General features: G+C 60.1%; 103 protein-coding genes and 1 tRNA gene (2 of these 104 cut by a window edge). 55 read left to right on the top strand and 49 right to left on the bottom strand.

Features of this window, described 5'->3' with window-relative positions; translation table 11 throughout:
- Positions 1 to 606 carry the 5' portion of a LysR substrate-binding domain-containing protein gene (locus GGD46_RS05375; RefSeq protein ID WP_184702540.1) on the bottom strand. 252 nt of this gene lie to the left of the window's left edge, so only the first 606 of its 858 coding nucleotides appear in the window; its start codon is at positions 604 to 606; its stop codon lies off the left edge, out of view.
- Positions 607 to 710: 104 nt separating this feature from the next.
- On the opposite strand from GGD46_RS05375, the gene GGD46_RS05370 reads away from it, so the two are divergent.
- Positions 711 to 1,736: a bile acid:sodium symporter family protein gene (locus GGD46_RS05370; RefSeq protein WP_184702538.1), complete on the top strand. Its 1,026-nt coding sequence runs from the start codon at positions 711 to 713 to the stop codon at positions 1,734 to 1,736.
- Between the two features lie 136 nt (positions 1,737 to 1,872).
- Here GGD46_RS05370 and GGD46_RS05365 read toward each other — a convergent pair whose 3' ends face one another.
- Together GGD46_RS05365 and GGD46_RS05360 are read right to left on the bottom strand one after the other, a co-directional pair.
- Positions 1,873 to 2,337: an Hsp20 family protein gene (locus GGD46_RS05365; RefSeq protein ID WP_015341097.1), complete on the bottom strand. Its 465-nt coding sequence runs from the start codon at positions 2,335 to 2,337 to the stop codon at positions 1,873 to 1,875.
- Positions 2,338 to 2,743: 406 nt separating this feature from the next.
- Positions 2,744 to 3,160 (bottom strand): DUF2000 domain-containing protein, encoded by a 417-nt coding sequence (locus GGD46_RS05360; RefSeq protein ID WP_184702533.1) that lies wholly within the window; start codon positions 3,158 to 3,160, stop codon positions 2,744 to 2,746.
- A 131-nt stretch (positions 3,161 to 3,291) separates the two neighbouring features.
- Here GGD46_RS05360 and GGD46_RS05355 point away from each other — a divergent pair, with 131 nt between their 5' ends.
- The 3 genes from GGD46_RS05355 to GGD46_RS05345 all read left to right on the top strand — a co-directional run bounded on the left by GGD46_RS05355 (position 3,292) and on the right by GGD46_RS05345 (position 6,057).
- Positions 3,292 to 3,771, top strand: coding sequence for an Lrp/AsnC family transcriptional regulator (locus GGD46_RS05355; protein WP_184702531.1), 480 nt, complete (start codon positions 3,292 to 3,294; stop codon positions 3,769 to 3,771).
- Between the two features lie 101 nt (positions 3,772 to 3,872).
- Positions 3,873 to 4,940: a cyclic nucleotide-gated ion channel gene (locus GGD46_RS05350; RefSeq protein WP_184702529.1), complete on the top strand. Its 1,068-nt coding sequence runs from the start codon at positions 3,873 to 3,875 to the stop codon at positions 4,938 to 4,940.
- Between the two features lie 142 nt (positions 4,941 to 5,082).
- Positions 5,083 to 6,057, top strand: coding sequence for an alpha/beta fold hydrolase (locus GGD46_RS05345; RefSeq protein ID WP_184702527.1), 975 nt, complete (start codon positions 5,083 to 5,085; stop codon positions 6,055 to 6,057).
- 49 nt (positions 6,058 to 6,106) lie between these two features.
- On the opposite strand, the gene hisN is transcribed toward GGD46_RS05345, so the two are convergent.
- Together hisN and GGD46_RS05335 are read right to left on the bottom strand one after the other, a co-directional pair.
- Complete coding sequence (hisN, locus tag GGD46_RS05340) at positions 6,107 to 6,880, bottom strand: histidinol-phosphatase (RefSeq protein WP_184702525.1); 774 nt, start codon at positions 6,878 to 6,880, stop codon at positions 6,107 to 6,109.
- Between the two features lie 401 nt (positions 6,881 to 7,281).
- Positions 7,282 to 8,181: an N-formylglutamate amidohydrolase gene (locus GGD46_RS05335; RefSeq protein WP_246806216.1), complete on the bottom strand. Its 900-nt coding sequence runs from the start codon at positions 8,179 to 8,181 to the stop codon at positions 7,282 to 7,284.
- 275 nt (positions 8,182 to 8,456) lie between these two features.
- Between GGD46_RS05335 and cpdR1 the strand changes: the two genes are divergently transcribed.
- The gene (gene cpdR1 / locus GGD46_RS05330) at positions 8,457 to 8,819 is read left to right on the top strand and encodes a response regulator CpdR1 (protein ID WP_004117561.1); all 363 of its coding nucleotides are present in this window, start codon (positions 8,457 to 8,459) and stop codon (positions 8,817 to 8,819) included.
- 84 nt (positions 8,820 to 8,903) lie between these two features.
- A tRNA-Val gene (locus tag GGD46_RS05325) sits at positions 8,904 to 8,978 on the top strand.
- Between the two features lie 141 nt (positions 8,979 to 9,119).
- On the opposite strand, the gene GGD46_RS05320 is transcribed toward GGD46_RS05325, so the two are convergent.
- Positions 9,120 to 9,431, bottom strand: coding sequence for a hypothetical protein (locus GGD46_RS05320; RefSeq protein ID WP_184702524.1), 312 nt, complete (start codon positions 9,429 to 9,431; stop codon positions 9,120 to 9,122).
- Between the two features lie 199 nt (positions 9,432 to 9,630).
- Between GGD46_RS05320 and GGD46_RS05315 the strand changes: the two genes are divergently transcribed.
- Both GGD46_RS05315 and GGD46_RS05310 read left to right on the top strand, forming a co-directional pair.
- A complete protein-coding gene (locus tag GGD46_RS05315) occupies positions 9,631 to 9,861 on the top strand; it encodes a hypothetical protein (RefSeq protein ID WP_184702522.1) in 231 nt (76 codons plus the stop codon).
- Positions 9,862 to 9,948: 87 nt separating this feature from the next.
- Positions 9,949 to 10,425 carry a hypothetical protein gene (locus tag GGD46_RS05310; RefSeq protein ID WP_184702520.1) on the top strand — a complete coding sequence of 159 codons (477 nt, stop codon included), beginning with the start codon at positions 9,949 to 9,951 and terminating at the stop codon, positions 10,423 to 10,425.
- A gap of 28 nt (positions 10,426 to 10,453) precedes the next feature.
- Here the strand turns inward: GGD46_RS05310 and GGD46_RS05305 are convergent, their stop codons facing one another.
- A complete protein-coding gene (locus GGD46_RS05305; protein WP_184702518.1) occupies positions 10,454 to 10,705 on the bottom strand; it encodes a hypothetical protein in 252 nt (83 codons plus the stop codon).
- 397 nt (positions 10,706 to 11,102) lie between these two features.
- Here GGD46_RS05305 and GGD46_RS05300 point away from each other — a divergent pair, with 397 nt between their 5' ends.
- The 13 genes from GGD46_RS05300 to GGD46_RS05240 all read left to right on the top strand — a co-directional run bounded on the left by GGD46_RS05300 (position 11,103) and on the right by GGD46_RS05240 (position 34,261).
- Entirely contained in the window at positions 11,103 to 12,203 is a 1,101-nt protein-coding gene (locus GGD46_RS05300) for a DUF475 domain-containing protein (RefSeq protein ID WP_184702516.1), read from the top strand.
- 287 nt (positions 12,204 to 12,490) lie between these two features.
- Positions 12,491 to 13,918, top strand: coding sequence for a mannose-1-phosphate guanylyltransferase/mannose-6-phosphate isomerase (locus GGD46_RS05295; RefSeq protein WP_184702514.1), 1,428 nt, complete (start codon positions 12,491 to 12,493; stop codon positions 13,916 to 13,918).
- Between the two features lie 178 nt (positions 13,919 to 14,096).
- Positions 14,097 to 17,417 carry a DUF2126 domain-containing protein gene (locus tag GGD46_RS05290; RefSeq protein ID WP_184702513.1) on the top strand — a complete coding sequence of 1,107 codons (3,321 nt, stop codon included), beginning with the start codon at positions 14,097 to 14,099 and terminating at the stop codon, positions 17,415 to 17,417.
- A gap of 13 nt (positions 17,418 to 17,430) precedes the next feature.
- Entirely contained in the window at positions 17,431 to 19,848 is a 2,418-nt protein-coding gene (locus GGD46_RS05285; protein ID WP_184702511.1) for a circularly permuted type 2 ATP-grasp protein, read from the top strand.
- A 4-nt stretch (positions 19,849 to 19,852) separates the two neighbouring features.
- Positions 19,853 to 20,731, top strand: a complete 879-nt coding sequence (locus GGD46_RS05280) for a transglutaminase domain-containing protein (protein WP_184702509.1) — start codon at positions 19,853 to 19,855, stop codon at positions 20,729 to 20,731.
- A 150-nt stretch (positions 20,732 to 20,881) separates the two neighbouring features.
- The gene (locus tag GGD46_RS05275) at positions 20,882 to 22,084 is read left to right on the top strand and encodes a TadE/TadG family type IV pilus assembly protein (protein ID WP_246806215.1); all 1,203 of its coding nucleotides are present in this window, start codon (positions 20,882 to 20,884) and stop codon (positions 22,082 to 22,084) included.
- Positions 22,085 to 22,381: 297 nt separating this feature from the next.
- Positions 22,382 to 24,844, top strand: coding sequence for a glycogen/starch/alpha-glucan phosphorylase (locus GGD46_RS05270; RefSeq protein ID WP_184702507.1), 2,463 nt, complete (start codon positions 22,382 to 22,384; stop codon positions 24,842 to 24,844).
- A complete protein-coding gene (glgB, locus tag GGD46_RS05265; protein WP_184702504.1) occupies positions 24,841 to 27,048 on the top strand; it encodes a 1,4-alpha-glucan branching protein GlgB in 2,208 nt (735 codons plus the stop codon). Before GGD46_RS05270 ends, glgB begins: the two co-directional genes overlap by 4 nt.
- A 26-nt stretch (positions 27,049 to 27,074) precedes the next feature.
- Positions 27,075 to 28,337 carry a glucose-1-phosphate adenylyltransferase gene (gene glgC / locus GGD46_RS05260; protein WP_092850114.1) on the top strand — a complete coding sequence of 421 codons (1,263 nt, stop codon included), beginning with the start codon at positions 27,075 to 27,077 and terminating at the stop codon, positions 28,335 to 28,337.
- A 3-nt stretch (positions 28,338 to 28,340) separates the two neighbouring features.
- Positions 28,341 to 29,783: a glycogen synthase GlgA gene (gene glgA / locus GGD46_RS05255; protein WP_184702502.1), complete on the top strand. Its 1,443-nt coding sequence runs from the start codon at positions 28,341 to 28,343 to the stop codon at positions 29,781 to 29,783.
- 4 nt (positions 29,784 to 29,787) lie between these two features.
- Positions 29,788 to 31,416 (top strand): alpha-D-glucose phosphate-specific phosphoglucomutase, encoded by a 1,629-nt coding sequence (locus tag GGD46_RS05250; RefSeq protein WP_184702500.1) that lies wholly within the window; start codon positions 29,788 to 29,790, stop codon positions 31,414 to 31,416.
- A gap of 206 nt (positions 31,417 to 31,622) precedes the next feature.
- Positions 31,623 to 33,593, top strand: a complete 1,971-nt coding sequence (glgX, locus tag GGD46_RS05245) for a glycogen debranching protein GlgX (RefSeq protein ID WP_184702498.1) — start codon at positions 31,623 to 31,625, stop codon at positions 33,591 to 33,593.
- Between the two features lie 179 nt (positions 33,594 to 33,772).
- Positions 33,773 to 34,261: a MaoC family dehydratase gene (locus GGD46_RS05240; RefSeq protein ID WP_184702496.1), complete on the top strand. Its 489-nt coding sequence runs from the start codon at positions 33,773 to 33,775 to the stop codon at positions 34,259 to 34,261.
- 492 nt (positions 34,262 to 34,753) lie between these two features.
- Here the strand turns inward: GGD46_RS05240 and GGD46_RS05235 are convergent, their stop codons facing one another.
- The 6 genes from GGD46_RS05235 to GGD46_RS05210 all read right to left on the bottom strand — a co-directional run bounded on the left by GGD46_RS05235 (position 34,754) and on the right by GGD46_RS05210 (position 40,773).
- The gene (locus GGD46_RS05235) at positions 34,754 to 35,302 is read right to left on the bottom strand and encodes a sarcosine oxidase subunit gamma (protein ID WP_184702494.1); all 549 of its coding nucleotides are present in this window, start codon (positions 35,300 to 35,302) and stop codon (positions 34,754 to 34,756) included.
- Positions 35,295 to 38,291: a sarcosine oxidase subunit alpha gene (locus GGD46_RS05230; protein ID WP_184702492.1), complete on the bottom strand. Its 2,997-nt coding sequence runs from the start codon at positions 38,289 to 38,291 to the stop codon at positions 35,295 to 35,297. The genes GGD46_RS05235 and GGD46_RS05230 overlap by 8 nt, the downstream gene beginning before the upstream one ends.
- Positions 38,288 to 38,653: a sarcosine oxidase subunit delta gene (locus GGD46_RS05225; protein WP_092712491.1), complete on the bottom strand. Its 366-nt coding sequence runs from the start codon at positions 38,651 to 38,653 to the stop codon at positions 38,288 to 38,290. Before GGD46_RS05225 ends, GGD46_RS05230 begins: the two co-directional genes overlap by 4 nt.
- A gap of 15 nt (positions 38,654 to 38,668) precedes the next feature.
- Entirely contained in the window at positions 38,669 to 39,088 is a 420-nt protein-coding gene (locus GGD46_RS05220) for a hypothetical protein (RefSeq protein WP_184702489.1), read from the bottom strand.
- Positions 39,088 to 40,341: a sarcosine oxidase subunit beta family protein gene (locus GGD46_RS05215; protein ID WP_184702487.1), complete on the bottom strand. Its 1,254-nt coding sequence runs from the start codon at positions 40,339 to 40,341 to the stop codon at positions 39,088 to 39,090. Before GGD46_RS05215 ends, GGD46_RS05220 begins: the two co-directional genes overlap by 1 nt.
- A 162-nt stretch (positions 40,342 to 40,503) precedes the next feature.
- Complete coding sequence (locus GGD46_RS05210; RefSeq protein WP_184702485.1) at positions 40,504 to 40,773, bottom strand: hypothetical protein; 270 nt, start codon at positions 40,771 to 40,773, stop codon at positions 40,504 to 40,506.
- 350 nt (positions 40,774 to 41,123) lie between these two features.
- On the opposite strand from GGD46_RS05210, the gene rpsU reads away from it, so the two are divergent.
- The 4 genes from rpsU to GGD46_RS05190 all read left to right on the top strand — a co-directional run bounded on the left by rpsU (position 41,124) and on the right by GGD46_RS05190 (position 45,442).
- The gene (gene rpsU, locus GGD46_RS05205) at positions 41,124 to 41,336 is read left to right on the top strand and encodes a 30S ribosomal protein S21 (protein WP_004117638.1); all 213 of its coding nucleotides are present in this window, start codon (positions 41,124 to 41,126) and stop codon (positions 41,334 to 41,336) included.
- A gap of 137 nt (positions 41,337 to 41,473) precedes the next feature.
- Positions 41,474 to 42,349: a tetratricopeptide repeat protein gene (locus tag GGD46_RS05200; RefSeq protein WP_184702483.1), complete on the top strand. Its 876-nt coding sequence runs from the start codon at positions 41,474 to 41,476 to the stop codon at positions 42,347 to 42,349.
- Between the two features lie 115 nt (positions 42,350 to 42,464).
- On the top strand, positions 42,465 to 43,535 hold the full coding sequence (locus GGD46_RS05195; protein ID WP_184702481.1) for an NAD(P)/FAD-dependent oxidoreductase: 1,071 nt from the start codon (positions 42,465 to 42,467) through the stop codon (positions 43,533 to 43,535).
- A gap of 251 nt (positions 43,536 to 43,786) precedes the next feature.
- Positions 43,787 to 45,442: a sensor histidine kinase gene (locus tag GGD46_RS05190; protein ID WP_246806214.1), complete on the top strand. Its 1,656-nt coding sequence runs from the start codon at positions 43,787 to 43,789 to the stop codon at positions 45,440 to 45,442.
- Between the two features lie 3 nt (positions 45,443 to 45,445).
- Here GGD46_RS05190 and GGD46_RS05185 read toward each other — a convergent pair whose 3' ends face one another.
- The 9 genes from GGD46_RS05185 to GGD46_RS05145 form a co-directional block, all read right to left on the bottom strand.
- On the bottom strand, positions 45,446 to 46,702 hold the full coding sequence (locus tag GGD46_RS05185) for an RNA polymerase sigma factor (RefSeq protein WP_184702477.1): 1,257 nt from the start codon (positions 46,700 to 46,702) through the stop codon (positions 45,446 to 45,448).
- Positions 46,699 to 47,103: a YciI family protein gene (locus GGD46_RS05180; RefSeq protein ID WP_184702475.1), complete on the bottom strand. Its 405-nt coding sequence runs from the start codon at positions 47,101 to 47,103 to the stop codon at positions 46,699 to 46,701. Before GGD46_RS05180 ends, GGD46_RS05185 begins: the two co-directional genes overlap by 4 nt.
- 151 nt (positions 47,104 to 47,254) lie before the next feature.
- Positions 47,255 to 48,649 carry an NAD(P)(+) transhydrogenase (Re/Si-specific) subunit beta gene (locus GGD46_RS05175; protein ID WP_184703217.1) on the bottom strand — a complete coding sequence of 465 codons (1,395 nt, stop codon included), beginning with the start codon at positions 48,647 to 48,649 and terminating at the stop codon, positions 47,255 to 47,257.
- A gap of 10 nt (positions 48,650 to 48,659) precedes the next feature.
- Positions 48,660 to 49,058 (bottom strand): NAD(P) transhydrogenase subunit alpha, encoded by a 399-nt coding sequence (locus GGD46_RS05170; RefSeq protein WP_184702474.1) that lies wholly within the window; start codon positions 49,056 to 49,058, stop codon positions 48,660 to 48,662.
- Between the two features lies 1 nt (position 49,059).
- A complete protein-coding gene (locus GGD46_RS05165) occupies positions 49,060 to 50,223 on the bottom strand; it encodes a Re/Si-specific NAD(P)(+) transhydrogenase subunit alpha (RefSeq protein WP_184702471.1) in 1,164 nt (387 codons plus the stop codon).
- 110 nt (positions 50,224 to 50,333) lie between these two features.
- Positions 50,334 to 50,558 (bottom strand): aa3-type cytochrome c oxidase subunit IV, encoded by a 225-nt coding sequence (locus GGD46_RS05160; RefSeq protein WP_184702469.1) that lies wholly within the window; start codon positions 50,556 to 50,558, stop codon positions 50,334 to 50,336.
- 179 nt (positions 50,559 to 50,737) lie between these two features.
- Positions 50,738 to 51,493 carry an N-acyl amino acid synthase FeeM domain-containing protein gene (locus GGD46_RS05155; RefSeq protein WP_184702467.1) on the bottom strand — a complete coding sequence of 252 codons (756 nt, stop codon included), beginning with the start codon at positions 51,491 to 51,493 and terminating at the stop codon, positions 50,738 to 50,740.
- Between the two features lie 340 nt (positions 51,494 to 51,833).
- The gene (locus tag GGD46_RS05150; protein ID WP_184702465.1) at positions 51,834 to 54,137 is read right to left on the bottom strand and encodes a putative bifunctional diguanylate cyclase/phosphodiesterase; all 2,304 of its coding nucleotides are present in this window, start codon (positions 54,135 to 54,137) and stop codon (positions 51,834 to 51,836) included.
- A 231-nt stretch (positions 54,138 to 54,368) separates the two neighbouring features.
- Entirely contained in the window at positions 54,369 to 55,475 is a 1,107-nt protein-coding gene (locus tag GGD46_RS05145; protein WP_184702463.1) for a TRAP transporter substrate-binding protein, read from the bottom strand.
- Between the two features lie 295 nt (positions 55,476 to 55,770).
- Between GGD46_RS05145 and GGD46_RS05140 the strand changes: the two genes are divergently transcribed.
- Entirely contained in the window at positions 55,771 to 56,541 is a 771-nt protein-coding gene (locus GGD46_RS05140) for a gamma-glutamyl-gamma-aminobutyrate hydrolase family protein (RefSeq protein WP_184702461.1), read from the top strand.
- A gap of 119 nt (positions 56,542 to 56,660) precedes the next feature.
- On the opposite strand, the gene GGD46_RS05135 is transcribed toward GGD46_RS05140, so the two are convergent.
- The 3 genes from GGD46_RS05135 to GGD46_RS05125 form a co-directional block, all read right to left on the bottom strand.
- Entirely contained in the window at positions 56,661 to 57,629 is a 969-nt protein-coding gene (locus GGD46_RS05135; protein WP_184702459.1) for a 2-hydroxyacid dehydrogenase, read from the bottom strand.
- Between the two features lie 134 nt (positions 57,630 to 57,763).
- Positions 57,764 to 58,783: a LacI family DNA-binding transcriptional regulator gene (locus tag GGD46_RS05130; protein ID WP_184702457.1), complete on the bottom strand. Its 1,020-nt coding sequence runs from the start codon at positions 58,781 to 58,783 to the stop codon at positions 57,764 to 57,766.
- A gap of 115 nt (positions 58,784 to 58,898) precedes the next feature.
- Positions 58,899 to 59,411: a MarR family winged helix-turn-helix transcriptional regulator gene (locus tag GGD46_RS05125; RefSeq protein WP_184702455.1), complete on the bottom strand. Its 513-nt coding sequence runs from the start codon at positions 59,409 to 59,411 to the stop codon at positions 58,899 to 58,901.
- 86 nt (positions 59,412 to 59,497) lie between these two features.
- Between GGD46_RS05125 and GGD46_RS05120 the strand changes: the two genes are divergently transcribed.
- The 4 genes from GGD46_RS05120 to cysE all read left to right on the top strand — a co-directional run bounded on the left by GGD46_RS05120 (position 59,498) and on the right by cysE (position 63,448).
- Positions 59,498 to 60,289 (top strand): creatininase family protein, encoded by a 792-nt coding sequence (locus GGD46_RS05120; protein ID WP_184702453.1) that lies wholly within the window; start codon positions 59,498 to 59,500, stop codon positions 60,287 to 60,289.
- 140 nt (positions 60,290 to 60,429) lie between these two features.
- Entirely contained in the window at positions 60,430 to 61,530 is a 1,101-nt protein-coding gene (locus tag GGD46_RS05115) for a GTP-binding protein (protein ID WP_184702451.1), read from the top strand.
- Positions 61,530 to 62,519 (top strand): WD40 repeat domain-containing protein, encoded by a 990-nt coding sequence (locus GGD46_RS05110; protein ID WP_184702450.1) that lies wholly within the window; start codon positions 61,530 to 61,532, stop codon positions 62,517 to 62,519. The genes GGD46_RS05115 and GGD46_RS05110 overlap by 1 nt, the downstream gene beginning before the upstream one ends.
- 113 nt (positions 62,520 to 62,632) lie before the next feature.
- Positions 62,633 to 63,448 (top strand): serine O-acetyltransferase, encoded by an 816-nt coding sequence (cysE, locus tag GGD46_RS05105; protein WP_184702448.1) that lies wholly within the window; start codon positions 62,633 to 62,635, stop codon positions 63,446 to 63,448.
- A 180-nt stretch (positions 63,449 to 63,628) separates the two neighbouring features.
- Here the strand turns inward: cysE and GGD46_RS05100 are convergent, their stop codons facing one another.
- Positions 63,629 to 64,219, bottom strand: a complete 591-nt coding sequence (locus GGD46_RS05100) for a GNAT family N-acetyltransferase (protein ID WP_184702446.1) — start codon at positions 64,217 to 64,219, stop codon at positions 63,629 to 63,631.
- A 93-nt stretch (positions 64,220 to 64,312) separates the two neighbouring features.
- Positions 64,313 to 65,446 carry an ornithine/lysine decarboxylase gene (gene odc2 / locus GGD46_RS05095; protein ID WP_184702444.1) on the bottom strand — a complete coding sequence of 378 codons (1,134 nt, stop codon included), beginning with the start codon at positions 65,444 to 65,446 and terminating at the stop codon, positions 64,313 to 64,315.
- Positions 65,447 to 65,974: 528 nt separating this feature from the next.
- Here odc2 and GGD46_RS05090 point away from each other — a divergent pair.
- The 5 genes from GGD46_RS05090 to GGD46_RS05070 all read left to right on the top strand — a co-directional run bounded on the left by GGD46_RS05090 (position 65,975) and on the right by GGD46_RS05070 (position 70,703).
- Positions 65,975 to 66,868, top strand: a complete 894-nt coding sequence (locus tag GGD46_RS05090) for a LysR family transcriptional regulator (RefSeq protein ID WP_184702442.1) — start codon at positions 65,975 to 65,977, stop codon at positions 66,866 to 66,868.
- A 189-nt stretch (positions 66,869 to 67,057) separates the two neighbouring features.
- A complete protein-coding gene (locus GGD46_RS05085) occupies positions 67,058 to 67,405 on the top strand; it encodes a YciI family protein (RefSeq protein ID WP_092850243.1) in 348 nt (115 codons plus the stop codon).
- A 4-nt stretch (positions 67,406 to 67,409) separates the two neighbouring features.
- Positions 67,410 to 68,717 (top strand): RNA polymerase sigma factor, encoded by a 1,308-nt coding sequence (locus GGD46_RS05080; RefSeq protein WP_184703216.1) that lies wholly within the window; start codon positions 67,410 to 67,412, stop codon positions 68,715 to 68,717.
- A 217-nt stretch (positions 68,718 to 68,934) separates the two neighbouring features.
- Positions 68,935 to 69,594 carry a DUF1007 family protein gene (locus GGD46_RS05075; protein WP_184702440.1) on the top strand — a complete coding sequence of 220 codons (660 nt, stop codon included), beginning with the start codon at positions 68,935 to 68,937 and terminating at the stop codon, positions 69,592 to 69,594.
- On the top strand, positions 69,588 to 70,703 hold the full coding sequence (locus tag GGD46_RS05070) for a nickel/cobalt transporter (RefSeq protein ID WP_184702438.1): 1,116 nt from the start codon (positions 69,588 to 69,590) through the stop codon (positions 70,701 to 70,703). Before GGD46_RS05075 ends, GGD46_RS05070 begins: the two co-directional genes overlap by 7 nt.
- A 7-nt stretch (positions 70,704 to 70,710) precedes the next feature.
- On the opposite strand, the gene GGD46_RS05065 is transcribed toward GGD46_RS05070, so the two are convergent.
- The 3 genes from GGD46_RS05065 to GGD46_RS05055 all read right to left on the bottom strand — a co-directional run bounded on the left by GGD46_RS05065 (position 70,711) and on the right by GGD46_RS05055 (position 72,491).
- Complete coding sequence (locus GGD46_RS05065; RefSeq protein WP_184702435.1) at positions 70,711 to 70,926, bottom strand: hypothetical protein; 216 nt, start codon at positions 70,924 to 70,926, stop codon at positions 70,711 to 70,713.
- 88 nt (positions 70,927 to 71,014) lie between these two features.
- Entirely contained in the window at positions 71,015 to 71,722 is a 708-nt protein-coding gene (locus GGD46_RS05060) for a tellurite resistance TerB family protein (protein ID WP_184702434.1), read from the bottom strand.
- 130 nt (positions 71,723 to 71,852) lie between these two features.
- Positions 71,853 to 72,491, bottom strand: a complete 639-nt coding sequence (locus tag GGD46_RS05055) for a 2-dehydro-3-deoxy-phosphogluconate aldolase (protein WP_184702432.1) — start codon at positions 72,489 to 72,491, stop codon at positions 71,853 to 71,855.
- Between the two features lie 159 nt (positions 72,492 to 72,650).
- Here GGD46_RS05055 and GGD46_RS05050 point away from each other — a divergent pair, with 159 nt between their 5' ends.
- The 3 genes from GGD46_RS05050 to GGD46_RS05040 all read left to right on the top strand — a co-directional run bounded on the left by GGD46_RS05050 (position 72,651) and on the right by GGD46_RS05040 (position 75,120).
- On the top strand, positions 72,651 to 73,136 hold the full coding sequence (locus tag GGD46_RS05050; protein WP_184702430.1) for a CYTH domain-containing protein: 486 nt from the start codon (positions 72,651 to 72,653) through the stop codon (positions 73,134 to 73,136).
- Complete coding sequence (locus GGD46_RS05045) at positions 73,114 to 74,025, top strand: CHAD domain-containing protein (RefSeq protein WP_184703215.1); 912 nt, start codon at positions 73,114 to 73,116, stop codon at positions 74,023 to 74,025. The genes GGD46_RS05050 and GGD46_RS05045 overlap by 23 nt, the downstream gene beginning before the upstream one ends.
- Positions 74,026 to 74,178: 153 nt before the next feature.
- On the top strand, positions 74,179 to 75,120 hold the full coding sequence (locus GGD46_RS05040; protein WP_184702427.1) for a rhodanese-related sulfurtransferase: 942 nt from the start codon (positions 74,179 to 74,181) through the stop codon (positions 75,118 to 75,120).
- 4 nt (positions 75,121 to 75,124) lie between these two features.
- Here GGD46_RS05040 and GGD46_RS05035 read toward each other — a convergent pair whose 3' ends face one another.
- From GGD46_RS05035 to GGD46_RS05025, 3 genes are all read right to left on the bottom strand, one after another.
- The gene (locus GGD46_RS05035; protein WP_184702425.1) at positions 75,125 to 77,338 is read right to left on the bottom strand and encodes an EAL domain-containing protein; all 2,214 of its coding nucleotides are present in this window, start codon (positions 77,336 to 77,338) and stop codon (positions 75,125 to 75,127) included.
- A 108-nt stretch (positions 77,339 to 77,446) separates the two neighbouring features.
- Positions 77,447 to 77,995, bottom strand: a complete 549-nt coding sequence (locus GGD46_RS05030) for an NADPH-dependent FMN reductase (RefSeq protein WP_184702423.1) — start codon at positions 77,993 to 77,995, stop codon at positions 77,447 to 77,449.
- Positions 77,996 to 78,060: 65 nt separating this feature from the next.
- Complete coding sequence (locus GGD46_RS05025) at positions 78,061 to 79,434, bottom strand: GH1 family beta-glucosidase (protein WP_184702421.1); 1,374 nt, start codon at positions 79,432 to 79,434, stop codon at positions 78,061 to 78,063.
- A 256-nt stretch (positions 79,435 to 79,690) separates the two neighbouring features.
- Between GGD46_RS05025 and GGD46_RS05020 the strand changes: the two genes are divergently transcribed.
- Positions 79,691 to 80,095 carry a DoxX family protein gene (locus GGD46_RS05020; RefSeq protein WP_184702419.1) on the top strand — a complete coding sequence of 135 codons (405 nt, stop codon included), beginning with the start codon at positions 79,691 to 79,693 and terminating at the stop codon, positions 80,093 to 80,095.
- 47 nt (positions 80,096 to 80,142) lie between these two features.
- Here the strand turns inward: GGD46_RS05020 and GGD46_RS05015 are convergent, their stop codons facing one another.
- The 5 genes from GGD46_RS05015 to GGD46_RS04995 form a co-directional block, all read right to left on the bottom strand.
- Complete coding sequence (locus GGD46_RS05015; RefSeq protein WP_184702417.1) at positions 80,143 to 81,330, bottom strand: Gfo/Idh/MocA family protein; 1,188 nt, start codon at positions 81,328 to 81,330, stop codon at positions 80,143 to 80,145.
- A 223-nt stretch (positions 81,331 to 81,553) separates the two neighbouring features.
- Positions 81,554 to 82,606: a sugar phosphate isomerase/epimerase gene (locus GGD46_RS05010; protein WP_184702415.1), complete on the bottom strand. Its 1,053-nt coding sequence runs from the start codon at positions 82,604 to 82,606 to the stop codon at positions 81,554 to 81,556.
- A gap of 258 nt (positions 82,607 to 82,864) precedes the next feature.
- Positions 82,865 to 83,812 carry a substrate-binding domain-containing protein gene (locus tag GGD46_RS05005; protein WP_184702413.1) on the bottom strand — a complete coding sequence of 316 codons (948 nt, stop codon included), beginning with the start codon at positions 83,810 to 83,812 and terminating at the stop codon, positions 82,865 to 82,867.
- A gap of 63 nt (positions 83,813 to 83,875) precedes the next feature.
- On the bottom strand, positions 83,876 to 84,889 hold the full coding sequence (locus tag GGD46_RS05000; protein WP_184703214.1) for an ABC transporter permease: 1,014 nt from the start codon (positions 84,887 to 84,889) through the stop codon (positions 83,876 to 83,878).
- A 61-nt stretch (positions 84,890 to 84,950) separates the two neighbouring features.
- Positions 84,951 to 86,474, bottom strand: a complete 1,524-nt coding sequence (locus GGD46_RS04995) for a sugar ABC transporter ATP-binding protein (protein WP_184702411.1) — start codon at positions 86,472 to 86,474, stop codon at positions 84,951 to 84,953.
- 167 nt (positions 86,475 to 86,641) lie between these two features.
- Between GGD46_RS04995 and GGD46_RS04990 the strand changes: the two genes are divergently transcribed.
- Positions 86,642 to 87,667 (top strand): LacI family DNA-binding transcriptional regulator, encoded by a 1,026-nt coding sequence (locus GGD46_RS04990; RefSeq protein WP_184702409.1) that lies wholly within the window; start codon positions 86,642 to 86,644, stop codon positions 87,665 to 87,667.
- Positions 87,668 to 87,679: 12 nt separating this feature from the next.
- Positions 87,680 to 88,084: a VOC family protein gene (locus tag GGD46_RS04985; protein WP_184702407.1), complete on the top strand. Its 405-nt coding sequence runs from the start codon at positions 87,680 to 87,682 to the stop codon at positions 88,082 to 88,084.
- On the opposite strand, the gene xylA is transcribed toward GGD46_RS04985, so the two are convergent.
- The 5 genes from xylA to GGD46_RS04960 all read right to left on the bottom strand — a co-directional run bounded on the left by xylA (position 88,075) and on the right by GGD46_RS04960 (position 95,145).
- Positions 88,075 to 89,385, bottom strand: coding sequence for a xylose isomerase (xylA, locus tag GGD46_RS04980; RefSeq protein ID WP_184702405.1), 1,311 nt, complete (start codon positions 89,383 to 89,385; stop codon positions 88,075 to 88,077). The genes GGD46_RS04985 and xylA overlap by 10 nt on opposite strands.
- A gap of 234 nt (positions 89,386 to 89,619) precedes the next feature.
- Positions 89,620 to 91,077, bottom strand: a complete 1,458-nt coding sequence (gene xylB, locus GGD46_RS04975; protein ID WP_184702403.1) for a xylulokinase — start codon at positions 91,075 to 91,077, stop codon at positions 89,620 to 89,622.
- Between the two features lie 37 nt (positions 91,078 to 91,114).
- Positions 91,115 to 92,140, bottom strand: a complete 1,026-nt coding sequence (locus tag GGD46_RS04970) for a LacI family DNA-binding transcriptional regulator (RefSeq protein WP_184702401.1) — start codon at positions 92,138 to 92,140, stop codon at positions 91,115 to 91,117.
- Between the two features lie 150 nt (positions 92,141 to 92,290).
- Positions 92,291 to 93,898, bottom strand: coding sequence for a DHA2 family efflux MFS transporter permease subunit (locus GGD46_RS04965; RefSeq protein WP_184702399.1), 1,608 nt, complete (start codon positions 93,896 to 93,898; stop codon positions 92,291 to 92,293).
- Between the two features lie 26 nt (positions 93,899 to 93,924).
- The gene (locus GGD46_RS04960) at positions 93,925 to 95,145 is read right to left on the bottom strand and encodes an HlyD family secretion protein (protein ID WP_184702397.1); all 1,221 of its coding nucleotides are present in this window, start codon (positions 95,143 to 95,145) and stop codon (positions 93,925 to 93,927) included.
- Between the two features lie 164 nt (positions 95,146 to 95,309).
- On the opposite strand from GGD46_RS04960, the gene GGD46_RS04955 reads away from it, so the two are divergent.
- The 3 genes from GGD46_RS04955 to GGD46_RS04945 all read left to right on the top strand — a co-directional run bounded on the left by GGD46_RS04955 (position 95,310) and on the right by GGD46_RS04945 (position 97,829).
- A complete protein-coding gene (locus GGD46_RS04955; protein WP_184702395.1) occupies positions 95,310 to 95,996 on the top strand; it encodes a TetR/AcrR family transcriptional regulator in 687 nt (228 codons plus the stop codon).
- A 109-nt stretch (positions 95,997 to 96,105) separates the two neighbouring features.
- Positions 96,106 to 96,945, top strand: a complete 840-nt coding sequence (locus tag GGD46_RS04950; RefSeq protein ID WP_184702393.1) for a GyrI-like domain-containing protein — start codon at positions 96,106 to 96,108, stop codon at positions 96,943 to 96,945.
- A gap of 140 nt (positions 96,946 to 97,085) precedes the next feature.
- Positions 97,086 to 97,829: a TerC family protein gene (locus GGD46_RS04945; RefSeq protein ID WP_184702391.1), complete on the top strand. Its 744-nt coding sequence runs from the start codon at positions 97,086 to 97,088 to the stop codon at positions 97,827 to 97,829.
- Positions 97,830 to 97,929: 100 nt separating this feature from the next.
- Here the strand turns inward: GGD46_RS04945 and GGD46_RS04940 are convergent, their stop codons facing one another.
- Positions 97,930 to 98,340, bottom strand: a complete 411-nt coding sequence (locus GGD46_RS04940; RefSeq protein ID WP_184702389.1) for a hypothetical protein — start codon at positions 98,338 to 98,340, stop codon at positions 97,930 to 97,932.
- Between the two features lie 361 nt (positions 98,341 to 98,701).
- Between GGD46_RS04940 and gltX the strand changes: the two genes are divergently transcribed.
- From gltX to GGD46_RS04925, 3 genes are read left to right on the top strand one after another with little or no spacing between them, the layout of a single operon-like run.
- The gene (gene gltX / locus GGD46_RS04935) at positions 98,702 to 100,159 is read left to right on the top strand and encodes a glutamate--tRNA ligase (RefSeq protein ID WP_184702387.1); all 1,458 of its coding nucleotides are present in this window, start codon (positions 98,702 to 98,704) and stop codon (positions 100,157 to 100,159) included.
- Positions 100,160 to 100,173: 14 nt separating this feature from the next.
- Positions 100,174 to 101,670 carry a lysine--tRNA ligase gene (gene lysS / locus GGD46_RS04930; protein ID WP_184702385.1) on the top strand — a complete coding sequence of 499 codons (1,497 nt, stop codon included), beginning with the start codon at positions 100,174 to 100,176 and terminating at the stop codon, positions 101,668 to 101,670.
- Between the two features lie 35 nt (positions 101,671 to 101,705).
- Positions 101,706 to 101,990, top strand: a complete 285-nt coding sequence (locus tag GGD46_RS04925; RefSeq protein ID WP_184702383.1) for a hypothetical protein — start codon at positions 101,706 to 101,708, stop codon at positions 101,988 to 101,990.
- A 41-nt stretch (positions 101,991 to 102,031) separates the two neighbouring features.
- On the opposite strand, the gene GGD46_RS04920 is transcribed toward GGD46_RS04925, so the two are convergent.
- On the bottom strand, positions 102,032 to 102,844 hold the full coding sequence (locus tag GGD46_RS04920) for a hypothetical protein (protein WP_210325479.1): 813 nt from the start codon (positions 102,842 to 102,844) through the stop codon (positions 102,032 to 102,034).
- Positions 102,845 to 103,066: 222 nt separating this feature from the next.
- Here GGD46_RS04920 and GGD46_RS04915 point away from each other — a divergent pair, with 222 nt between their 5' ends.
- The 8 genes from GGD46_RS04915 (at position 103,067) to GGD46_RS04880 (ending at position 110,695) form a co-directional block, all read left to right on the top strand.
- Complete coding sequence (locus GGD46_RS04915) at positions 103,067 to 103,975, top strand: LysR family transcriptional regulator (protein WP_184702379.1); 909 nt, start codon at positions 103,067 to 103,069, stop codon at positions 103,973 to 103,975.
- 68 nt (positions 103,976 to 104,043) lie between these two features.
- Positions 104,044 to 104,706, top strand: a complete 663-nt coding sequence (locus tag GGD46_RS04910) for a 3'-5' exonuclease (protein WP_184702377.1) — start codon at positions 104,044 to 104,046, stop codon at positions 104,704 to 104,706.
- Positions 104,707 to 104,804: 98 nt separating this feature from the next.
- Positions 104,805 to 105,965, top strand: coding sequence for an ABC transporter substrate-binding protein (locus GGD46_RS04905; RefSeq protein WP_184702375.1), 1,161 nt, complete (start codon positions 104,805 to 104,807; stop codon positions 105,963 to 105,965).
- Positions 105,966 to 106,109: 144 nt separating this feature from the next.
- Entirely contained in the window at positions 106,110 to 107,096 is a 987-nt protein-coding gene (locus tag GGD46_RS04900) for an ABC transporter ATP-binding protein (protein ID WP_184702373.1), read from the top strand.
- Positions 107,093 to 108,067: an ABC transporter permease gene (locus GGD46_RS04895; protein ID WP_184702371.1), complete on the top strand. Its 975-nt coding sequence runs from the start codon at positions 107,093 to 107,095 to the stop codon at positions 108,065 to 108,067. The genes GGD46_RS04900 and GGD46_RS04895 overlap by 4 nt, the downstream gene beginning before the upstream one ends.
- On the top strand, positions 108,057 to 108,872 hold the full coding sequence (locus GGD46_RS04890; protein ID WP_184702369.1) for an ABC transporter permease: 816 nt from the start codon (positions 108,057 to 108,059) through the stop codon (positions 108,870 to 108,872). Before GGD46_RS04895 ends, GGD46_RS04890 begins: the two co-directional genes overlap by 11 nt.
- A 13-nt stretch (positions 108,873 to 108,885) precedes the next feature.
- Entirely contained in the window at positions 108,886 to 110,313 is a 1,428-nt protein-coding gene (locus GGD46_RS04885) for a gamma-aminobutyraldehyde dehydrogenase (protein WP_184702367.1), read from the top strand.
- 208 nt (positions 110,314 to 110,521) lie between these two features.
- A complete protein-coding gene (locus GGD46_RS04880) occupies positions 110,522 to 110,695 on the top strand; it encodes a DUF1328 domain-containing protein (protein ID WP_184702365.1) in 174 nt (57 codons plus the stop codon).
- A 33-nt stretch (positions 110,696 to 110,728) separates the two neighbouring features.
- On the opposite strand, the gene GGD46_RS04875 is transcribed toward GGD46_RS04880, so the two are convergent.
- The 4 genes from GGD46_RS04875 to GGD46_RS04860 form a co-directional block, all read right to left on the bottom strand.
- Positions 110,729 to 111,403, bottom strand: coding sequence for a DUF1345 domain-containing protein (locus tag GGD46_RS04875; RefSeq protein WP_184702363.1), 675 nt, complete (start codon positions 111,401 to 111,403; stop codon positions 110,729 to 110,731).
- Between the two features lie 108 nt (positions 111,404 to 111,511).
- A complete protein-coding gene (locus GGD46_RS04870) occupies positions 111,512 to 112,243 on the bottom strand; it encodes an SDR family oxidoreductase (RefSeq protein WP_184702361.1) in 732 nt (243 codons plus the stop codon).
- Between the two features lie 105 nt (positions 112,244 to 112,348).
- The gene (locus GGD46_RS04865; protein WP_184702359.1) at positions 112,349 to 113,479 is read right to left on the bottom strand and encodes an extracellular solute-binding protein; all 1,131 of its coding nucleotides are present in this window, start codon (positions 113,477 to 113,479) and stop codon (positions 112,349 to 112,351) included.
- A gap of 14 nt (positions 113,480 to 113,493) precedes the next feature.
- Positions 113,494 to 113,846: the 3' portion of a MaoC/PaaZ C-terminal domain-containing protein gene (locus GGD46_RS04860; protein WP_184702358.1), read on the bottom strand. It continues 109 nt past the right edge of the window; only the last 353 of its 462 coding nucleotides appear in the window; its start codon lies beyond the right edge, outside the window; the stop codon is at positions 113,494 to 113,496.

Raw genomic sequence — 113,846 nt, 5'->3', positions numbered from 1 at the left:
CTGCTGCCGGCGCAGCGCCTCCAGCGCAACGGCCCGCGTAACGCTCGGCGTTGGAAAGGCGATCAGCGGCAAAGGCGCGGCGAGTTTGCGAATTCTATCCGGATCGCGCGCCAGCCAGACCAAGGGCTCACGATAGACCAGCGTTCCTCTGACATCCCCAAGCCGGCGCTTGGCGAGCACCAGATCAAGATCGCCATTGTCCTGCATTTCGTAAAGAGTGCCGCTCAAGGCGACCGTCAACTCGAGATCGACCGAGGGATGCGAGCGAACGAATTCCTCCAGCACATCCGGAAGCTGACTGGTGACGAAATCCTCGGAAACGCCGAGGCGCAGGTTGCCGCGAAGGCTGTTGCCCGCAAAGAGCTGCCGCACCTCGCCTTCGATCGACAGCATATGCCGCGCATGCCCCAGCAACGCCTCGCCGTCCCCGGTCAAGACGACACGATGCGTGTCGCGCGCCAAGAGCTTCCGGCCAAGCTCGGTTTCCAAGCGCTGGATGTGCTGGCTGACTGTGGATTGCCCGAGCCCGAGCCGTTCCGCCGCCAGCGTGAAGCTGCCCATCTGCTCGACGGCAACGAAGCTCTGCAGTTGCGTGAGGTCCAGCATGATGCTTATCCCATTTTGCGATAACTGTTATTTCTTGCATCGTGGATCACGATAGGCCTATCTGCAAGGATCAAATATCAAGACTTGCGATTGGGATTGGCACGATGCGCCGCTTTCTTCCAGACACCTTCACCATGCTGCTGGTGCTCACCGTTCTGACGGCTTCCTTCTTTCCGGTGCATGGCACGAGCGCGCACTATTTTGGCATCGCCACCAATTTTGCCATCGGCCTGCTGTTCTTCCTGCATGGCGCGCGCCTGTCGCGCGATGTCGTCATTGCCGGCATGCTGCATTGGCGGCTGCACCTCGTCATTCTGCTGACGACCTTCGGCATCTTCCCGATGCTGGTACTGGCGATGGGTCAGATCGTCCCAAATAGCATCCTGCCCGTGTCGCTCTATACCGGCCTGCTGTTCCTGAGCGTGCTGCCCTCGACGGTTCAGTCTTCGATCGCCTTCACCTCCATCGCCGGTGGCAACGTGCCGGCGGCGATCTGCTCGGCCTCAGCCTCGAATATTTTCGGCATGTTCCTGACACCATTGCTCGTCGGCATCCTGTTTTCGGTCGGCGGCCAGGGCGGCGGCTTTTCCTGGGATGTCCTGTGGCAGATCATGCTGCAGCTGCTGGCACCCTTCATCGCGGGGCAGCTGCTGCAACCCTGGATCGGCAACTGGATCCGTTCGAAGAAGAAGATCCTGATGCCAGTCGATCGCGGCTCGATCCTGATGGTCGTCTATTCGGCCTTCAGCGAGGCCGTGGTTGAAGGCCTGTGGCATACCTTCTCGGTGCTCGATATCGTCACGGTGATCGTCGCCAACATGGTGCTCCTGGCAATGGTGCTCTGCATCACCATGTTCGGCAGCCGCGCCCTCGGCTTTGCCAAGGCTGACGAGATCACCATCACGTTCTGCGGCTCGAAGAAGTCGCTGGCGAGCGGCGTGCCGATGGCCAATGTCATTTTCGCCGGCCAAAGCATCGGCGCCATCGTGCTGCCGCTGATGCTGTTCCACCAGATCCAGCTCATGACCTGCGCCGTGCTTGCCCAGAAATATGCCGACGCCGCCAAGCGGCGCGAAGCTGCCAAGGCGCAGACAGGGAAGAAATCGGGCGAAGCGACTAACCCAGCCTGAACACGTCCTGCATAGTCCCAAAACAAAAGCGGCGTCCGATGATTGGACGCCGCTTCTTTTTGATCTTGGGAGGATCAGGAACTTGACGGTCCAAGACCGTCAGTCCCGGCATGACGGTTGAAACCGTCGGCCATACTTAGTTTATGTGAGCCTCGATGGCCTTCGGGGTTTCCACCGGCTCGGCGGCGATGGAGATGCGACGGGGTTTCATGGCTTCCGGAATGTTGCGCAGCAGATCGATGTGCAGCAAACCATTCTTCAAAGAAGCAGCCTGGACCTCGACATGGTCGGCGAGCTGGAAACGACGCTCGAAGGCGCGCTTGGCGATACCGCGATAGAGATATTCGCTGGTTTCAGCCGGCTCTTCGCTCTTTTCGCCCTTGACCTGAAGGACATGGGCATGAGCCTCGATGCTCAGTTCCTTTTCATCGAAACCGGCAACGGCCATGGTGATGCGATAGGTATTCTCACCCGTGCGTTCGATATTGTAGGGCGGATAGGTCTGAGCCTGATCCGGCTGACCAAGGCTGTCGAGCATGGTGAAAAGACGGTCGAAACCGACGGTGGAACGGTAAAGGGGAGAGAAGTCTACGTGACGCATGGAGTCCTCCTGTGAGCGACGATTGCGATATCTATTTTGTCCCATGACCCCACTCCTGGCGGCCTCGGGACGGTTTCGCAGGCCCGTTTGGCACCCGCAAAAAAGAGATGGGGATCGCCTTTCCGGAGTTCAAGCCCCCTTCCAAACCGCCGCTATTTGCCAGCCCGTTCGCGTGAACCGCAGATGAACGGGTGGTTCGGAACCCGTTCAGCCTCGCGGGTCTATCAATAAACCATCGGAACACCATCATCCGATGACTGAAGTGTATCGTCCCTTCTTCTTCAGTCTTGCTCGGCCGGCGAAGCGGATCTCTCTATCTCCGCAAGCCGGCCTTTTTCTTTGCGCCCCGGTCGATTCCAAGCAAAATGTAACGCGGTTTCGGTCTGGAATTGCGCCGAGCAGGCAACTACCGCAACAACTTCAACGAACCCGTCAGCGATTTCACCCATTTCGACGGGCCGGCTATTCCCAGGCCATCGGCCACCTCCATGTTGAGGTCGCGGTCGGGAAAGGTTGCCTCATATTCCCTGTAATCGTGCAGCGAGCGCGCAAAGGCGGGAAAGGCAACGACCGCCCGTTCACCCTGCTGCGTCAAGGCCTTCAGCAGCAGCGACCGGATGGTATCGGCGTCTGCCTGCAGCATCGGAACCGGCATGTTCGAGCTGATGTCGATGGTGCGCCCTTCCCTGTCGGTCAGCTGCTGCCCGGCAAGCGCTGGAAATCGCGCCCCCAGCCCGATTGCGATGGCGCTGGCAGTATTGGCGATCAGCCCGAGCGGCAGATCCGGATTGATGACAATGGCGAGGCGGATATCGGGAAGCATGAGAAGCCTGTTTCTGATGTTAATTTCCAGATCAGATTACCCCCAATATCGCGGAAAATCTTACCTTTTATTGCCGACGCTGGATTCGATATGGTAGGATCTACCGATATTGACAGAAATTATGGCCGGATATGCCTTCGACACTCGAACAGATCGATTTGAAAATCCTTGGAGCGCTCCAGAAGGACGGACGCCTGACCAACCAGGCGCTTTCGTCCGAGGTCGGGCTCTCGACCTCCCCATGCTGGCGGCGCGTTCGTCAGCTGGAAGAAACCGGCGTGATCCAGGGTTATACGGCGACCCTCGACAGACGCCAGATCGGCCTTGGCGTCCTCGCCTTCATCCGGGTGAAGATCGACAGCCACAGTGAGGCTGAAGCCGAAGAATTCTCACGCGACGTCTTGAAGCTGAGCGAAGTCGTGGCGTGCTACAGCATCGCTGGAGACGCAGATTTCCTGCTGCAGGTGGTTGCGACCGACCTCGACAGCTACGCGGATTTCGCCATGGCGGTTGTTCGCCGCCTGCCGCGCATCAAGGAGATGCAGACGACGTTCGTGCTTAAGGAAATCAAGCCTTTCAAGGGCCTTCCCCTGGATGTCGGCCAGCGATAGCAGCGGAAGGCGCAGATTGCAGGACATGATCCTCCAGCCCTTTACGCCGGGATCGGAGACATCCTATGCTGGCGATGTGGCGGCCTGTCCCGGGGTATTGAATGTCGGCTCTTTCCTTTTCGAAGATCTCCGCATCGCTGAATGCGTTGCTCGCCACGATCGGCCTGGCGACGGTAGCTGCACTGACCACGCCAGATATCACCGGCCAGACCAGAAGCGCCTTGGAGATCGTGCTCGCCTGCGTGTGGGCTGCCTATGTTCTGCAGTTGGTCGAAACGCTGATCATGCAGCGCAAGAGAGACATCCACGGCAGGACGCTGGAAATCGCCGTCGACGTCCTTTCCGTTCTTGTCCCCCTGGCAGCATTCTTTTTTGTCCGCGGACGCGACCAGAGTCTTTACTGCGCCATCTGGCTCCTGAAGCCGCTGCGCGGCTCGACATTCTTCCGGCTGCTGGGCCGGGTCCTTACCAAGGAAGCCCGCAACCTGATCGGCGTCACCTCGATCTTCGTGATCGTTCTGTTCGGCGCCGCGCTTGCAGCCTATGTCATCGAGCGCGACGTTCAGCCGGATAAGTTCGGCAGCATTCCGCTGGCTATGTGGTGGGCGGTGGTCACTCTGTCGACGACGGGCTATGGCGACGAGATTCCGCAAAGCTTTGCCGGGCGCGTGCTCGCGGGACTGGTGATGATGAGCGGGATCGGCATCTTCGCGCTCTGGGCCGGTATTCTCGCCACCGGTTTCTACGAAGAAGTCCGCCGCCAGGACTTCGTACGCAATTGGCAGCTGGTAGCAGCCGTGCCGCTGTTCCAGAAACTCGGCTCGGGAGCGCTTATCGAGATCGTGCGGGCGCTGAGACCACGCGTCGTGCCCGCCGGCGGCATCATCTGCCGCAAGGGCGAGGCCGGCGACCAGATGTTCTTTATCGTCGAGGGCCGTGTCAGCGTCGCCACGCCGAACCCGGTGGAGCTTGGCTCCGGCAGCTTCTTCGGCGAGATGGCGCTGATCACCGGCGCGCCCCGTTCGGCAACCGTCAGCGCCACGACCGAGGTCTCGCTGCTGTCGCTCTATTCCTCGGATTTCCAGATGCTGTCCAGCAGCAGCCCAGAGATAGCCGATGTCATCCGCCGGACCGCGCTCGAGCGTCGCGGCACGCCGCCGAAATCCTGATTGCGGACCGCCCGGAGCGCCCTCCTCCAGCAGCATTCCGCCCGCTCGTCATGCCGGGAAGAATCATAAATCTGTTGCAATTCACCGCACCTGCGCTATCCCCTTAAAGACAAGCCACCTTTCAGCGAGGCGCGACATCGTCATGGATTCGGTCCTCTATTCGACGGCAGATAATCCGGTGCCGGAAAACCGCACCGAAGGTTTCTTTGAGAGCTTCGACGGACGCAAGCTGCGCTATGCCGTCTTCCGCTGCGAGCAGGCGATCGCCCGCGGAACGGTGGTCGTGCTGCAGGGCCGCAACGAATTCATGGAGAAGTATTTCGAGACGATCCGCGACTTCACGGCCAAAGGCTTTTGGGTTGCGACCTTCGACCTTCGCGGCCAAGGTGGATCGGAACGGCTGCTGAAAGATCCGCTGCGTGGCCATGTCCGCCGATTTTCGGACTACGAACGCGACCTTACGACCTTCCTCGACAAGATCGTCCTGCCGGATACCCGCCTCCCCTTCTTTCTTCTTGCGCATTCGACAGGCGGCTTGATCGCCCTGTCCGCCGCGCCTCGACTCGGAAGCCGCATCGAGCGCATGGTGCTGTCGGCACCCTTTATCGGCCTGATGGGCCACGGCGCCTCCCCCAACCTGATCCGCTTTCTCTCCAGCACGCTCAGCAATGTCGGGCTGGGCCGCATGCAGTTCAGCAAGAAGTTCAAAGAGAGGTCGTTTGCTGAAAATCCGCTGACGACGGATGAACAACGCTATCGGCGCAATATAGGTATCGGCACGACCTATCCGCAGCTCTGCCTGGGGCCGCCGACGGCACGCTGGCTCTCGCAAGCCTTGCGGACGATCGAGCTTGTCAACAGGCCGGAGCACCTGTTCTCCATTCCCATTCCGACCATTCTGATCGCGCCGACGCGAGACGGAGTGGTGCCCTATGCTGATCAAGAGCGGCTATCGCGTTATTTTCGAGCCGCACAACTCGTGCCCATCCAGGGATCCAAGCATGAAATCCTGCAGGAGCGGGATATCTATCGCAACCAGGCTATGGCTGCCATTCATGCCTTCATTCCCGGCAGTGATGCGGTCGCTAATGCCTACGCGGTGGAAGCCGGAGCCTAGGCGACCCCGCACGTGAGGAATCGCCGAAAGGCTATGCCTGGGCAAGCCCTTAGCGCGACAGAATGGCGCGAGCCTGCTCATAGACGGCGCGGCTGCCGGCCGCGATGATCGACCCGCCCATCTCCGGTCGACCGCCGTCCCAGGTTGTGATGATGCCGCCCGCCTGCTCTATAACAGGAATGATGCCGCCGACGTCATAAGGCTTCAGTGAATTTTCGACGACGAGATCGACGTGGCCGGCCGCAAGCAACGCATAGGCGTAGCAATCGGTGCCGTAACGGAAAAGGCGTACCTGGCTCTCGATTTCGCGATACTTGGCAAGCTCATCGCCGACAAAGAGGTGCGGCGACGTGGTGAAAAGAATGGCGTTCGAGAGGCTGCCGCAATCGCGAACCTGAAGCCGCCTTTCGCCGTCTGGACCCGAATAGGTGGAACCAGTGCCATCGGCGAAATAGCGTTCGCCGGTGAAAGGCTGGTCGATCAGGCCCATGATGGCACGGCCGTTCTTCTGCAGGCCGATCAGCGTTCCCCAGACAGGGACGCCGGAGATAAAGGCACGCGTGCCGTCGATCGGGTCGATCACCCACACATGTTCGCGATCGAGGCCGACGCTGCCATGCTCTTCACCGAGAATGCCATGATCAGGAAACTCGGATTCGATCAGCGCGCGAATCGCCACCTCGGCGGCACGGTCGCCTTCGGTCACCGGATCGAAGCCTTTGGCTTCCTTGTTGACCACATCGACGCCGGCCCGGAAGCGCGGCAAAGTTTCGGCCTTGGCCGCTTCGGCCAGACGATAGAAGAACGAGCGATCGGGAAGCATGGTCAATCCAGGTGCGTGGCGGGATGGCGATGTCATAGCGCATAAGCGTCGGGAAGCAAACTGGATGATGAACCGACGTGCGGAATGCCTGCAGATCGGGCATATTTTCTCGAATTGCCTAAATATTTTGCAGCGCAACAAAATGCTTGACATTTGTGCAATGCGGCATCACTATCTCCTCGCAGTCTTCCGACTGTAAATGCCCTTCCTGGGTGTTTCCTCCCTAGACTTAGCCGCGCCACGAGCGCGGTTCTTTTTTGCCGATTGCACAAGCAACGAACGTGCGAACCCTCCAACTAAATGGCGTGGTCAATCGACGCTGATGCGCGCGAATAAGCGACCGCCGCTCGCATCGCTGCGAGAACACCTCGATTGTTCGGCGTGACAAAGTAGAAGTTGGTCTATTCCGCCGCCAGCGCCGGATCGCCGGTATAGGACTCCACATGCTCGGCGATGCGAGCCATGAAGAGCGTGATGGCGGCTGCCACCTGGTCGAAATCCGCACGCTTCTCCAGGGTCGTCTCATCAACGTAGAGTGCGCGATTGACCTCGATCTGTAGAGCATGCAGTCCACGAGAGGGACGCCCATAATGCTCGGTAATGAACCCGCCGGCATAGGGCTTGTTGCGCACGGCGTTGAAACCCAGCTCTTCGAGAATCTGCATCGCCGCGCGCGATAACTCCCCCGAGGCGCTTGTGCCGTACCGATCGCCGAGGATGAAATCCGGACGCAGGTTGCTGCCGGCTATCCGGATATTGCCCGGCATGGAATGACAATCCACCAGCACGCCGAAGCCGAACTTGACATGGGTGCGCGCGATCAAGCGACGCAGCGTGGCATGATAAGGCTTGTAGATGGTGTCGATACGCCTCAAAGCGTCCTCGACAGGGACGCGACGCGCATAGATCTCCATGTTCTCTGCAACGATTCGCGGGATGGTGCCGAGACCGCCGGCGACCCGCAGCGAATTGATGTTCGCATAGGGCGGCAGCGCGCCGTCGAACATGCGCGGATCGAGCTCATAGGGCTCGCGATTCACATCGATATAGGCACGCGGAAAATTGGCGCACAGCAGCGGCGCCCCGAGAGAACTCGCCGCCGAAAAAAGCTCATCGACATAGTGGTCTTCCGAACGGCGGATAGCGATGCCCTGCAGGCGGGATTGCGCGACGAATTCGGGGGGATAAATGCGGCCGCTATGCGGCGAACTATAGACGAACGGTATCGTCTGGGAGGCAGGCTCCAATACCTCGAAAATCTCGTAACTGCGCATTTCCGCGGACATCAACGTCTTTACCATGTCAACAACTTGTCGCAATCATCATGTTGCCAGTTGCATGACGGCAAGTCCATAGTAACTTGACCGAAATGGCCTTAATCCAAAGCGCCATAAACGAAATATCGGGATGCGCGTTCAACGGAAACCTGAGAGGTTTTCGTGGAATGCGTTTGCGCCTCGAACAAATGCCGGATAGGCGCGTTATCGCTCACCATTCACGGCTTGTTTACGGCGGAGCGCTAACCTAAACGCTGGACATGCCCCCACAAAGACAAGATTGATTAGCGATAGAGATGATGACCCAGAAGATACTTCTTGCCGAAGATGACAACGATATGCGTCGCTTCCTTGTGAAGGCGCTCGAAAAAGCCGGCTACAAGGTCTTGTCCTTTGACAATGGAGCAAGTGCTTACGACCGGCTGCGCGAAGAACCGTTCTCGCTGCTTCTGACCGACATCGTCATGCCGGAAATGGACGGCATCGAGTTGGCGCGCCGCGCGACCGAACTCGATCCCGACCTGAAAGTGATGTTCATCACCGGTTTCGCAGCGGTTGCACTGAACCCTGATTCGAAGGCACCGAAGGATGCGAAGGTTCTTTCCAAGCCTTTCCACCTCCGCGAGCTGGTCGACGAAGTCAACAAACTCCTTGCCGCGTAAGGCTTCCGGCGGCCTCGTCACAAAACCGAAAAAAAGCCTATTGACGGCACCAGGGGTTTTGTGATCTATGCGCCGCCATCGGATGGGCGTGTAGCTCAGCGGGAGAGCACTACGTTGACATCGTAGGGGTCACAGGTTCAATCCCTGTCACGCCCACCATCCTAATTCGCTGAAAAGCAAGGCCTTTCGAGAAATCGAAAGGCCCTTTTTAGTTTTACCTCGGCGTGATGCGTTCGAGCTTTCTATCGAGCCTGCGTCACGCGACAGGCATGTCCGGCGAGCAGCAACGAATCACGGAGATCATTGCTCCAGTACGTGCCGAAATACCGCCGTGAGCGGGTAGGCATAGAGGCCGCGATCGAGGAAACCCTGGCGGTAAAGGCAGTTCCTCAAGGCCAGCGTGTAAAGCGTGCTCTCCGGATCCGGCGAGCCGCGCCGCCAAGAGTACGCCTCGGGTTCGCAATAGTTGAGAGCCCTGCCATATTTCGCCAGCAACACTGGATCGCTGTCGACACGAATGCCACCATGATAAGACTGATAATTTGACGGCGCCTCACCGGCGGAGACGCACGCCAGGCTCAATATCGCACCCAAAGCCAACATCATTTTCATGAGCTTCGATCTCCCGCTTGTAGCGGCTCGAATATTCGAGCGCAGGATTTAGAATAATCGCCTTTTTGCCGATATCCAATCACATGCTGATGTTCGCGGCGATCCTGACTTGAGACATGCCCCCCCACAAGCCGCTTGACTTCCAAGCCCGCCGTCATCCTACTGTCATATCAGTGCATCGGTCGTACGGGAGGACGATATGACGGTCGTAAAGCGGCATTTCTATAAAAACCACAAGCCGAATGGGGACGAGTATCACTTCCACCTCGCCCGCGACACGGAAAGCGGCGAAGTCTTCGTCATCCGTGAAGCCGACTACACGGTCGACGGCGGCAGTGAAAAATCCATGACGCTCTACGAATTCCTGGCCGGCGGCGGCAACAGGCAGAATGCACTGCTGCAATTGATCGGCTCGCTCGTACCGGAATAAGGCGCGCAATACCGGCGCATCAACGCTTCGGGTTGACTGCCACAATTTGATCGGCGAATCTGCAAGGGCTTGAAAGGAGCCCTTCTTATGCGATTCGCAGGCATTGCTTTTGGATTGACGGCGCTTGTCGCCACATCGGCCGCTGCTGCGACCATGGAGAATTTTCCCACGCAGGGCGCTACCGTCGTCACGGGAAAATGCTCCAAACTCGTGGTCGGCAAGCTCGACGCCTCCAAGGGCTGCAAGTCGGAACTCGCCAGCGTGACCGCGCCTGACGGCTCCGTGACCTTCATTTTCACGTCCGGCGGCAAAATGCTCGGCTTCCGTGGCAATGGCAAAGGCATCAAGCCGGGCAGCCAGAAGGGCACGGCGCAATTGCCGATCGACGTCATCTCGACGGGTGTCGGCAACGAGCTATCGAATCAGGTCGCAGCAAAGGGCATCTGCACTTTCGCAAATCCTTACGAAGGAAAGGCGATCACGATTCAATGCTCGGCCAAATCGCCTGAGATGAGCTTCAACGGCATCTTTACATCAGACGGCAAGACACCGCGCCATAAATAGGCGCGGTTCGTGAAACGGCGCGGCCGCATCAATGCCGCGAACCGCTTTTCGGCTTGTGCCCATGATTGGCATCAGACGGTGCTTCGCGCGACAGGTCCGCACCGTTGATATGGGCCGGCACGTGAACATCCTCATGCGTCACCGGATGTAATGTAAGGTCGACCTGATGCGGCGGCAGGACCTGCGCTTGGCGCAGCGTGTTCGAGCGGGCCTTCTTTTGCCGTTCGGTCAATGGCGGCTTCTGATTCTGCGTTTTGCCGTGATTGGGATTGGGGCTCATCGGAGGTTCTCCTATCGAGGTCGGTCATCCAGGCAAGACGCGTTGTACGGGCAAGCCTGAAGGGCAAACGCCACCTTTTCCGTTTGGTTCCCCAAATTCTCGATTTTCCGAGCCGCCACCGCCTTGGCGATTTCAGCTGCTCGCCCTTGACGTGCGTCGTGGTTTCACTAATTTATAGACATCTCCGCGCCTACTGACATCGGCGACGGATTGAACTTTGGTGCCGGGCCCCTCTGGCGAGAGTTTTTACGGCGCTCTCGCGATGTCGGTACCGCCTGCAGATGAGCCGGCGGACTTTTTCCATGAACAGCTTGACCATGCCTCACCCGCATGCCGTCTTTGGCATACGGCTGCGCGCTTTTTCGGGATTCAATCTCCTTCGCGGCGAGGTGCATCGATGACGCCACCCACCGCCTCCAAATCCGTGCTCAGTTATTTCGGCTGGGCTTTCGCCGTCACCGTCGGCGGCCTCGCTCTCGGAGCCTTTCTAGGCTGGAACACCACGGGTACGCTCGGCGGCCTCGCGACAGCTTTCTTCATCTGTGCGGTTCTGGCCGTGCTGGAAATTTCGCTTTCCTTCGACAATGCCATCGTCAACGCCAACAAGCTGAAGGAAATGACGCCCGTCTGGCAGCATCGCTTCCTGACCTGGGGCATCATCATTGCCGTCTTCGGCATGCGCATCATCTTTCCACTGGCAATCGTGGCCATCGCCGCCTGGATTGACCCCTGGGAAGCGCTGAAGCTCGCCGCGACCAAGCCGGAGCAGTATGGCGAGATCATGCGGGCCGCGCATCTTCCGATCGCAGCCTTCGGCGGCACCTTCCTGATGATGGTCGGCCTGACCTACTTCTTCAATCATGAGAAGGACGTGCACTGGATCGGCTTTATAGAGAAGCGCATGGCGCATTACGCCACCGTCAAGGGTGTTGAAATCGCCTTCGTGCTCGTTATTGTCCTCGCCTTTACCTACATTCTAGACGGCGACGATGCGACGACATTCCTTCATGCCTCGATCTATGGCCTGCTGACCTTCCTGCTTGTCGAGGTTCTGGCAGGCTTCCTGGACGCCTCGCAACAGACAATGAGCGCGGCGGCAAGAGGCGGCTTCGGCGCCTTCCTCTATCTCGAAATCCTTGATGCGAGCTTCTCCTTCGATGGTGTGATCGGCGCTTTTGCCCTGACGCAAAACCTGTTCATCATTGCCATCGGCCTCGGCATCGGCGCGATGTATGTCCGCTCCATGACGATCATGCTGGTGGAAAAGGGCACGCTTGCCCACTACCGTTACCTCGAGCATGGTGCATTCTACGCCATCCTGATCCTTTCGGTGATCATGTATGTGCAGACGCTGGTGCATATACCCGAGGTCATCACCGGCCTTGGCGGCGCGACCCTGATCGGTATCTCGCTCTGGTCGTCGATCCGCTACAATAGGCGCAACGCCGCCGCCGATGCGGCACTGGCTGATAAACAGCCAGACAGGGCGGAAGCTTAAGCGATAAGGAAATACTTCGCGGGTCTTCGGCCCGCGGCCACTTCCTGTGCATGGGCGAATGCTTTTTGTGGCGCTCGCCTATGCCGTCTCCGCCTATTCGCTGGATTTCCGTTGAAACTTCCGCCCCCGAGCACAGAATCTTTGCCATCCCGAAATATTGACGCTGGCGTTTCATGAAAAAATAACGCAATCGCGATTGAAGTTGCCCGCGAAACGTAACCGCATAGAGTATTGATTGTGTATTTTCACGAGCAATTCCAGAATGAAGCGTCCAGGGGAGGCAGAGCATGACAGCCAAAATCGTTCCGGTGATCATGGCAGGCGGCAAGGGCACACGGCTTTGGCCGCTGTCGCGCGCCTCCGCGCCAAAGCAGTTCATCCAGTTTATCGGCGACAGGACGCTGTTCCAGAATACGCTGGAACGCGTCGCGGATCCTGAGCTTTATGAGGCGGCGATCGTTCTCACCAACGAGGAATTTCGCTTCCTCGTCGCCGAACAGGCGCGTGAGCTGGACCTGAAGCTGGCATCCATCCTGCTGGAGCCGGTCGCCCGCAACACGGCTGCCGCCGTTGCCGCCGCCGCAGTGCTCGTCACCGATCTTTTCGGCAAGGACGCAATCATGCACGTCCTCGGCTCCGACTATGAGATCGACGCCACCACGACCTATTACGACTGCGTGCGCCTGGCGCGAGACACAGCACTTCAGGGCAAGCTGGTCACCTTCGGCATCACGCCGACCGAACCCGCTACCGGTTATGGCTACATCGAAAGCGGCAAGGCTCTTTCGACCGGTGCTCACGCCGTCAAGCGCTTCGTTGAGAAGCCAGCCTTGGAAAAGGCGACGGAGATGGTCGCGAGCGGCAATTTCTATTGGAACTCGGGGATGTTCATGTTCTCCGCCGCCCAGCTCGTATCCGAGATGAAGGAATTCGCCCCCGAGGTCGAAAAGGCGGCCGGCAAGGCCGTTTCCAAATCGACGCGCGACCTCGATTTCACCCGCCTCGATGCGGATCATTTCTCCAAGAGCCCGAATATTTCCATCGACTACGCGCTGATGGAAAAGACGGCGAACGCAGCCGTCGTCCCCTCTCCCTTCATCTGGTCCGATCTCGGCAGCTGGGATTCGGTCTGGAAAGTCGGCAATCGCGATGAGAGCGGCAACGTCACGACAGGCGCCACGACGCTCGTCAACACGAAGAACTCGCTCGTCATGAGCCATAGCCTGCATGTCGCCGTGCAGGGGCTCGAGGATATCGCCGTCATCGCCAGCGAAGACGCCGTCTATGTCGGTCATTTGAAGGACAGCCAGGAAGTCGGCAAGCTCGTCAAATTGCTGGCGAGCGAGAAGAAGACGGCAAAACTCACGGAGACGCACCCGACCTCCTATCGCCCATGGGGCGGCTATACCTCGGTGCTCAACGGTGATCGCTTCCAGGTCAAGCGCATCTTCGTGCTGCCGGGCAAGAAGCTGTCGCTGCAGAAGCATCACCATCGCTCCGAGCACTGGATCGTCGTCAAGGGCACGGCAGAAGTGACAGTCGGCGAGAACGTGCAGATGCTGCGCGAAAACGAGTCGGTCTATATCCCCCTCGGCGAAGTGCACCGCCTGGCCAACCCGGGCAAGATCCTGCTGGAACTCATCGAAGTACAGACGGGCTCCTATCTCGGCGAGGACGACATTATCCGTATCGTCGATGAATTCGGCAGAACGTGATTGCGGGTAGCACAATAGCGACTCGAGAACGGCGGGCGAAAGCTCGCCGTTTTACTTTGGCGGGCATGACGTAATTATGCATCGCGCGCAGATGTCTTGCTTTCTTTCGCTGCATTGCACACACTGCCTGTGGGAACAGCAATCACCGCACAACGATGCGGGCTAGGCAAAGAGACGCATGGCGATCAAAGCGAGCATCTACCATCTTACCCACTATAAATACGACAATCCGGTCCGCCTCGGCCCCCAGATCATCCGCCTGAAACCTGCCTCGCATTCCAAGACCCGGGTGCTCAGCCACGCGCTGAAGGTCACACCGTCGAATCATTTCGTGAACCTGCAACAGGACCCTTACGGCAACTATCTCGCCCGTTTCGTTTTTCCCGATCCGGTGACCGAGCTGAAGATCGAAGTCGATCTCGTCGCCGACATGACCGTTTACAATCCCTTCGACTTCTTCGTCGAAGAGGAGGCCACAAAATGGCCGTTCGACTATCCCGAAACGATCCGCGAGGATCTTTCCATCTACATGAAGCCGGAGGAGCCCGGCCCACGGCTGAAAGCTTTCCTCGCCACGCTCGATCGCTCGGAACAAAAGACCGTCGACATGGTCGTCGGGCTCAACACGCGCCTGCAGCAGGAAATCGGCTACGTCATCCGCATGGAAACCGGCGTGCAGACGCCTGAAGAGACGCTGGAAACGGCGAAGGGTTCCTGCCGCGACACAAGCTGGTTGCTGGTGCAGGTACTGCGTCATCTCGGCCTCGCCGCTCGCTTCGTATCAGGCTATCTCATCCAGCTTACGCCCGATCTGAAGGCACTCGACGGACCGTCCGGCACCGAGGTCGATTTCACCGATCTGCACGCCTGGGCCGAAGTCTATCTTCCCGGCGCCGGCTGGGTCGGCCTTGACCCCACCTCAGGCCTTCTGACCGGCGAGAGCCACATTCCGCTTGCCGCCACGCCGCACTATCGCAACGCCGCCCCGATCTCGGGTGGTTATTTCGGCGAGGCCAAGACCGAATTCGATTTCGACATGAAGGTCGCTCGCGTCGCCGAACACCCGCGCATCACCAAGCCCTTCTCCGACGAAAGCTGGGATGCGCTGAATGCGCTCGGCGAAAAGGTCGACGCGATCCTCAAGGACAACGACGTCCGCCTCACCATGGGCGGCGAACCGACCTTCGTCTCGATCGACGACTTCCAGTCCGAGGAATGGAACACAGCCGCAGTCGGCCCGACCAAGCGCGAAAAGGCCGATACGCTGATCCGCCGCCTGCGCGAACGCTTCGCGCCGAACGGCTTCCTGCATTACGGCCAGGGCAAATGGTATCCCGGCGAAAGCCTGCCCCGCTGGACCTTCTCGCTCTATTGGCGCCGTGACGGCCTGCCGATCTGGTCGAACCCGGATCTGATCGCCAATGAAGGCCGCGACTATAGCGTCAACGAAGACGATGCCGGCCGCCTGCTGACGGCGATTGCCGGCGAACTCGACATCGACCAGGAATACGTAGCCCCGGCCTTTGAAGATCCGGCCGAATGGCTGGTCAAGGAGGCGAACCTGCCCGACAATGTCGATCCCTCCAACTCGAAACTGAAAGACCCGGAAGAACGCTCGCGCATGGCCCGCGTCTTCGAGCGCGGCCTTACGCGCCCGACGGGCTATGTTCTCCCCATCCAGGCTTGGAATGCGCGCGCCAGCGGCCGTCGCTGGGTGAGCGAGAAATGGCGCACGCGTCGCGGCCGCGTCTTCCTGACGCCAGGCGATAGCCCGGTCGGCTATCGCCTGCCACTGAACTCGCTCGGCTGGATACCCGCATCGCAATATCCCTACATCAACCCGATGGACCCGACGATCCCGCGTGAGGCCCTGCCTGATTACGCAGAGGACAAGGGTCGGCCGCTGCAGGCGGCTCATTTCCAGCCCTTTTCCGGCCAGCAGCCGGTGATGCCGCAATCGCTCGACGAGATCGGTGGCTATGTACGGACCGCCATCAGCGTCGAGCCGCGCGACGGTCGTCTCTGCATCTTCATGCCGCCGACAGTCAGCATCGAGGATTACCTCGACCTCGTCGCTTCAGCCGAACGCGCCGCAGCGGCGCTCAATCTGCCGGTCCATATCGAGGGCTATCCGCCGCCGCAGGATGAGCGCATCAATGTCATCCGCGTCGCCCCCGACCCAGGCGTCATCGAGGTGAACATCCATCCGGCATCGAGCTGGAAAGAAGCCGTCGATATCACCACGGCTGTTTACGACGAGGCGCGCGAAAGCCGCCTAGGCACGGACAAGTTCATGATCGACGGTCGTCACACCGGCACGGGCGGCGGCAACCATGTCGTCGTTGGTGGCCGCAGCACCATGGACAGCCCCTTCCTGCGGCGTCCCGATCTATTGAAGAGCCTGGTGCTGCACTGGCAGCGCCATCCCTCGCTCTCCTACCTCTTTTCCGGCATGTTCATCGGCCCGACCAGCCAGGCGCCGCGCATCGACGAAGCTCGCCATGACAGCCTATACGAGCTGGAAATCGCGCTAGCCCAGGTGCCGGCACCAGGCCGGGGATTGCAGCCGCTTCCATGGCTGGTGGACCGCCTCTTCCGCAACCTTTTAACCGACGTCACCGGCAACACCCACCGCTCGGAAATCTGCATCGACAAGCTGTTCTCGCCGGATGGACCGACCGGACGCCTCGGCCTTGTCGAATTCCGCGGCTTCGAAATGCCGCCGAATGCCCGCATGAGCCTTGCCCAGCAATTGCTGGTACGCGCGCTGATCGCCCGCTTCTGGCGCAACCCGATCGACGGCCAGTTCGTGCGCTGGGGTACGACACTGCATGATCGCTTCATGCTGCCGCATTACATCTGGCAGGATTTCCTCGACGTGCTCGCCGATCTCCGTGAAAGCGGTTTCGATCTCCGGCCGGAATGGTTCCAGGCGCAGCTCGAATTCCGTTTCCCCTTCTGCGGCGAAGTCGAATACGAGGGCAGCAAGCTGGAACTGCGCCAGGCGCTGGAACCATGGCATGTGATGGGTGAAGAAGGTGCGGTCGGCGGCACCGTGCGCTACGTCGATTCGTCGGTCGAGCGACTGCAGGTTCGGTTCGAGACCGCCAATCCCTCCCGCTATACGGTTACCTGCAACGGCCGCCCCGTGCCATTGACGCCGACGGGAATGGCTGGAGTTTCGGTCGCCGGCGTGCGCTACAAGGCTTGGCATCCGGCCTCGGGCCTGCATCCCGTCCTGCCCATCGACACGCCACTGACCTTCGATATCTACGATACATGGTCGCGTCGCTCGATCGGTGGCTGCATCTACCATGTCGCGCACCCGGGCGGCCGGAACTACGACACATTTCCGGTCAACGGCAACGAGGCGGAAGCGCGACGTCTTGCGCGTTTCGAACCTTGGGGGCATACAGCAGGCAACTATGCCCTCAAGCCTGAGATCGCATCGGTGGAATTCCCCCTGACGCTCGACCTCCGGCGGCCGGCAGGAATTTGAGACGGAACTGTACATGGCTAGAAAACCGGCGGCGGAAAAGCGCGACGATGTGAAGGCTGGAATCGGCAACGATCCGGCCTTTGCCTATAGCGCACTGCCCGGCGTCGCCGACGAAATGGTCGACAATACCGGCGCGGTACGGCCCGTCTGGCAGAATCTGCGGTCGGCCCTGAGCCGTATGTCGGAACAGGAACTGACCGAACGTTTCGCCCGTGCCGACCGCTACCTGCGCGATGCCGGCGTTTTCTACCGTGCCTATGGAGCAACCGGCGTCAGCGAACGCAACTGGCCGATCTCGCATATCCCGGTCTTGATCGACGAACGCGAATGGCAATCACTTTCGGAAGGTTTGCGCCAGCGTGCCGACCTGCTCGAAGACGTCATGGCCGACATTTACGGCGACAGCCGGCTGGTAAATGAAGGTTTGCTGCCGCCGGCTTTGATCGCCGGCAATCCGGAATTCCTGCGCCCGCTCGCTGGCGTAAAGCCGGCGAACGGCCACTATCTGCACTTTCTCGCCTTCGAAATCGGTCGTGGTCCGGATGGCAACTGGTGGGTATTGGCCGACCGTGCCCAGGCGCCATCGGGTGCCGGCTTTGCACTCGAAACGCGCGTCGCCACCACTCGCGCCTTCTCAGACATCTATGCAGAAACCAAGGTCCATCGCCTCGCCTCCTTCTTCGGCGCCTTTCGCGATGCCCTATTGGGCGGCAAGCGCGGTGGCGAGGGACGCGTCGCGGTTTTGACCCCGGGACCGGCCAACGAGACCTATTACGAACACGCTTACATCGCCCGCTATCTCGGCTTCATGCTACTGGAGGGCGAGGACATCACTGTCGTCAACGACCAGCTGATGGTGCGCACCGTCGCCGGATTGCGGCCGATCAGCGTGCTCTGGCGCCGTCTCGATGCTTCCTATGCCGACCCGCTCGAGCTGAACCAGCACTCTCATATCGGCACGCCGGGCATGGTCGAGGCGCTGCGGGCACAGACCGTTAGCATCGTCAACGCGCTCGGCTCCGGCATTCTGGAAACGCGTGCTTTGCTCGCCTTCATGCCAACGATCTGCCGGCATCTGCGCGGCGAGGAATTGAAGCTGCCATCAATTGCGACCTGGTGGTGCGGGCAGAAGAGCGAGCGCGAACACGTTGCTGCCAATATCGAGAAGATGGTCATCGGCCCGGCCTATTCCTGCATGCCCTTCTTCGACGATAATGGTCAGTCCGTGCTCGGCTCAACGCTGCGCAGCACGGCTCGCGATTCGATCGCCGACTGGCTGGCGAGCGAAGGGTACAAGCTGGTCGGTCAGGAGGTCGTTACTCTTTCGACAACGCCGGCCTGGGTGAATGGCAAGCTGATACCGCGGCCGATGAGCCTGCGTGTCTTCGCCGCCCGTACGGAAAATGGCTGGCAGATCATGCCCGGCGGCTTTGCCCGCATCGGCAGCGGCGACGATGTCGCTGCCATCGCCATGCAGGCCGGCGGCTCCGCGGCCGATGTCTGGATCGTCTCCGACAAGCCGGTGGAAGCTCACACGCTGCTGCCGGCGGAAGAGACCTTCACCCGCAACATGCCGGGCAGCCTGCCGAGCCGAGCCGCCGACAACCTCTTCTGGCTCGGCCGCTATATCGAGCGCGCCGAAGGGGCGCTGCGCATTCTGCGCGCCTGGCACGGGCGTTTTGCGGAGGCTGCGGATCCGGATCAGCCGCTGCTCGCCAATGTCAGCGCCTATCTCGCCGGGATCGACATCGACATCGGCAAGGCCGTGCCGGAAAGCCTGCTGCGCAACATCGACAGCGCCGTCTATTCGGCCAGCAATATCCGCGATCGCTTCTCTCCGGACGGCTGGCTGGCACTGAACGACCTTGCTAAGACCGCCCGACGCTTCAAGGAGAATGTCAGGCACGGTGACGACGCCAGCCATGCTATGACCGTGTTGCTGCGCAAACTCGCAGGCTTCGCGGGCCTTGTGCACGAGAACATGTATCGCTTCACCGGCTGGCGTTTTCTGTCACTTGGCCGCTATATCGAGCGCGGCTTGCATATGACACGGCTGCTCGGGCACATGTCCGGCCCCGATGCACCCGATGGCGCCCTCGATATGCTGCTCGAAATCGGCGACAGCGTCATGACCCACCGCCGCCGCTACAATGTCAACACGGCCCGCCTGACGGTGACCGATCTGCTGGCGCTCGACCCGCTCAACCCGCGCTCGATCCTTTTCCAGATGAACGAGATCCGCCACGAGGTGGAGCAACTGCCGAACGCCTTCGTCAACGGCCAGATGTCGCCATTCTACCGGGAAGCCATGCGATTGCATTCCGGTCTTGCCGTTATGACGCCGGAAACGATGACGGGCGAGGTCTATCAAAAGATGGAGCGGGAACTGGAGCGGCTCTCCGATCTTCTGGCCCGCACCTACCTCGGATGATGTGATGCTCTACGACCTGTCGCTGCATATGGGCTATATTTACGACGCGCCAGCCAGCGGCGCGCGCCATATTCTGCGCCTGCTGCCGCTTTCGCTCACCGGCCGCCAGCGGCTGATAGCCGGTTCGCTGAAAATCACACCGCATCCCAACGAGCAATCGAACTTCACCGATTTTTTCCAGCATCCGACTACCTCCATTCTGGTGCGCGATCCGCATGAGAAATTAGATATCCGCATGCAGGCGCGCGTCCAGGTCGAAAGCCAGCCGGTTGCGGCAGACTTCTCGCCGTTGCTGGCGAAGTTGCCCGAGGAAATCAGCGATTGCTGGTCGATCGATCCCGGCTCGCCGCATCATTTTCTCGGCAGCAGCCCTCGCTTGCCGGAAACACCCGAAATCGCCGATTACGGCAGGCAGTGGAAGACGACGAAGCTGACAACCATGCAGATCGCCCACGCGGTCTGCACGCAGATTCACAAGGACTTCACCTACGATCCGGAGGCAACGACAGTCGACACCTCGCCCAAGGAGGCCTTCCGGCTGAAACGCGGCGTCTGCCAGGATTTCTCGCATGTGATGATCCTCGCACTGCGTAGCCTCGGCATTCCCGCCGGCTATGTCAGCGGCTTCCTGCGCACCATCCCGCCACCGGGTAAGGAGCGGCTCGAAGGCGCCGACGCCATGCACGCGTGGGTGCGCATCTGGTGCGGCGAGATCACAGGTTGGATCGAGCTCGATCCGACCAACAACATTCCGGCCGGCACGGACCATATCGTCGTCGCCTATGGCCGCGATTATTCCGATGTCGCGCCTGTCATCGGCGTGCTTAAAGGTTACGGTAACCAAAAGACGGTTCAGGCCGTAGATGTGATTCCACTAATATAGTATAACGCTAATATAGTATAGGACCCAGCCAAAATGGGACCAATCTGGAGGTTTGTTAAATTTCGAACCACCACCTAAACGATTGACTCATATTTATCGTTGATAGTCCCGCCCGTTCTTGAGGCTTTTAACTCCCTCCTGCAGGCGGACATGATGATCTCCGGTTCGGATATACTTCGTACATTTGGAAAATTGCTGAGAAATAGTTCCGGCAACTTCGGCATTCTGACCGCAGTGGCCATACCGGTGCTGGTCGCCGCCGGCGGGGTCGGTATTGACATCGCGAATATGTCGCTATCGCGCAGCCAGCTTCAGGAAGCGACGGATGCCGCCGCACTCGGCACGGCAACGGCGCTCGCCAACGGCAGCGCAACGACGGCAAACGCGAAGGATCTCGCGAACAAGCTGGTTCTTGGCCAGATGTCGAACTATCTGTCCGGAGACACGGGTGCCTCGGACGCGCTGAAGGCGGGAACGTCGACCGCCGTCACCTCGACAAACAACTCATCCGGTGGAACAAGCTACACCGTTGCGGTGAATGCGTCCTATACCATGTCTGTCAGCAACCTAAGTCATCTGCTCGGCTTGCAATCGATGACCATCTCCGCATCAAGCTCGACCACAAGCGGAACTGCCGTTCAAAAGACGGCGCTTTCCATGGAGATCGTGCTGGATAAATCCGGATCGATGTGGCTGGATACAGAAGCCAAGGACACATCGAAGCTTCAGTGTGACCAATATTACATCGAGGGCGACTATCTTTACATGTATCAGGACCAAGAAAGTCCTTGTTACATTAAAAAGATTGACGCTTTGAGATCAGCGGCCGGCATCTTGCTCGATCAATTGGATGCCGCCGATCCGAAGTCACAATATGTCCGCACGGCGGGCATTGCGTGGAGCAGCAAGATCGATAGCTACAGCGAACTTGACTGGGGAACAAAGACGACGCGGACTAAGGTTATTGCCCCCCTCAAAGCGGGTGGCGGCACTGAGTCTGGTGCGCCAATGCAGCGGGCCTACAACAAACTCGTCGATCCTGCCGAGGCCAGCGCCCAGCAGACCAAAGGCAACAAGAGTTTCGACAAGATCATCGTGCTGATGACTGACGGCGACAACAACTCCACCAGTTCCGACACCACGACCCTGTCTGTCTGCAAGAAGGCAAAAGAGCAAGGTATGCAAATCTATACCGTGGCGTTTATGGCGCCCGACCGCGGCCAGAATCTGCTCAAGTCATGCGCCAGCAGTCCGTCCAACTACTTCGACGCGAGACAAATGACCGATCTGGTCGCCGCCTTCAAAACGATCGGCGCTCAGGCCGTGAAGCAGATGACGCTTCTGACCAGGTAATCTCCCCGGCGTTGCGCATAAGGCACCCCTGGATGCGCCACAAACAAAAAGACGCGCGATACGTGTATCGCGCGTCTTTTTGTTTCGAGGGTGCGCGAATAAGAGCCGGAAACATCATCGGAATCAAGCCATTTCCCACCGGAAAAGAGCGTTTGGCCGCTATTTTGGCATCTGCTCAACTCACTTGTTGCAACTGCTTTACATCAGTGCGTAAACTGCTAGTGAAGAGGAGAGAAAATTTGGTTTAATCGGGCATAACACCCTGAATATAAAACACAAATGGCGAGAGTTGATAGTATGAATAATTTGACGAAGGCCGATCTCCCCGTCCCCGCCCCGCGCAGTTCCCGCCCCGAAATCCTTGCGGAAGAAATCATCGAGCGCTTGACCTATCGCATCGGCAAGGATGCGAAAGTGGCCAAGCCGCATGACTGGTTGACGGCAACGATCCTCGTTGTTCGCGACCGCGTTATCGACAAGTGGATGGAATCGACGCGCCGCGTCTACGAGACTGGCGCCAAGCGGGTATACTACCTATCGCTCGAATTTCTGATCGGGCGCCTCATGCGAGACGCGATCTCCAATCTCGGCTTGATGGAAGAGATTTCCGACGCCCTGTCTTCGCTCGGCGTCGATATTCGTGTCATCGCGGGCCTTGAGCCTGACGCAGCGCTTGGCAATGGCGGCCTTGGCCGCCTCGCAGCTTGCTTCATGGAATCGATGGCAACCGTCGACGTGCCGGCCTATGGCTACGGCATTCGTTACGTCCACGGCCTGTTCCGCCAGCAGATGGCCGATGGCTGGCAGGTGGAACTGCCGGAAACCTGGCTCGCCCACGGCAATCCCTGGGAGTTCGAACGTCAGGAAAGCTCCTACGAAATCGGCTTCGGCGGCGGTGTCGAGACCGTTGGCGGCCATGACGATCAGCCTCGCTACGTGTGGAAACCCGCCGAGCGCGTCATCGCCACGGCCTTCGATACGCCTGTTGTCGGCTGGCGGGCAAAGCGCGTCAACACGCTGCGTCTCTGGTCGGCACAGCCGATCGACCCGATCCTGCTCGACGCCTTCAACGCCGGCGATCACATCGGCGCACTGCGCGAAAGCAACAAGGCAGAGAGCCTGACGCGCGTCCTCTATCCGGCCGATGCAACGCCCGCCGGCCAGGAACTGCGCCTGCGCCAGGAGTTCTTCTTCTCGTCGGCGTCGCTGCAGGACATTCTGCGCCGCCATCTGCAGCAATATGACGACTTGACCAATCTGGCGGACAAGGTTGCAATCCAGCTGAACGACACGCATCCCGCCGTTTCCGTCGCCGAAATGATGCGCTTGCTGGTCGATGTTCACGGCCTCGTTTTCGACAAGGCCTGGGACATTACCCGCGAGACGTTCGGCTACACCAACCATACGCTGCTGCCCGAAGCGCTCGAAAGCTGGCCTGTGCCGCTGTTCGAACGGCTCCTGCCGCGCCACATGCAGATCGTCTACGCGATCAACGCCAAGATTCTCGTCGAGGCGCGCAAGGCCCGCAACTTCAACGACACGGAAATCCGCTCGATCTCGCTGATCGACGAAAACGGTGATCGCCGCGTGCGCATGGGCAATCTCGCCTTTGTCGGTTCGCACTCCATCAACGGCGTCTCGGCACTGCACACCGACCTGATGAAGGTCACAGTCTTTGCCGACCTGCACAAGCTCTATCCGGACCGCATCAACAACAAGACCAACGGCATCACGCCGCGCCGCTGGCTGATGCAATGCAATCCCGGCCTGACCGGCCTCGTCCGCGAGGCTATCGGCGATGCCTTCCTCGACGATGCCGAACAGCTGAAGCCACTCGATCAGTTCGCCCGGGACAGCGCGTTCCAGGAGAAGTTCGCCGCCGTCAAGCGTGCCAACAAGGTGCAGCTGTCCAATCTGGTCGCCAGCCGCATGGGCATCAAGCTCGACCCGAGCGCGATGTTCGATATTCAGATCAAGCGCATCCACGAATACAAGCGCCAGCTTCTCAACATCATCGAGACGGTGGCCCTTTACGACCAGATCCGCTCGCATCCCGAGTTGGATTGGCAGCCGCGCGTCAAGCTCTTCGCCGGCAAGGCGGCGCCGAGCTATCATAACGCCAAGCTCATCATCAAGCTGATCAACGACGTCGCTCGCGTCATCAACAACGATCCGTCGGTCCGCGGCCTGCTGAAGGTCGTCTTCGTGCCGAACTACAACGTCTCTCTCGCCGAAGTCATGGTCCCGGCCGCCGACCTCTCCGAGCAGATTTCGACTGCCGGCATGGAGGCATCCGGCACCGGCAACATGAAGTTCGGCCTCAACGGCGCATTGACCATCGGCACCCTCGACGGCGCCAATGTCGAAATGCGCGACAATGTCGGCGAGGACAACATCATCATCTTCGGTTTGAAGGCGGATGAGGTGGCGAGCCTGCGCAGCGACGGCCACGATCCCCGCGCCGTCATCGAGCGTTCCCGTGAACTCGCGCAGGCGCTTTCGGCCATCGCATCGGGCGTCTTCTCACCGGATGATCGCAACCGCTACGCCGGCCTGATCGAAGGCATCTACAGCCACGACTGGTTCATGGTCGCCGCCGATTTCGATGCTTATGCCTCCGCGCAGCGCGAGGTCGACATCCTCTGGGCCAATCCGTCCGAGTGGTACGCGAAGACGATCAACAATACCGCGCGCATGGGCTGGTTCTCCTCCGACCGGACGATCCGTCAATATGCCAAGGAAATCTGGAGAGCCGGATGAAAAAGCCGAAGAGACCCGCTGACGGCACAAGCTTGAGGGACATTTCGGCAGAGGATATTGCTGCAATTCTCGCAGGCACCCATTCCGATCCATTCGCCGTTCTCGGCGTTCATCGGACAGATGACGGTTTTGTGGCGCGCTGTTTCATCCTTGGCGCGGAGGCGGTGAGCGCCACCGCGCTGGATGGCACTATCATCGGCGAGTTGGATTGTCTCGATTCGGCGGGTTTCTTTGCCGGCGAGGTAAAACTCTCCAAACAGCAACCGGTACGCTATCGCGCCCGGCGCGCCGATGCGGAATGGGCGGTCACCGACCCCTATAGCTTCGGCCCGGTCCTCGGACCGATGGACGATTATTTCGCCCGTCAGGGCACGCATTTGCGCCTCTTCGACAAGATGGGCGCCCATCCCATAAAGCACGAAGGCGTGCAGGGCTTTCACTTCGCCGTCTGGGCGCCGAATGCCCAACGCGTTTCGGTCGTTGGCGATTTCAACAATTGGGACGGTCGCCGGCACGTCATGCGCTTCCGGTCCGACAGCGGCATATGGGAAATCTTCGCCCCGGATGTACCGGCAGGCGTCGCCTATAAGTTCGAGATCCGTGGCCAGGACGGCGTGTTGCTGCCGCTGAAAGCCGATCCGTTCGCCCGCCGCAGCGAGTTGCGCCCGAAGACCGCCTCCGTCACCGCCAATGAACTCAATCAGGTCTGGGAAGATGCGGCCCACCGCGAGCATTGGGCAAGCGTCGACCAGCGCCGCCAGCCCATCAGCATCTACGAGGTGCATGCCGGCTCCTGGCAGCGCCGTGATGACGGCTCCATGTTGTCGTGGGATGAGCTTGCCTCGCGCCTGATCCCCTATTGCGTCGACATGGGCTTTACCCATATCGAGTTCCTGCCGATCACCGAACACCCCTATGACCCATCCTGGGGCTATCAGACGACCGGCCTTTACGCGCCGACCGCACGCTTCGGCGAACCTGAAGGGTTTGCCCGGTTCGTCAACGGCTGCCACAAAGTCGGCATCGGCGTCATTCTGGATTGGGTGCCTGCTCATTTCCCGACCGACGAGCACGGTCTGCGCTGGTTCGATGGCACCGCACTTTATGAGCACGAGGATCCGCGCAAGGGCTTCCATCCCGACTGGAACACCGCGATCTACAATTTCGGCCGCACCGAAGTGCTGGCCTACCTACAGAACAATGCCCTCTTCTGGGCAGAAAAATACCATTTGGACGGTTTGCGCGTCGATGCCGTCGCCTCCATGCTGTACCTCGACTATTCGCGCAAGCATGGCGAATGGATCCCCAACGAGTACGGCGGCAACGAAAACCTCGAAGCTGTCCGCTTCCTCCAGTCGATGAATTCAAGGGTTTATGGCGCCCATCCGGGCATCATGACGATCGCCGAGGAATCCACGTCCTGGCCCAAAGTATCGCAGCCTGTCCACGAAGGCGGCCTCGGCTTCGGCTTCAAATGGAACATGGGCTTCATGCACGACACGCTGAGCTACCTCGCCCGCGAGGCCGTGCATCGCAAGTACCACCACAACGAGCTGACCTTCGGCCTGATCTACGCCTTCTCGGAAAATTTCGTTCTGCCGCTCTCCCATGACGAAGTCGTGCACGGCAAGGGATCGCTGATCGCCAAGATGGCCGGCGACGACTGGCAGAAATTCGCCAATCTGCGCGCCTATTATGCCTTCATGTGGGGCTATCCCGGCAAGAAGCTGCTGTTCATGGGTCAGGAATTCGCCCAATGGAGCGAGTGGAGCGAAGAACGCGCGCTGGACTGGAATTTGCTGCAGTACCGTATGCATGAAGGCATGCGGCGCCTCGTCCGCGATCTCAACTTCACCTATCGCAGCAAGCCGGCGCTGCATGCCCGCGACTGTGAAGGCGAAGGCTTCGAATGGCTTGTCGTCGATGATTTCGAGAATTCGGTCTTCGCCTGGCTGCGCAAGGCGCCCGGTGAAAAACCGGTTGCGGTCATCACCAATTTTACGCCAGTCTACCGTGAGAATTACACGTTGCGCTTACCAGCTGAGGGGCGGTGGCGCGAGGTGCTGAATACCGATGCCGACATTTATGGCGGCAGCGGCAAGGGCAATGGCGGGCGTGTGCAGGCAGTAAGTGCCGGCGGCGGCATACAAGCGACGATAACGCTACCACCGCTGGCGACCATCATGCTCGAACCGGAATTTTGAGATCACTACGGACAGGGAGGAATAAAATGGTAGAAAAACGTTTCCAGCCGCTGGCACGCGACGCCATGGCCTACGTTCTTGCCGGGGGCCGAGGCAGTCGATTGAAGGAATTGACCGATCGTCGCGCCAAGCCGGCCGTCTACTTCGGCGGCAAGACCCGCATCATCGATTTCGCTCTCTCCAATGCGCTCAACTCCGGTATCCGCCGCATCGGCGTTGCCACCCAATACAAGGCGCACTCGCTGATCCGCCACATGCAGCGCGGCTGGAACTTCTTCCGCCCGGAGCGAAACGAGAGCTTCGACATCCTGCCGGCCTCGCAGCGCGTGTCGGAAACGCAATGGTATGAAGGTACCGCCGACGCCGTTTACCAGAACATCGACATTATCGAGCCCTACGGCCCGGAATACATGGTCATCCTCGCCGGCGACCATATCTACAAGATGGACTACGAATGGATGCTGCAGCAGCACGTCGATTCTGGCGCCCAGGTCACCATCGGTTGCCTTGAAGTGCCCCGCATGGAAGCGGTCGGCTTTGGCGTCATGCATGTCAACGAGAAGGACGAGATCATCGATTTCGTCGAGAAGCCCGCTGATCCGCCCGGCATCCCCGGCAATCCGGATTTCGCGCTGGCCTCGATGGGCATCTACGTCTTCCACACGAAGTTCCTGATCGAATGCCTGAAGCGCGATGCCGCCGATCCCAACTCCAGCCGTGACTTCGGCAAGGACATCATCCCTTATATCGTCAAGAACGGCAAAGCGGTCGCCCATCGCTTCACGCAATCCTGCGTTCGTTCGGATTTCGAGCGCGAAGCCTACTGGCGCGACGTCGGCACGATCGATGCCTACTGGCAGGCCAATATCGACCTGACGGCCGTGGTGCCCGAACTCGACATCTACGACAAATCCTGGCCGATCTGGACCTATGCGGAAATCAGCCCGCCTGCGAAGTTCGTCCATGACGACGAGGATCGTCGCGGTTCGGCCGTTTCCTCGGTGGTTGCAGGCGACTGCATCATTTCCGGCGCCAGCCTCTATAACAGCCTTCTTTTCACCGGCGTGCGCGCTAACTCCTACTCCAAGCTGGAGGGAGCCGTCGTGCTGCCGAGCGTGAAGGTCGGCCGCCGCGCGCAGCTTAAGAATGTCGTTATCGACCACGGCGTCACCATTCCGGAAGGCTTGATCGTCGGGGAGGACCCAGAGCTGGATGCCAAGCGCTGGCGTCGCACGGAAAGCGGCATCTGCCTGATCACCCAAACGATGATCGACAAGCTGGATTTGTAACTTATGAAGGTTCTCTCGGTATCGTCCGAAGTCTTCCCCTTGATCAAGACAGGGGGCCTGGCCGATGTGGCCGGCGCCCTGCCAATCGCACTAAAGCCTTTTGGCATCGACACGAAGACCTTGATCCCGGGCTATCCCGCAGTCATGAAGGTCATTCGCAACCCGGTCGCCCGCCTCGAGTTCGCCGACCTGCTCGGCGAAAAGGCGACCGTGCTGGAGGTCGAGCATGCCGGCATTTCCTTGCTGGTTCTGGATGCGCCGGCCTACTACAACCGCACCGGCGGGCCCTATGTCGATGCCACCGGCAAGGATTACCCCGACAATTGGCGGCGTTTCGCCGCTCTGTCGCTGGCGGCTGCGGAAATAGCAGCAGGTCTTCTGCCGGGTTGGCGGCCGGATCTGGTGCACGCGCATGATTGGCAGTCGGCCTTGGTGCCGGTCTACATGCGATATTATCCGACGCCCGAGCAGCCGAGCGTACTCACCATCCACAACATCGCGTTTCAGGGCCAGTTCGGCTCCGACATCTTCCCCGGCCTACGCCTGCCGGCTCACGCCTTTTCCGTGGAAGGCGTCGAATATTATGGTGACGTCGGCTTTCTGAAGGGCGGCCTGCAGACCGCCCATGCTCTCACCACCGTCAGCCCGTCCTATGCGGAAGAAATTCTGACGCCGCAATTCGGCATGGGCCTCGAAGGCGTCATTGCCAGCAGGGCGAACAGCCTGCACGGCATCGTCAACGGCATCGACGATGACGTCTGGAACCCGGCAACCGACGCCATGATCGAACAGACCTACAGAGCAACGACGCTGAAAGATCGCGCCGCGAACCGCAGGCGCGTGGTCGAACATTTCGGCCTCGATGACGACGATGGCCCGGTTTTCTGCGTCGTCAGCCGCCTGACCTGGCAGAAGGGCATGGACCTTCTTGCAAGCATTGCCGGCGAGATCGTCCACATGGGCGGCAAGCTTGCGATCCTGGGCGCCGGCGATGCGGCGCTGGAAGGCGCGCTATTTGCCGCGGCCGGCCGTTATCGCGGACGCGTCGGCGTTTCCGCCGGCTATAACGAACCCATGTCGCATCTGCTTCAGGCCGGTTGCGACGCGATTATCATCCCCTCGCGCTTCGAACCCTGTGGCCTCACGCAGCTTTATGGCTTACGCTACGGATGTCTGCCGATCGTCGCCCGGACGGGCGGCCTTAACGACACCGTTATCGACGCCAACCATGCCGCTCTGCAGGCGAAAGTCGCGACCGGCATTCAGTTTTCGCCCGTCACCGCCGAAGGATTGCTGCAAGCCATGCGCCGTGCCATGCACCTTTTTCAGGATCGAAAGGTCTGGACGCAGATGCAAAAGCAGGGCATGAAATCCGACGTATCCTGGGGCAGGAGCGCAGAACGCTATGCCGCTCTCTACTCCAGTCTAGTCTCGAGAGGCGCTTAACCCGATGATTAAAACCGTTTCCACCACACCCTACACGGATCAGAAACCCGGCACCTCCGGCCTGCGAAAGAAGGTTCCCGAATTCCAGCAGCCGAATTACGCGGAGAACTTCATCCAGTCGATTTTCGATTCGCTCGAGGGCTATCAGGGCAAGACCCTGGTCATCGGCGGCGACGGTCGCTACTACAATCGCGAAGTCATCCAGAAGGCCATCAAGATGGCCGCCGCAAATGGCTTCGGCAAGGTGATGGTCGGCAAGGGCGGCATCCTCTCGACGCCCGCAGCCTCGAATATCATCCGCAAATACAAGGCCTTCGGTGGCATCATCCTGTCTGCCAGCCACAATCCCGGCGGCCCGACGGAAGATTTCGGCATCAAGTACAATATCGGCAATGGCGGCCCCGCGCCTGAAAAGATCACCGACGCTATTTTTGAGCGCACCAAGGTTATCGACAGCTACAAGATCGCTGACTTTCCGGATATCAACCTCGATCGCATCGCTCGCGAAGATGTCGGCGGCATGATCGTTTCGGTCATTGATCCGGTCGAAGATTACGCTGCCCTCATGGAGGAGCTTTTCGATTTCGGCGCGATCCGCAATCTCATCAGCCTCGGCTTCCGCATCTGTTTCGATGCGATGAGCGCGGTCACCGGCCCCTATGCCAAGGAAATCTTCGAGATCCGCCTCGGCGCACCGGACGGCTCCGTGCGCAACTTCCTGCCGCTGCCCGATTTCGGCGGTCATCATCCCGATCCGAACCTTGTCCATTGCAAGGAACTCTACGATGAGATGATGAGCGACGACGCGCCCGATTTCGGCGCGGCATCGGATGGCGACGGCGACCGTAACCTCATCATCGGCAAGGGCATCTACGTCACGCCGTCCGACAGCCTGGCGATCCTGGCTGCCAACGCCAATCTCGCGCCCGGCTATTCACACGGCATTGCCGGCATTGCCCGCTCCATGCCAACAAGCGGTGCTGCCGACCGCGTTGCCGAAAAGCGCGGCGTCGGCATTTACGAGACGCCCACCGGCTGGAAGTTCTTCGGCAACCTGCTCGACGCCGGCATGGCGACGATCTGTGGCGAGGAAAGTTCCGGCACCGGCTCAAATCACGTCCGCGAGAAGGATGGGGTATGGGCCGTCCTTCTCTGGCTGAACATTCTGGCCGTGCGCGGTGAAAGCGTCATCGATATCGTGACGCAGCATTGGGCCACCTACGGCCGCAACTATTATTCCCGCCACGATTACGAGGGCGTCGACACCAATGCCGCGAACGGCCTGATCACTGCTCTGCGCGAAAAGCTGCCGACCCTGGCCGGCACGAAGTATGGCGATCTCACGGTTTCCGCCGCCGACGATTTCGCCTATCACGATCCGGTCGACAAGTCCGTCAGCCAGCATCAGGGCATTCGCATCCTGTTCGAAGGCGGCTCCCGCGTTGTCTTCCGTCTCTCCGGCACCGGCACGACGGGCGCAACGCTACGCGTCTATATCGAGCGCTACGAACCCGATCCGACCCGTCACAACATCGAGACGCAGGAAGCGCTGGCAGACCTCATTGCCGCAGCTCAGGCGATCGCAGATATCAAGGGCCACACCGGCCGCGACGCGCCGACAGTCATCACCTGATAATGATGTCAGCCTAAGCCCTTCTCCTCGCTTGCGCGGGGAGAAGGCGGCCGGAAGCCGCCACGAGATTGGACGACGACCGGATGAGTGCTTTCGCGGAAATCGACGTGACTGCACGACTTGCCGGGCGTCCGGCCCTTCAGCCGCCTCTCTCCCCGCAAACGGGGAGAGAATTGAGTCCCAGCGACGCGGAAAGCCCACGAGACATGTCAGATCAGACAATCCGTTCCCTTGGCGCTACCCTCACCGACGCGGGCGTCGAGTTTGGCGTTACCTCCAAGCGTGCCGAACGCATCGAGCTTTGCGTGTTCGATGCCGAGGGCAAGAAGGAGGTTCTGCGTCTGCCATTCACACGGGATGGGGACGAGCATCGCCTTTTCGTCAAGGGCGCGAAGCACGGCATGCGCTATGGCTTGCGCGCCCATGGCGCATACGATCCCGATCAAGGTCTGTGGTTCGACCCTTCGAAACTGCTGATCGACCCCTATGCCAAGGAATTGGACCGGCCGTTTCAATATGATCCGCGCCTCGGTATTGTCGGCGAAGACACCCAAGACCTGATGCCGAAGGCGATCGTCACGCGTGATGTAGCCGTTGCCCCGGCCAAGCCGCTGTTCCAACCGGGCGGCCTGATCTATGAGATCGCCGTCAAGCCCTTCACCATGCTGCACCCCGATGTGCCGGCAAAGCAGCGCGGCACCATCGCCGCCCTCGCCCACCCTTCGGTGATTGCCCATCTCAAGCGCCTCCGCATAGATGCGGTCGAGTTGATGCCGATCACCGCCTGGATCGACGAACGGCACCTGCCGCCGCTCGGCCTCACCAATGGCTGGGGCTACAATCCGGTTGGCTTCATGGCGCTCGATCCGCGTCTTGTTCCCGGCGGCGTAAAGGAATTGCGCGAGACCGTCGCCGCACTCCACGCTGAAGGCATCGGCGTCATCCTCGATCTCGTCTTCAATCATACCGGCGAAAGCGATCGCCACGGCCCGACGCTCTCGCTGCGCGGTCTCGACAACCCCAACTACTTCCGTAGCCTGCCAAATCAGCCCGGCACGTTGGTCAACGATACCGGCACCGGCAACACCGTTGCTTGCGACCAGCCGGCGACACGCAGGCTGGTCATCGACAGCCTGCGCCATTTCGTCCAGCATGCCGGTATCGACGGCTTTCGTTTCGATCTTGCCACGGTGATCGGTCGCGGCGGCAACGGGTTTGATCCCGACGGCATGATGCTGCGCACCATGCTGGCGGACGAGGTACTTCGCGATCGCATCCTGATAGCCGAGCCGTGGGATATCGGTCCTGGCGGCTATCAGCTCGGAAATTTCCCCGCGCCCTTCCTCGAATGGAACGATCGTGCCCGCGACGACCTGCGCCGCTTCTGGCGCGGCGACTGCCGGATCGGCGATCTCGCGACGATTCTTGCCGGATCCTCCTCCATCTTCGGCCGCGACGGCCGCGCACAGACGCGCAGCGTCAACTTCCTCGCCGCCCATGACGGCTTCACGCTGATGGATCTCGTTTCCTACGAGGAAAAGCATAATGAGGCCAATGGCGAGAACAATCGCGACGGCCACAACGAGAATTACTCCTGGAACAATGGTATCGAGGGCAAGACGGACGATCAGTCCATCCTGAACAAGCGGCGCGCCGATATCGAAGCCATGCTTTCCACCCTGTTTGCCACACGCGGTACGATCATGCTCACTGCAGGCGATGAGGGTGGACGCAGCCAGCAGGGCAACAACAATGCCTATTGCCAGGACAACGCCATCACCTGGATGGACTGGGCGACGCTCGACGAGGAACTGATCGGTCACACCGCCTGGCTCTCCGGCCTGCGCCGCCGCTTCTCCGCCTTTGCAGATATGGACTTCTTCAAGGGCGATGGCGACGTGCTGTGGTTCTCGGCGGCTGGCAAGCCGATGTCGGTACTGGATTGGGAAGCACCGAATGCCGGCGTGCTTGGCATGGCCGTCAGGACGGAGGATCGCTCCAATGGCCGATCGACGCGCCTTGCCATGCTGTTCAACCGCTCGACGGAAGAACTCAGCGTCACGCTGCCGACCTCGGAAAGAGGCGGCTGGTCGCGGCTGACGGTGCCGGGTGAAACGCCAACCGGAGAGCACATCGCCATTCCTGCCCGTTCCGTCCGTTTCTTCGCCGAATCCTGATCTTCGTTGCACTTTCCCTTCCGATTCGCCAGAAAGGGTCAGCGGACACTAGAGCCGGATGATTTTAGGTCGACTCGACTTAAAATCATCCGGCTCTAGAATCAAAGAGGTAGAGCATGATGTCGTCCGAAAACCGCGCACACTTTTCGGCATCATGCTCTTGAACTGACGAGGATGGAATGCCCGGCGACATATCGCTTGCAGAGATCATGAAACTTGCGGGAACGGAAATCGGCGTTTCCAATTGGATCATTGTGGACCAGACGATGATCGACACCTTCGCCGATGCCACGCTCGATCACCAGTTCATTCATGTCGATCCTGAGCGCGCCAAGGCGGAAACGCCCTATGGCGGCACCATCGCCCATGGCTTTCTGACGCTCTCTTTGCTTTCGGCAATGAACTATAGCGGCCTGCCGAAGATTCGCGAACAGACCTTGGGCATCAACTACGGCTTCGAAAAGATCCGCTTCATGTCGCCGGTCAAATGCGGCGCGCGGGTGCGCGGCCGCTTCCAGCTTGCCGAAACGCGGCTGCGCGGCGCCAACATGCTGATGCTGACCTATGATGTCACAGTCGAAATCGAGAACGAGCGCAAGGCGGCATTGACTGCGACATGGACGACCATATCGCAGTTTGACCCGAAGGATCGGCCCGAAGAGATTTAGGTATTTTTTGAATCGCGAGGCATTTTCCTCAAAAAGAGAATCAGAAACGCGATCGCTCCGAGCGAAATATAAAATATGTAGAAACCGATATCCGACTTCAGATAGGCAAAAGTCGGAGAAAATTTCCCAGATGCAAGCTGTTCTATTAGGTGAAAAACAACCTGCACCAAACTCCACCATAGAGCCAAGAGGCATATATTATCTATGCCAAGATACCTGTTTGCCACCGAAGGTTGCAAATTTTCCGATTGCAAGCCTATTCCGGTCCATGTCCTGGAATCAACTTCAAGGCTTTGCTTGTCCGAGTTCATGGACATGACCCTTGCCCTACTTGAGCACATACCGATCGAAGGCGAGCGTTGTGGGAAGCAGCCGTCGTCGATATCAATATGCGGTCGAAGTTGACAGCGCGCAAGATCGATTGCCATCAACTATCGGCACCATATATCTGACAGACTTTATCCCGGCTTCGCTTGTGAAGTCTTGCAGACCCTACAGTCCCGCATCCTCTGCAGCTTCGCTCAGAAGGCCAAAGGCATAATCGGAAAAGGAGCGCCAGACTTCGACGCGGAATGTCTGGTCATCGAGCCGCAAGATCACCACTTCTGCCTTGCCGAGCAGCGTACGCGAGCAGGCGCCGACAGGAAATGCGCCTAGCGAAACATCCTGCGGGCAACCGCCGGCAAGCGTCGCTTCCGCACCGGGGCCGGAGACGATGACGGCAGTGTTGCGGTGAGAAACATCGGTCGCCGAGTGTAACACACCGGACGATGCTGCCGCGCCGACCAGATCGGCGCCATTCTCATCGATGACAAGCCATTCATCGGGACCGATCCACAGAGCATGACGACCGTTGTCGCTGGCCGAGGTCTTCGGCCGGGTCGGCACTTGCAGGCCGAGCGCATGCGAAAGACCGCCAACTGAATCGGCCGGTGCGCGCAGCGAAATGCGGCTTGCAGAGGCCGCTGGCGTCAGCCGAACGGTGGCCGAGCCGCCGTGGCGGCCGGAAAGCGGCAATTTGCGGGTAGCAAGATCAGCCATTGATCCGGCCTCCTTCCTTGTCAAAGAACACCAGATCCGTCACCTCGACGGCAATCGTCTTATCGGGCATCGGCACGTAGAGCGTCTTGCCCATGCGCTCGCGACCGCCCGCAACCAGCGCAAAGGCGATGGAGCGGCCGAGATTTTCCGACCAGTAGGCCGAGGTGACATGGCCGAGCATGGTCATCGGCTTCGGCTCGTTGGGATCGGCGACGATCTGCGCACCTTCCTCCAATACCACCTTCGGATCACGGGTGATGAGACCGACGAGCTGCTTGCGCCCTTCCTTGACGAGATCCGGCCGCTTCAGGCCGCGAATACCGACGAAATCGGTCTTCTTCTTGGAAACGGCCCAGGCAAGGCCGGCATCGTCAGGCGTAACCGTACCGTCCGTATCCTGGCCGACGATGATATAGCCCTTCTCGGCGCGCAGGACGTGCATGGTCTCGGTGCCATAGGCGCAAGCGCCCAGCGGCTCGGCGCGAGCCCAGACGGCTTCCAGAACCGACTGACCGTAATCGGCCGGCACGTTGATTTCGTAACCGACTTCCCCGGTGAAGGATACGCGGAACAGCCGGGCCGGCACGCCGCAGACCTTGCACTCGGCCACGCTCATATGCGGGAAGGCCTCGTTGGACAGATCCTGCCCCTCAACCAGCGGCTCGATGATCTCGCGCGCCTTCGGTCCCTGCACGGCGATGACGGCCCACTGCTCGGTGGTTGAGGTCAGCCATACCTTCAGGTGCGGGAATTCGGTCTGCAGATAGTCTTCCATATGATGCAGCACGCGCGGCGCGCCGCCGGTTGTGGTGGTCACGTGGAAGCGATCATCGGCCAGGCGTCCGACGACACCGTCGTCATAAACGAAGCCGTCTTCGCGCGTCATGATGCCGTAGCGGCAGCGGCCGGGCTTCAGCGTATCCCAGGCATTGGTGTAGATCAGGTTCAAGAATTCGGCCGCATCCGGCCCGACCACTTCGATCTTGCCGAGGGTCGAGGCATCGAACACGCCGGCCACTTCGCGCGCCGTGCGGCATTCGCGGTCGACGGCCTGATGCATGGTCTCGCCGGCGCGCGGATAGAACCAGGCGCGCTTCCAGTTGCCGACATCTTCAAAGATCGCGCCATGCGCCTCTTCCCAGGCATGCATCGGCGTCTTGCGGGCGGGGTCGAAGAGCGAACCGCGCGAATGGCTGATGAGTGTGCCGTAGGTGACAGGCGTGTAGGGCGCGCGGAAGGTGGTGAGACCGACTTGCGGAATATCCTTGCCGAGCATCTCGGCGGCAATCGCCAGCCCGTGCATGTTGGAAAGCTTGCCCTGATCGGACGCCATGCCGTTGGTGGTGAAGCGCTTGATATGTTCGATGGAATGCATGCCCTCGCGCACGGCAAGGCGAATGTCCTTGGCGCAGACATCGTGCTGGAAATCGACGAAAGCCTTCGCATTCGTGTTCGGCCCTGCCCCTTCGGCAGCGCCGATCATGCCGCCGGTCCATTCGAACGCCTGCTCGGCGTGGAGCTGGATCTTCACGCCGCCATTGGCGGCGCCAGTGGCGCGCGCCATCAGCTCGCCCGCGGCAAGCGATTCCTCGATCGCCGCCTGGAGCCCATCCGTACCATTACAGGCGCCGACCAAGAGGCAATCCTGAACATAGGTGCCTGGCAGGAAGCGCTGCTTTTCCGCCTCGAACTTCAGCTTGCCGCGCGACTGCGAGAACATATGGACCGATGGCGTCCAGCCGGCCGAGACCAGCAGTGCATCGATCGCAATCTTGCGCTTGGCGGAGCTGCCGTTGCGCGCAACCGTCATGGAGGAAACGCGCAGCTTGCCGGCGGTATCGACGACGGCATAGTCGGTCATCACCTCGATGCCGAGCCGCTTTGCCTCAGCCAACACTGCCTCGCTCGGCCGCGCGCGGCTGTCGACGATGGCAGCAATGGAAACGCCAGCACGCTTCAGATCAAATGCGGCTTCATAGGCCGAATCATGCGCCGTATAGACGCCGATCTTGGCGCCGACGGCGACGCCATAGTGGTTGAGATAGGCGCGTGCGGCCGAAGCGAGCATGATTCCCGGCCGGTCGTTGTTCGGGAACACCATGTGGCGTTCGATGGCACCTGTCGCCAGGATGACGCGCTTGGTGCGGACTTGCCACAGCCGCTCGCGCGGCAGGTTGCGGCCCGGCTTCGCCAGATGGTCGGTCACTCGTTCGGCAAGGCCGATGAAATTGTGATTGTAATAGCCGAAGGCGGTCGTGCGCGTCAGCACCTGGACATTCGGCATCGCCTCGAGCTTGGCAACAGCATCCTGGGCCCAGTCATAGCCTTCGACGCCATCGATCTTGACGCCGGTGTCGAAGCGCAGCGCGCCGCCGACCTCCGGCTGCTCGTCGCAGAGGATGACCTTGGCGCCAGTTTCGGCAGCGGCGAGCGCTGCGGAAAGACCGGCGACGCCGGCACCGACGACGAGCACGTCGCAATGGGCATAGCGGCTGGCATAGTGATCCGGATCCTCTTCCGTCGGCGCGACGCCAAGACCGGCTGCACGACGGATGAAGGGCTCATAGATGTGCTTCCAGGCAGACTTCGGCCACATGAAGGTTTTGTAGTAGAAACCGGCCGCAAAGAACGGCGACATCCAATTGTTGACGCCGCCGATATCGAAGGCGAGCGACGGCCAACGGTTCTGCGACTGCGCCTTCATACCGTCGAAGACTTCCTGCACGCTGGCGCGCACATTCGGCTGCCGCCGCGCCGCATCGCGGGAGATATCGAGCAAGGCATTCGGCTCTTCGGCCCCAGCCGAAAGAATGCCGCGCGGACGGTGGTACTTGAACGACCGGCCGACGAGATGAACGCCGTTGGCAAGCAGCGCCGAGGCGACGGTGTCGCCTTCGAGCGCGGTATAGCTCTTGCCGTCAAAAGTGAAGCGAGCGGTTCTGGCCGGCGTCAGACGTCCCTTGCCCGCGATACGATTGGCGCCGCTCATTCAGCAAATCCCTCTGTTTGTGCCGTCTGTTCCTGTTCGTTCTGATGCTGTGCCGCCGGCTCGGAGGCGCCGGGCTTCAGCGTCGCGGGATCCGGCTTCGGCTCGCCGGCCTTATAGGTACGGTAGAACTGATCGCTCACCGTGTCGCGCGCCGCATTGAAGAAGCGGCCGCAGCCATGGATATGCCGCCAGCGCTCGAAGATCAGGCCCTTCGGATTGTCGCGCAGGAAGAAATATTCCTCGAACTCCTCATCTGAGATCCCGGCAATATTGGCCGGCCGCACGATATGCGCATCGCCGGCATTGCGGAATTCGAGTTCCGAACGCTCTTCCTCACAATAGGGGCAGTAAATCAGCAGCATCGTTTTCTACCTGTGTTAAAGCTCGGTGCCCGAAAGGCTTGTGCCGGGAGGCTGGGCGCAGAGCCGCCGTCCCATGGTGACAAATGGTGTTATGCGCTTCAGCAGCGTCTCCAACGATCCGTAGGGTTTGAGCACATCGGTCATTCCCAGATTGATCAGGCTCATGCCCAATAGATCTGTGTCGATCGCAAATGCTCTCTTCGCCTCAGGTGTCTGCTCCGGCACGAAATAGACCGCCGGCTTTTTCAGCACCTTGACACAGGCAAGCACGCCGCTTTCGGCCGTGAACGGCCAGTCCGCCTCGTCCTTTGCCTTGTGGATCACCTGCATGCGAACATCCTCGGCCTCTGGAAAGAGATCGCTGACTTCGGTCACGACCGCTCCCGCCGGCAATGAAAACCCGACCGCAAGAACGATCCCGACCGCCGTCGGCATCAGTGCGCCACGGCTGCGGCTGCCGCTTCATCGATCAGACGGCCGGTACGGAAGCGATCCAGATTAAGTCCGGCATTGAACCGATGCGGCTCGTCGCGGGCGATGAGATGCGCAAACAGATTGGCCGAACCCGGCGTCGCCTTGAAGCCGCCCGTGCCCCAGCCGCAGTTGACATAGAGGCCCGGCACCGGCGTCTTCGACTGGATCGCCGAGCGGTCCGGCGTGTTGTCGACGATGCCGCCCCAGGAGCGCATCATCTTGACGCGGCGGAACATCGGGAAGAGCTCGCAGATCGCATCCAGCGTATGGGTGATGATCTGCAGGCCGCCGGTCTGGCTATAGGAGTTGTACTGGTCCGTGCCGGCACCGATGACGAGCTCGCCCTTGTCGGACTGCGAGATATAGGCATGCACCGTGTTCGACATGACGACGCAGGGGAAGATCGGCTTCAGCGGCTCGGAAACCAGCGCCTGCAGCGGGCTCGACTGCAGCGGCACACGGACGCCAGCCATCTGCATGACGACGGTGGTGTGGCCGGCTGCGGAGACGCCGACCTTCTTGGCGCCGATGAAACCTTTGCTCGTTTCGACGCCCGTCACGCGGCCATCTGGGCCACGACGGATGCCGGTGACTTCGCAATTCTGGATGATGTGCACGCCGCGATCGGAAGCAGCGCGGGCAAAGCCCCAGGCAACCGCATCGTGTCGAGCCGTACCGCCGCGACGCTGCAGGGCAGCGCCGTTGATCGGGTAGCGGGCCGTCTTGGCAATATCGAGCGGCGGGCAATAGGCTTTGGCCTGTTCCGGCGTCAGCCATTCATTGTCGATGCCGTAGAGGCGGTTGGCGTGAATATGCCGCTTGAAGGACTGCTGGTCGTGCACATTGTGCGACAGCATCATCACGCCACGCGGGGAATACATGACATTGTAGTTGAGATCCTGAGAGAGCCCTTCCCAGAGCTTCATCGAATGCTCGTAAATGTGCATGCTCTCTTCATAGAGATAGTTCGAGCGGATGATGGTCGTGTTGCGGCCGGTATTGCCGCCACCGAGCCAGCCCTTTTCGATGACGGCGACATTGGTGATGCCATGCTCCTTGGCGAGATAGTAGGCCGCGCCCAAGCCATGACCGCCGGCGCCGACGATGATGACGTCATACTCCTTGCGCGGCTCCGGCGAGGTCCATTGAGCCTCCCAGCCCTTGTGAGCCCGCATCGCTTCCCGTGCCACGGCAAAAACAGAGTATTTACGCATTCGCCCTCAACTCCTTCAGGCAAGACGCCATCTTTATGGATCATACAAATCGCAAATCAGAAACCGACACAACGGCTCTTTTGCGACGCATTCAGGACCAGCTTTCGACACGGATAAAATTACCCCGCGCTGGAACTCTCCCGTGATCAAGCACTAGCAGCTTCATTTGCGCTGCAGATGGCAGACCTTCACACGCCCGCCATGACCATCCTTGCGCCAGACACATCCTTCATTCCGCGGCTTTCCCTTGTAAAGGTAGATTCTCGCACGGTGTTTGCTGTCGAAAGTCTGGTTGGAAAAGTCATGGCCGCCGACTCGCACATTCTTGCCGAAGCGCACTTCGCCGCCTGCGGCAGGCGTGTGCGCGGTGACGAGAACAACCATAAATGCCGCGCGCAGTCTCCCAACGACAGCAAAGCGGAGCGATTCCATAAAGCGATCCCCCCTCGGTCCGGGCAATTGCTTAGACAGTGCAATTGCCGCAGCACACGAATGACTGTGATCCGAAATACTCACACAAGCATGTCAATGTCGCAAAAATCGAGGTCCATCAATCGTTAATTCTGCAGCTTCGGAGAAGCTGCCACAGGCATAACTGACTGAATTCGGTACTCGACAAACCGCTTTTTCCTTTGCAAACTCACGATCTGGCTAGACTTTGACAAACCGATCTGCTATCCCGCCTACCAATCGCAAGGCTGCGGCCGCGCGAACGTTATATTTTTGCCTCCTGGCGCTGCCGTCGCCGCTGGCATCAACCAAACCAAAGGAACGTGATTCTCGTGCAGGTACTTGTCCGCGATAACAATGTCGACCAGGCTCTCCGCGCTCTCAAGAAGAAGATGCAGCGCGAAGGTATTTTCCGCGAAATGAAGATGCGCGACTACTACGAAAAGCCGTCGCAGAAGCGTGCTCGCGAGAAGGCTGAAGCTGTTCGTCGCGTTCGCAAGCTTGCTCGCAAGCGCGCTCAGCGCGAAGGTCTTGTTGCCAAGTAATCGCCGTTTTTCGACGTTTTCAGATGCATGTGGGGCGGGGGCGAGTCGTTCGCCGCCGCCTTTTTGATTTATTCTCGGCGCAAATCGGATTAAATCAGAACCGCCTGATATGACGCATGGGGAAAGCGAACCCGATAATGGCAATGACGACTTTCGAAAAGTACCGCGCTTCGAGCAACGCCTCCCGTGCTTCGAAGAAGATCGCGGCCCTGCCAGCCTTGGCGATTCTTGCTGCAATTTGCCTTTCCGGCTGCCAGACAGCCTCCACCGATAGCGTGATCCGCATCGACAAGGCGCAGGGCTCCTCCGAAAATATCGCCTCGCTGACTTCGGTCATCAATGCCAATCCGCAGGATCCGGAAGGCTATAACGTTCGCGGTACGGCCTATGGCCGCGGCGGCGATTTCAACCGTGCTCTCGGTGACTTCAATCAGGCCATCCAGCTCAATCCGAAGTTCTATCAGGCATACGCGAACCGCGCGCTCATCTACCGCAACATGGGCAAGCTGCCGGAAGCAACGGCAGACTACAATGCCGCTCTGCAGATCAACGGCAGTTACGACGTCGCCTATATCGGCCGCGGCAATCTCTACCGCCAGGCAGGCCGCGACAACGATGCCTTCAACGATTATTCCAAGGCGATCAGCCTGGGAACGACGGATGGCCGCGCCTATAACGGCCGCGGCGTGATCTTCCAGAAGCGCAATCAGCAGGACAAGGCGATCGACGACTTCTCCAAGGCGATCTCGCTGTCGCCGAATTCGCCCGAGCCTTATAACAGCCGCGGCATTTCCTATCTCGCGCAGAACGACGACGACAACGCCTTCGCCGACTTCAACCATGCCATCGACCTGAACAATAAGGTCGCCGAATCCTGGGCAAACCAGGCGTTCGTCTATGAGCGCAAGGGCGACAAGGCGAAAGCCCGCCGCTCCTACCAACATGCCATCAATCTCGATCCGAATTATCAGCCGGCCCGAGACGGGCTGGCCCGCGTCGGCGGCGCCGCCTGATATTAGAACATAGCGACGCAAACCCGCTTAGCCGCCGGCAAACCTTGCCCGGCGGCTTTTCTTTGCGCCATCCAGCGCTTAGTCTCCATGAGACCTATCACAGCGAGACAGCGACATGTCCTCCCAGCAAAAAGTCACCGTCATCGGCGCCGGAATCATCGGTGCTTCCATCGCCTGGCATCTTCAGCGTAAGGGCGCCGATGTCACGGTGATCGCGCAGAAGGCTGGCGGTGTCGCAACGCCGAACTCCTTCGCCTGGATCAATGCAAGTTGGGGCAACCCGGAATTCTACTTCCATTTCCGTCGTCGCTCGATGAATGAATGGAAGCGGCTTGCGGTGGAGCTGCCCGAGCTGCCGCTCAGCTGGTGCGGCGGATTGTGCTGGGATCTTCCCGAGGTCGAGCTGGATGCCTACGCAGCCCAGCATCATGGCTGGGGCTATGGCCTGCAACCGGTCAATCGGGCTAGCAGCGCAATGATCGAGCCAAATCTTGCCGAGCCGCCGGACTATGCATTGCATGTCGCCGAGGAAGGCGCCGTCGAGCCACTTGCCGCTGCCGAGACCCTGCTGAAGGACGCAACGAGTAAGGGGGCAAGGCTATTATCGGGAATCGAGGTCAGACGCCTGTTGACGGAGAATGGCCGCATCACCGGCATCGAAACCACGCAAGGAATCTTCGACGCCGATCATGTCGTCCTCGCCGCTGGCGCAGCAACAGTCGCGCTCGCGGCATCGGCCGATATCGGTGTGCCGCTCGAAGCCCCGCCGGGCCTGATCGTCCACTCCCGTCCCGCGCCAAAGCTCCTGAACGGTCTGGTTCTGATGCCCGAATTGCATATGCGTCAAACGGCGGAAGGGCGCATCATTGCCGGCAGCGATTTCGGCGGAAGCGATCCCGCCGGCAATCCGGAACAAGCAGCCGATGAACTGTTCGGCAAGCTCAAGGCGGCCTTGAGGGGCGGAGAGGACTTGGCTCTGGATTTCTACACGGTCGGTTATCGTCCGACGCCAAAGGACGGCCTGCCCATTCTCGGAGGGGTGGATGCCGCAGCCGGCCTCTATCTGGCAGCGCTCCATTCCGGAGTGACCCTGGCGCCTCTGGTCGGATTGCTTGCCGCAGAAGAAATACTCGACGGCACGAAGATCGCGGAGCTTTCTCCCTTCCGTCTTTCTCGCTTCGCATGAGAGCCGGACAGGCGGTTGCCGAGATGGGAAGAACACCTCGCTATGGTCGTAAATATCGGGGATCGCTTATGATTTCGCAGTAATGACTTTTCAGATGTTGCAAGGCAATTTACCGGGCCCTAACATGGGTCATTCAAGAGCATGCAGCTCGGGTCTAAGCATGGGGGCGCTTGGCATGATGACCAAAACCATTCTTTTCGTTTTCGCCAGCGCGGGCCATCGGCATGGGGATGCGATCGGCTAATCGCTCCATGAGGAAGCCACACTTCCCAAAAGCGACGATTGGAGCCTATCTGATTGCCATCGCCTTGGCGATCGCCTTGCCTATCCTGGCTTTTGTCGCACTGCTCCTCGTCCAGCTCGAAGACAATGAGCGCGATGCGTTGAAGGGCGATACGGTCCAGGCCGCCCAAGGCCTGGCGCGCGTCATAGACCGCCAATTGCAGGACATGGCGACGACGTTGCGGCTGCTTTCGTCCTCACCGGAACTCGAGCACAATGACATCGCCACCTTTTACGCACGGACGGAGACCGTTCTGCGAACCGATTCGCTTTTCGTTCTGCTCATGGAGAAGGACGGCCAGATTCGGCTGAATACGCGCTGGCCTTTCGGCAAGGCGCTCGGCAAAACGGGCAACATAGCCGCGCTGCAATCGGCGCTGGCTTCCGGACGCATCGAGACCTCCGACGTCTTCATGGCATCAACGGCACGGCGCTGGGTATACAACGTCACTCTGCCGCTCGAGCATTCTCCAGCCGGCGCCGCCCTGGCTATCACCCAGGATGCCAACGACCTTGCCAAGCTCGTGACGACGGAGGCGCTGCCGCCGGGCTGGTCGGCAGCCGTCATCGATAAGTCCGGCCATGTCGTCGCGGCCGGCGGCCCGACCACCCACGCACCGGGCGATGTTTTCACCAAGGAGATCCTGTCGAAGTTGATCGCATCCAGCGGCGTCTATCAGGACGAGAAGATCCTGCCGCGCTCTCTGCTCGGCTACGCGCAGATCTCCGGTTGGTCATGGAAGGCGGTGGTCTGGGGGCCGGTCGCCTCGGCGCAGTCTTCTCTGATGAGCACCTGGCGCTTCCTCATCTATGGCGGCGTCACGCTGCTGCTGATCGCGCTGATCGCCGTCTACGCACTGGCGAGGCAGGTGCGTATCACCATACAGAGTATCGCCGACATGGCGGATCGCATGGGCCGCGGCGAGATTGTCGCTCCGATCGACACCAGTGTTATCGAAGCCAATCAGGTGGCGGTCGCGCTCTCCAACGCCTCCTTTGACCGAAGCGTCACGGAAGATCGCCTGCACTTCGTCATGCATGAACTCGTGCATCGCACCAAGAATCTTCTGGCGCTCGCCCAGGCGATGACACGCCAGCTTGCGCGACAGACGGACAGCGTCGATACCTTCCAGCGAGCAGTCGCGGACCGATTGGAGGGGCTCGCCCGCTCGATAGAAGTGTTGACCAGCGAACAATGGTCCGGCGTCTCGCTGCGACGGGTGATCGACATCCATCTCGCGACGTTCCTGCAGGCCCCGCAGCAACTGGATGTCCAAGGTAACGATTTCCTGCTGAAGCCCGAGGCCGTCCAGAACCTCGGCCTGGTTCTGCACGAGCTGGCAACCAATTCGGTCAAATACGGCGCGCTTTCAGCACCCGAAGGCAAGATCGATATCGAATGGACGAATGAAATCGGTGACAACGGACCGATGATCCGTTTCATCTGGAGCGAAAGCGGCGGCCCCGAGGTCAAACCGCCAACCGAAGCCGGCTTTGGCACCACCGTCACCAAGGTCCATGCCGCCGCGTCCTTTGGAGGCAATGTCGAGGTGGACTTCCGTGCCACCGGCCTCATCTGGACCCTAATTGCGCCGCGCAACATGATGGAACGCGAGCGAAGCTAAAGACTACGTCCGGGAGACGACGGCATCAGCACGCGCAAGCAGCAGCGCACGCTCCCTGTTATTGCCCGTCATCTCGGCGGCGCGACGGAATTCGACGCCAGCCTCCGCACCTCGTCCGAGTTTCTCCAGAAGATCGCCGCGAACGGTCGGCAGCAAATGGGACTCCTTCAGCCGCGGCTCGTCCTTCAATGCATCGGCGATCACAAGCCCATGAGCGGCGCCGAACGCCATGCCTGCGGCGACGGCGCGATTGATCTCGACGATCGGCGACGGGGCGGCCAGAGCCAGTGCCTGGTAGTAGGCAGCGATGGCGATCCAGTCGGTTTCGGCGGCAACCACTGCCCGGGAATGACATGCGGCAATCATCGCCTGCAGCAGATAAGGACCGGGCATTGTCGTGAGGAGCAAGGTGCGGTTCAAACGATCGAGGCCGCTGCGGATCAGCGACCAATTCCACCGGCTACGGTCTTGATCGAGCAGCAGAATCGGATTGCCCGCTTCATCGGTCCGGGCAGCGAAGCGCGAAGCATGCAGCTCCATGAGGGCCAGCAGCCCCAGCACCTCGGGCTCCTGCGGAAGCAGTGCCGCCAGCGATCGTCCGAGACGCAATGCCTCGCCGCATAGATCGGCCCGCAGCCAATGCGGTCCTTGCGTTGCGACATATCCCTCGTTGAAGATGAGATAGACCACCTCCAGCACCGCTGCGAGGCGCTCTCGCCGCTCGTCTCCCCGAGGTGTCTCGAACTCAAGGCCAGCCTCGCGCAGCGTCCGCTTGGCGCGAACGATGCGCTGGCCGATGGTCGTTTCCGGCAAGAGAAAGGCGCGACCGATTTCCTGCGTGGACAACCCGCCGAGCAGCCGCAAGGCAAGTGCTGCGCGTTGTTCGGGCGGCAGTACCGGATGACAGGCGGTGAAGATCAGCCGCAGCAGATCGTCGTCGATATCTTCATCCAGCAAGGACTCGATATCGGGCGTCTCGCGCTCAAGCGCGGCAAAGTCGATCGCGAACTCGCGATTCTTGCCGGCAATCAACGTGGTACGGCGCAGCCGGTCGATCGCCTTGTTTTTCGCAGCCCGTGTCAGCCAGGCGGCCGGATTGCGCGGGATGCCATCGCGGGGCCAGCGTTCGAGAGCCAGCACGAAGGCATCCTGCGCGATCTCCTCCGCCAGGCCGATGTCCCGCAACAGGCGGTTGAGCCTGGCGGTGAGCTTTGGCTGCTCGATCCGCCAGACAGCTTCGATGGCACCAGAGGTGGTCACCCCTTGAGCTCGCTGAAGCCTGCAGCCGCTTTCTGCACATCCTCGGGGAAATCGCTCATCTCCTGAACGCGGCGAACCTCGATGATGGCATTTTCCCCGGCAGGGCAACGGCGTGCCCATTCGATGGCCTCGTCACGCGAGCGCACATCGAGGATCCAGTAGCCGCCCAGCACTTCCTTGACCTCGGCGAAGGGGCCATCGACGACCGTGGGCTTTCCGCCCTTGAAGCTCACCCGCGCACCGGAAGCCGGAGGATGCAGCCCTTCGAGCGCCAGAAGCACGCCGGCCTTCTTCAGTTCTTCATTATATTTCATCATCGCCTCGATCGCCTCCAGGCTGGGCAAGGCATCGGGCGCGGCGGAAGCATAGCCGTCGGGAATCATCAGCATCATGAATCGCATGAGTTCTGTCTCCTTGGTTGGTTAGAACATAGCACACGACGAACGAGCCACCGCGGAATCGACGGGATCTCGAAAAATAGATTCGATTTTTTGAAGGATGACACGTGCCGGGCCACGAACCTGGCTCGCGGGCCTTGCGTGTTGCGATGACTTACTCATTCATCGCCTTGACGATTTCTTCGGTCACCTTCTTGGCATCGCCGAGAAGCATCATCGTGCCATCCTTGTAGAACAGCGTATTGTCGATGCCGGCATAGCCTGAGCCGAGCGAACGTTTGACGAAGAGGCAGGTCTTGGCCTTGTCGACGTCAAGGATCGGCATGCCGTAGATCGGCGAAGTCTTGTCGTCGCGCGCAGCCGGATTGGTGACGTCGTTAGCGCCGATGACATAGGCGACATCGGCCTGGGCGAATTCCGAATTGATGTCCTCGAGCTCGAAGACTTCGTCATAGGGCACGTTGGCCTCGGCCAGCAGCACATTCATATGGCCCGGCATACGGCCAGCCACTGGATGGATGGCATATTTCACCTCGACGCCATGCGCCTTCAGCCTGTCGGCCATTTCGCGCAGCGCATGCTGGGCCTGCGCCACGGCCATGCCATAGCCCGGCACGATGATGACCTTGGAGGCGTTCGCCATCAGATAGGCGGCGTCCTCCGCCGAACCGAGCTTCACCATCCTGTCGGAATTGTCGGCCCCACCCGCGATCGTCTCGCCGCCGAAGCCGCCGAGAATAACCGAGACGAAAGACCGGTTCATGCCTTTGCACATGATGTAGGACAGGATCGCGCCTGAGGAGCCGACAAGCGCGCCGGTGATGATGAGCGCCAGATTGCCGAGGGTGAAGCCGATGCCAGCGGCAGCCCAGCCGGAATAGGAGTTCAGCATCGACACGACGACGGGCATATCGGCGCCGCCGATCGGCACGATCAGCAACACGCCAAGGGCCAGTGACAGCAGGACCACGGCCCAGAAGGCGAAATGGCTCTCGCTAACGGCCAGGCTGATGATGAAAAAGACGATCAGAACAAGCAGGGCAGCGTTGATGACGTGGCGGTTCGGCAGCATAATCGGCTTGCCGGACATGCGCCCATCGAGCTTCAGGAAGGCGATGATCGAACCGGTGAAGGTCAGCGCGCCGATGGCGACACCGATCGCCATCTCGACACGGGCTTCGGTATGAATTTGACCGGTTTCACCGATGCCGAAGGAAGACGGGGTATAGAGCGCGGACGCCGCGACGAGAACGGCTGCCAGACCGACAAGTGAATGGAAGCCGGCCACGAGCTGCGGCATCGACGTCATCGGAATGACGCGGGCGATATAGGCCCCTGCCCCGCCACCGATGGCAAGGCCGAGAATGATCAGCCCCAAGCCGCCAAATGACGGCGTTGCCAGCACCAGCGTGGTGACAATGGCAATGCCCATGCCGATCATGCCGTAGAGATTGCCGCGCCGGCTGGTGGCAGGATGGGAGAGGCCGCGCAGCGCCAGGATGAACAGGACGCCGGAGACGAGATAGAGGAACGCCGCAATATTGCTCAGCATGCGGCCCTCACTTGTCCTTCTTCTTGTACATCGCCAGCATGCGCTGGGTGACAAGGAAACCACCGACGATGTTCACCGAAACAAGCACCAGCGCTACGAAGCCGAAGCTCGTGGCGAGACCGCTCGCAGAGATACCGACCGCCAGCAGCGCGCCAACGACAATGACCGAGGAAATGGCGTTCGTGACCGCCATCAGCGGCGTATGCAGAGCCGGCGTCACCGACCAGACAACATAGTATCCGACGAAGATCGCCAGCACGAAGATGGCCAGCTGAAAGACGAATGGGTCGACCGCACCGCCCATTGCGGCGCTCGCAACTTCCGGAGCCTGTGCGGCGGCGACCCTGACGGCGGTAACGGCATCATTCAGTTGCTGAAGCGCCTGGTCCAACGCTTGGCTTGCCATGTCAGAGATCTCCCTTCTTGACCGTCGGCTGGTCGGGATCGACGAAGTTCGGGTGCACGACTTCGCCGCCATCGGTCAGCATCGTCGCCTTGATCAGCCCGTCGGCACGGTTCAGACCAAGGCTTTTGCTGTCCTTGTCGACCATGGTTTCCAGGAAGGTGACAAGGTTCTTGGCGTAGAGAGCGGAGGCGCTGGCGGCGATCCTTCCAGCCATGTTCGGGTATCCGATCACCTTGACGCCTTCGACATCGGCGACCTTGTCATATTCGGCACCCTCGATATTGCCGCCGCGCTCGATCGCAAGGTCGACGGCAACAGCACCGGGGCGCATCGCTTTCAGCATATCGCGGCCGACGAGCCGCGGCGCCGGCCGGCCCGGGATCAGAGCCGTCGTGATGATGATGTCCTGCTTGGCGATATGCTCGGCTACGAGCGCCGCCTGCTTGGCTTGATATTCCCTGGACATTTCCTTGGCGTAGCCGCCGGCAGTCTCCGCCGCCTTGAACTCCTCGTCCTCGACGGCAATGAACTTCGCGCCGAGCGAGGCGACTTGTTCCTTGGCTGCCGGGCGTACGTCCGTGGCGGAGACCAGGGCGCCCAGCCGCCTCGCGGTCGCGATCGCCTGCAGGCCGGCAACGCCCGCACCCATGACGAAGACCTTCGCGGCGGGGACTGTGCCTGCCGCTGTCATCATCATCGGCAAGGCCCGGTCGTAGACGGCGGCAGCTTCGATGACTGCCTGATAGCCGGCAAGGTTCGCCTGCGACGACAGAACGTCCATTGATTGCGCGCGCGTGATTCGCGGCATCAGTTCCATGGCGAAGCTCGTGATTCCGGCGCGCGCCATTTCGGCGAGGGCAGCCTCGTTGCCGTAGGGATCCATGACGGCAATGACGATAGCGCCGTTTTTGTAGCCGGAGATCTCGCCGGCCGTCGGCCGTCTCACCTTGAGGATGACATCGGCCGCCCTCGCATCCTCAACGGAGCCAATGCGCCCACCGACGGCTTCAAATTCAGTATCCGGAATGCGGGACAAGGCACCTGCCCCGGCTTCGATCACGACATCGAAGCCGAGATTTCGCATCTTCTTCACGCTCTCGGCGGAGGCCGCGACGCGCGTCTCCTCCGCCGCGCTTTCCTTGGCTACGAAAACCAGATTGCTCAACGACAATACCTCGCATTAAACGGCGACGCACCGAACACGGTGGCGCGACGACCTGTAGAATTACGGGAAAGCCCGGGCCAAAAGGCCCGGTGTCGATCAGCGCGGAAAGGTCAGCGCAGAAGAATGATGCTGGCGACGGAAAGAACGATGAAAATCAGCAGGCCGCCGAGGAAGCCTGCATGACCGAAAAAGCCCGCTGCCATGCCGATCAGCAGCGCTGCAACAATCGCGGAGCCGACCTTGGCGCCTGAAATGAAAAGACCATAGGTCTTCTCATGCTCCTTGTAATCCATCGGAGCACCCACTTCGGCGGGTCCAGTATGATGTTCGGCCATTCCAATAATCTCCCCTCAATACACCCAGCCCGAAGGGCCCGAATGGGCCAAGGGCTGAAGTTCGTCCTCAAAAGCGGCGGCACCAGACAAGATGGTGCCGCAGCCAAATTTCCTCTACCGAGGGGTTACACAAAGCGAGAAGAAATGCAATGCACGAGAAGGTCGCAGCCGCACACAGGCTAGCCGAATTGCCCGTGAATCTCGCGCCTTCCGCCGCTCGCCAGCCGTGCTGTCGGCAGAATGGTCAGAGGCGGTGAACCATTATCCTTGTCGCGCGAGAACATCATGCGCCGTTCGTAGGGTTCCGAATCGAAGAACGGATAGCGCTTCATCAGCTTGCCGCGAATCTCCTTCGATCGCGACGCCAGCAGCGTTAGTTCGAAACCATAGGTCTTGGTCATACGCGGCGGCACGACAGTGTCGGCATAGAAGACGCGCTTGTAGAAGGCCGCATGCGCCGGACGAATATGCTGCATCACTCGATCAGTGTCGAAATAGATGGCACCGACGATCGCCGGGCGCAACGTGAGATAAGGCAGTGCCGGCAGTTCGAGCTCCAGATCAGGATCGACGGCAAAGCGGGCGGGATCGATCAGCGTCATGCCGGCATCGAGGAAGGCGTGTATCTCGTCGGGAAAGATGCCGGTCGACTGGCATACCCGATGATCCGGCGTGACATGGTGTATTCGCACCGTGCTCACCAGTTCTTCATAGTAATAGACACCGAAGATATAAGCATGATCATCGAAATCGATGTCATCGATAAGGTTCTTGGCGGCCACGGGCAGGACGGAGCGCGCCTTATAAGCTTTGTAGCGTAGCCGCGCGACATCCTCCATGTCTTCGCTGCTTTCGATCCGGCGGTATTCCACGTGATCGAGCACCTCCATCAGCTTCCCTGCGAAGCTGTTTTGCAAAGCACTCATGTTAGTCATGGTTAATGTTCCGTAAAGGTTAACGGACCATCTTTGGTATTAATGGAAAATTTGATCAATATTTGTTTTAAATTTTATTAACTATTCGTTCATTAAGGTTAATTTTCTTAATCAATACCGGTATAGGTTTTTGCACTTGAAATTGTTCAAGCCAGCACCGTAGCAAGGCAGGATTCGGGCGGCGTCGCCTCCCCGTTTGCGCAGGTCAAACGGACTGCGGTCTGCCGGATAATTCAAACGAAATGAATGGCTTACTGAAAGAGCTTGGCGGAAAAAGAGGCCGCAGCTCAGCGCGTCTACGTCTTTGAAGAGATGGACCGGGACACGCGCCGCGGATGCGTCAAGCGACGTGATCGTGCCGCAGGCCCGATTGCCGGCGGCTGAGGCTGTCTACCATTCCCGCAACCTGCTCTTTCGATACAGGCATGGAGAACACATAGCCCTGAATGATATCAGCCAGGTCCTTCTCGACGATCAGAGCCAGTTGCTCCAGCGTTTCGACACCCTCGATCACGATGTGAAGGCTCAAGGCACGGGAGAGATCGACGATGCCGCAGAGAAGCTTGAAACGACGGCTGTCCGTCGTGATATCGCGAACGAAGGAGCGATCGATCTTGACGATGTCCACAGGCAAGGAGTCGAGATAGCTGAGGCTCGAAAAGCCCGTGCCGAAATCGTCGATCGCAATCGTGATGCCCTTGGTCCGCAGATCCGCCAGAATGGAACGAACGGTCGCAATCTCGTCCATGAGGCAGCTCTCCGTGACTTCGAGATGCAGCCGCGACGGCTCCAGTCCCGACGTCTCGAGTGCTTCCACGACGACATCGACAATATCATTGCTGCGCAGATCGTGGGCCGAGAGGTTGACCGACACGGCAATCGGCGCCGGCCAGGCGACGCAATCGCGGCAGGCCTGATTGATCATGAAACGGGTAATGCCGCTCACGATCCCCATCTCTTCGGCAATCTGCACGAAAATGTTGGGCGGGATCGAGCCCTTTTCCGGATGAACCCAGCGCGCCAGCGCCTCGCAGCAATCGATGCGGGCGCCGTCCGGCGTGAACATTGGCTGGTACATCGCCAGAAGCTTGCCGTTTTCCACCGCTTCGCGCAGATCGTCCTTTAGCTTCTGCCGCTCGACATAGCGCGCATCCATCTCCTGCTCGAAGGCACTGCAACTGCCCTTCATCCGCAGCTTGGCGTCAAACAAGGCCAGATCGGCTTTGATCTGCCACTCTTCCGGACGGAACTCGCGGCTCGACATGGTCACATATCCGCCGCTGAACGAAATCCTGAGGCTGTTGTCGTCGACATCATAGGTGCCCGTCATCGCGGCGTGCAGCGCGCGAATTTGGGAATCCAGGTCAGGCGCATTGTCTTCGTTCGGGAAGAACAGCACGAATTGATCGCCCACCAGCCGCGCCGGAAGCACCGTGGTGCCGGAAAGCTCCTTCAGGCGTTCTGCGATGGCAACCAGCAACCGGTCACCCGTCACATGGCCCTTGGTGTCATTGACATGCTTGAAATCATCGACATCGAGCACGAGAATGCCGACCTGGCTTTCGGCCGTTCGCGCCGCAAGCTTCTCCTTGACGAGTTCGACGAAATATTCGCGGTTCGGCAGCCCCGTCAAAGGGTCGTAGCGCACCATATGCAGGATCTTGCGCTCCGCGCGAATGCGCACGGTAACATCCTCGAAAATCAGGATAACGACGCCATCGGCGCGGCGGCTGGCCGAAAACTCGAGGAACTGATCCTCGTTGAACTGGATGAGGGTGCGGGACAGCGTGCCGCTGACGAGCTGCGCCATCTGCCGCTGGATAAGCCCTGGCAACGACCCATCGATGAAGGCATGGCGCGCGCCATAACGCAGCACGACGTCGAATTCGCAATCCTTGAGCTGCTCCTGATGCGAGAAATTCAGAAGCTCGCATGCCTTGCGATTGACCACGAGGATGCGATTATGGGCATCCAGCATGAACAGGCCATGCGTCATATTGTTGAGCGCGGTATCGAACCGGTCGGCGATTTGCGATATCTCGCGCGATGCAATGACGTTCTTGTAGAGAAACTCGCGCACGCCGTTCGCCATCGCCCGCGTCGTCAATCCGAAGGGGACGAGCATGATGGAGACAACGGCCTTGTAGAGCTGCTGCGACACCAGACAGGCAATAATGATCGGCAGACAACAGGCTAGCGTCTGGAGATCGATCGCCTTCTGGGAACCGTAATTGCGGCCGACGATCGAAACCATCGACGCCATCGTGACCGCGATGCAGATGAATTCCGCCAGCGGATCCTGCACCATGAGGATGGCATAACCGCTGCCGATGCCGAGGATGGAGGCGGTTCCTGCCGCTCCGATGACATAGCGGGTTTCCCAATGGGCGATATCGGCGCGCGTGAAAGCGTGCTTGTCGGCGGCGTCGAAGCGCCAGAAAGAGTGCATCCGCAATGCGAAAACGGCCGCAAAAGCCACGCAAAGAACGAGATAGATGCTCGCGCGCGTGCTCATGAAGACGATGACATACGTCAGGATATGAACAGCCACACCCGTAAACAGCGTTTTACGGTTTCCGAAAAGCGAACTGACGAACGACAGATAAACATCTGTCGGCACGGTGTCCGGGCTTGGAGGCTTCATTCAGAGTTCCCCTGATGCGGCGGACACCCTAGGTGAAACACTTTAAAATTTGATTGCCTAAATAGTACGCATCTAGACAGATTTTCCAATTAAGCCGGTAACTTAGGTTGAGTTGACGTTACGATACGCATCGTATTCGTGCAACTGATCCAAGTGCATTCCAACTGCAGCTTAATATTTAAGTGACTAATAAATAAAACAAAACATCATTAAACACTTATGTAATGCGGATTATAGCTTGCCCGCCCGCTGCTGGATCATCATGAAGGTATCGAATGTGTATTCGGAGAGCTGCATCCACAAATATGCATCTTTCTTGTAGGCCACCTGGTCCTCATAGATGCGCTTGAAGGAATCGTTGGATTTGGACAGCTCCGCGTAAAGCGCGCCAGCGGACTGGAAGCAGGCCTCCATGATTTCCTGGCTGAAGGGCCGCAAGGTCACGCCCTGTTTGACGATTTCCTTCAGGGCCTGTGGGTTCTTTACATCGTATTTCGCCAGCATGTTGGTGTTGGCAAAAGCGCAGGCATCGGTAAGAACGGCCTGATAGTTCTTCGGCAGTGCACCCCATTTTTCCAGGTTGAAGAAGGCATGCACCACGGCGCCGCCCTCCCACCATCCCGGGTAGTAATAGTATTTCGCGATCTTCTGCAGCCCGAGCTTCAGGTCATCATAGGGACCGACCCATTCGACCGCATCGATGGTGCCCTTGTCCAACGCGCCGTAGACATCGTTCACGGCGATATCCTGTTGTGGGGCGACGCCGATCTTCTCCATCACCTTTCCAGCAAGGCCGGCTAGGCGCATTTTCAGGCCCTTGAGATCGTCGAGCGTGTTGATTTCCTTGCGGAACCAACCGCCCATCTGCGCGCCGGTATTTCCGGCAGGAAGGCCTAGCATGCCTTGCGTGGCGTAAAACTCGTTCATCAGCTTGTTGCCATTGCCCTGGTAGAACCAGGCATTGGTTAGCCGGGCATTGAGGCCGAACGGCAGCGCCGTGCCGATGGCATAGGTCGGATCCTTGTTGGCGAAGTAGTAGGAACAGGTGTGCGCGGCATCCACGGTTCCCGCGCTCACCGCATCTGCGGCCTGCGCACCGGGCACGATTTCTCCGGCCTCGTAAACCTGGATGGTGAAATTACCATTCGTCGCATCCGAAACATGGGCGGCGATATCTTCGGCGCCGCCATAGATCGTATCCAGGCTCTTCGGAAAAGACGATGTCATCTTCCAGGTGATCTTGGGAGATTCCTGGGCCAGAGCCGGGCTGGCCAGCGCGGAGGCAGCGGCGCCTGCGCCAACAGCCCCTGCCCGCCTAATAAAGGAACGGCGATCCATCGAATTCTCCCATACGGACGGCTTTGCTGGAGAGCGGCGCGCTCCCCGACCCGGCGCAAGCGATGGAGCTAACCACGCCACACCCGGTCTTTCAAGTTTGCTCTTGCATCGCATTATGGCGATTCCTGTACATCCTTGTGACGAAGGAAAACAAAGCCACCCGGAAACCACTCCGCGTTGCCGACGAACGGATATTCGCGTAGATTTGAAGCAAGACTAATTCGCCCTCGGATTGACATCTTCGCCAGTCAGGGGTCTGAGAAAATAGCTCTTTTCGCACATTCCGGAGTCTCGAATGTCCAGACCGATCATCGCCATCCCCGCCGATATCCGCGAGTTCGACGGGACAAGCTGGCATGCGGTGCAGCTGCAATATGTCCGCGCCGCCGTGAAGGCTGCGGGACTGATGGCCCTGATCGTTCCTGCACTTGAAGAAGACAACGATGCCGACGCCATTTTAGACCGCGTCGACGGCTTGCTCGTCTCCGGCTCGGCGAGCAACGTGCATCCGTCGCTCTATGGCAAGGAAGCCAAGGACAGCGACGGTCCCTTCGATCCGGCGCGCGATGCGACGTCGCTGCCGCTCATTCGCCGTGCCATCGAGCGCGCGATCCCCATGCTCGCCATCTGTCGCGGCATTCAGGAGCTGAATGTTGCTCTCGGCGGCACGCTCGCCAGTGAAATCCAGGATCAGCCTGGCATATGGGATCATCGCAAGCCGCAGAATGTCGACCGCGACACGATGTATTCGATCCGCCAGAGCGTCTTCGTCAAGGAAGGTTCGTGCATCGCCCGTGTCGTCGGACCGGGCGAAGTGCGCGTGAACTCGCTGCATCGCCAGGCGATCGCGAATACGGCACCGAGGCTGCAGGTGGAAGCATTGGCCGAAGACGGCACCATCGAGGCCGTCTCCGTTATCGGCGCCAAGGCCTTTGCCGTCGGCGTGCAATGGCATCCGGAATATTGGGCCGAGACGGATTCGCCGTCGCTCAAGCTCTTCACCGCCTTCGGCGACGCCGTTCACGACTATACTGCCAGCAAAGAGCGGCTCGCCGCCGCCCAATAGAGCGTTTCAGCCTTTCGTCGGATCGCGAAAACGCTCCATTTCCCTGTCGCCGGCATATACAGGAGGAAAATCGCGGCGCAATTTTCCTCCGGATGCTTCGTCGGCATGGGGCCGTATGATCAGCCGCGCGGCTTGACCGGCGTTTCCGGCACCGGTGTCAACGGCTGGCCCTTTGCGAACCATTCGATGATGTTATCGACCACAAGGTCGGCCATGGCATCGCGCGTCGGCATTGAAGCGGATGCCACATGCGGCAACAGCGAAACATTCTTCAGCGCGAGATAGCCGGCCGGGACGTTGGGCTCGTCGTAGAACACGTCGAGGCCGGCGGCTCCGAGCGTGCCATTGCCGAGCGCAGCGATCAGCGCATCGTCATCGACTGACCAGCCGCGACCGACATTGATGAACACGCCTTGCGGTCCGAGTGCCGACAGGATCTCGGCGTTGATGACTTTGTGCGTCTCCGGCGTCTTCGGCACGATGGAGATCAGCGTGTCCACCGATTGAGCCATTTCCTTAAGTGTCGGATAGTAATCGTAAGGCAGCGAGTCACGCGGCGAGCGCGTGTGATAGCCGATCCTCACCTTGAAGGGCTCGAGCCGTCTCGCAATCTCCAGGCCGATGCGGCCGAGGCCGTTGATACCGACACGACGTCCCTTCATCGAGAAGCGGGAGAGTGGAAATGCCCCTTCTTTTGCCCAGCGCCCCTCGCGCAGCCAGTCTTCCGCCTTCGGAAACTGGCGCAGCGTGTTCAGCAGCAAGGCGATCGCAGTATCGGCGACCTCGTCATTGAGAACATCGGGGGTGTTGGTGACCACGATCCCCTTGGAGGCGGCATGCTTGACATCGATGCCATCATAGCCCACGCCGAAATTGGCGATGACTTCGAGATTCGGGAAGGAATCGATCCATGCAGCATCGAAGCCACCTCCGACAGCAACACCCCGCACCCGCCCCGCCGTATCCGCATCGACCTTCGGGCCGTTGCCGCGATCGACCGAAATAACATCGAACTGCTTTCCAAGCCTTTCGAGCACACGCGGATGTATCTTCCCCGGAACGAGGACGGCAATGCGGTTATCGGGCATGAATCTTTCCTCTTGAGATACGGTTCGGCGCTCGTGGAGCAGCCCCGGGAAAAGCGGGCAGCGCCTTCCCGTCCGGAATTGCGCCGAACAATGAGATAGAGCGCTTCCACGATCCCGTGAAGGGCCGAATTACTCTAGCGAGCCTTATAAGGAGCCGTCGACTGTCGGATACGCATTTCCGGCTTGATGAGATGGATACCATCCGGCTCATGGCTTCCGGCCAGCCTATCCAAAAGCGCCCGCGCGGCAAGCCTTCCGACTTCGGCCTGACCGTTCCACACCGTCGTCAGCGCCGGCGTTGCGATCGCCGCCTCCTCCAGATCGTCATAGCCGGTGACCGAAATATCCCCTCCGGGCACAAGGCCGGCGCGGGAAATGCCGTTCATGAGGCCGATGGCGACGAGATCGTTCCAGCAGACGGCCGCCGTCGGCTTTTGCGGCAGCGACAGGAAGTGCACCGCCGCCTCGAATCCGCCCTGCTTGGAGCGCGCGCCGGGAATGCGCAGATTGGGGTCGACTTCGATACCGGCCTTGCGCAGTGCATTGACGTAACCCTGATAGCGGTCGCGCCCCGTCGAAGTCTGGTCCGTGCCGCCGATCATCGCAATGGTGCGGTGTCCGAGGCTGATCAGGTGGTTGGTGGCAAGCGAGATGCCGTAGCTGTCGTCGCCGCGATAGGTCGGCAGGTCCAGCGCATCGATCTGTCGCGCGACGAGGATGGCCGGCATGCCGTTTTCCTCCGCCAGCTCGAAATCCTCCGGCGGCGTGCCGATCGCCGGCGACATGATGACGCCATCGCCGCCGAGCTGCAGCAAGGTCTCGATGAACGTTCGCTGCTTTTCGACGGAATCATAATGATTGGACAGGATGAAGGTATGGCGGCTGCGGTCGAGCTCGCTTTCGATCGCCTTCAGGATTTCCCCGTAGAAGGGGTTCATGATGTCGTGGACGACGACGCCGATGATACCCGATCGCGAGGTTCTGAGGCTGGCGGCGCGGCGATTGTAGATATAGCCGAGTGCCCGCGCCTGATCCTTGATCTTCTCTCGGGTGTTGACCGCGACCAGCGGACTATCGCGCAAGGCCAGAGATACAGTTGCCGTTGAAATGCCAAGCGTTTCCGCAATCGTCGAAAGCTTTATCTTTTGCGCCACGCGCTCCCTCCCCGTGAGCAGCCGTAACCTATTCCGTTCGTTTCACGATTCCGGAATTTAAAATATTTAATTAAAAGCTTTAATCGCGTTGCGCAACTCGAATTGTTGAGGAAACTCAGATTTCCTCATCGTCTTCCTCGTCATCACCCGCCTGAAGGTTGTTCTCGATTGCCTTGAGCAACCGAACGAGCGAGCGAATGTCTTTTTCCGAGAAGCCGCGTGTTGCGAGCTCATCGCAGCTGGCGGCGGAGCTTTCGATCTCGCTGACGCTGTTTCGGCCCGTTTCGGTGAGATAGACCTTCGTCAGGCGCGCATCTTCGGCATCCGGCCGCCGTTCGACGAAGCCTTGCGCCTCCATGCGGCCGATGGTGCGGGTCATCGTCGGCGCCTTGACGCCGAGTTTCTGCGCTAGCGAGCCGGCCGGAAGACCATCGCTCGCAGCCAGGGCAAGAATGACACCGTCTTGCCCGGCATAGAGGCCGCTCGCCGTCAGGCTGCGGGTCATCACCGTACGCATCGAACGTGCCGCCTGCGTCAGTGCCGGCGACAAATCGGCAAGCGTGTAGTCCCGGTGATCCTTCTTCTTACCTGACTTACTTTTCTTCCCGACCTTGTTCTTCTTACCCATCGTGATTCCGTTGACCTTTTCGCCGATGCGCCATCACGCTATGACATTGCGCAGGTTATTGACATAAACAAGAGGCACCCCCTCAGATGGCGCATCCTTTGCCACGTTTCGACGACAATGATGCTACACTGCCCCCAGAAGAACGGGCAAAATGGATCGCGGTGCTGCCACTTGGCGCCTATGAGCAACACGGCCCCCATCTGCCCTTCGATACGGACACGCTGATCGCCGAAGGCATCGTCTCACGCCTCAGGGTTGCTTTGCCCGCCAAACTGCCGATCACCTTCCTGCCCGCCGAACCCGTCGGCTACTCGATCGAGCATATGGGTGTCGCCGGATCGAAGTCGCTAACCTTTGACGCGGCCGTCAATCGCTGGCTCGGAATTGCCGAGCGCATGAGCGGGATCGGCATCCGCAAATTCGTCATGCTGAATGCCCATGGCGGCAACTCCCCGCTGATAACAATCGTTGCGACGGAAGCGCGCGTACGCTTCAATATGCTGGCGGTCGCGACGAGCTGGACACGCTTCGGCGTACCCGACGGACTGATCTCGCCTGACGACAAGACCATCGACATTCACGGCGGAGACATCGAAACCTCCGTCATGCTCGCCCTCCATCCGCAGAAGGTCGATATGGCGAAAGCCGCAAATTTTCCATCACGGCAATCCGATTTCATTCGCGACTTCAATCACCTTCGTGCCTACGGCCCTCATGCCTTCGGTTGGAAGATGTCCGACCTCAGCGAAAAGGGCGTGGCCGGCAATGCCGGCGCAGCGACGGCGGAAAAGGGCGAAAGACTGATCGCGCATTCCGTCAAAGGCCTTGTCGAACTGCTTGAGGATGTCGACCGGTTCGATGTCTCGACATTGACTTAGCGTTGCCGCCGATCCGCGCCTCGGCAACCCAATGTGATCTTATAACATATAAAAGCCTTTGAACTGAGGTCGCCAACTCCTTATATGGAACCCGACCAATGTCTGCTCCCCGGGGCAACCTTCCATATTTCGAGGCTCCCATGACCGAAACAGCCACGCAAAAGCCCATTCCCGTCACCGTTCTCACCGGCTATCTCGGTGCGGGCAAGACGACGCTGCTGAACCGCATCCTGTCCGAAAATCACGGCAAGAAATACGCCGTCATCGTCAACGAATTCGGCGAGATCGGCATCGACAACGACCTCATTGTCGAGTCGGACGAAGAAATCTACGAAATGAACAATGGCTGTGTCTGCTGCACCGTTCGCGGCGACCTCATCCGCGTCGTCGAAGGCCTGATGCGCCGCCCCGGCCGCTTTGACGGCATCATCGTCGAAACGACGGGCCTTGCCGATCCGGTTCCAGTCGCCCAGACCTTCTTCATGGACGACGATGTCCGCGCCAAAACCGAGCTTGATGCCGTCGTTGCACTCGTCGATGCCAAGCATCTGCCGCTGCGCCTGAAGGACAGCCGCGAAGCTGAAGACCAGATCGCTTTTGCCGATGTCGTCGTCATCAACAAGTCCGATCTCGTATCGCCGGAAGAGCTGGCCCAGATCGAGGACGTCGTCCGCGCCATCAACCCGGCTGCCCGCGTTTATAAGACGACCCGTTCCGGCGTCGATCTCGCCCGCGTGCTGAACCAGGGCGCGTTCAATCTGGAGCGTGCGCTTGAAAACGATCCGCACTTCCTTGAGCACGGCCACGAGGATCATGTCTGCGGCCCGGATTGCGATCACGACCACGGCCACGATCACCACCACCATGACCACGATCATCATCACCATGATCATGACCACGGTCACGACCATCATCACCACGCCCCGTCGCCGATCCATGACGTGACCGTACAATCGGTTTCGCTGCGCGGCGGCGAGATGAATGCCGAACGCTTCTTCCCCTGGATCCAGAAGATCACGCAGGTGCAGGGCCCGAACATCCTGCGCCTCAAGGGCATCATCGCCTTCAAGGACGACCCGGAGCGCTACGTTGTTCAGGGCGTACACATGATCATCGAAGGCGATCATCAGCGCCCCTGGAAGGACGGCGAGAAGCATGAAAGCCGTCTCGTCTTCATCGGCCGCGAGCTTGACCGCGAAAAGCTGGAAGCAAGCTTCAAGGCCTGCGAGGCGTCTGCCTGATGCCGACTGTTGCTCCGCTTGATATCGACGGCCACGTTCTGGCCGTCGAATTTTTAGGTGACACCCCCCTCTTCGCCAGCGCCGCCGGCACGATCCACCGCCTGGAAGGCGGGGACAAAGTCACGGAAGTTCATAAGGGGATGCTGACCTGCATCCGCGATCCCTATAGCGAAAGCCTGATCTCGGGCGGCGAGGACGGCAAGGTCCTGCGGATTGCAGCAGATGGCAGTGCAACGGTTCTGGCCGAAGCCCCGCGCAAATGGATCAGCCAACTGGCCGCCGGCCCGCAAGGCGCCGTCGCCTATTCCTACGGCAAGAGCACCTTCGTGCGCCTGTCCGATGGCACCGCGAAGGAGTTTCCGGAAGAACGCACCGTCGAGGGCATCGCCTTTGCCCCCAAGGGACTGCGCGTCGCCGTCGCCCGTTACAATGGCGTGTCGCTGCATTGGGTCGGGATGAGCGCGCAACCGGTCAATCTGGAATGGAAAGGTGCCCATACCAGCGTCACCTTCTCGCCGGACGGCCAGTTCATCGTCACCACCATGCAGGAAAATGCCCTGCACGGCTGGAAGCTGGATGCCAAGCCGGGCGCCGAAGCCCGCCACATGCGCATGACGGGCTACCCCGCCAAGGTGAAGTCGCTCTCCTGGTCCAACAAGGGCAAATGGCTAGCCTCGTCGGGCGCACCGGCTGCCATCGTCTGGCCCTTCCAGGGCAAGGATGGCCCGATGGGCAAGGCACCGCTCGAACTCGGCAGCCGTGCCAATATCATGGCCACCTGCGTGAAGTTCCACCCCGCCGAAGATATCCTCGCCATCGGCTTCATCGACGGCATGATCCTGGCGATTCGCGTCGGCGATGCCAAGGAGGCGCTCTTGCGCCGGCCGGGCAAGGGTGCGATCACCGCGATGAGCTGGAGCAAGTCCGGCAAGCTGCTCGCTTTCGCTTCCGAAGCCGGCGACTGCGGTGTCGTCGACGTTTCGGCTTGAGATGAGGAAGCGGCGGAGCGCGTTTTCCGTCTGGAATCGCGTGAACGCAAATAAATGGAGCGGTTGAGCGACCCCATGAGGCGCTGAACCGCTCTGAACAGAAAGACAGGATCATGCCTCAGTCAGGAACGGCCATTGCCGGAAATTCCTCTGCCCTCGACGAAAACGTCTGGGATGTGATCCGTTGCGAGGCTACCCAGCTTGCGGAGCGCGAGCCGACGCTTGCGCCGCTGCTGCGGGCGCAATTGCTCGCCAACACTTCCGATGCCGATGGCCTCGCCCATGTGCTTGCCGCACGCCTCTGTGTGGTCCGGATCGAGCATGATGACCTGTTGTCGCTACTCTGCGATGTGCTGAGCCGGCATCCGGCGATCCTGCAGGCGACTGAGGCCGATCTCATTGCCGTGCGCACGCGCGACCCCGCCTGCACCACCTATCTGCATGCGCTCCTGAACCTCAAGGGCTTTCATGCCCTGCAGACGCACCGCATCGCGCATGCACTCTGGACGGAAGGCCGCAAGGAAATTGCGATCTGGCTTTCCAATCTAGTCTCGCTCGTCTTCGGCCCGGATATCCACCCGGCGGCGAAGATCGGCACCTCGATCATGCTGGACCACGGCTCCGGCATCGTCATCGGCGAAACCGCCGTCATCGAAGACGAAGTCTCCATCCTGCAGAACGTCACCCTCGGCGGCACCGGCAAGGAAAGCGGTGACCGCCACCCGAAAATCCGCCACGGCGTGATGATCGGCGCCGGTGCCAAGATCCTGGGTAACATCGAGGTCGGCGCCTTCAGCAAGGTTGCGGCCGGCAGCGTCGTGGTGAAGGCGGTCCCAGCGCATTGCACCGTCGCCGGCGTGCCTGCAGTAGTCGTCCGTATCCATCGCGCCGACGAGATCCCGGCCGAAACGATGGATCAGAATATTTAGGGCATTTCCAGGAAAAGTGCGCAGCGGTTTTCCGTCCGCAATGCGCAAAGGAACAGGAAGATGGGGCGTTTTCGCGATTCAACGAAAAGCACTCTATCTTCCCGTCAGCATAGCGACGTCAAAGCGAAGTCCCGCGAAATGGCAGTGCCCTCGCCCGTTCGGAGCGAAGGCAAATAACTTTCAGGCAGCCTTGGAGACCGGTGGCTGTGCGAGCTTGCAGCCGCTGGCAACGATCATACCGGCAGCGCTGTCCAACCAGCCTTCCTTGAGCTCGAGAGCCAGGAAACGATCGCGCTGGAATGGGCCTGGCATCACCAGATGGCGCGTCTTCGAAGCAAAGAAGCCGAAGCGCTCATAGTAAGGCGCATCGCCGACGAGTAGGATCGCGCCGTGCTCACGCTTCTTGGCTTCCAGGATGGCCGCGCGCATCAGCGCCGAACCGACACCCTTGCCCTCATAGGCGGAATCGACGGCCAGCGGCCCCAGCAGCAGCGCATCGACCGGGCGGGTCTCGCGATCGACGCCGGCTTCGACGTTCCAAAGGCGAACCGTGCCGATGACATGGCCGCTGCGGTCACGCGCGACCAGTGCAAGGCCTTCGGCCGGCACGCGGCCCTGCCGCAGCTTTTCCGACGACTTCTTGCGGCGGTCGGGACCCATGGCGCGATCCAACAGGTTTTCGCGCGCGACGACATCGCCTGCGTTTTCCAGGTCGAGGGTGAATGTGGACGGCGCAAAGAATGCGCGTACAGAATCAAGAACAGCGGCCATCTTGGCCTCCCGTACCCAATACCGTTATCAGCGGTGGTGACGAACTATTGTGAGGGTGCCGCCCCGATTGAGTACGGGGCGGCGATATCAAACTCAGATTATGTAGGCTTTCAGCGGGTCGAAACCGTTGAAAGCCACAGCCGAGTAGGTCGTGGTGTAGGCACCGGTGCCTTCGATCAGGACCTCGTCGCCGATGGTGAGCGTCACCGGCAGCGGATAGAGGTTCTTTTCGTAAAGCACATCAGCGGAATCGCAGGTCGGGCCGGCGATGACGCAGGGTTCCATTTCGTCGCTGTCGCGCTCGGTGCGGATCGGGTAGCGGATCGCCTCGTCCATGGTTTCGGCGAGACCGCCGAACTTGCCGATGTCGAGGAAGACCCAGCGGGCGGCATCATTGTCCGACTTCTTGGAAATCAGGACGACTTCAGCCTTGATCACGCCGGCATTGCCGACCATGCCGCGGCCCGGCTCGATGATCGTGTGCGGAATCTGGTTGCCGAAATGGGCGCGCAGAGACGCAAAGATCGCCTTGCCATAGGCTTCGGCCGTTGGGACGTCGCGCAGGTACTTGGTCGGGAAACCGCCGCCCATGTTGACCATCTGCAGGTGAATGCCTTGCTTGGCGAGCGAAACGAAGACGCGCTTGGCATCGGCAAGAGCATCATCCCAGGCATCGACCTTGGTCATCTGCGAGCCGACGTGGAAAGACACGCCGTAGGATTCCAGACCCAGCTGGTGAGCGTAGACGAGAACATCGACGGCCATCTGCGGAACGCAGCCGAACTTGCGCGACAGCGGCCATTCGGCACCTTCGCCGTCGGTCAGAACGCGGCAGAACACACGAGCGCCGGGAGCGGCACGGGAAATCTTCTCGACTTCCTCATGGCTGTCGACGGCAAAGAGGTTGATACCGAGTGCGTGAGCACGGGCGATATCGCGCTCCTTCTTGATGGTATTGCCGAAGGAAATGCGGGCAGCGGTCGCACCGGCATCGAGCGCCATTTCGATTTCAGCGACGGACGCGCAATCGAAGCTGGAGCCGAGGCTTGCGAGCAGGCGCAGCACTTCCGGAGCCGGGTTGGCCTTGACGGCATAGTAGATGGCGCTGTCCGGCATGGCATGACGAAAGGCACGGAAGTTATCGCGGACGACGTCGAGATCGACCACCAGGCAAGGACCGTCCGGACGTCGGGTAGCGAGAAAGTCGCGAATACGCTGCGTGGTCATGTCTATTCCCTTTCAATTCCAAAAACTCCGGGGAAGACCCAGAGGACAAAGGGCGACGCTCATTCGCTTAGGAACCAGCCGGTGGAGACCCCGGTACCGTGCAAATGCGCGAAGCGCGGATGATGAACGAGTGCCGCAAGCGGCGCTAATTCGCTTTGTCTGCCATGGATTGGAGGGAATATCCCAACCGCACTTCCGGCAATGAAGGTGTGCCTCTTCAGTAACCCCGGCTGATGGAAAGCCGGGAGAGAACAAAAAGGCCCGCACCGTCGTTGCTTCAGATGTCCTCGCATTTTTCGGTTGGCCGAAATAGCGACTGGAGGGGTTAGTTCCAGGTACCTTACCGATTTTCTCACCACATCGAGGATCGGCGGACACCCACGGGCACGTGCGACTTTGGGCTGATCCGGAAATAGGAACATTCGCGATCATAATCAAGAAAATTTTTGCCCTATGCCCGAAAAAAATAATTGAACAAAATGCGCTGATTTGTTCAACATCCCGAAACAGTTAACGGGGGGCTTCACCATGGATACTTTAACCCGGATTCGCGCCTTTATAGATGTGGTGGAAGCCGAGGGCTTTTCAGCGGCCGCACGCAAGACCGGCCGCTCCAAGGCGCTGCTTTCGAAATATGTCCGCGAACTCGAAGATGAACTCGGCGCGCTGCTGCTCAATCGCACCACCCGCCAATTCTCCATGACCGAGGCCGGCCACACCTATTACCGCACCGCCTCCGACATCCTGAAGGAAATCGACAACCTCGCCGACCTCGTGCGCGAAAACAATCAGCAGCTGAAGGGGCGACTTCGCATTTCGGTGCCGCGCACCTTCGTCGACGCCGAAGTCGGACAGTCGCTGATCGATTTCGCCAAGGAAAATCCGGATCTGGCATTGGAGATCGCTGCAGACGACCGCTTCGTCGACCTGATCGAGGAAGGCTTCGATGTGGCCGTGCGCATCACCAAGCTTGAAGATTCCGGCATGATCGCCCGCAAGATTTCAGACTTCCGCGTCCATCTCTGCGCAACGCAGGAGTTCCTCGATCGCTATCCGTCCCTGGAGCATCCGACCGACCTGACACGCGTGCCCTTCATCATCGACACCAATACCCGTTCGCAGGGCAGCATTCGTTTCGTCGATGCCGATAGCACCATCTTCAACGTCGCCATCAACGGTACACTTGAGGTCAACAGCCCGCATGCGACGCTGCGTGCGTCGCTTGCGGGCCTCGGCATCGCTGTCGTTCCCGATTTCATCGGACGCAAGGCGATCGAAAGCGGCCAGTTGCTGACGCTGTTCAACGATTATCTCCCGACCGACCGCGGCATTTATGCCGTCTATCCGCATCGCCGCTATCTTCCGGCAAAGGTGCGCATCTTTGTGGATTACTTGCACAACTGGTTCCGCAAGAACGGCTGAACACTCCGGCTGTCAAAACCAGCAAGGCCTGCAGCCGATCGCCCATGTCCCGCGTGTTTATAGGAGGAAATGCCTCCAACTCTGTCTCGGTTGAAATTTCTCCCCGCGCCCTGTCAAAATCGCGCCGGTTCAAACGTCACTGCTGCAGCGGGCACTAAAGCTCCGCGTAACGCGAGAAAGGAACGCGTCATGCAATATATGCTGTTGGTGTATTGGAACGAAGCTGAACACAAGAATGCAAAAAAAGAGCAGAAGGCCGAGATGTTTGCGGCCTATGCGGCCTACACGGAAGTGTTGAAAAAGGCCGGAGCGTTTCTGGCAGGCAGTGGATTGCAGGATTCCTCGACGGCAACCGTGGTGCGTGCGCCGGATGGCAAGCCCTCGGTTCTCAACGGCCCCTATATCGAGAGCAAGGAGCAGTTAGGCGGCTACTATCTTATCGAGGCGGCTGATCTCGACAGCGCCGTCCTCTGGGCAGCCCGTTGCCCGGGCGCTCAGCATGACACGGTGGAGGTTCGCCCTCTCATGGTCTATTGACGCCATGTCGCGAGAAGACGACCAGCCTGCCATTAAGGCTGCCGAGGCGGTTGCGCGCCGAAGCTATGGCAAACTGGTCGCCATTCTCGCGGCGCGCACGCGCGATGTGGCCGGCGCCGAAGACGCCTTGTCGGATGCCTTTGCCTCTGCCCTGGCCGATTGGCCAGTCAATGGCGCGCCGCATAACCCCGAGGCTTGGCTGCTTGCCGTTGCCCGGCGCAAGATGATCGACGCCATCAGACGCGGACGGGTCAGCGCCGCCGCCTCCGAACATCTTCGGCTCATGGCGAAGGAGTTGGAAGCAACGGCGAGCCAAACGCCGGAAATTCCCGATGAGCGCCTTGCTTTGATGTTCGCTTGCGCACATCCGGCAATAGAGCCCGGCATCAGAGCGCCGCTGATCCTGCAGACGATCCTCGGCTTTGACGCACAGACAATCGGTTCCGCCTTCCTGGTCTCGCCTGCGGCAATGGGCCAACGACTGGCGCGGGCCAAAAATAGGATTCGACGCGCCAAGATTCCTTTGCGCGTGCCCGACAAGGCAGATATGCGCGGGCGCCTTGGCGCAGTTCTGGAGGCGATCTATGCGGCCTATACGGAAGGCTGGAGTGATCCGGCCGGCGCCGATGCGAGCCTGCGTAACCTGGCCGAGGAGGCGATTTGGCTCGGCCGGCTGATCGTCGCGCTCTTGCCAACGGAGCCCGAAGCGCTCGGCCTGCTTGCGCTGATGCTCTATTCACATGCGCGGCTTGAGGCTCGGCGCAGTTCGGCCGGCGAATTCGTACCGCTGGCCAATCAGGATCCTGCTCTTTGGGACGAAGGGTTGATCGACGAAGCTGAGAGGTTGCTTATTCACGCCAGTGCATTTGACGCCTTCGACCGCTATCAATTGGAAGCGGCGATCCAATCGGCCCATGTCGCGCGACGCCGAACAGGCAAGACTGATTGGGTGGCGATCGAGCGCCTCTACGATGGCCTCTGCGCAATTACCGGCTCGCCGGTGGCGGCCATCAATCGCGCGATCGCCGTGGCACAGACGCGTGGCGCGGCCGCAGGGCTGGCGGCGCTGCCGAGGCTGGACGCCGGTAGCCGGCTTAGCGAGTATCAACCCTATTGGGCAGCGCGAGCCGAACTTCATGCAAGAACAGGCGAGATAATGGCGGCATGCGAGGCCTATGACCAAGCGATTGCGCTGGAAATAGATCCTGCGGTCCGCCGCTTCTTGCAAAAGCGACGAACGGAAAGCATGGCGCCAGCTAGCCCCGAGCGGCGTCAGACAAAGACAGATCCTGACAAAACAAGCTTGCTTTAAGTTGCGCCAATTTTTACACGCTCGTCAGGTCAACGCATCAACGGACTTGTTCTTCGCAAAATGAATCTCTTCTTCGCGGCAGGTATTGTGAGATCAAATACTTGAATGAATCGCCTTGAATTGGTTTTGATACCGGTTCCGCCGGTCGGTCCCAATTCCGTCTCATTTCCTGACCAGAAGTCGAAGGGAATCAATGCTCGCGAAACAAATCGGACGCATGAGAAAACCCACGATTGTCCACGCCGTCGCCCTCGCCGGCGGACTGCTGTTTGCGCCGGCGATCGCGTCGGCGCATCCGCATATCTTCGTGGAAGCGCGGCTCGAAGTGCTAGCGGGAGCGGACGGCAATGTGCAGGAACTGCGCAATGTCTGGCGTTTCGACGAGGTGTTCTCCTCCTCAGTACTGATGGATTTCGACAAGAACACCAATCTGAAGCTCGACCCGGACGAGCTGAAGGAGGTGGGCAAGACTGTGCGGGAATCCCTCGCCGAATATGACTACTATGCCAACCTGACGCTCAATGGCAAAAGCATAAAAGTCCAAAAGCCCGACATCATCAATGTCGATTTTCGCGACGGCCAGCTTCTGATGTTCTTCGCCGTCAAGCCGGCCGAGCCGATGCCGTTGGCAAAGGGCAACAAGCTCAGCTTCGGCATCTACGATCCCACGCTCTATACCTCGATCGATTTTCCGAGCGATAAGGAGCTGGTGACGGAAGGCGATGCCTTCAAAAGCTGCACACCGAAGGTCGTGCGCCCGAACCCTGATGAAGTCATCGCCGAAAACAAGGCGACATTGACGGATGCCTTCTACAACGATCCGACGGGCACGACGATGTCGAAACTCTTCGCAACGCGGATAGACGTCCAATGCTGATTTCGAGAGTAGGAAAGCTCGCTCCGGCTGCAGCATTCGCCCTTCTGGCGGCAGCCGGCCTCGCCCATGCCGCCGGCTCGCCGCTTGGCATCGGCACGGCCGAGCCGAGCTTCCAACCGATGGGCGGTCCGTTTGCGCCGATCTTCCTCTATGTGAATTACGAGCAGCAGGCCTTCTATCGCGCGCTCACCAAATCCATCGAAGCCATGCGCCAGGATCCCTGGCAGCTCTGGACGTTGATCGGCCTCTCTTTCGCCTATGGCATTTTCCATGCTGCCGGTCCCGGCCACGGCAAGGCGGTCATTTCCTCCTACATGATCGCCAACGAGATCGAGTTGAAGCGCGGTATCGGCATTTCCTTTGTCTCGGCGCTCATCCAGGGCCTCGTCGCCGTCCTCGTTGTCGGCGTTGCCTATTTCGTCCTGCGCGGCTCCGGCATCACCATGACGATGGCGACCAACGCAATGGAGATCGCAAGCTTCGTGATGGTCATCCTGTTCGGTTGCTGGCTGCTGTTCCGCAAAGTGCGGGCGATGCTTCAGAGCCGGGCGCAACGCCGGGAGATTGAGCTTGCGACATCCGCAGGACCGATCAGCCTGTCGCTCTTCGAAGGTGCCGCTACCGGCACCGATTCCGCGCGGGGCTTTCCGCGCAGCGTCACCGCCACCACGTCTGCCACAGGCGGCTATCAATGCTACGACCCCGCCCATACAACGGGCGATGGCGGCTATTGCGAAGCCTGCGGCCACGCGCATCTTCCCGATCCGAAGATGCTCTCCAATGAAAAGTTCAGCGTCCGCGAGGCCTGGTCTGCAATTATCGCCGTTGGTCTGCGCCCCTGCTCCGGGGCACTGCTGGTCATGACCTTTTCGATGCTGAACGGGCTTTATCTCGGCGGATTGCTGTCGGTGCTCGCCATGTCCATCGGCACGGCGTTGACCGTTTCGCTGCTTGCCATCATCGCGGTTTTCGCCAAGGGCACCGCCATGCGCTTCACCGGCAAGGGTTCGCGGCTCTCGGCATGGGTCGGCAACAGCATCGAGATTCTCGGCGCGCTGCTGGTCGTCTGCACCGGCATCATCCTGCTCGGCGCGTCGCTGCAGAATTAAGGACGGTTTACCGCTGCCCGCGGCGCTGATAACGCGCCCTCAGCCAGAACACGAAAAAGAAGGCCAGGATAACCAGCACGCCGAAGCCGGTGCCGAGCCATGGCGAAAATGTTCCGAGCCAGACGATGACGTTCGGCATCAGATAGAGCACAGCCGTTGCGACCAGCAAAATAACCCCTGCTGCAATCGCCGCCGAGCGCGTGTCGCTTTTCTTGTCCGTCAAATCGCCGATTCCTAGCGCGCCGTGAAATGTGTCGGCGAAGGCTTAGGCCAGCCGCCGACGAAAGGCAACCGGCCCGTGTTTATCAGCTTCAGACTTTGGCGCCTGCAACTGTCGCCTCGATATGATCGACCAGCGCATCGGGCAGACCGAGGCGTCCAGCCAGCAAATCGAGGTAGCCACGCTCGGCCCTGGTGTCCGGTTCGATCGTCAGCCGTGATGCCGTATAGACCTGCACCCGCTGCTCTTCCGTCTTTGCCGAAGCGACGATGGTATCGAGATCGACAGGATTGGCAAGCTCGCGCTGGAAGAAGGCTTCCGCCTCGGATCCCATGCCCGATTCCTGTACCTTGCCGAGAATGCGCTGGCGTTCGGAATCGTCGATGTGGCCATCGGCGCGAGCAGCCGCGATCATCGCGCGGACGAGCGAGAGCGTGAAATCATTGCTGGCGATGGCCGGCGCCGTGCTGAAGCCGGAATCGGACGGCGGCGGTAAGAATTGCGGCTCGGCCTGAGGGGCAGATTGCGGCGCGGGCTGCGGCTGATTGCCGTCGCGATAATTCTTGTAGGCCTGATAGCCAAGCCCGGCGATGGCCGCGAGGCCACCGAGCGTCAGGACATTGCCGGCAACCTGACGTCCCGTCTTCGTACCAAGCAATACACCGGCGATCGCGCTTGTTGCCATTGGATTGTCGCGGGCAAGATTGATGACCTCGGTCGCCTTGTCCTTGACGCTTCCCTGCATTCCGGGAACCTGAGATCCCAAAAACTGGTCCAGCAGCTTGCGGGCATCGATCATGTGGTGCTCCTTCCGTCCTGTTGATGGTGACAGGGAGATAGGAAGCGCAACCGCAAATACCAATCCGCTGGATAGAAAAAGGCGCGCATGGAGCCACGCGCGCCTTCGAAATCGAATGGAAACGAGGGCCTCAGCCCTTGAGCGCGGCAGCCTCTGCGGCAAGCCTGGTGATCCCGGCCCAGTCACCGGCCGCAACCAGCTCCTTCGGCGCGACCCAGGAACCGCCGATGCAGACGACGTTCGGCAGCGACAGGTAGTCATGGGCGTTCTTCAGAGAAATGCCGCCGGTCGGGCAGAAAATCGTACCCGCAAGTGGGGAAGACAGAGCCTTGAGATAGGCAGCGCCGCCAGCCTGCTCGGCCGGGAAGAACTTCAGCACCGTATAGCCCTCTTCCCGCAGCGCCATGACTTCGCTGGCAGTGGCAGCGCCCGGCAACAACGGCACATGCGAGGAGCGGGCGGCATCGAGCAATTCCTGCGTCGTACCTGGGCTGACGATGAACTTCGAGCCGGCTTCGACGGCTGCGTCCCACTGGGCGACATTGAGGATCGTGCCGGCGCCGACTTCGGCCCCTTCCACTTCCTCGGCCACGGCGCGGATGGCATCCAGCGCGCCGGCGGTGCGCAGCGTAATTTCGATCGCCTTCAGGCCGCCGGCAACGAGCGCCCGCGCCAGGGGAACGGCCGATTTCGCATCTTCGACGATCAGCACGGGAACGACCGGCTGCAATTTCAGAATGGAAAGAAGCTTCGCAGTTTTCTCGCCCATGGTCGGTACGCTCCTTTAAAACGATTGAAATCCGGCTTTCGAATAACCTCCCCAAGAGTGCTTGTCGAGACAAAAGCGCACTCTCGCGACGATGGGTAGGAATCCGCTCTGACTTGCTATAGGCTAGACTGATCTGTGCCGGTGGAGCATGTCAAACGCATGGCAAAAGAGATCGAGCGAAAGTTTCTGGTGCGCGGCGATCATTGGCGGAATTTCGTGTCGGAGAGACTGGTTCTGCGACAGGGATACATCGCTTCCATGGAAGATCGTTCAGTGCGGATCAGGCTGACGAACGAGAGCGTCGCGACCTTGACGATCAAGATCGGCAAGAAGATGACGCGTGACGAATTCGAATATGAGATCCCTATCCCAGAGGCGGAAGAACTATTAGGGACGGCTCTTGGGCTCGTCATCGAAAAGACCCGCCACAAAGTGCCCTTCAAAGGCTTTGTCTGGGAAGTCGACGTTTTCCGCGGCGCCCATCGCGGCCTCGTCATCGCCGAGGTCGAAATGGAAGACGAAAACGACAATCCGGAATTGCCGGACTGGATCGGCCGGGAAGTGACCGGCGATTACCGCTATTCCAATCAGGCGCTCGCGACCCAGTTCGAACGGGAGTATGATGAGCTATCGCATACGGCCTGACCGGGCCATTGATGGCGAGGTACACAGGGTCGCCGCGCATCAGCTCGGCAAAGCCATGGCTGTCCTTCAGGATCGCCCGCAAGGACTGCACGAAGCGGTGCATGCCGCCCGCAAGAATATCAAGCGCGTGCGCGCGCTCTATCGATTGATCGCACCCGTAGCTCGTGAATTTCAGCGAAGAGAGAACGCCCGGCTTCGCGACATGGCGCGTTCGCTCTCAAGCGTACGCGACGCAACGGCGCTGATCGAGGCCGGCCGCTACCTTCAGGAGGCGACGACGCTCGACGACGAGCGGCAGGCGCTGTTTCGCGTTACCGATGTCCTGACCGCCCGGAGAGACCGCTTGTCCAAGGCGGAAAGCGACCTCGAAGACAAGGCGCAAGCCGCGATCGCCGCCTGCAACGATGCCATTAAAGCCGTGGGCGATATCTCACTCAAATGCGGCAGGCGCGACACGGCCAGCCTGCTCGAGAAAAGCTGGCGCAAGAATGGCCGCAAGGCGGTGGAAGCCCTTCACCAATGCCGCAGCAGCGATGCCCATTTGGAAAGCTTCCATGACCTGCGCAAACGCAGCCAGGATTGCTGGATGAACCATATGCTGCTGCGGGATGTCTGGCCCGCCGCCATGCATGCCAAGCAGCTGGAAGCCAAAGCGCTGGTCGATGTGCTCGGTCGCTATCTCGACCTGTCGATCCTGTCCGAAGTCACTGACCGCGAACCGCAGCTCTTCGACGGTAGCGACGACCGCGCCCGCCTGCTGGAAGCGATCATCTCCCGCCAGCAAGCCGACCGCGAGGATGCGCTAAGCCGAGCCCATTGGGTCTTTGCCGACAAGCCGGAGCGCGAGGCCCGAACGATCAGACATCTGTGGCTGGGAGCGGCGGATTGAAGCAGCCGACCAGGTGATCGAGGCGGCCAAATCAGCTTTCCGGCGCCTTTTGCCAGCCTTTCGCACCACCTGAACCATCGCATTCAGCCGGGAATGCCGGGCCTTCACGCAAATCCCATTGCCTGAAAGCTCACAAAATTGTATTTCCCCGCCATGACCGACATCCTTTCCGACCCACGGCGCGAGGCGACCGGCGCATTCCTTGTTGCCGCCCTCTATCATTTCGTTTCCTTCCCGCGCTTCGAAAGCCTGCGCGAGCCCCTCTTTGCGCTCTGCGAGGAAAACGGCGTCAAGGGCACGCTGCTCCTTGCGCATGAGGGCATCAACGGCACCATTGCCGGGACGAACGCGGCCATCGGCGCCGTGCTTTCCTTCCTGCGGGCGCAGCCGGAATTTGCCGGCCTGGAGCACAAGGAGAGCCGCGCGTCGAAAATGCCTTTCGTGCGCATGAAGGTGAAGCTCAAGAAAGAGATCGTCACCATGGGCGTCGAGGATATCGACCCCACCCGGGTCGTCGGCACCTATGTTGCGCCGAAGGACTGGAACGCGCTGATCTCCGATCCCGATACCATCGTTATCGACACTCGCAACGACTACGAAACCGCCATCGGCGTCTTCAAGGGTGCGGTCGACCCGAAGACCAAGACCTTCCGCGAGTTTCCGGAATGGGTGCGGGAGAATACTGGCCTGCATAACAAGCCGAAGATCGCCATGTACTGCACCGGCGGCATCCGCTGCGAGAAGGCAACGGCCTTCATGAAGCAGCAGGGCTTTGACGAGGTCTACCATCTCAAGGGCGGCATTCTGAAATATCTCGAGGAAGTGCCGGCCGAAGAAAGCCTGTGGGAAGGTGCCTGCTTCGTCTTCGACGAGCGCGTCTCGGTCGAGCATGGGCTGAAGGAGGGTAATCACAGGCTCTGTCACGCCTGCCGCAGCCCGATCACCGCCGAAGAAGTGACCTCGCCCTTCTACGAGGCAGGCGTTTCCTGCAGCCATTGCTATCATGATCGCAGTGAGGAAGACCGCGAACGCTACCGCGAAAGGCAGCGCCAGATCGCGCTTGCCCGCAAGCGCGGCCAGCAGCACATCGGCTGAAATCTCAAGCCGCGGCGCCGCGCTCTTCGTCGAGCGCCGCCGCTTTCTGGATCGAGAAGCGCTTGGTAATCTCGGCCTCCGGCATCGGCTTTCCGTAAAAATAGCCCTGCAGCTCGTCACAACCGAAATTCTGCAGAGCTCTTCCCTGCTCTTCGATCTCGATACCTTCGGCTGTCACCGGAATATCGAGCGAGCGAGCCAGCGCCACGGTTGCGCGCAGCATCTCGCGGGCGCGGCTGTCCTCCAGCACGTTCATCGTCAATGAGCGGTCGATCTTGATGCGATCGAAGCCAAACTGCCTGAGATAGCCGATGGACGAGAAGCCCGACCCGAAATCGTCGAGCGCCACTTTGACGCCAAGCATCTTCAGCCGCTCGATCGACTGACGCGTGCGCTCGGGATTTTGGATGATATAGCCTTCGGTGATTTCCAACGTCACACGTCCGGCCTCGATCTCCGTACTGTTCAGCACGCTGCGAACGTAGTCGGCGAAGGCTGGATTGCGGAACTGGCCCGGCGAGACGTTGACGGCAACGCGCAGGTCCGGCCATTGTTGCGCCGCTTCGCATGCCTTGCGCAGGACGAACAACCCGAGCGCCTCGATCAATCCGGTGGTCTCAGCGACGGGAATGAATATTTCAGGCGAAATCGGTCCGTGACCCGGACGATTCCACCGCACCAGCGCCTCGACACCAGTCATTTCGCAGCTCGAAGCATCGACCAGCGGCTGATAGACGAGCGTCAATTCCTCCGTCTCGATCGCGCGGCGCAGATCGAGTTCCAGAGCGTTGCGCTCCTCGCGATGCGCATCCATGGCGGTCTCGTAGCAGGTCATGCGGGCACGACCAGCCTCCTTGGCCTTATACATGGCAAGATCGGCGCGGCGCACCAGCTCCTCGCGGTCGATGCGGCCTTCGGCGGAGCTTGCAATGCCGATGCTGGCCCCAACGACGACGATGCGTCGACCGATTTCCAATGGCTCGGACAGGAAATCGAGGATCTGTTCGGCCAGCCGCAAGGCGGGCGCGTCGTTAAGTTCCGTGGTCGGAAACACGATGGCGAACTCATCACCCCCGAGACGCGCGAGAGACGCCTGCGGTGGTACGAGCACGCTCAAGCCCGCCGCCACGGCGCGAATGAGCTGGTCGCCCGTGCCGTGCCCATAGGCGTCGTTGATTTCCTTGAAGCCATCGAGATCGAGATAGAGAAGCAGGACATTGCTGCGGTCAGCACGCGCCCGCTCCACCAGCCGATCGACATCGAGGCGCAGTCCCTCGCGATTGAGAAGGCCGCTGAGGCGATCGCGCAGCGAGCCTTGGCGCGCCTGCACTTCCTCAGCCCGCAGCCGGCGCCCCGCAAGCGACCCGAGGATCAGCAGCACGACAAAGAACAGGCCAACAAGGCCAAGCGCACCAAGCACGAGCGGCCGCACCTGCTGGTAGCTCCGATCGCCCGGCTCGCGCGAATTCCAGACCAGCCGCCCCAATGGCTTGCCAAGGGGATCGACGATAGAGACGGCGTACCGCGCCACGGTCTGCGCGGGCACCAGCTTCAAACCGCTGATGACATAGATATTCGAAAGCATCTTGATCCGCGCGGCGTCAAAGTAGCGTACGAGGATCAGGTAGCGCCGCTTGCCTTCGGGCGCCGGAATCCGGCCGGACCTCTCGCGGATCGTTGCGGCGCCCACAGCAGCAATGCCATTGCTGGTCATGATGTAGCCGCTCGCCTCAGGCACGCCGGTCACGAGCGTACGGCGCGCTTGTTCGACGAGAGCCCAAACGGCGGTCCCGAGAACATCCTCGACCTTGGCGGTCATAGGTTCGCCATCGTGAAAGGCAACGATAGGCTTATTGTTGTCATCGACGATGATCGCCGTATCGAATAGGGCGCCGTTGGAGGAGATATCGCCGTAATTGCCGGCAACCCAGCCTTGGTCGTCCTTGCCGTAGACGCTTTTTGCCGCATCATTGCGTGCGGAATGATCGTGTAGCGTCGCTTCGAGCTGCCCTTGAAAGGTCTTGAGCGCGCCGACAGTCGTCTCCCAGGAACGCTCGTCATCCAGCTTGTTGGAGTAATCGGCCACCCGGCCGATCGCGGTGAGCACCATCAGCGTCACGACGGCAACGACCACTGCGAAAGTAATCAAAACGGCCGTCACGATGGAATGACGACCGACCTGCGTACTCTGCCGCAATGACTCGAAAACTGCTCCCAAGGTCTTTTCTCCTTGGGACCTAACTCTGCAGTCAGGACTTCAATAAACGGTTAAGGCGAGCTCGAGATTCCTACAGGAAAGAGTTGTATATTGCGGATGCAATCGAATTCATCCTTCGGAGAGGATCACTTTCGCGAAATGGTCGAGCCTACCGCGCAGCAAGCCCTCGTCGCGGGCCTGCACAAGCAGCGCCGCCTGGGTTTCATCGCTCTTGCCCGCGATCGGCAGGCGTAAAAACGCCTCGAGCACGATGCGAAGCGACATGGTTCTCAACACCTCTGCAAGTTGATCGAGCACGAAATCACCGCGATGCGAGGCATGCGCGAACATCAGCGGTTTGAACGGTATCTCGTCGCGTGACACCAGCCAGTCCAGAGCATTCTTGAACCCACCCGGTACGCCATGCGCATATTCCGGACAGGAAACGATCAGGCCATCAGCCTGTCGGATCTTCGCCGCGAACGTCTCGACAATGGCGGGCGTCCTCTCACCCTCATGATCGGGATTGAAGATCGGCAAGTCACCGATCAGATCGCAGATCTCGATGGTAGTATCTTCAGGGCATGCAAGCCGCAGGGCTTCGAGCAGCCGGCGACTGCTTGAAGCCTGTCGCTGGCTGCCGCAAAGTGCGTAAAGGAAAAGCGGGCGCGAGGTCATGCCCGAAACCTAGCAGCCTCTGCCGATTCGGGCGACGCCGAATAAGGAGGCAGCGAGATCGCGGGTCAGTCGGCCTTGTGATTGCCCTTCGGGAAGTGAGCTGCGAGTTCCCGGTACCATTTTCCGCTCTTCTTGATGGTGCGCACCTGAGTCTCGTAATCGACATGGACGAGTCCGAAGCGCATCCGGTATCCCTCGGCCCATTCGAAGTTGTCCATCAGGCTCCAGGCAAAATAGCCGCGCATCGGATAACCGTCCTTGATGAGATCGGCGACGACGCCGAGATGCTCGATGTAATAGTCGAGACGCGGCTGGTCATCGACCTCGCCGCTGACGACGCCCATATTGTAGCAGGCGCCGTTTTCGGTGATGTAACACTCCGGCAGGTCGTAGCGCTTGTTGAGATCCTCGACGACGTGCTTCAGGCCAGGTGAATAGACCTCCCAACCAATATCCGTCTTGACGTCGCTGACCGGCGGCGCATCCTTCGTCCAGGGGAAATCGCCGCTCTTGGAGGCGTCATCGTGGACGCGCATCGGCATGTAATAGTTCAGACCCCACCAATCGAGCTTCTGATTAATGGTCTTCAAATCGCCGTCCTCGATGACAGGCATGCGATCGCCAAGCGCCTCGACAAACTCCTTAGGATACTCACCCTTGAAGATCGGATCGAAGAAGGCGCCATTGTGGAACTGATGGGCGCGCTCGACGGCAGCGAGATCCTCCGGAAGGTCCGAGCCCGGCAGGATGGAAGCGGCGTTGAGCACGATGCCGACAGGCACCTTCGGCGCCACGGAGCGGATCGCTTCGACGCCAAGACCATGGGCAAGGTTCATGTAGTGCATCGCATGGAGCGCGGCCTGCATGTTGCGCTCGCCCGGCGCATGAATGCCATAGAGATGGCTCAGCCAGACGATGCACCAGGGCTCGTTGAATGTGGCAACCGAATCCAGGCGGTCGCCGAGGCGGCTCATGACGGTCTTGGCATAGCGCTGGAACGCATGGGCCGTCGAGCGCGCCGTCCAGCCGCCGTCGCCTGCAAGAGTCAGCGGCAGATCCCAATGGTAGAGGGTCGCAAAGGTCTTGATACCCCTCGCCTTGCAGCCGTCGACGAGACGATCGTAGAAATCGAGGCCGGCTTCGTTCACCGGGCCAGTGCCATCGGGAATGATGCGTGGCCAGGCGATCGAGAAGCGATAGGCTTCGACACCCATATCCTTGATCAGATCCAGGTCCTGTTCCAGCCGATTGTAGTGATCGCAGGCAACATCGCCATTATCGCGCTGATAGACGCGACCGGGCATGTTGGCGAAAGCATCCCAAATGGACGGCTTGCGGCCATCGGCCTTGGTGGCGCCCTCGATCTGGAATGCGGCGGTGGCAACGCCGAACGTGAAATCGCCGGGGAAGCGATCGGCAAGAAGCTTCGGATCGATCATGGTGAAAATCCCGTCTGTTTTGGCTTCGTTGGCTGCGGTTTAACCAAGCGGCGCGACAAAGTACAGGGGCGACGCTGGAAAACTGCAACGTTACAGATATCGATAATTCGCGCCTGCCAGGTGAATTCCGGAAAGTTCACCGGCATCGGCGCGATCTTGGCACAGCTCGATAACATCAATGTCAACAGTCGTGACTTGTCTTTCGGCCACGGATCAATTGAGGGTAGCGCTCAAACCTGACAACGAAAGGATACAAATGCTCCCTGCGCTCCACGCTTTTCAACCCCATCTGCTGAGCCTCCTGCGCATCGTCGCATCGCTCGTGCTGTTTAGCTATGGAACGCAGAAGGTGCTGCATTTCCCGGCAGCCGAAACAGTGCCGCCTGTCGGATCCCTGCCCTGGATCGCCGGCCTGCTTGAGCTGACCCCCGGCTTCCTCGTCCTGATCGGTTTCAAGACACGGATCGCCGCCTTCGTGCTGTCAGGCCTGATGGCGTTTGCCTATTTCCTGCGCCACGCGCCGCAAAGTTTCTATCCCGCGCAGAACGGCGGCACTGCTGCCGTCCTCTTCTGCTTCATCTTCCTGTTTCTCGTTGCCGCCGGTGGCGGCCCCTTCAGCGTCGATGCGCTGACGAGGCGCAAGCAGGAAGTCGCGGCCTGAGCAAGCAGGTTCGAGGCAGTTACGCCGCCTCGAACCCTATCCAAAGCTTAGAGCTTGACCCAGGCGCCGTTGCGCTTCGAGGAAGCAACGCAAGCCTCGACGAAAGCCACGCCCTTCACGCCATCATCAACGGTCGGATAGATCACAGCCGGATCGACTGCCACACACTTCTTGCGGGCGTTGATGGCGCGCGCAGCCTCGGTATAGATCGTGGCAAACGCTTCCAGATAACCTTCCGGATGACCCGAAGGGATGCGCGAGACGCGCGCTGCGGCAGCGCCGGAACCTGCACCATTGCGGGTAATCAATCGCTTCTGGTCGCCGAACGGCGTGTACCACAGATAGTTCGGATCGGCCTGCGTCCACTCGATGCCACCCTTGGTGCCGTAGACGCGGAGCTTGAGGCCATTTTCATGACCCGGCGCCACCTGGCTGCACCAGAGCATGCCCTTTGCCGGCTTCTCCTTGCCCTTTGCCTTGAAGCGGAGCAGCACATGGCCGTTGTCATCGAGACGACGGCCCTCGACGAAGCTGTCGAGATCGGCGGCAAGGCTGTCGAGCTCGAGGCCGGTCACGAAGGAAGCGAGGTTGTAGGCATGCGTGCCGATATCCCCCGTGGAACCACCGGCGCCGGACTGCGCCGGGTCGGTACGCCATGCCGCCTGCTTCTGGCCGGATTGCTCGATGTTCTCGGTCAGCCAGTCCTGCGGATATTCCACCTGCACGATGCGGATATCGCCAAGCTCGCCATTCTCGACCATCTCGCGGGCCTGACGGACCATCGGATAGCCGGTGTAGTTGTGCGTGAGGATGAAAAGAGCGCCGCTTTCGTCGGCCACCTTCTTCAGCTTCTTGGCGTCGGCAAGATTGGAGGTCAGCGGCTTGTCGCAGATGACGTGGATACCGCGACGCAGGAACTCCTTGGCGGCATCGTAGTGCACATGGTTCGGAGTAACGATCGAGACTGCTTCGATGCCGTTCTTCAGCTTGGCTTCCCGGATCGCCATTTCGCGATAGCTGGAATAGGCACGCGAGGGATCGAGACCGAGATCGCGCCCGGAAGCGGCAGCCTTTTCCGGCGAAGACGAGAGCGCACCCGCAATAAGATCGAATTGATCGTCAATGCGCGCCGCGATGCGATGCACCGCGCCGATAAATGCGCCAGCACCGCCGCCGACCATGCCAAGCCGAATGCGCGGCTCCCGCGTCTGTTCCGATGATCCTTCGATTGCCATTCTGTCCTCCTGAGAATTGAATTGTTTGAACGCGATCGCTTACCGCAATCATCCCCTCTCCCCGCCTGCGGGGAGAGGGTTAGGGTGAGGGGCATCGCAGGTCTGGCAAGCTCTGCCGCCGCGATGAATATCGAGAAGACCCCTCATCCGTCCTCTCTCGGCTTCGCTCCGCTCAACCGTTCGAGTCCACCTTCTCCCCGCCTTGCGGGGCGAAGGGGTTTGATCAGATCCCCAGCATGCGCCTGTTTGCCGCCTGGTCTGTGCCGCTGCCAGCGAAATCATCGAAGGCCTTTTCCGTAACGCGGATGATATGTGCCTTGACGAATTCGGCGCCTTCACGCGCGCCGTCTTCGGGATGCTTCAGTGCGCATTCCCATTCGACCACGGCCCAGCCGTCAAAGTTGTTCGCAGTCATCTTCGAGAAGACGGCACCGAAATCCACCTGGCCGTCGCCGAGAGAACGGAAGCGACCGGCACGCTCGACCCAGCCCTGATAGCCGCCATAGACGCCCTGACGCCCAGTCGGATTGAACTCCGCATCCTTGACGTGGAACATCTTGATGCGATCTTTGTAGATGTCGATGTTGTCGAGATAATCGAGGCACTGCAGGACGTAGTGCGAGGGATCGTAAAGCATGTTGGCGCGCGGGTGGTTCTTCACGCGCTCCAGGAACATCTCGAAGGTGATACCGTCATGCAGGTCTTCGCCGGGATGGATCTCGTAGCAGACATCCACGCCATTTTCGTCGGCATGGTTGAGGATCGGCGTCCAGCGGCGGGCAAGCTCTTCAAAAGCGGTTTCCACAAGACCGGCCGGGCGCTGCGGCCAGGGATAGATGAAGGGCCAAGCGAGCGCGCCCGAGAAGGTCGCATGCGCCTTGATGCCGAGATGTTTTGAAGCCGTCAGCGCCATCTTCACCTGTTCGACGGCCCATTCCTGGCGCGCCTTCGGATTCCCGCGCACTTCCGGAGCTGCAAAGCCATCGAAAGCTTCGTCATAAGCGGGATGAACCGCGACGAGCTGGCCCTGCAGATGGGTCGAAAGCTCCGTTACCTCGACACCATTCGAGCGGGCAATGCCGGCGAACTCGTCGCAATAATCCTTGGAGGAAGCTGCCTTCTTCAGGTCGATGAGCTGGCTTGCCCAGGTCGGAACCTGCACGCCGACATAGCCGGCATCGGCAGCCCATTTCGTGATCGAATCCCACGAATTGAATGGCGCGGTATCGCCTGCGAATTGTCCGAGAAACAGGCCCGGGCCCTTGATCGTCTTCATGTGTAATTCCTCCCTAGTCGCGTTCTGTAAACGTTTCCGACGCCATTCGGACCCATGTTCGAGGCAGCCGGGAAACCGTAACCTCCAAAAACAATAGGGTCGTCAGGATGAAAGTCGAATGCCTCATGACCTAATCATGGCCTGCCGCCGGCGGCAAGAGGTACGTGCCGCAAAAATTCTCGCCCGCTGCGAAACAAGGCGGCATACCCATAAAAAACGCCCGCCGGAACCGGCGGGCGCAACTGTTCAAATCAAAGATCAGAACGGTGAATCGGCGAAGTAGAAGTCCTTGGCGTTGGCCTTGGTGACGAGCGTCGCATCAAGGATGTAATTGCCGCGAACCGGAACCTGATTGTAGAAGTTGGCAGCGGTCAGTTCCATGGCAGTGCCGACCATTGCCGGCGGATAGAGCACGTCGACCGGGATCAGCTTGTCGCCGTCCATGACCTTCTTGATCATGTCCTTCGAACCGGCGCCGGCGACGACATACTTGATATCGGTGCGCTTGGCCTGATCGATCGCCTGCAGCACGCCGACGGCCATATCGTCATCCTGGCACCAGACGACGTCGATCTTCGGGAACTTGGTCAGGTAGTCCTGCATGACCTTGAAGGCGTCGTCGCGGTTCCAGTTGCCGTACTGGCGGTCGAGAACCTTGACGTTCGAGCCGGCGATACCCTTGTCGAAGCCGTCCTGGCGCTGCTGGTCGATCGGAATCGGCAAGCCACGGATGACAACGACCTGCGCGTCGGGGGTATTCTTCTTGATGTATTCGCCTGCTGTCTGGCCAAGCGCCGGATTGTTGCCGGCGACGTAGAGGTCACGAACGGAATTGTCGTTGCTGCTCGGCGCACGGTCGACGAGCGCGACGAACTTGCCCTTGTCCTTGACTTCCTTGATGGCATTGACGAGCGGATCCGGATCCGACGGCAGGATCACGAGAGCGTCGATGCCCTGGGTCTCGAGATCCTGTACCGCGTTGGCCTGGCTTGCAGCGTCGGGCGAAGTCTTGACGATGACTTTCAGGCCGGGATGCTGGGCCATCAGCTGCTTGGCGACACGCTCGGCATGGAACACCACGCCCGAAGTCCAGCCATGGTCGGCGGCCGGAATGGAAACGCCGATCGTCACCTTCTTGTCTTCCGCATGTACCGTGCCGGCGAGCGCCGCGAGCACGACGGCAACGCCCAATAGTCTTTTGCGCATTTTATCCTCCCACATTGAAACAGGGCCTTGTCCTGATGACCGGGCGCCCCCTGACCCGGTTATTCACGATTTGCGCACCAGCGAACGCTGGACGAGCATGGCAATGATGATGATCGCCCCCTGGATGGCGCCAATCAGATATTCGCTGATGAAATTGGACAGCAGCATGATGTTGCCGACCAGCTCGAGGATGAAGGCACCGCAGATCGTACCCCATACCCTGCCCGCGCCGCCCTTCAGCGCCGTGCCGCCGACGACGACGGCAGTGATCGCCTGCAGTTCCCAGAGAATGCCGGTCGTGGCCGAAGTCGAGCCGAGCCGCGGCACGTAGAGAAGCACGGCGATTGCAACACACAGCCCCTGAATGACGAAGGCGATGGTGCGCACGCGGTTGACCGCGATGCCGGAATAGCGCGCGACATCGCTGTTCGAGCCGACGGCGACGACATGCCGTCCATAGCGGGTGCGATAGAGAATGAAGGCGGCAACGCCGGTGACCGCAAGGATCACCACGATCGGAACCGGCACTCCGAGGATGGAGCCGAAATAGGCCGGGCGATAGAGCGACTGCAGCTCTGGCGAACGCAGGGTAATCGCGCCGCCCTGCGACAGCCAGGTCGTCAACCCGCGATAGACACCCATGGTGCCGAGCGTCGCGATGAAAGGCTCGATCTTGCCCACGGTGGTAATCAGGCCGTTGGCAAGGCCGCACAGCGCACCGGCGACGATACCGAACACCATGGCCGCTGCCAGCATCAGCGTCGGATCGGCGATGACACCGGAATTCATCAGCAGGATCATCAGGCTCGCCACGAAGGCCACCATCGACCCCACGGAGAGATCGAGATCACCCGCCGAAATGACGAAAGTCGCCCCTACCGCGATGATGGCGATGAAGGCGCTTCTGGTCGCGACGTTGGCAAGATTCGTGATGCCGATGAAGTTCGGATTGACCAATGCGCCCACGATCAGAAGCAGCACCAGCGCTGCAAACGGCGCAACGGCCCTCAAATCGACATCCCGCCAGGAGCGCCCCCGCCGACCTGTCTTGCCGCTGCTGTCTTCGCCCACGCTCATAACCAAAACCAACCTCCCGTCCCATGACTGCTGGGAATTCGCCCTGCCCTGCACCGCCCGTTCAGGCGGCGGTCTTCTTCTTCAGGCCCGCCGCATAACGCATGATTTCCTGCTCGGAGATCTCGTCGCCCTCAAGCATCCCGACGATGCGGCCTTCGCGCATGACGGCGATCCGCGTGCACAATCCGATGACCTCCGGCATTTCCGAGGAGACGACGATGATCGAATGACCGTCGCGCGCCAATGCCGAAATGAAATGATAGATCTGCTGCTTCGTACCGACATCGATGCCGCGCGTCGGCTCGTCGATGATGATGATCTGCGGCTCGGTCTCCATGACTTTCGCCAAAAGCAGCTTCTGCTGATTGCCGCCGGACATACGGCCGGCGACGATATTTCCGTCGCGAACGCGGATATCGAAGCGGCGGCGGGCGCGTGTCAGCGCATTCGCCTCGCTGGAGGCGCTCAGATAACCGAACTTGCCATGCCGATCGAGCGACTGGAGGGTGAGATTGACTGCCATGCCCGAATTCAGCAGCAGCCCCTTGGATTTCCGGTCCTTGGTCATATAGGCGAGACCGGCATCGATGGCGGCGTGCACATCATGTGACGGCACCGTCTGGCCATTGGCGACGACCTCGCCGGATGCGCGCGAGCGCAGGCCGACGATCGCCTCCATCAACTCGGTGCGACCCGAGCCGATCATGCCGGAAAAGCCCAGTATCTCGCCCTTGCGCAACTCGAAACTCGCGTCGCGGACATAGCCTGTCGAAAGCGAGTTGACGCTGAGCACGACCTTCTCGTCGACATCGGGCTCGTTCTTCGCCGGATAGAGGCTGGAAAGTTCGCGCCCGACCATCAACTGGGCAATTGATTCGCCGTCGAGCAGCGAAGTCGGCGATGTCTTCACCCATTGGCCGTCGCGCAGCACCGTAACGCGATCCGTCAGTTCCATGACTTCATCGAGCTTGTGGGAAACGAAAACGAAGCTCGTTCCCTGATCACGCAGCTTGCGCACCTGCTTGAACAGGAAATTGGTCTCCTCGCGCGACAGAACGGCTGTCGGCTCGTCCATGAAGACGATCCGCGCATCGCGACTGATGGCCTTGGCGATCTCCACCATCTGCTTGTCGGCGATGGAGAGCGAACTGATCATGGCGTTCTCATCGACATGCGAGCCGAGAAGATCGAGCACGCGCCGCGTCTCCGCACGCATATGCTTACGATCGAGCACGCCGAAGCGCGTGACTTCGCGACCGAGAAACAGGCTCTCGGTGACGGTCAGATGTTCCGCAAGATTGAACTCCTGGTGGATGATGACGATGCCGAGCGCTTCGGCAGCACCGTTAGGCGGCAGCTTCACCGGCTTACCATCAAGGAGGATTTCGCCAGATGTCGGCTGCTCGAAACCGGAGAGAACCTTGACGAGCGTCGACTTGCCGGCACCGTTTTCACCCATGAGCGCATGAATTTCGCCGGCTCGCAGATCGAAGTTGACGCTGAACAGCACCTGCACGCCACTGAAGGCCTTGGAAATCCCTCTCGCAGACAGCACGACCGTACCGTCGACGGCTTCCGAATTCATTGAACCCTCCCTGCGGTCCCACCCGCTTTCCATGGTATGTAAACCTTTACATAGATCGTGTAAAGGTTTACATCATTGGATATCGTACAAATTTTCGCGGTTACCTTTGACCTCCACGTAAGTCTGTGTAGTCTCCAGCCCGAGACGAGACCCCAAGGCAGAGCGCAGTGTCGAATTCAACGCCCGCAACTATCGAAGACGTCGCCCGCATTGCCAATGTTTCGATCGCAACGGTTTCGCGGGCTATCCATACGCCGGAAAAAGTCGCCAATTCCACGCGGCTGAAGGTCAACCAGGCCATTGCCGTCACCGGTTATACGACCAATGCCATGGCGCGCAGCCTCAGGCTCGGCCGCTCCAATATGATTCTCGTCGTTGCCCCCGACATCGGCGACCCCAATTTCTCCAACATCCTGATCGGCCTGGAGAACGAGGCGCGTTCGCATGGCTACGGCATCCTCATCGGCCATACGCAGAACGATGCGCAGCGCGGGCTGGAATATCTGAAATTCCTCAATTCCAACCAGGCGGCGGGGCTGATCCTTTTCACCGGCATCCTGCCTTTCGGCCATCAAACGATGACGGCAAGACTGCCGCCGAGCGTCGGCGTTTTCGAGCCAGTCTTCAACGGCGGCATTCCCTATGTCGGCGTCGACGATATTGCCGGCGCGCGTAAGGCCGTCGACCTACTGATCGCTGAAGGCCACCGCAAGATTGCTTTCATCGGCGATTCCCGCACCCGCCTCGCCTATAGCCGTCGGCGCATGGGCTATGAAGCCGGGCTCGATGCCGCCGGCATTGGCACCCATCTCCGGATCATCCTGGAGGGTGACGGCACCATCGAAAGCGGACGACTCGCCGTCGAGCAGCTCTTCATGCGTGACACGCTGCCAACGGCCTTCATGTGCGTCAACGATCAGACCGCGATCGGCGTGATGATTGGCCTGAAAACACGCGGCTATGACATTCCCGAGGATTTTTCGGTGACCGGTTTCGACGACGTGCCGCAAGCCGTCTTCATGACGCCTTCGCTGACGACGATCCGCCAGCCGCGCACCGCCATCGGCAAGCACGCCATGGCGCTGCTGCTGGAGCTCCTTTCGGATGGCGAGCCGCCCGAAACGGAGATCCTGCTGCGACCGGACCTCGTGGTGCGAAACTCGGTTTCTGCACCGTCGCGCGCGCGGCGATAGGAAGGTGTTACGATGCCGCTCGGCAGGCTGATCCTCTATGTCCGCGATGTCGAGGCGACGATCAGCTTCTACGAGAAGCATTTCGGGTTCAAGTCGCATCGGCAGGCAGGCGATCGGATTGTCGAGTTGCTCGCCCCGGATGGCGGCGCCAATCTGATGATCCATCCCGCAGCCAAAGCACAGAAAATGGGCCAGTCACTGGTAAAACTCGTGTTTGACGTCGAGCACGTCGAAGCTTTTCGCGCGAGATGCGCAGAGGAAGGGCTCGAATTCGGTCCCATCCACCAGGCCGATGGCTATGTCTTCGCCAATGCCAAAGACCCCGCTGAAAATTCCATATCCATTTCCAGCCGCGCCTTCAGACCGGAGTCGGGAGGCAGTGAACCACTGCCTCCCGAACCTGTCGATCAAACGTAACGATTGACGATGTTTTCCAGGAGTTCCTGCTTGCCGGACTTCGGCTGCGGGTTGACGTCCTTGGTTTCTACCCACTGGGCAATCTGGTCGAGCGAATATTCACCGCGCAGCAGCTTCTGGCCTTCGGCCGAATCCCAGCCGGCGTAACGGTCGGCGAGCGGCTTGGAGAGCGCCTTGTCCTCGATCATCTTGGCAGCAGCCTTCAGGCCGCGAGCACAGCAATCCATGCCGCCGATATGGCCGATGAGCAAGTCTTCCGCATCAAGCGACTGACGACGCAGCTTGGCGTCGAAGTTCGTACCGCCGGTCTTGAAACCGCCGCCTGCCAGAACCTGGTAATAGGCCAGCGTCATTTCCGGAACGTTGTTCGGGAACTGGTCGGTGTCCCAGCCGGACTGGTAATCGTTGCGGTTCATATCGATCGAACCGAAGATGCCGAGCGCGTTGGCAAGCGCCAGCTCGTGCTCGAAGGAATGGCCGGCGAGGATCGCATGGCCCTGCTCGATATTGACCTTCACTTCGTTCTCGAGACCATACTTCTTCAGGAAGCCGTAGACCGTGGCGACATCGTAGTCATACTGGTGCTTGGTCGGCTCCTGCGGCTTCGGCTCGATCAGGATCGTGCCCTTGTAGCCGATCTTGTGCTTGTACTCGACGACGAGATTAAGGAAACGGCCCATCTGGTCCAATTCGCGCTTCAGGTCGGTGTTGAGCAGCGTCTCATAGCCTTCACGGCCGCCCCAGAGGACATAGTTTTCGCCGCCGAGCTTGTGAGTAGCGTCCAGGCAGGTCTTCACGGTCGCTGCCGAAAAGGCGAAGACATCCGGATCAGGGTTCGTAGCAGCACCCGACATGAAGCGGCGGTTGGAGAAAAGGTTTGCCGTGCCCCACAGCAGCTTCACACCCGTCTCTGCCTGCTTCTTGGCGAAGTAGTCGACGATCTCGTTGAGGTTCTTGGTGTTCTCGGCAAAATTCTTGCCTTCCGGACGCACGTCGGCATCGTGGAAGCAGTAGTAGGGCGTGCCGAGCAAAGTGAAGAATTCGAAGGCGACGTCAGCCTTCAGCTTGGCGGCTTCCATCGTCTCGTTGAACCAGGGGCGCAGGAAGGTCTGGCCGCCAAAGGGGTCGCCGCCCGGCCAGGTGAAGGTGTGCCAGTAGGCGACGGCGAAACGCAGATGGTCTTCCATGCGCTTGCCGGCAACGACTTCGTCCTTGTTGTAATAACGGAAAGCCAGCGGATTGGTGCTATCCGGGCCTTCGTATTTTACCTTGCTGATGTCACCAAAAAATCCGGTGCTCATGTTCTGTCTCCTTGGGTTGGTATTCGCATATTGTTGTTCGTTTGGTGCGGCGCTGCCCCTCACCCTAACCCTCTCCCCTAACGCTTTGGTCGGAGGGGACGACCTCTGCATCCCCTCCGACCAAAGCGTTAGGGGCGGGCTGAAGTTGCCTCTTTCCCCTTCTCCCCCGTCAAAACGGGGAGAAGGTGCCCGACAGGGCGGATGAGGGGCTTTACGCCACAGTATTTCAATATTTCAACGCGCCGACAGCGGCTTGATCGCCGGATAAACCGCCCGATAGCGCTTGTAGGCATCCGCATAGGCGTCCGTCAGTGACGCCACGGGATCGATCGTGCCGGCCGTCTGCGGCGGTGTGCAGACTGCGACCGGGTCGGCACCGGTGGCGGCGATCAGGCCGAGGCGCGCAGCGCCAAAGGCCGCGCCAAAATCGCCGTCCGCCGGCAGGTCGACGGGAACGCCGAGCGCCGTTGCAATCGAGGCCAGCCAATAGCGCGAACGCGAACCGCCACCGATGGCCGTCACGCGCGCAATGTTGGTGCCAGCGGAGCGCAGCGCTTCCAGATTGTCGCGGATTGCGAAGGACACACCTTCGAGCACGGCCTGCGTCAGCACGGCGCGGCCGCTCTCATGGCCAAGGCCGATGAAAGCGCCGCGGATCGTCGCGTCATTGTGCGGCGTGCGCTCGCCCGAAAGATAGGGAAGGAAGGTGACGCTCGTCGGCGCCTTCAGCGTGTCGCCAAGCTCGGTGGTGAGTTCGGCGGCAGACTTGCCCGTCACATGCGAATGCCAGTTCAGCGCATCGGTCGCCGAGAGGATGACGCCCATCTGATGCCAGGTGTTCGGCAATGCGTGGCAGAAGGCATGGACAGCGCTTTCCGGCTTCGGCAGATAGGAGCCGTTGGCGGCAAAGAGCACGCCCGACGTGCCGAGCGAAACGAAAGCGGCTCCGTGGCTCACCGTACCCATGCCGCAGGCCGAGGCCGCATTGTCCCCTGCCCCGCCGGCCACGACGACATCGCCGCCGATACCCCATTTGGAGGCCAGCTCGCCACGCAGCTTGCCGGCAACTTCGGTACCTTCGACCAGCATCGGCATCTGCTTCTCATCGAGATTGGTCGCCGCTAGCAACTCGGAGGACCATTTGCGCTTGCCGGTATCGAGCCAGGACGTGCCGGCGGAGTCTGACATTTCCGACATATGCTCGCCGGTCAACCAGAGACGCAGATAGTCCTTCGGCAACAGCACCCATCGCACTCTAGCGAAAATGTCAGGCTCGTGCTTGGCAACCCATGCAAGCTTCGGCGCGGTGAAGCCGGGGAAGACGATATTGCCGGTCAGCGCGCGGAACCTCGGATCTGCATCGAGCGCGGCAGCCTCCTGATAGCTGCGGGTGTCGTTCCAGAGAATGCAGGGGCGCAGCACCTTGTCGTCGGCATCGAGCAGCGTTGCACCGTGCATCTGACCGGAAAGACCGATGCCGCGCACGGCGGCCAGTTCCTTCGGATGCGCCGCCTTCAACCCGGCAATAGCCTCTTCGGTCGCGCTGATCCAATGGGCAGGATCCTGCTCCGACCAGCCAGGATGCGGCCGCGAGACATCGAGGTCGCCATGGGCGGAACCGATGATCTTCTGATTGCCGTCGATCAGCATCGCTTTGACGCCGGACGTTCCGAGATCGAGACCCAAATACATCAGATGTTACTCCCTATGCTCTGCCGCCTTCGAATGTTCAGGGCAGATTGTCTTTCAAGAAAATGTCGAGACGTATGCGCTCTTGATCGGCGATCACGGCTTGGCCGTCGGCGGTAGCCTTCATGACGCGAATGGCGCTGCGCACCTCATGACCGGCATCCTGATTAAGGACAGCATCGATCGTGCCATCTATGAGCGCTGCCCGCGTATGCTGCGTCAGCTCATGCGCAACCACGGTCAGCTCACGCGCAGGCCGAACGGCCCTCAAGGCCGCGATCAGACCACGATTACCGGCACCGAGGCTGTAGATGCCGATGATATCTTTGTTTTCGAACAGCACCTTGGAGACAAGCGATTTGGTGCGCTCGGGATCGTCACGCCCTTCGAGCACGGGTAGCAAGCGCAGCTTGGGAAACTCTGCCGCCATTACCGCCGAGAAACCCTGCAGGCGCTCGCGGTGGTCGCGCACCAGCATAGAGCCGGCGAGGACCGTGAGATCACCTTCGCGGCCGCCGAGGAAGCGCCCGAGCAATCGGGCAGCGGTACGGCCAGCGGCGATATTGTCGATGCCAGCATAGTGATGCCGAGTGGAATCGGTGAGGTCGGAAACCAGCGTGACGACAGGGATACGCTCGGATACGAGCCGGTCGACCACGGCGCGCACCTCCGGCGCATCGGTCGCCACCAGGGCGACGCCGGCGATATCCTGCCCCTGCAACGCATCAAGCGCTGCAACAAGAGCCGGCACGTCGAACGCCGGCACTTCGATGATACGGATATCCGTACGCTCCATGCCCGCCCGCAAGGTCGCATGATGCACCTCGGAACGCAGACCGTGCATAAAGGAATTGTCGCCTGTCGGCACGATGAAAACGAGTGGATAGACGCGCCCCTTGGCCAGATTGGCGGCCGCGACATCGCGGATGTAGCCGATCTGTCGAATGGCCTCCTCCACCTTTTCGCGCGTGACCAGTCGTACGCCGGGCCGCTGGTTCAAGACGCGGTCAACGGTCGCAAGGCTGACGCCTGCAGCAGCGGCGATGTCATGCACAGTGGGTCTCATCGGCTCCTCCTGGGCAAACCCTTACTGCGATTTCTGATGTACGTAAATCAGAAATTTTCACGCTTTCGATTTTCTGGCCGTGACCGGAATAAAAAAAGGCCCCTCACGAAGAGGGGCCATGCCTTGGGAGCATTCTTTGAAAGATCTGGATTAGTGGCCTCCGCCACCGCCTCCACTGCCCGGCACGCTCGGCTTGCTGAGCAGGAGGACGCCGAGGATCATCGCCAGGAACAACACGGTCAGCATCAGGAAGATGTCGCCGAACGACATGATCACCGCCTGCCGCGTCGTCATATTGACCATCTGCCGCAGCGCAGCCTGCTGGCCGTCGAGACCGGAGGCGTTGAAGTTCGCGGCCATGTTGTTCAATTGGGTAACCGCTGCATGGCTGCCCCAGTGGATGTGGTCGCGCAGGTTGAAGTAATGCTGATCCTGCCGGTTCGTCAGCAGAGTATTGATGATCGCAAGGCCGACGGCGCCGCCAAGGTTACGCGTCAGATTGAACAGGCCGGACGCGCCGCGCATGCGGGCGGGAGGCATGGTTCCGAGCGCAATGTTGTTGATCGGGACCATGCAGAGCATCAGGCCGAAACCGCGCAATATCTGCGGGATCAGCAGCTCCCAGAAGTCCCAGTCCACCGTCAGGTGCATCATGATGTAGGTACCGGCCGAGAAGCTGGTGAACCCGATGATCATCAGGATACGCAGATCCACCCGGCTCGCCAGAAAGCCGGCAAGCGGCGCCGTGAAGAACATGGTGAGACCCGAGACGAACATCGTCTCGCCGATCTGCAGCGAATCGTAGCCACGAATGCGCGCGAGAAAGAGCGGATAGATATAAGTCAGACCATAAAGACCAATACCCATCACGAAGGAGAACATCGATCCGAAAGCGAAGTTCTTGTTCGCAAAGGCTCTAAGATCCACCACCGGGAATTCGACCGTAAATGCCCGATAGAAAAAAACTATCGCAGCGACGGCGGAGGCGATGGCGCCGATAACGATATAGTTGTCGTTGAACCAGTCGTTCGTGTTGCCTTCCTCGAGCACATATTCCAGTGCGCCGAGGAAAACGCCCATCGAGAACAGGCCCCACCAGTCGAACTTCTTCATCAGCGACAGTTCGGGCTTGTCGAAGTCGATGAAATTCCAAGTGACGATGGCAACGACGATACCGGGCGGAATATTGACCAGGAATAGCCAGTGCCAGGAGAAGGCGTTGGAAAGGTAACCGCCGACGGTCGGGCCGATGGTCGGTGCTAGTGTGGCGATCAGGCCGATGATCGGCGAAACGACGTTGCGCTTGGATGGCGGGAAGATTGTGAATGCCGCGGCAAAGACCGAGGGGATCATGCCGCCGCCGATGAAGCCCTGAAGCGCGCGGTAGACGATCATCTGATCGATGTTGGTGGCGGTCGCTGCAAGGGCGCTCGCTGCGGTGAAGCCGGCGGCCGAGATCGCGAAGAGGTAGCGCGTGGAAATGATGCGCGCCAGCGTTCCCGACAGCGGGATCATGATGACTTCGGCAATCAGGTAGGCCGTCTGCACCCAACCGATTTCATCCGAGCCGGCACTAAGGCCGGCCTGGATTTCGCTGAGCGACGCCGAAACGATCTGAATGTCGAGGATCGACATGAACATGCCGAGCACCATCGCCAGGAAGGCGATGAGCTTTTTCTTGTCGATATGATCAGCCGCAGGCGCGGCGGGGCCGGCAGCGCGCAGAGGCGACCCGGCTGTAGTGCTGGCGGACGACATGGCGCGTCTCTCCCGAGCTTGATCGCTTACTTGTCCGGCGCCGTGCGGGTATCGACGTCAACGACGACGCTGAGGCCTGCGCGCAGACGACCGGTATTGAGCGCATCCTGCGGCAATGCGATGCGCACAGGCACGCGCTGGATGATCTTGGTGAAGTTGCCCGTCGCGTTTTCCGGCGGCAGCAACGAGAAGACCGAGCCGGAAGCCGGCGAGATCGACTGAACTGTGCCGACGATCGGATGATCGCTGAAGGCATCGACGTGGACGTTGACCTTGGAACCGGGAACCAGATGCTGGATCTGCGTTTCCTTGAAGTTCGCGTCGATATAGAGTTGCTTGGTCGGGACGATCGCCATCAGCTTCTGCCCGGGAGAGACGAGATCGCCTTCCTGAACCGAGCGGTTGCCGACGATACCGTCATAGGGCGCCTTCAGCACGGTGAAGGATAGGTCGCGAGCAGCCTTGTCACGGGCAGCAGCGAGACCCTTGATCGTGCTTTCGGCCTGACGGCGCTGCGCCTGCAGCAGGTTGATGTTGGCCTGCGCCGAAGCGATGGCGGCATCGCCGCCGACCAGGTTGGCCTTGGCTTGGTCGAGCGCGATATTGGCGCTATCCAAGGCGGCCGTGGTGCCGACCGACTTGGCTTGCAGCTCAGCAGCGCGCGTCTGGGTGATCTGGGCGCCACGGACCGTGGCGTCGAGGGCAACCTTCTGGGCCTGCGACTGGGCAAGAGCGGCCTGGCCGGCAGCGATCTGTGCATCGATGGTATGGAGCGAGAGCTGTTCGGTGTCGTACGAAGCCTGCGCCTGTTCCAGCGCCAGCTTGTAGTCGCCGTCGTCGAGCACGGCGAGCACGTCGCCGGCCTTGACCGTCTGGTTGGCAACGACGTTCACCTTGGCGACATAACCCGTCACCTTCGGCGAGATCGTGGCGATATCGCCGCCGATATAGGCGTCGTCGGTGGAGACCATGAAGCGGCCGTTCGTCCACCAGTCGTAACCGTACCAGCCGCCGCCAGCCAGCGCCAGAACGACGATGATGGGCATAACCAGGCTGCGCCGCTTCTTTTCCGGCGGCGGTGGGGCCGCGGGGGCCGGAGATGCCGGCGCAGCCTGGGCGGGGGCGGGGTTGCCGCGCGTTTCGGCGACTGGAGCATCTGCGGATGCACCGGCCTCCCGAGCGTCCGCTTCGGCTTCAGCGGGCTCATTCACGATGCGCGCTACATTGTTTCCATGACTTGACGACATTGCCCTACCACCGAAAATCTTGGTAAAAATAATCGAACCGAACGGTTCAGTTCAATTGACATAGAGCGTTTTAGATTCCATATCAAGAGATATCGAACCGCGCGGTTCGATTTATTTGGCGAATCTGTTTAAGATTCAGAAAAAACGGATCGAAGAAGGAGACGATGAAACACGAATCGCAAAATGCCGTCGTATTGAACGCGCCCGCACCTGCATCCGGTGGACGATGGGCCGCCGGCGAGGACCCAGCCAAACGCCATCAAATTCTCGAGGGCGCCAAACGCGTCTTTATGAAAATGGGCTTCGATGCGGCGAGTATGAACGACGTCACTCGTGAGGCCGGCGTTTCCAAGGGCACCTTATACGTCTATTTCGCCAATAAGGAAGATCTGTTCGCCGCCATCGTAAATAGCGAACGTGCGCATTTCGTCGAAATCGTGCGTGCCGCTCTTGTCGATAACGCCGATATTTCGTCAAGCCTTCTTGAATTCGGCAAGGTTTTCGCGACGCACGTCACGTCCGACAAGACCATCAGCGCCATGCGAACGGTCGTTGGCGTGCGCGAGCGCATGCCGTCTCTCTGTCAACGCTTCTTCACCGGCCCAGACAATCTGCGCACCGTGCTCCGCGGCTTTCTGGAGCGCAAGGCCGACGCAGGCGCCGTGGAGATAGAGGATTACGATCTGGCCGCGCGCCAATTCCTTGAGATGGCCAGTGGTGGCTACTTCAAGCTGCGGCTGTTCGGCGACATGGAAGTCCCTCCTTCCCCGGACGAAATCGATTATGTCGTGCGCGGCGCCGTGCGGGTCTTCCTCGCAGCCTACGGCACCGAACGGCGGGATCGCACCTGACAGAGCACCCGGTTGCCGACATGCGGAGCATCCCCCAACTCCGCAATGGTGATCAAGCATCGCGCCGGCCAGGCGCCTATGACTGGTCCGGCAACCAGGGGAGTTAAGTATGAGCGCGATCGGCAGAGCGATATGGTTCATCGAAAGCCATTTCACGTCCGACATCTCGCTCGATGAGATCGCCGCGACGGCGGGGCTTTCACGCTATCATCTGTCGCGCGTCTTCGGCATGACGACGGGCCATTCGATCAGCGGCTATATCAGGAGCCGCCGTCTCAGCGGCGCGGCTTTGGCGCTGATCGACAACTCTTCCACCATTCTCCAGGTTGCCCTCGATGCCGGCTACGGCTCGCACGAGGCCTTCACCCGTGCCTTTCGCGAGCAGTTCGGCATGACGCCGGAAAGCCTGCGCAAACAGGGGCACGTTCGCAACCTCGCTCTACAGGAGCCGATCAGAATGGACGACACCCGCCTCCCCAAGCTCGAAGCCCCACGCTTCGAGACCTATCCCGCAATGCTGCTTGCCGGCTTTGCGGAAACCTACGCCCATGAAGCCACGCAGGCGATCCCTTCGCTGTGGCAGAAGTTCAACCAGCACTATGGCCACATCCCCGGCCAAGTGGGCAATGTCGCCTATGGCGTCTGCACGCCTGCAGATGAGGGCGTCGAAGGCTTTCGCTATATGTCTGCCGTCGAAGTCAGCGAGGCCGACAATCTTCCCGAAGGCTTCACGACAACGAGGCTGCCGCAGCAACGCTATGCTGTCTTTGCCCATCGCGGCCATATCTCAGGCATTACGGCCACGGTGCACCAGATCTTCGGCGAATGGCTTCCGCAATCGGGCCATGAGCATGGCGGAACACCCGACATGATGGAACGCTATGATGATCGGTTCGATCCGCGCACCGGCTCGGGCGTGACCGAAATCTGGATCCCCCTGAAAGCATAAGCACTGCGCCGCCGCCACGAAAATGGCGTCGGCGCTTGTACCGAAGACGGCACTCCTTACATTACGGCCATTCTGGAAGGCCGGGGCTGGGGGTCAGCATCGGCCGCGCCGATAAAAAAGCTGGCAAGGGGAAATCGTCCATGAACATCGTTGGGCTTATACAGGATCCGAGCGCGTGGGTTGCGCTCGTCACGCTCGTGGTCATGGAGGTGGTGCTTGGCATCGACAACCTCATCTTCATCTCGATCCTGACCAACAAGCTGCCCGTCGAACATCGCGACCGAGCTCGCAAGATCGGCATCGGCCTTGCCCTTGTCATGCGCCTCGCCCTACTCGGCACCGTCGCCTGGATCGTCCAGCTGACGACCCCCGTCTTCGAGATCTTTGGCCAGGGTTTTTCCTGGAAGGACATGATCCTCATCGGCGGCGGCCTTTTCCTTGTGTGGAAGGCGACGAAGGAGATCCATCACAACGTCGATCCGCAGGAACAGGGCGAGGATTTCATCGCCAAGTCGACGACATCGACCTTTGCCGCCGCCATCGGCCAGATCCTGCTGCTCGACCTCGTCTTCTCGATCGACAGCATCATCACAGCCGTCGGCATGACGCCGCACCTGCCGATCATGTTCATTGCGGTGATCGCCGCCGTCACCGTCATGCTGGTCGCCGCAAACCCGCTCGCCAATTTCATCGAGAAAAACCCGAGCATCGTCATGCTGGCGCTCGCCTTCCTGCTGATGATCGGCACGACGCTGATCGCCGAAGGCATGGGTGTGCATGTTCCGAAGGGCTATATCTACGCCGCCATGGCCTTCTCTGCGCTCGTGGAGGTGCTCAACATGCTGGCGCGCAACCGGCGGGAAAAGGCATCCGGCGGCCATTGACCGATAAAGCCGCACTCTGAAACAGGTGCGGCTTTGGAACGTTTTCGCGCATTCCGAACGGAAAACCGCTACGCACTTTCCTGGAAATACGCCTGTCCGATCAGTCCTGAACGTGGATGTCGACATATTCGCTGACATCGCCGCGTCCATAGATATCGACTTTCACCCAGACATTGCCGCGAACGATGAGGTTCCCGGCGTCGTCGGCGATGTTGCCGTTCGCCAGCATCTCTTCGAGCTTCGCCCGGTTTGTCGGCAGCGAAAAGAAGCTGTCCCCCTGGTCGCCACGGTCGCGGCGGCGATAGGCGTGATAGTTGGCACGATCCTGCCGGATGATCTGCCAGGGCGCCGTCAATCGCTCGCCCTTGGAATTGTAGAGGTCGTCGCTGCCGATATAGGCGCGATAGGATTCGATCAGCTTCGCCGAGCCGTCACGCGTGATGGTCGATTGTGCTGCGGCCACATCGGACATGGCGGCTGTCAACAAAAGGCTCAAGATCAATTTCTTCATTGCTTCCTCGCGGTGAACGATTGAAGGCCTATTTCGCAACTAGCTCGAAAATTGCAAATCAAATTCGTCAGCTTGTCCGCTTTTGTTTCGATAGCCTTACGAAGCGTAAAGAGACCTCATGAAATTGGGAGATCGGGTCAAATCGATGCGGCCCGGTGCCAGTCAACCCGTCGCAGTGGCCTTGCAGCGCAGTTTCCCTTGACGACACCCCTTGAATATGGCCTAAGCCAGCCATACGGAAAACGCGGAATGGGAGCGGCAAGACGCCCTTTTCCGGCAGGTTTCCTGATCCAGACACACATCTTCGGCTGGACGGTGCTCGTCCCGAGCGCGGCCCGGCCCATTATGACGGGCAAACAAGATGACCACTTCAGGCGTTCGCGTCCGCATCGCACCCTCCCCCACCGGCGAGCCGCATGTCGGCACTGCCTATATTGCGCTGTTCAACTATCTCTTCGCCAAGAAACACGGCGGCGAGTTCATCCTGCGCATCGAGGACACCGACGCAACCCGCTCCACCCCGGAATTCGAGACCAAGGTGCTGGATGCGCTGAAATGGTGTGGCCTCAAATGGTCCGAAGGCCCCGATATCGGTGGCCCTTACGGCCCCTACCGTCAGAGCGACCGCAAGGACATCTACAGGCCTTACGTCGAGAAGATCGTCGATGCCGGCCACGGTTTCCGCTGCTTCTGCACGCCGGAGCGCCTGGAAAAGATGCGCGAGGCGCAGCGTGCCGCCGGCCTGCCGCCAAAGTATGACGGCCACTGTTTGAACCTCTCGGCCGAGGAAGTCACCACGCGCGTTGCAGCAGGCGAGCCGCATGTCGTGCGCATGAAGATCCCGACCGAAGGCACCTGCAAGTTCCATGACGGCGTCTATGGCGACGTCGAGATTCCGTGGGATGCCGTCGATATGCAGGTTCTGCTGAAGGCGGACGGCATGCCGACCTATCATATGGCCAACGTCGTCGACGACCATCTGATGAAGATCACCCATGTGGCTCGCGGCGAAGAATGGCTCGCCTCGGTGCCGAAGCACATCCTGATCTATCGCTATCTCGGCCTGGAGCCGCCGGTATTCATGCATCTGTCGCTGATGCGCAATGCCGACAAATCGAAACTGTCGAAACGCAAGAACCCGACGTCGATTTCCTATTACACAGCTCTCGGCTACATCCCCGAGGCGCTGATGAACTTCCTCGGCCTGTTCTTCATCCAGATCGCTGAGGGCGAAGAGCTCCTGACCATGGACGAGCTTGCCGAAAAGTTCGACCCGGAAAATCTCTCCAAGGCCGGCGCGATCTTCGACATCCAGAAACTCGATTGGCTGAACGGCCGCTGGATCCGCGAGAAGCTCTCGGAAGAGGAATTCCAGCATCGCGTCCTGACCTGGGCGATGGAAAACGACCGCCTGAAAGAAGGCTTGAAGCTATCGCAGTCGCGCATCACCAAGCTCGGTGAACTGCCCGACCTCGCCGGCTTCCTGTTCAAGTCCGACCTCAACCTCGATCCCTCGGCCTTCGCCAAGATCAAGTCGACGCCGGAAGAACTGCTTGACATCCTGAACACCGTGCAGCCGGACCTCGAAAAGATCCTCGAATGGAATGTCGAGACCATCGAAGTCGAGCTGCGCGCCATCGCCGACCGCATGGGCAAGAAGCTGAAGGTCATCGTAGCACCTCTCTTCGTCGCCATGTCGGGCTCCTCGCGCTCGCTGCCGCTGTTCGACAGCATGGCCATTCTCGGCCGTTCCGTCGTGCGCCAGCGGCTGAAGCTTGCAGCCCAGACCGTTGCGACCCTCGTCGGCCCGAAGAATTGAACGGACTTAGAACCATGAACGACAAGACCGAAACATCCGCCCTTTCCTCAGACGCAACGGAAGTCCGCCGTCAGAAGCTGCAGCTGCTGCGTGAGCAGATCGGCGACGTCTATCCCGCGCATTTCCACCGCACGCTGACCAATGCCGAACTGGCCGCGAAGTACGAAGGCCTTGAGCCGGACACCGAAACGACCGACGTCGTCACCGTTGCCGGCCGCGTCTACTCCTCGCGCAATTCCGGCATGTTCATGGATATCCATGACGCCTCGGCCAAGATCCAGATCTTCAGCCACAAGGACGTGACCTCGGAAGAGGCCCGCTCCCTGCTGCCTATGATCGATATCGGCGACATCATCGGCGTGACCGGCCTTGTACGCCGCACCAAGCGCGGCGAGCTGACGATCAACGCTCAGCAGATCACCATGCTGACCAAGTCGCTGCTGCCGATGCCGGAAAAGTGGCACGGCCTGTCCGATATCGAGCTGCGCTATCGCAAGCGCCATCTCGACATCATGACCAACGAGGAATCGAAACTCCGCTTCCAGCAGCGCAGCCGCATCGTTTCCGGCATCCGTCGCTTCATGGAAAATGACGGCTTCATGGAAGTCGAGACGCCGATGCTGCATTCGGTCTATGGCGGCGCCACCGCCGAGCCGTTCAAGACGCATCACAACACGCTGAAGCTCGACATGTTCCTGCGCATCGCGCCGGAACTGTTCCTGAAGCGCACGCTGGTTTCGGGCCTCACCGACAAGGTGTTCGAGATCAATCGCAATTTCCGCAACGAAGGCGTTTCCACCCGACACAATCCAGAATTCACGATGATGGAGTGTTATTGGGCCTATGCCGACTACGAGGACATCATGGATCTCGTCGAGCGGCTGTTCTCGACGCTCGCCATGTCGATCCACGGCAGCACCGAATTCGCCTTCGGCGACAAGCAGATCTCCTTCAAGGGCCCGTTCCGCCGCGTGCCGATGCCTGACGCCGTCAAGGAAGCGACCGGTATTGACTTCCTGGCGATCAAGACCGACGAGGAAGCCCGCGCCGCCGCCAAGGCGGCCGGCTTTGCCGTCGAGAAGGACGCAACCTGGGGCGAATGCCTTGCCTTCATCTTCGAAGAGAAGGTCGAGGGCACGCTGATCCAGCCGGCACACGTCACCCACTTCCCGAAGGACATCTCGCCTTTCGCCAAGGAAGTGCCCGGCGAGCCGCGCCTCGTTGAACGTTTCGAGACCTATTGCAATGCCTGGGAACTCGGCAACGCCTTCTCGGAACTCAACGATCCGGAAGAGCAGCGCGCCCGCATGGTCGAGCAGCTTCAGCAGGCGCATGCGCGCGGCGAAAAGGAAAAGCAGCTTGACGAGGAATTCCTCGACGCCATTGACCAGGGCATGCCTCCGGCAGGCGGTCTCGGCATCGGCGTCGATCGTCTCATCATGCTGTTGACCAACTCACCGTCGATCCGTGACATCATCCTGTTCCCGGCACGCCGCAACAAGGCAGACTGAGACAAACTCGCTCCCCGAGCATAAAGGTGCGCACCATGACGGATAATGAGACATCAGCTGCAGATGCCGACCGCGAACAGCAGCGGTTGGCCGATCTGGCCGAGATGGGCGACATCGATCTGTCGCAATACGCACCGGGAACGTTCGGTTGCCACGAGGCAATGCATACGGCGTCGGTCATGCTCGACATGACCGACGATCAGTTGCTGCTACACCCGGCGATCCTCGCCAATCCCGAATTCTACCGTCTCGCCGGCGAAGTTCACGAGGCGCTCTTCGCGCTTTACCAGGCGATCGGCGAAAAACATCTGGCGGATTGAGCGCGCTGGCCTTCCGCCCGGCGGCGCAAGGCCCACGCTAATCAGTTCGTGACTGGCGACCGCCGGTCCGCAGCGCCCGTCATCGTCGGATCCAGCTCCGCCGACGGGCCTTTTTCGTCCATGGCCGCATCGGCACCAATGAATTCGCCATTCCGGTCATATCCGGGCCGCACATTGCCCGTCGATTTCGGCTCGGGCGGAGAAGGCGTGTTGTCCTGCTCCTTTGCCTGCTTCGCAGCCGCCTTCTCTTCCGCAGCGATCGCGGCCTTGAGCTTGTCCTTCTTGGCGTCGCCGGCACTGGCGTCTGCCGCCAGAGCATTGTCGCAATCGCTAAGGTCCTTCAATCCGGCAATGGCGGTATCGATATCCCGTGGCAGCATGGTGATCTGCTCCCCGTAGAACAGGCCGGCCGTGCTGGCGCCGCCGTCGTAGTAGCGCGCCGTCACCGGAGTCTCCGTGCTGCCGTCGGCAAGCTTTTCCGGATGTGGCACATAGACGACATCGGCGCCCAGAGCGCGACCGCGAATATCGGAACGCAACGTTGGCCCGTTCTCGTCGAGAACCACAACCTGCACGAGATCCGGCTTCTGCTCCTGATAGACCGCCTTGGCGACACGCAACGCTGTCGTCACACGGGTCACGCCATCGGTCGGATTGGTGCGGATATATTTGCGCACCCAGAACCGATTGTCCTTGCGGATGGTAACGAGATTGATGTCGATACACTGCAACCCGTTGGGGGAAGCAGATGCGAGGCCGAGGAGCCTGTCCTTGCCGAAATAGATCGCCAAAACGCCGGAGCAGCCTATGAGAAAGGCCACCCCGCCGATCATGACGACTAACTTCCGGGGCATCCGGAAAATATGCAGTAAGGCGCTCACGCCAACTGCTCCAGCATAGACCACTCCAAGGCGATAAAGATGATCAACCCTCACGTTAGGGATTTGGCGTTTCGGAATACTTAAAACGGAGGCGAAACTTACGTCCTTCGCCGCGACTTTACCAAAAAAGGTCCGAACGTTCACAGCTATGGCGAGCGCTTGCTTTCCCTGCCGCTGCCATGCTCTAACCTTTTCATGGCCTTCACCTTGAGACAGTTGCAATACTTCGTTGCCGTCGCGGAACAGGGTTCCGTGACCAGGGCGGCGCAGAATCTGTCTATCTCGCAATCCTCGGTCACCGAAGCGCTGAAAGAACTGGAGAGCGACCTTGGTGTGGAACTGTTCGAGCGCCACCCGCGCGGACTGTCCATCACCCATAACGGCCACCAGTTCCTACGCCATGCAACGAAGATTCTCGCGACGGTTTCCGACGCGCGCACGAGCTTTTCCGGCAAACGGAACGAGTCCGGCGGTACGCTGAATATCGGCGTGACATCGCTTGTCGCCGGCTATGTGCTGTCCGATCTTCTGGCACGCTACCGCCGCGCCTGCCCCGGCGTCGAAGTCAGCGCCATCGAAGACAATGGCGGCTATCTGGAACATCTTCTGGTTGGTGGCGAACTCGATGTCGCCGTCATGGTCATCTCAAACCTTCGCGACCGTATGGCGCTGCAGGCCGAGATCCTCGAGACCTCGCCCTATCGCCTCTGGCTGCCGATGGGCCATCCCCTCGTCTCCGCTGACATCATCAGCGTCGCCGACATCAGCCGCGAACCGCTGATCATGCTGACCATCGACGAAATCGAGGAAAATACCGGCAAGCTTTTGACGGCACTGGGCGCCCGTCCTCACGTCGCCTTCCGCACGCGTTCGGTCGAAGCGGTACGCAGCCTCGTCGCAACCGGAGCGGGTGTGGCGCTACTGCCCGACCTGGTCTATCGCCCTTGGTCTCTGGAAGGCGACCGCATCGAGAGCCGCGACGTCTCTGGCTCTCTCCCTGTTGTGCAGGTCGGCATGGTCTGGCGCAAGGGATCGAGCCTGCCGCAGGCCGCGCGCGACTTCGTCGGCGTCGCCGAAAGCATGCGTACGGGGCGGCAGCGGTAGCTGAGGCTACCATCTTGCGTCTTGCACCAAATGCAATCTTAGATTTGTTAAATGGGAAGGAGCCAGACGTGAAGACCGCCATCATATTTGACTGCGAATTCCTTTGCCTCGAAGGGTCGCAACGCCGATTCTGGTGCGCCGCCCATGATCCCGATCCGGTCGTCACCCAGGTCGGCGCCGTCAGGCTTGCCCTTGGAGGCGATTTCCCGATCCTAGACACTTACAAGGCCTATATTCGCCCCATCGACAGGTTCGGCGATCAATATGGACTCGACCCGTTCTTCACCGCCCTCACCGGCATTACCGAGGAGAACATCAGGTCGGAGGGAGTCTCGTTGTCGGATGCCCTCGCCGACCTTGATCGGTTCTCAGACGGCGCCCGCTTCTGGTCCTGGGGCAAGGACGAGCTGAATATGATGGCAATCAGCTGCTATGTTGCCGGAATTCAGCCCTCCATTCCGGCGCATCGTTTCGACAATGCCGTAAAGCTCCTGCTGGCAGCGGGAATGCCTATTGAAGATCTGGCCAGAACGCCGAGCAACAAGCTTGCGGACTACTATGGCGTGCAGCATCCACCGCTCCGGGGTCATGATGCGCTCGATGACGCGCTTTCCATTTCCTACACGCTGCAGCACCTGATGAAAGCCGGAGATCTGCAGCCTGACGCCTTCGATCTCGCGCGGTCAGCAGCTAGAAATCGGAATTTCCGATATCACCTTTCTGATAAATGAATTTGCGAATGCGGCGAAATCGCGCCACCTTTTCTTCCGGGAACAAGAAGCCAGACACTGGCTCTATAATATCAAGGCTCAAAAACCGGGAGAGTCCGATGAAGCATCTGCTGAAATCATGCACGGCTGCACTCGCATGCTTAAGTTTTGCCACGCAGGTCATTGCCGCCGAGCCACTGAAAACGCTCGGTAAGGGCGAAGGTGCCGTCAGCATCGTCGCATGGGCCGGCTATATCGAGCGCGGCGAAAGCGACAAAAACTATGACTGGGTCACAGGTTTCGAGAAGGAAACCGGCTGCAAGGTCAGCGTCAAGACCGCTGCGACATCGGATGAAATGGTCGCGCTGATGAATGAAGGCGGCTTCGACCTCGTGACCGCATCCGGCGACGCATCGCTGCGCCTCGTGGCCGGTAAACGCGTCCAGCCGATCAATACCGATCTGATCCCGAGCTGGAAGAACCTCGACGACCGGCTGAAGAATGCCCCCTGGCACACGGTCAACGGCGTCCATTACGGCGTCCCCTATCTCTGGGGGCCGAACGTATTGATGTACAGCACCGATGCCTTCAAGGGCCAGGCGCCGAAGAGCTGGAATGTCGTCTTCGAAGAAACGACGCTGCCTGATGGCAAGTCCAACAAGGGCCGCGTGCAGGCCTATGACGGTCCGATCTATATTGCCGATGCTGCCCTCTACCTCATGGCCCACAAGCCCGAACTCGGCATCAAGGACCCTTACGAGCTCAACGAAGATCAGTACAAGGCCGCCCTCGAACTGCTGCGGGGCCAGCGCAAGATCGTCAGTCGCTACTGGCATGACGCCATGATCCAGACGGATGACTTCAAGAACGAAGGCGTCGTTGCCTCCGGCTCCTGGCCGTTCCAGGTGAACCTACTGCAGGCCGACAAGCAGAAGATCGCCTCCACCTTCCCCGACGAGGGAACGACGGGCTGGGCCGATACCACCATGCTGCATGCCGATAGCGAACATCCGAACTGCGCCTATATGTGGCTGGAACACTCGCTGCAGGCCAAGGTGCAGGGCGATGCCGCCGCCTGGTTCGGCGCCGTGCCTTCCGTTCCGGCAGCCTGCAAGGGCGATGAACTCCTGACCGACAGCGGTTGCGCCACCAACGGCTACGACCACTTCGACAAGATCAAGTTCTGGAAGACCCCCGTCGCCAAGTGCACCAGCCAGAGCGAATGCGTGCCCTATCATCGCTGGGTCTCCGACTATATCGGCGTGATCGGCGGCAGATAAGGCGCCGACACTGGCCTTCGCCACTCCGAGTGCGGAGCGGCGACCCTGCCGGCACGCTGATGCGCCGGCTCCCACAGCAGACCAGATACTGATCCGGTCCGGCTGACATCGTTTCAAACACATTGCATATCCCTGGAGAAACCAATGAACGCCGTTCGTTTCCAGCAGGTGTCGCGCCATTTCGGCCAGGTCCGCGCCGTGGACCGTGTCGATCTGGAGATCGCGCCCGGCGAATTCTTCGCCATGCTCGGCCCTTCCGGTTCCGGCAAGACCACCTGCCTCAGGCTGATCGCCGGCTTCGAGCAGCCGACGGGCGGCCATATCGAGATCTTCGGCGAGACTGCCGAAGGCGTGCCGCCCTATAGGCGCAACGTCAACACCGTCTTCCAGGATTATGCGCTGTTTCCGCATCTCAACATCCTCGACAACGTCGCCTATGGGCTGATGGTCAAGGGTGTCGGCAAGACCGAAAGAGTGCGTGCCGCCGAACAGGCGCTGGAACTGGTTAAAATGCCCGGCTATGGCGCCCGCCGCCCCGGCCAGCTCTCCGGCGGCCAGCGCCAGCGCGTGGCGCTCGCCCGCGCTCTGGTCAACAAGCCGAAGGTACTGCTGCTCGATGAGCCGCTCGGCGCTCTCGACCTGAAACTGCGCGAGCAGATGCAGGAGGAGCTGAAAAGCCTGCAGCGGGCACTCGGCATCACCTTCGTCTTCGTCACCCACGATCAGGGCGAGGCGCTTTCCATGGCCGACCGCGTCGCCGTCTTCAACGACGGCCGCATCGTGCAGCAGGGCACGCCGCACGATATCTATCAACGACCGAAGACCCGCTTCGTCGCCGATTTCGTCGGCTCTTCGAACGTTATCGCCCCCGAAACCATGTCGTCGCTCGGCGGCGAGCGGCGCTGGGCCAGCCTGCGCCCCGAAGCCATCCGGTTGACTGAGGAGAGCGGCGTGGCGGCGACCGTGAAAGCGACGAGCTTTCTCGGTGCCGCTACCCGCCTCTCGGTCGAAGCGAATGGCGCCCGCCTGCATGTGACCGTGCCCGCCGGGCAATCGGCCCCGGATACCGGCGCATCCGTCCGCCTCGCATGGCTGCCGGCGGATGTGCACTACATGGATGACGCCGCATGAACGCCGCAGCCTTCCCCACCTCGTCGAGCCAAGTGCCGGCCTCGATCCTGCCGCGCCGCGGCGGTATCTTCGGCCGCCTCTCTGATCTCTTCTGGCGCCGCCCGAAGCTGCTCCTGTTCTTGATGCTGACGCCGCCGCTGCTCTGGCTCGGCGTCATCTATATCGGCTCGCTGATCGCGCTGCTGCTGCAGAGCTTCTTCTCGATCGACGATTTCTCGGGGTTGGTGAACTACGAATTCACGCTCTCGACCTATGCGCAGCTGCTGAATTCGACGAATTTCGACATCATCGTGCGCACGGTGGTCATGGCCGCACTCGTCACCATCGCCTCGGCCCTGGTCGCCTTCCCCATCGCCTACTATGCCGCCCGCTATGCGCAGGGCAAATGGAAGGCCCTGTTCTATCTCGGCATCATGCTGCCGCTGTGGTCGAGCTATCTTGTGAAGGTCTATGCCTGGAAGCTGATCCTCGCCAAGGAAGGCATCCTCACCTGGATCTTCGCCAAGCTGCATCTCGGCTGGCTGCTCGACGGCGTGCTCACCCTGCCCGTCATCGGCGGCAACTCGCTGTCGGTCAGCTATATCGGCACCTTCCTTGTCTTCGTCTATATCTGGCTGCCCTACATGATCCTGCCAACCCAAGCCGCTCTCGAGCGCGTGCCGGCGAATCTGCTGGAAGCCTCGTCGGACTTGGGCGCCACGCCGAACCAGACTTTCCGCACGGTGCTGTTGCCGCTCGCGCTGCCCGGCGTCGTCGCCGGCTCCATCTTCACCTTCTCGCTGACCTTGGGCGATTACATCATCCCGCAGATCGTCGGTTCCTCGCGCCTCTTCATCGGCCAGGCTGTCTATGCACAGCAGGGCACGGCCGGCAACGTGCCGCTCGCCGCCGCCTTCTCGGTCGTGCCCATCGTCATCATGGCCTTCTATCTCTGGATCGCCAAAAAGCAGGGAGCTTTCGATGCGCTCTGATCGTGGCCAACGCGCCTCCTTTCCGCTGAAAGCCGCAGCCGCCGGTGGCCTGCTCTTCCTGCACCTGCCGATCCTGCTGATCTTCGTCTATGCCTTCACGACGGAAGAAAAGAGCTACCAGTGGCCGCCGCCGGGCTTCACGCTGCAATGGTTCGGCATTGCCTGGAACCGGCCGGACATCTGGTCTTCGCTGGCGCTCTCCGTCCAGGTGGCAACCATAGCAACCGCGATCGCTCTGCTGCTCGGCACGCTCTGCGCCGCCGCCGTCAGCCAGACGAAGTTCTTCGGCCGCGAGGCGATCTCGCTGCTGGTTATCCTGCCGATCGCGCTTCCCGGCATCATCACCGGCATCGCGCTGCGCTCCGCCTTTAGCCTGTTCGATATCCCGTTCTCGGTCTGGACGATCGTTCTCGGCCATGCGACCTTCTGTGTCGTCGTGGTCTATAACAATGCCGTCGCCCGTTTCCGTCGTACCTCCGGCTCGCTGATCGAGGCGTCGATGGATCTTGGCGCCGATGGCTTCCAGACCTTCCGCCATGTCGTCCTGCCCAATATCGGCACGGCGCTGCTTGCCGGTGGCATGCTCGCCTTCGCGCTGTCCTTTGACGAGGTCATCGTCACCACCTTCACCGGCGGCCAGCAGATGACGCTACCGATCTGGATGCTTGAGGAACTCATTCGCCCGCGCCAACGACCCGTTACCAACGTCGTCGCCATGGTCGTCGTGCTTGTCACCTTCCTGCCGATCCTGGCAGCCTACTATCTTACCCGCGACGGCGACCAGATCGCCGGCAGCGGCAAATAAAAGGGAGAGAATAATGGATACCCAGATGCTGATCGGCTCCCGCTTCGAAGCCGGCACCGAAACGGAGGAACGCGTTCTTAACCCGAAGACCGGCGAGGCCGTGCTCAGTCTGCCAGAGGCTTCCCTCGGCCAGATCGATGCCGCCGTCGACGCCGCGGAAAAAGCCTTCAAGAGCTGGTCGCAGACCACACCCAGTCAGCGCTCGACCTATCTCCTCAAGATCGCCGATGCCATCGAGCGGGATGCCCAAGGCTTCGCGGCGCTTGAGGCGCTGAATTGCGGCAAGCCGATCAACGCCGTGCTCAATGATGAGATTCCGGCAATCGTCGACTGCTACCGCTTCTTTGCCGGCGCGGTGCGCAACCTGCACGGCCCGGTCGCCGGCGAGTATCTGCCCGGACATACCTCGATGATCCGCCGCGATCCGATCGGCATCGTCGGCTCCATCGCGCCCTGGAACTATCCGATGATGATGATGGCCTGGAAGCTGGCGCCGGCGATATCAGGCGGCAACACCGTCGTCTTCAAGCCCTCCGAGCAGACGCCATTGACGGCGCTGAAGATGGCAAAGCTGTTGGCGGATGTCCTGCCGGAAGGCGTCGTCAACGTCATCCTCGGCCGCGGCGAGAGCGTCGGCAACGCGCTGATCAACCACCCGAAGATCAGCATGGTTTCCATCACCGGCGACGTTGCCACCGGCAAGAAGGTCTTGCAGGCCGCAGCCAAGACCGTGAAGCGCACGCATCTCGAACTCGGTGGCAAGGCCCCCGTCATCGTCTTCGACGATGCCGATATCGACGCCGTCGTGTCAGGCATCCGCACCTTCGGCTATTACAATGCCGGCCAGGATTGCACCGCCGCCTGCCGCATCTATGCCGACGCCAAGGTCTACGACAATTTCGTTGCCGATTTGACGTCCGCCGTCTCCAGCATCAAGTTCAACCTTGCCGACGATACCGAAAACGAAATCGGCCCGCTGATCTCCAAGCGGCAGCGCGACCGCGTCGAAAGTTTCGTTACCCGCGCCGCCGAACACAAACACATGGAAATCACCACCGGCGGCAAGATCTCCGGCGAACGCGGCTTTTTCTACGCCCCGACGGTCGTCGCCGGCGCCACACAGGACGACGAGATTGTCCGCCGCGAAGTCTTCGGCCCCGTTGTCTCCGTAACGCGCTTCACCAACCCCGACGACGCCGTCACCTGGGCCAATGATAGCGACTACGGCCTCGCCTCCTCGGTTTGGACCAAAGACATCAGCCGCGGCATGCAGACGGCCGCCCGCCTGCAATATGGCTGCACCTGGATCAACACCCATTTCATGCTGGTCAACGAAATGCCGCATGGCGGCCTGAAGCAATCCGGCTACGGCAAGGATATGTCAGTCTACGCGATCGAAGATTATACCGCCGTGCGGCATGTGATGATCAATCATGGGTGAGGTGCGGTTCGGCGTAGCCGAAGAAATCGATCCAGTGGATCGATTACAGCGCCGAACGCCCTGAGCCATGCGAAGGGCCGGCAAGCCCCAATGTGAACGAGGCCCGATCCAGCCTTAACCAGCAGAATCGGGCCTTAATCGAAACGCCATCGGAACAATTCACCCTCCTCCCGCGTCTTCAAGAAGTACAACGCAGAGGAGATTGCTAATGCTGAAATGGGCTCTCATTTTCTTTGTGATTTCGCTGGTCAGCGGCTTTTTCGGCTTTTCGGGCGTATCAGCGGCAACAGCAACCATTGCACGCGTTCTGTTCGCCATCTTCCTGATCATCTTCCTGGTGTTCCTGATCCTGGCCGTCATGGCCGGCAACGCCGCCCTTTGACGAGATCAGCCACCGGTCGCTTTCGGGGCGAGCCTAGATCAGGCTTGCCCCGACATTTATGGCGAGCGCCAGAATCGTTGTGTTGAACAGGAAAGACAGGATGGCGTGCAAAAGCGCCAGCTTACGCATCGAAACGGTGGAAATGCCGATATCGGCGGTCTGCGCGGCTACACCGATGGTGAAGGAGAAGTAGAGGAAGTCCCAATAGATCGGCTCCTCCACCGGCTCGGCGAATTTCAGCCCCTGCCCCTTGCCGGGAGTGCTGTAGAACCGGTGCGCATAATGGATGGTGAACAGCGTGTGCAGGAAGCTCCATGAGATCAGAATCGTCACGATCGCCATCATCACGCGGAAAAAGGCGACTTCCGGCGGGGCATCCTTGACCCCCAGCAGATCGAGCGCGATGCCGCCGATGCTCGCAAGTGCCGCTGCGATCGACAGGAACAGCAGAAACCCATCCGAGAAATCGAGGTCGGCGGAGCGCTTGCGGATGCGCTGCGCATCGGCCGTCAGCATTCGAATGAGGCTGTAGACGATAAAGACGACCGCAGTCGTATCCCATGCAATCAGAAGATTGCCGGCGTTGAAGGCACGCGATGTCAGAAGCAAGAAGACGGCAATACCGGCGAGCACGGAAAGCACGATCACATGATGCTTGCGCCAGAAGACCAGCCATCTGGAATGACGCAATTGTCCATGTACATCCATGCCGCTCTCCCTATTGCAGATTGCCTGTCGGAAACCGACTCGCCGACGAGAGTGGCAAATAAGAGAAGGCCCCGCAATACGGGGCCTTTTGCGTCATGGAAAGAAACCTCAGCCCGTCCAGCCGCCGTCGATGACGTGCGTCTGGCCTGTCGTGAAGCCCGCCTCGTCGCCGGCGAGATAGGTCACCAGCGCGGCGATCTCTTCTGCAGTCGCGATGCGGCCCATCGGCTGCCGGGCGATAAAGTCTTTCATTGCCTTGTCGTAGTCGCCGGTTGCCCGCAACCGATCATGGAGCGAGGGGCTGTCGACGGTGCCGGGGCAAATGGCGTTGGCGCGGATACCCTTGGCAACGAAATCTGCGGCGATCGATTTGGTGAGCCCGATGACGGCGGCCTTGGAAGCGCAATAAGCGAAGCGATTGGGCACGCCCTTCACACTGGATGCGACCGAAGCCATATTGACGATCGAACCCTTGCCCTTCTCCAGCATGCCCGGCAGGAAGGTGCGGCACGTCACGTACATCGCCTTGGCATTGAGGTTGAAGGAGAAATCCCAGTCCTTCTCCTCGCAGTCGAGGATCGTGCCGGCATGGACGAAACCGGCGCAATTGAAGAGCACATCGATTGGGCCAATCTCGTCGGCGTAGGCCTTGACGGCGGCACTGTCGAGCACGTTCAACACATGCTTGGTGGCGCCATCAAGCGTGGAAAGCGTCTGCTCGTTGATATCGGTGGCGTAGACATGTGCGCCAAGCGAGATGAAGCGCTCTGCCGATGCCCGGCCGATGCCCTGCCCTGCCGCCGTGATGACGACCTTCTTGCCTTCCAACCCGTGACCCATGATTCTGATCCTTTCTTCGGGAACTATGATCCCATCCATCTCGGCCGCATGGCCACTAACGTGGACAAGATCAAGCAATAACAATCAGTTGGCGCAGCCTCGCGCTTATGCTTCGAAGGACTGCGCGAAGCGGCGGTTCAGCCTATCGATGAGGACTGTATGCCGCTCGCCGCTTCGCAGTCCATCGCTAATCATCTCGGATGCGTCGCTTTGAAATGCCATGTAGCCGTCATGCCGCGGCCGTACATAGGCACCCTTCAAGGTGGCGCGCGTGTTGCGGTAAAAGTCGAGCGCCGGTGCATTGACCGCATCGCTGACCCAGGCGTCGGCATGGCCCGGCTGACCGTTTCCATTTGCATAAATGCCCGCTTGCACCGGCCCGCCGGCGATCCAACGGGCAAAGGCCTTTGCCTCTTCAGGAGCCTGCGTACGTGCCGAGACGGCAATGCCCGTACCGCCCAGCGCTGAGCCATTCGGGGCGCGGCCATCGATGACAGGCATATCCGCAAAGGCAATCCGCGCCTGTCTGAAGCCTTCAAAGGAATAATTCACGTAGCCATAGATGAAGGGCGACGCCACATAGGGGCTGCCGGGCTTACCCATCACGTCAAGCACGGCGATCGGATCCATCTCGTAGCAGCTGACATCCATGCCCGCGACGAGCCGCTCTATCCTGTCAAGCACTGCTTCGCCATCCGCTTTGGCGATGAAATCCGGGCCTTGGACGCTGCAGGGCGTGCCGAGATGGGCAGCCAGCGTGATGAAGGTCATCAGCGAGTGCGGCGGCCGCATCGGCAGGATCGCCCTGCCCTCCTTGGCGAGCATCACGAACTCAGAGAGATCCTTGACCGGCGCGCTCAGTTGATCCGGCCGATAGGCTTGCACCTGCGTCGCCGCATCGAGCGGAAAGGCCCACTGGCGCCCCTGCCAATTGTAGCTCGGATAGGAGCGTCCGACCGTGCCCGCCGCGATCGCCGCAAGTTCATCAGCATGAGCAGCATCATCGAGCGGCAGCAGGCAGTTCTCGCGCGTGATCTGGCCAACATGCGGGTGATCGATGACGATGAGGTCGTATTGGGCGGCGAGCTCTTCCACCGGAAAGGTCTCGAAATCCTGCAGCGAGCGCTTTTCCCAACTGATCTCGACGCCGGTCTTTTCCTGCCATTGCTTCGAGCAGGCGACCATCGGATCGTAGCCGCGAGGATGCGACCACGTCATTCCCTTAAGTTTCGTCATGGGGAGCTTCACCATCATGCCTTCTCCGCGCCGGTTTTGCGCTCGACGACCAGGATATGATCGGCGGCAAGCACGACTTCGTTGCGCTGGTTCAGCACCTCACAGCGCTCGACAACACGGCCGGACGCCGGACGCTTCGGATCGTCCTCCTTCGCCGAAATGGTAACGCGCGTGCGGATCGTATCGCCGATATGTACCGGGCGGACGAAGCGCAGCCGGTCGTAACCATAGGAAAAGGCGACGGGATTGATCAGCGAAGCCGTGAGGCCGACGCCGATCGCAAAGATCATCGTGCCATGCGCAATGCGCTGGCCGCCGGGCAAGGTCTTGGCGAATTCCGCGTCCATATGATGCGGGAAGAAATCGC

The organism is Martinezella lusitana, assembly GCF_014207095.1.
Classification (GTDB): Bacteria; Pseudomonadota; Alphaproteobacteria; order Rhizobiales; family Rhizobiaceae; genus Rhizobium; species Rhizobium lusitanum_B.
The sequence above is the reverse complement of the archived record's forward strand: the minus strand, read 5'-3'. Positions and strand labels throughout refer to the sequence as shown.

What these genes read in the sequence shown, in the direction of transcription:
- GGD46_RS05370 (WP_184702538.1), top strand. Translation starts at nt 711, where the DNA reads ATGCGCCGCTTTCTTCCAGACACCTTCACCATGCTGCTGGTGCTCACC.
- GGD46_RS05365 (WP_015341097.1), bottom strand. Translation starts at nt 2,337, where the DNA reads ATGCGTCACGTAGACTTCTCTCCCCTTTACCGTTCCACCGTCGGTTTC.
- GGD46_RS05360 (WP_184702533.1), bottom strand. Translation starts at nt 3,160, where the DNA reads ATGCTTCCCGATATCCGCCTCGCCATTGTCATCAATCCGGATCTGCCG.
- GGD46_RS05355 (WP_184702531.1), top strand. Translation starts at nt 3,292, where the DNA reads ATGCCTTCGACACTCGAACAGATCGATTTGAAAATCCTTGGAGCGCTC.
- GGD46_RS05350 (WP_184702529.1), top strand. Translation starts at nt 3,873, where the DNA reads ATGTCGGCTCTTTCCTTTTCGAAGATCTCCGCATCGCTGAATGCGTTG.
- GGD46_RS05345 (WP_184702527.1), top strand. Translation starts at nt 5,083, where the DNA reads ATGGATTCGGTCCTCTATTCGACGGCAGATAATCCGGTGCCGGAAAAC.
- hisN (WP_184702525.1), bottom strand. Translation starts at nt 6,880, where the DNA reads ATGCTTCCCGATCGCTCGTTCTTCTATCGTCTGGCCGAAGCGGCCAAG.
- GGD46_RS05335 (WP_246806216.1), bottom strand. Translation starts at nt 8,181, where the DNA reads ATGGTAAAGACGTTGATGTCCGCGGAAATGCGCAGTTACGAGATTTTC.
- cpdR1 (WP_004117561.1), top strand. Translation starts at nt 8,457, where the DNA reads ATGACCCAGAAGATACTTCTTGCCGAAGATGACAACGATATGCGTCGC.
- GGD46_RS05320 (WP_184702524.1), bottom strand. Translation starts at nt 9,431, where the DNA reads ATGAAAATGATGTTGGCTTTGGGTGCGATATTGAGCCTGGCGTGCGTC.
- GGD46_RS05315 (WP_184702522.1), top strand. Translation starts at nt 9,631, where the DNA reads ATGACGGTCGTAAAGCGGCATTTCTATAAAAACCACAAGCCGAATGGG.
- GGD46_RS05310 (WP_184702520.1), top strand. Translation starts at nt 9,949, where the DNA reads ATGCGATTCGCAGGCATTGCTTTTGGATTGACGGCGCTTGTCGCCACA.
- GGD46_RS05305 (WP_184702518.1), bottom strand. Translation starts at nt 10,705, where the DNA reads ATGAGCCCCAATCCCAATCACGGCAAAACGCAGAATCAGAAGCCGCCA.
- GGD46_RS05300 (WP_184702516.1), top strand. Translation starts at nt 11,103, where the DNA reads ATGACGCCACCCACCGCCTCCAAATCCGTGCTCAGTTATTTCGGCTGG.
- GGD46_RS05295 (WP_184702514.1), top strand. Translation starts at nt 12,491, where the DNA reads ATGACAGCCAAAATCGTTCCGGTGATCATGGCAGGCGGCAAGGGCACA.
- GGD46_RS05290 (WP_184702513.1), top strand. Translation starts at nt 14,097, where the DNA reads ATGGCGATCAAAGCGAGCATCTACCATCTTACCCACTATAAATACGAC.
- GGD46_RS05285 (WP_184702511.1), top strand. Translation starts at nt 17,431, where the DNA reads ATGGCTAGAAAACCGGCGGCGGAAAAGCGCGACGATGTGAAGGCTGGA.
- GGD46_RS05280 (WP_184702509.1), top strand. Translation starts at nt 19,853, where the DNA reads ATGCTCTACGACCTGTCGCTGCATATGGGCTATATTTACGACGCGCCA.
- GGD46_RS05275 (WP_246806215.1), top strand. Translation starts at nt 20,882, where the DNA reads ATGATGATCTCCGGTTCGGATATACTTCGTACATTTGGAAAATTGCTG.
- GGD46_RS05270 (WP_184702507.1), top strand. Translation starts at nt 22,382, where the DNA reads ATGAATAATTTGACGAAGGCCGATCTCCCCGTCCCCGCCCCGCGCAGT.
- glgB (WP_184702504.1), top strand. Translation starts at nt 24,841, where the DNA reads ATGAAAAAGCCGAAGAGACCCGCTGACGGCACAAGCTTGAGGGACATT.
- glgC (WP_092850114.1), top strand. Translation starts at nt 27,075, where the DNA reads ATGGTAGAAAAACGTTTCCAGCCGCTGGCACGCGACGCCATGGCCTAC.
- glgA (WP_184702502.1), top strand. Translation starts at nt 28,341, where the DNA reads ATGAAGGTTCTCTCGGTATCGTCCGAAGTCTTCCCCTTGATCAAGACA.
- GGD46_RS05250 (WP_184702500.1), top strand. Translation starts at nt 29,788, where the DNA reads ATGATTAAAACCGTTTCCACCACACCCTACACGGATCAGAAACCCGGC.
- glgX (WP_184702498.1), top strand. Translation starts at nt 31,623, where the DNA reads ATGTCAGATCAGACAATCCGTTCCCTTGGCGCTACCCTCACCGACGCG.
- GGD46_RS05240 (WP_184702496.1), top strand. Translation starts at nt 33,773, where the DNA reads ATGCCCGGCGACATATCGCTTGCAGAGATCATGAAACTTGCGGGAACG.
- GGD46_RS05235 (WP_184702494.1), bottom strand. Translation starts at nt 35,302, where the DNA reads ATGGCTGATCTTGCTACCCGCAAATTGCCGCTTTCCGGCCGCCACGGC.
- GGD46_RS05230 (WP_184702492.1), bottom strand. Translation starts at nt 38,291, where the DNA reads ATGAGCGGCGCCAATCGTATCGCGGGCAAGGGACGTCTGACGCCGGCC.
- GGD46_RS05225 (WP_092712491.1), bottom strand. Translation starts at nt 38,653, where the DNA reads ATGCTGCTGATTTACTGCCCCTATTGTGAGGAAGAGCGTTCGGAACTC.
- GGD46_RS05220 (WP_184702489.1), bottom strand. Translation starts at nt 39,088, where the DNA reads ATGCCGACGGCGGTCGGGATCGTTCTTGCGGTCGGGTTTTCATTGCCG.
- GGD46_RS05215 (WP_184702487.1), bottom strand. Translation starts at nt 40,341, where the DNA reads ATGCGTAAATACTCTGTTTTTGCCGTGGCACGGGAAGCGATGCGGGCT.
- GGD46_RS05210 (WP_184702485.1), bottom strand. Translation starts at nt 40,773, where the DNA reads ATGGAATCGCTCCGCTTTGCTGTCGTTGGGAGACTGCGCGCGGCATTT.
- GGD46_RS05200 (WP_184702483.1), top strand. Translation starts at nt 41,474, where the DNA reads ATGGCAATGACGACTTTCGAAAAGTACCGCGCTTCGAGCAACGCCTCC.
- GGD46_RS05195 (WP_184702481.1), top strand. Translation starts at nt 42,465, where the DNA reads ATGTCCTCCCAGCAAAAAGTCACCGTCATCGGCGCCGGAATCATCGGT.
- GGD46_RS05190 (WP_246806214.1), top strand. Translation starts at nt 43,787, where the DNA reads ATGAGGAAGCCACACTTCCCAAAAGCGACGATTGGAGCCTATCTGATT.
- GGD46_RS05180 (WP_184702475.1), bottom strand. Translation starts at nt 47,103, where the DNA reads ATGCGATTCATGATGCTGATGATTCCCGACGGCTATGCTTCCGCCGCG.
- GGD46_RS05170 (WP_184702474.1), bottom strand. Translation starts at nt 49,058, where the DNA reads ATGGCAAGCCAAGCGTTGGACCAGGCGCTTCAGCAACTGAATGATGCC.
- GGD46_RS05160 (WP_184702469.1), bottom strand. Translation starts at nt 50,558, where the DNA reads ATGGCCGAACATCATACTGGACCCGCCGAAGTGGGTGCTCCGATGGAT.
- GGD46_RS05155 (WP_184702467.1), bottom strand. Translation starts at nt 51,493, where the DNA reads ATGACTAACATGAGTGCTTTGCAAAACAGCTTCGCAGGGAAGCTGATG.
- GGD46_RS05150 (WP_184702465.1), bottom strand. Translation starts at nt 54,137, where the DNA reads ATGAAGCCTCCAAGCCCGGACACCGTGCCGACAGATGTTTATCTGTCG.
- GGD46_RS05145 (WP_184702463.1), bottom strand. Translation starts at nt 55,475, where the DNA reads ATGGATCGCCGTTCCTTTATTAGGCGGGCAGGGGCTGTTGGCGCAGGC.
- GGD46_RS05140 (WP_184702461.1), top strand. Translation starts at nt 55,771, where the DNA reads ATGTCCAGACCGATCATCGCCATCCCCGCCGATATCCGCGAGTTCGAC.
- GGD46_RS05135 (WP_184702459.1), bottom strand. Translation starts at nt 57,629, where the DNA reads ATGCCCGATAACCGCATTGCCGTCCTCGTTCCGGGGAAGATACATCCG.
- GGD46_RS05125 (WP_184702455.1), bottom strand. Translation starts at nt 59,411, where the DNA reads ATGGGTAAGAAGAACAAGGTCGGGAAGAAAAGTAAGTCAGGTAAGAAG.
- GGD46_RS05120 (WP_184702453.1), top strand. Translation starts at nt 59,498, where the DNA reads ATGGCGCATCCTTTGCCACGTTTCGACGACAATGATGCTACACTGCCC.
- GGD46_RS05115 (WP_184702451.1), top strand. Translation starts at nt 60,430, where the DNA reads ATGACCGAAACAGCCACGCAAAAGCCCATTCCCGTCACCGTTCTCACC.
- GGD46_RS05110 (WP_184702450.1), top strand. Translation starts at nt 61,530, where the DNA reads ATGCCGACTGTTGCTCCGCTTGATATCGACGGCCACGTTCTGGCCGTC.
- cysE (WP_184702448.1), top strand. Translation starts at nt 62,633, where the DNA reads ATGCCTCAGTCAGGAACGGCCATTGCCGGAAATTCCTCTGCCCTCGAC.
- GGD46_RS05100 (WP_184702446.1), bottom strand. Translation starts at nt 64,219, where the DNA reads ATGGCCGCTGTTCTTGATTCTGTACGCGCATTCTTTGCGCCGTCCACA.
- odc2 (WP_184702444.1), bottom strand. Translation starts at nt 65,446, where the DNA reads ATGACCACGCAGCGTATTCGCGACTTTCTCGCTACCCGACGTCCGGAC.
- GGD46_RS05090 (WP_184702442.1), top strand. Translation starts at nt 65,975, where the DNA reads ATGGATACTTTAACCCGGATTCGCGCCTTTATAGATGTGGTGGAAGCC.
- GGD46_RS05085 (WP_092850243.1), top strand. Translation starts at nt 67,058, where the DNA reads ATGCAATATATGCTGTTGGTGTATTGGAACGAAGCTGAACACAAGAAT.
- GGD46_RS05080 (WP_184703216.1), top strand. Translation starts at nt 67,410, where the DNA reads ATGTCGCGAGAAGACGACCAGCCTGCCATTAAGGCTGCCGAGGCGGTT.
- GGD46_RS05075 (WP_184702440.1), top strand. Translation starts at nt 68,935, where the DNA reads ATGAGAAAACCCACGATTGTCCACGCCGTCGCCCTCGCCGGCGGACTG.
- GGD46_RS05070 (WP_184702438.1), top strand. Translation starts at nt 69,588, where the DNA reads ATGCTGATTTCGAGAGTAGGAAAGCTCGCTCCGGCTGCAGCATTCGCC.
- GGD46_RS05060 (WP_184702434.1), bottom strand. Translation starts at nt 71,722, where the DNA reads ATGATCGATGCCCGCAAGCTGCTGGACCAGTTTTTGGGATCTCAGGTT.
- GGD46_RS05055 (WP_184702432.1), bottom strand. Translation starts at nt 72,491, where the DNA reads ATGGGCGAGAAAACTGCGAAGCTTCTTTCCATTCTGAAATTGCAGCCG.
- GGD46_RS05050 (WP_184702430.1), top strand. Translation starts at nt 72,651, where the DNA reads ATGGCAAAAGAGATCGAGCGAAAGTTTCTGGTGCGCGGCGATCATTGG.
- GGD46_RS05045 (WP_184703215.1), top strand. Translation starts at nt 73,114, where the DNA reads ATGAGCTATCGCATACGGCCTGACCGGGCCATTGATGGCGAGGTACAC.
- GGD46_RS05040 (WP_184702427.1), top strand. Translation starts at nt 74,179, where the DNA reads ATGACCGACATCCTTTCCGACCCACGGCGCGAGGCGACCGGCGCATTC.
- GGD46_RS05030 (WP_184702423.1), bottom strand. Translation starts at nt 77,995, where the DNA reads ATGACCTCGCGCCCGCTTTTCCTTTACGCACTTTGCGGCAGCCAGCGA.
- GGD46_RS05025 (WP_184702421.1), bottom strand. Translation starts at nt 79,434, where the DNA reads ATGATCGATCCGAAGCTTCTTGCCGATCGCTTCCCCGGCGATTTCACG.
- GGD46_RS05020 (WP_184702419.1), top strand. Translation starts at nt 79,691, where the DNA reads ATGCTCCCTGCGCTCCACGCTTTTCAACCCCATCTGCTGAGCCTCCTG.
- GGD46_RS05015 (WP_184702417.1), bottom strand. Translation starts at nt 81,330, where the DNA reads ATGGCAATCGAAGGATCATCGGAACAGACGCGGGAGCCGCGCATTCGG.
- GGD46_RS05010 (WP_184702415.1), bottom strand. Translation starts at nt 82,606, where the DNA reads ATGAAGACGATCAAGGGCCCGGGCCTGTTTCTCGGACAATTCGCAGGC.
- GGD46_RS05005 (WP_184702413.1), bottom strand. Translation starts at nt 83,812, where the DNA reads ATGCGCAAAAGACTATTGGGCGTTGCCGTCGTGCTCGCGGCGCTCGCC.
- GGD46_RS05000 (WP_184703214.1), bottom strand. Translation starts at nt 84,889, where the DNA reads ATGAGCGTGGGCGAAGACAGCAGCGGCAAGACAGGTCGGCGGGGGCGC.
- GGD46_RS04995 (WP_184702411.1), bottom strand. Translation starts at nt 86,474, where the DNA reads ATGAATTCGGAAGCCGTCGACGGTACGGTCGTGCTGTCTGCGAGAGGG.
- GGD46_RS04985 (WP_184702407.1), top strand. Translation starts at nt 87,680, where the DNA reads ATGCCGCTCGGCAGGCTGATCCTCTATGTCCGCGATGTCGAGGCGACG.
- xylA (WP_184702405.1), bottom strand. Translation starts at nt 89,385, where the DNA reads ATGAGCACCGGATTTTTTGGTGACATCAGCAAGGTAAAATACGAAGGC.
- xylB (WP_184702403.1), bottom strand. Translation starts at nt 91,077, where the DNA reads ATGTATTTGGGTCTCGATCTCGGAACGTCCGGCGTCAAAGCGATGCTG.
- GGD46_RS04970 (WP_184702401.1), bottom strand. Translation starts at nt 92,140, where the DNA reads ATGAGACCCACTGTGCATGACATCGCCGCTGCTGCAGGCGTCAGCCTT.
- GGD46_RS04965 (WP_184702399.1), bottom strand. Translation starts at nt 93,898, where the DNA reads ATGTCGTCCGCCAGCACTACAGCCGGGTCGCCTCTGCGCGCTGCCGGC.
- GGD46_RS04960 (WP_184702397.1), bottom strand. Translation starts at nt 95,145, where the DNA reads ATGTCGTCAAGTCATGGAAACAATGTAGCGCGCATCGTGAATGAGCCC.
- GGD46_RS04955 (WP_184702395.1), top strand. Translation starts at nt 95,310, where the DNA reads ATGAAACACGAATCGCAAAATGCCGTCGTATTGAACGCGCCCGCACCT.
- GGD46_RS04950 (WP_184702393.1), top strand. Translation starts at nt 96,106, where the DNA reads ATGAGCGCGATCGGCAGAGCGATATGGTTCATCGAAAGCCATTTCACG.
- GGD46_RS04945 (WP_184702391.1), top strand. Translation starts at nt 97,086, where the DNA reads ATGAACATCGTTGGGCTTATACAGGATCCGAGCGCGTGGGTTGCGCTC.
- GGD46_RS04940 (WP_184702389.1), bottom strand. Translation starts at nt 98,340, where the DNA reads ATGAAGAAATTGATCTTGAGCCTTTTGTTGACAGCCGCCATGTCCGAT.
- gltX (WP_184702387.1), top strand. Translation starts at nt 98,702, where the DNA reads ATGACCACTTCAGGCGTTCGCGTCCGCATCGCACCCTCCCCCACCGGC.
- lysS (WP_184702385.1), top strand. Translation starts at nt 100,174, where the DNA reads ATGAACGACAAGACCGAAACATCCGCCCTTTCCTCAGACGCAACGGAA.
- GGD46_RS04925 (WP_184702383.1), top strand. Translation starts at nt 101,706, where the DNA reads ATGACGGATAATGAGACATCAGCTGCAGATGCCGACCGCGAACAGCAG.
- GGD46_RS04920 (WP_210325479.1), bottom strand. Translation starts at nt 102,844, where the DNA reads ATGCCCCGGAAGTTAGTCGTCATGATCGGCGGGGTGGCCTTTCTCATA.
- GGD46_RS04915 (WP_184702379.1), top strand. Translation starts at nt 103,067, where the DNA reads ATGGCCTTCACCTTGAGACAGTTGCAATACTTCGTTGCCGTCGCGGAA.
- GGD46_RS04905 (WP_184702375.1), top strand. Translation starts at nt 104,805, where the DNA reads ATGAAGCATCTGCTGAAATCATGCACGGCTGCACTCGCATGCTTAAGT.
- GGD46_RS04900 (WP_184702373.1), top strand. Translation starts at nt 106,110, where the DNA reads ATGAACGCCGTTCGTTTCCAGCAGGTGTCGCGCCATTTCGGCCAGGTC.
- GGD46_RS04895 (WP_184702371.1), top strand. Translation starts at nt 107,093, where the DNA reads ATGAACGCCGCAGCCTTCCCCACCTCGTCGAGCCAAGTGCCGGCCTCG.
- GGD46_RS04890 (WP_184702369.1), top strand. Translation starts at nt 108,057, where the DNA reads ATGCGCTCTGATCGTGGCCAACGCGCCTCCTTTCCGCTGAAAGCCGCA.
- GGD46_RS04885 (WP_184702367.1), top strand. Translation starts at nt 108,886, where the DNA reads ATGGATACCCAGATGCTGATCGGCTCCCGCTTCGAAGCCGGCACCGAA.
- GGD46_RS04880 (WP_184702365.1), top strand. Translation starts at nt 110,522, where the DNA reads ATGCTGAAATGGGCTCTCATTTTCTTTGTGATTTCGCTGGTCAGCGGC.
- GGD46_RS04875 (WP_184702363.1), bottom strand. Translation starts at nt 111,403, where the DNA reads ATGGATGTACATGGACAATTGCGTCATTCCAGATGGCTGGTCTTCTGG.
- GGD46_RS04870 (WP_184702361.1), bottom strand. Translation starts at nt 112,243, where the DNA reads ATGGGTCACGGGTTGGAAGGCAAGAAGGTCGTCATCACGGCGGCAGGG.
- GGD46_RS04865 (WP_184702359.1), bottom strand. Translation starts at nt 113,479, where the DNA reads ATGACGAAACTTAAGGGAATGACGTGGTCGCATCCTCGCGGCTACGAT.